101 protein-coding genes, 1 tRNA gene, 3 rRNA genes and 2 pseudogenes (2 of these 107 cut by a window edge) are annotated in these 115,343 nt (G+C 63.5%); 79 read left to right on the forward strand and 28 right to left on the reverse strand.

Translation table 11 applies throughout. The features are described 5' to 3' along the window. From ACTNFK_RS03775 to ACTNFK_RS03785, 3 genes are all read left to right on the forward strand, one after another. On the forward strand, positions 1–340 hold the 3' portion of the coding sequence (locus ACTNFK_RS03775) for an acyl-CoA dehydrogenase family protein (RefSeq protein WP_435937134.1). The gene continues 1,727 nt to the left of window position 1, outside the view; 340 of the gene's 2,067 nt are visible here — the last part of the coding sequence; its start codon lies beyond the left edge, outside the window; it ends in the stop codon at positions 338–340. Positions 341–401: 61 nt separating this feature from the next. Next, positions 402–1,202, forward strand: a complete 801-nt coding sequence (locus tag ACTNFK_RS03780) for an SDR family NAD(P)-dependent oxidoreductase (RefSeq protein WP_435937135.1) — start codon at positions 402–404, stop codon at positions 1,200–1,202. Positions 1,203–1,209: 7 nt separating this feature from the next. Beyond that, positions 1,210–2,505, forward strand: a complete 1,296-nt coding sequence (locus ACTNFK_RS03785; protein WP_435937136.1) for an amidohydrolase — start codon at positions 1,210–1,212, stop codon at positions 2,503–2,505. 134 nt (positions 2,506–2,639) lie between these two features. On the opposite strand, the gene ACTNFK_RS03790 is transcribed toward ACTNFK_RS03785, so the two are convergent. The 6 genes from ACTNFK_RS03790 to mtnA form a co-directional block, all read right to left on the reverse strand. Beyond that, positions 2,640–3,131 carry a cupin domain-containing protein gene (locus ACTNFK_RS03790; protein ID WP_435937137.1) on the reverse strand — a complete coding sequence of 164 codons (492 nt, stop codon included), beginning with the start codon at positions 3,129–3,131 and terminating at the stop codon, positions 2,640–2,642. Then, positions 3,128–4,042 carry an ABC transporter permease gene (locus ACTNFK_RS03795; protein WP_435937138.1) on the reverse strand — a complete coding sequence of 305 codons (915 nt, stop codon included), beginning with the start codon at positions 4,040–4,042 and terminating at the stop codon, positions 3,128–3,130. Before ACTNFK_RS03795 ends, ACTNFK_RS03790 begins: the two co-directional genes overlap by 4 nt. After that, positions 4,039–5,217 carry an ABC transporter permease gene (locus ACTNFK_RS03800; RefSeq protein WP_433647583.1) on the reverse strand — a complete coding sequence of 393 codons (1,179 nt, stop codon included), beginning with the start codon at positions 5,215–5,217 and terminating at the stop codon, positions 4,039–4,041. Before ACTNFK_RS03800 ends, ACTNFK_RS03795 begins: the two co-directional genes overlap by 4 nt. Then, complete coding sequence (locus ACTNFK_RS03805; protein ID WP_435937139.1) at positions 5,214–6,773, reverse strand: ABC transporter ATP-binding protein; 1,560 nt, start codon at positions 6,771–6,773, stop codon at positions 5,214–5,216. Before ACTNFK_RS03805 ends, ACTNFK_RS03800 begins: the two co-directional genes overlap by 4 nt. 130 nt (positions 6,774–6,903) lie before the next feature. Further along, the gene (locus ACTNFK_RS03810; protein WP_433647581.1) at positions 6,904–7,965 is read right to left on the reverse strand and encodes a BMP family ABC transporter substrate-binding protein; all 1,062 of its coding nucleotides are present in this window, start codon (positions 7,963–7,965) and stop codon (positions 6,904–6,906) included. 29 nt (positions 7,966–7,994) lie between these two features. Further along, positions 7,995–9,029 carry an S-methyl-5-thioribose-1-phosphate isomerase gene (mtnA, locus tag ACTNFK_RS03815; protein ID WP_435937140.1) on the reverse strand — a complete coding sequence of 345 codons (1,035 nt, stop codon included), beginning with the start codon at positions 9,027–9,029 and terminating at the stop codon, positions 7,995–7,997. Between the two features lie 407 nt (positions 9,030–9,436). Here mtnA and phoH2 point away from each other — a divergent pair, with 407 nt between their 5' ends. The 3 genes from phoH2 to ACTNFK_RS03830 are packed head-to-tail and all read left to right on the forward strand — an operon-like array spanning position 9,437 to position 12,961. Then, a complete protein-coding gene (gene phoH2 / locus ACTNFK_RS03820; protein ID WP_435937155.1) occupies positions 9,437–10,753 on the forward strand; it encodes an RNA 5'-3' helicase PhoH2 in 1,317 nt (438 codons plus the stop codon). A 42-nt stretch (positions 10,754–10,795) separates the two neighbouring features. Further along, on the forward strand, positions 10,796–11,680 hold the full coding sequence (gene ypfJ / locus ACTNFK_RS03825; protein ID WP_435937141.1) for a KPN_02809 family neutral zinc metallopeptidase: 885 nt from the start codon (positions 10,796–10,798) through the stop codon (positions 11,678–11,680). A 24-nt stretch (positions 11,681–11,704) separates the two neighbouring features. Beyond that, positions 11,705–12,961, forward strand: a complete 1,257-nt coding sequence (locus tag ACTNFK_RS03830; protein ID WP_435937142.1) for an acyl-CoA dehydrogenase family protein — start codon at positions 11,705–11,707, stop codon at positions 12,959–12,961. Positions 12,962–12,985: 24 nt separating this feature from the next. Here the strand turns inward: ACTNFK_RS03830 and ACTNFK_RS03835 are convergent, their stop codons facing one another. From ACTNFK_RS03835 to xseA, 6 genes are all read right to left on the reverse strand, one after another. After that, positions 12,986–13,783, reverse strand: a complete 798-nt coding sequence (locus tag ACTNFK_RS03835; RefSeq protein ID WP_435937143.1) for a trimeric intracellular cation channel family protein — start codon at positions 13,781–13,783, stop codon at positions 12,986–12,988. A gap of 254 nt (positions 13,784–14,037) precedes the next feature. Further along, on the reverse strand, positions 14,038–15,405 hold the full coding sequence (locus tag ACTNFK_RS03840) for a class II fumarate hydratase (RefSeq protein ID WP_445117207.1): 1,368 nt from the start codon (positions 15,403–15,405) through the stop codon (positions 14,038–14,040). 59 nt (positions 15,406–15,464) lie between these two features. Further along, positions 15,465–16,181, reverse strand: coding sequence for a carbonic anhydrase (locus tag ACTNFK_RS03845; protein ID WP_433647576.1), 717 nt, complete (start codon positions 16,179–16,181; stop codon positions 15,465–15,467). After that, the gene (locus tag ACTNFK_RS03850; protein ID WP_435937144.1) at positions 16,178–16,876 is read right to left on the reverse strand and encodes a DUF4245 family protein; all 699 of its coding nucleotides are present in this window, start codon (positions 16,874–16,876) and stop codon (positions 16,178–16,180) included. The genes ACTNFK_RS03845 and ACTNFK_RS03850 overlap by 4 nt, the downstream gene beginning before the upstream one ends. Positions 16,877–16,878: 2 nt before the next feature. Beyond that, complete coding sequence (locus ACTNFK_RS03855; RefSeq protein ID WP_433647574.1) at positions 16,879–17,124, reverse strand: exodeoxyribonuclease VII small subunit; 246 nt, start codon at positions 17,122–17,124, stop codon at positions 16,879–16,881. Between the two features lie 17 nt (positions 17,125–17,141). Then, positions 17,142–18,371: an exodeoxyribonuclease VII large subunit gene (gene xseA, locus ACTNFK_RS03860; RefSeq protein ID WP_435937145.1), complete on the reverse strand. Its 1,230-nt coding sequence runs from the start codon at positions 18,369–18,371 to the stop codon at positions 17,142–17,144. 121 nt (positions 18,372–18,492) lie between these two features. Here xseA and ACTNFK_RS03865 point away from each other — a divergent pair, with 121 nt between their 5' ends. Both ACTNFK_RS03865 and ACTNFK_RS03870 read left to right on the forward strand, forming a co-directional pair. Next, on the forward strand, positions 18,493–19,527 hold the full coding sequence (locus ACTNFK_RS03865) for a 4-hydroxy-3-methylbut-2-enyl diphosphate reductase (protein ID WP_435937157.1): 1,035 nt from the start codon (positions 18,493–18,495) through the stop codon (positions 19,525–19,527). A gap of 138 nt (positions 19,528–19,665) precedes the next feature. Beyond that, entirely contained in the window at positions 19,666–20,406 is a 741-nt protein-coding gene (locus ACTNFK_RS03870) for a GTP pyrophosphokinase (protein ID WP_435937158.1), read from the forward strand. 78 nt (positions 20,407–20,484) lie between these two features. Here the strand turns inward: ACTNFK_RS03870 and ACTNFK_RS03875 are convergent, their stop codons facing one another. Next, the gene (locus tag ACTNFK_RS03875) at positions 20,485–21,264 is read right to left on the reverse strand and encodes a DUF6264 family protein (protein ID WP_435937146.1); all 780 of its coding nucleotides are present in this window, start codon (positions 21,262–21,264) and stop codon (positions 20,485–20,487) included. Beyond that, entirely contained in the window at positions 21,261–22,292 is a 1,032-nt protein-coding gene (fbaA, locus tag ACTNFK_RS03880; protein ID WP_435937147.1) for a class II fructose-bisphosphate aldolase, read from the reverse strand. Before fbaA ends, ACTNFK_RS03875 begins: the two co-directional genes overlap by 4 nt. Before the next feature lie 157 nt (positions 22,293–22,449). On the opposite strand from fbaA, the gene glpX reads away from it, so the two are divergent. Further along, a complete protein-coding gene (glpX, locus tag ACTNFK_RS03885; protein WP_435937148.1) occupies positions 22,450–23,433 on the forward strand; it encodes a class II fructose-bisphosphatase in 984 nt (327 codons plus the stop codon). 88 nt (positions 23,434–23,521) lie between these two features. Here glpX and ACTNFK_RS03890 read toward each other — a convergent pair whose 3' ends face one another. Next, positions 23,522–24,109 carry a 3'-5' exonuclease gene (locus ACTNFK_RS03890; RefSeq protein WP_435937149.1) on the reverse strand — a complete coding sequence of 196 codons (588 nt, stop codon included), beginning with the start codon at positions 24,107–24,109 and terminating at the stop codon, positions 23,522–23,524. Between the two features lie 78 nt (positions 24,110–24,187). Here ACTNFK_RS03890 and ychF point away from each other — a divergent pair, with 78 nt between their 5' ends. From ychF to ACTNFK_RS03920, 6 genes are all read left to right on the forward strand, one after another. Beyond that, complete coding sequence (ychF, locus tag ACTNFK_RS03895) at positions 24,188–25,261, forward strand: redox-regulated ATPase YchF (RefSeq protein ID WP_435937150.1); 1,074 nt, start codon at positions 24,188–24,190, stop codon at positions 25,259–25,261. A gap of 129 nt (positions 25,262–25,390) precedes the next feature. Beyond that, on the forward strand, positions 25,391–26,542 hold the full coding sequence (locus ACTNFK_RS03900) for a calcium/sodium antiporter (protein ID WP_435937151.1): 1,152 nt from the start codon (positions 25,391–25,393) through the stop codon (positions 26,540–26,542). A 242-nt stretch (positions 26,543–26,784) separates the two neighbouring features. Next, a complete protein-coding gene (locus ACTNFK_RS03905) occupies positions 26,785–27,951 on the forward strand; it encodes a DUF998 domain-containing protein (RefSeq protein WP_433647565.1) in 1,167 nt (388 codons plus the stop codon). A gap of 20 nt (positions 27,952–27,971) precedes the next feature. Continuing rightward, positions 27,972–28,331 carry a zinc ribbon domain-containing protein YjdM gene (locus ACTNFK_RS03910; RefSeq protein ID WP_433647564.1) on the forward strand — a complete coding sequence of 120 codons (360 nt, stop codon included), beginning with the start codon at positions 27,972–27,974 and terminating at the stop codon, positions 28,329–28,331. Between the two features lie 125 nt (positions 28,332–28,456). Then, positions 28,457–30,169 (forward strand): ABC-F family ATP-binding cassette domain-containing protein, encoded by a 1,713-nt coding sequence (locus ACTNFK_RS03915; RefSeq protein WP_433647563.1) that lies wholly within the window; start codon positions 28,457–28,459, stop codon positions 30,167–30,169. A gap of 45 nt (positions 30,170–30,214) precedes the next feature. After that, on the forward strand, positions 30,215–31,384 hold the full coding sequence (locus ACTNFK_RS03920; RefSeq protein ID WP_433647562.1) for a hypothetical protein: 1,170 nt from the start codon (positions 30,215–30,217) through the stop codon (positions 31,382–31,384). Positions 31,385–31,390: 6 nt separating this feature from the next. Here the strand turns inward: ACTNFK_RS03920 and ACTNFK_RS03925 are convergent, their stop codons facing one another. Further along, the gene (locus ACTNFK_RS03925) at positions 31,391–32,176 is read right to left on the reverse strand and encodes a CPBP family intramembrane glutamic endopeptidase (RefSeq protein WP_433647615.1); all 786 of its coding nucleotides are present in this window, start codon (positions 32,174–32,176) and stop codon (positions 31,391–31,393) included. 127 nt (positions 32,177–32,303) lie between these two features. Here ACTNFK_RS03925 and ACTNFK_RS03930 point away from each other — a divergent pair, with 127 nt between their 5' ends. From ACTNFK_RS03930 to ACTNFK_RS03940, 3 genes are all read left to right on the forward strand, one after another. After that, positions 32,304–33,341, forward strand: coding sequence for a 6-phosphofructokinase (locus ACTNFK_RS03930; RefSeq protein WP_433647561.1), 1,038 nt, complete (start codon positions 32,304–32,306; stop codon positions 33,339–33,341). 111 nt (positions 33,342–33,452) lie between these two features. Next, positions 33,453–35,189 (forward strand): urocanate hydratase, encoded by a 1,737-nt coding sequence (gene hutU / locus ACTNFK_RS03935; protein ID WP_433647560.1) that lies wholly within the window; start codon positions 33,453–33,455, stop codon positions 35,187–35,189. A gap of 30 nt (positions 35,190–35,219) precedes the next feature. Then, a complete protein-coding gene (locus tag ACTNFK_RS03940; RefSeq protein ID WP_433647559.1) occupies positions 35,220–36,491 on the forward strand; it encodes an amidohydrolase family protein in 1,272 nt (423 codons plus the stop codon). 49 nt (positions 36,492–36,540) lie between these two features. Here the strand turns inward: ACTNFK_RS03940 and ACTNFK_RS03945 are convergent, their stop codons facing one another. After that, positions 36,541–37,362: an IclR family transcriptional regulator gene (locus ACTNFK_RS03945; RefSeq protein ID WP_433647558.1), complete on the reverse strand. Its 822-nt coding sequence runs from the start codon at positions 37,360–37,362 to the stop codon at positions 36,541–36,543. A gap of 132 nt (positions 37,363–37,494) precedes the next feature. On the opposite strand from ACTNFK_RS03945, the gene ACTNFK_RS03950 reads away from it, so the two are divergent. Continuing rightward, complete coding sequence (locus ACTNFK_RS03950) at positions 37,495–37,920, forward strand: hypothetical protein (RefSeq protein WP_435936267.1); 426 nt, start codon at positions 37,495–37,497, stop codon at positions 37,918–37,920. Next, complete coding sequence (locus ACTNFK_RS03955; RefSeq protein ID WP_435936268.1) at positions 37,917–38,924, forward strand: DDE-type integrase/transposase/recombinase; 1,008 nt, start codon at positions 37,917–37,919, stop codon at positions 38,922–38,924. Before ACTNFK_RS03950 ends, ACTNFK_RS03955 begins: the two co-directional genes overlap by 4 nt. An 84-nt stretch (positions 38,925–39,008) precedes the next feature. On the opposite strand, the gene hutH is transcribed toward ACTNFK_RS03955, so the two are convergent. Continuing rightward, entirely contained in the window at positions 39,009–40,583 is a 1,575-nt protein-coding gene (gene hutH / locus ACTNFK_RS03960) for a histidine ammonia-lyase (protein ID WP_433647557.1), read from the reverse strand. A gap of 226 nt (positions 40,584–40,809) precedes the next feature. Between hutH and ACTNFK_RS03965 the strand changes: the two genes are divergently transcribed. From ACTNFK_RS03965 to ACTNFK_RS04100, 28 genes and pseudogenes are all read left to right on the forward strand, one after another. Further along, positions 40,810–41,784 (forward strand): agmatinase family protein, encoded by a 975-nt coding sequence (locus ACTNFK_RS03965; RefSeq protein WP_433647556.1) that lies wholly within the window; start codon positions 40,810–40,812, stop codon positions 41,782–41,784. Between the two features lie 103 nt (positions 41,785–41,887). Further along, positions 41,888–43,798 (forward strand): translational GTPase TypA, encoded by a 1,911-nt coding sequence (gene typA / locus ACTNFK_RS03970; protein ID WP_435937726.1) that lies wholly within the window; start codon positions 41,888–41,890, stop codon positions 43,796–43,798. A gap of 71 nt (positions 43,799–43,869) precedes the next feature. Next, positions 43,870–44,796: an ornithine carbamoyltransferase gene (argF, locus tag ACTNFK_RS03975; RefSeq protein ID WP_435937725.1), complete on the forward strand. Its 927-nt coding sequence runs from the start codon at positions 43,870–43,872 to the stop codon at positions 44,794–44,796. Further along, positions 44,793–46,220 (forward strand): argininosuccinate lyase, encoded by a 1,428-nt coding sequence (gene argH, locus ACTNFK_RS03980; protein ID WP_435937724.1) that lies wholly within the window; start codon positions 44,793–44,795, stop codon positions 46,218–46,220. Before argF ends, argH begins: the two co-directional genes overlap by 4 nt. A gap of 30 nt (positions 46,221–46,250) precedes the next feature. Next, on the forward strand, positions 46,251–47,576 hold the full coding sequence (tyrS, locus tag ACTNFK_RS03985; protein ID WP_433647552.1) for a tyrosine--tRNA ligase: 1,326 nt from the start codon (positions 46,251–46,253) through the stop codon (positions 47,574–47,576). A gap of 558 nt (positions 47,577–48,134) precedes the next feature. Continuing rightward, a 16S ribosomal RNA gene (locus tag ACTNFK_RS03990) occupies positions 48,135–49,657 on the forward strand. Positions 49,658–50,072: 415 nt separating this feature from the next. Further along, positions 50,073–53,183: ribosomal RNA gene (locus ACTNFK_RS03995) — 23S ribosomal RNA — on the forward strand. A gap of 141 nt (positions 53,184–53,324) precedes the next feature. Continuing rightward, positions 53,325–53,441 (forward strand): 5S ribosomal RNA (rrf, locus tag ACTNFK_RS04000). The 16S, 23S and 5S rRNA genes sit together here, the layout of an rRNA operon. A gap of 136 nt (positions 53,442–53,577) precedes the next feature. After that, positions 53,578–54,570, forward strand: coding sequence for a hypothetical protein (locus ACTNFK_RS04005; protein ID WP_435936175.1), 993 nt, complete (start codon positions 53,578–53,580; stop codon positions 54,568–54,570). Between the two features lie 14 nt (positions 54,571–54,584). After that, positions 54,585–55,325, forward strand: a complete 741-nt coding sequence (locus tag ACTNFK_RS04010) for a tetratricopeptide repeat protein (RefSeq protein WP_433646036.1) — start codon at positions 54,585–54,587, stop codon at positions 55,323–55,325. After that, on the forward strand, positions 55,325–56,365 hold the full coding sequence (locus ACTNFK_RS04015; RefSeq protein ID WP_433646035.1) for an HAD-IIA family hydrolase: 1,041 nt from the start codon (positions 55,325–55,327) through the stop codon (positions 56,363–56,365). Before ACTNFK_RS04010 ends, ACTNFK_RS04015 begins: the two co-directional genes overlap by 1 nt. Positions 56,366–56,375: 10 nt before the next feature. Further along, positions 56,376–56,546, forward strand: a complete 171-nt coding sequence (locus tag ACTNFK_RS04020; protein WP_433646034.1) for a hypothetical protein — start codon at positions 56,376–56,378, stop codon at positions 56,544–56,546. An 11-nt stretch (positions 56,547–56,557) separates the two neighbouring features. After that, positions 56,558–57,445, forward strand: coding sequence for a TlyA family RNA methyltransferase (locus ACTNFK_RS04025; RefSeq protein ID WP_433646032.1), 888 nt, complete (start codon positions 56,558–56,560; stop codon positions 57,443–57,445). Further along, positions 57,442–58,398 carry an NAD kinase gene (locus tag ACTNFK_RS04030; protein WP_433646031.1) on the forward strand — a complete coding sequence of 319 codons (957 nt, stop codon included), beginning with the start codon at positions 57,442–57,444 and terminating at the stop codon, positions 58,396–58,398. Before ACTNFK_RS04025 ends, ACTNFK_RS04030 begins: the two co-directional genes overlap by 4 nt. After that, positions 58,395–60,083: a DNA repair protein RecN gene (gene recN / locus ACTNFK_RS04035; protein WP_433646030.1), complete on the forward strand. Its 1,689-nt coding sequence runs from the start codon at positions 58,395–58,397 to the stop codon at positions 60,081–60,083. Before ACTNFK_RS04030 ends, recN begins: the two co-directional genes overlap by 4 nt. A gap of 29 nt (positions 60,084–60,112) precedes the next feature. Beyond that, positions 60,113–61,381, forward strand: coding sequence for an AI-2E family transporter (locus ACTNFK_RS04040; RefSeq protein WP_433646029.1), 1,269 nt, complete (start codon positions 60,113–60,115; stop codon positions 61,379–61,381). A gap of 65 nt (positions 61,382–61,446) precedes the next feature. Next, the gene (gene pyrG, locus ACTNFK_RS04045) at positions 61,447–63,123 is read left to right on the forward strand and encodes a CTP synthase (RefSeq protein ID WP_433646028.1); all 1,677 of its coding nucleotides are present in this window, start codon (positions 61,447–61,449) and stop codon (positions 63,121–63,123) included. A gap of 11 nt (positions 63,124–63,134) precedes the next feature. Further along, a complete protein-coding gene (locus ACTNFK_RS04050) occupies positions 63,135–64,133 on the forward strand; it encodes a site-specific tyrosine recombinase XerD (protein ID WP_433646027.1) in 999 nt (332 codons plus the stop codon). A gap of 83 nt (positions 64,134–64,216) precedes the next feature. Further along, positions 64,217–65,071, forward strand: coding sequence for a ParA family protein (locus ACTNFK_RS04055; RefSeq protein WP_433646026.1), 855 nt, complete (start codon positions 64,217–64,219; stop codon positions 65,069–65,071). Between the two features lie 7 nt (positions 65,072–65,078). Next, positions 65,079–65,933 carry a segregation and condensation protein A gene (locus ACTNFK_RS04060; protein WP_433646025.1) on the forward strand — a complete coding sequence of 285 codons (855 nt, stop codon included), beginning with the start codon at positions 65,079–65,081 and terminating at the stop codon, positions 65,931–65,933. Continuing rightward, complete coding sequence (gene scpB, locus ACTNFK_RS04065; protein ID WP_433646024.1) at positions 65,926–66,501, forward strand: SMC-Scp complex subunit ScpB; 576 nt, start codon at positions 65,926–65,928, stop codon at positions 66,499–66,501. Before ACTNFK_RS04060 ends, scpB begins: the two co-directional genes overlap by 8 nt. 94 nt (positions 66,502–66,595) lie before the next feature. After that, positions 66,596–67,345: pseudogene (locus ACTNFK_RS04070) on the forward strand (pseudouridine synthase); the annotation flags it as partial. A 167-nt stretch (positions 67,346–67,512) separates the two neighbouring features. Further along, entirely contained in the window at positions 67,513–68,613 is a 1,101-nt protein-coding gene (locus tag ACTNFK_RS04075; protein ID WP_435936176.1) for a prephenate dehydrogenase, read from the forward strand. Continuing rightward, positions 68,610–69,347, forward strand: a complete 738-nt coding sequence (gene cmk / locus ACTNFK_RS04080; RefSeq protein WP_435936177.1) for a (d)CMP kinase — start codon at positions 68,610–68,612, stop codon at positions 69,345–69,347. Before ACTNFK_RS04075 ends, cmk begins: the two co-directional genes overlap by 4 nt. 122 nt (positions 69,348–69,469) lie before the next feature. Beyond that, on the forward strand, positions 69,470–70,885 hold the full coding sequence (der, locus tag ACTNFK_RS04085; protein WP_435936269.1) for a ribosome biogenesis GTPase Der: 1,416 nt from the start codon (positions 69,470–69,472) through the stop codon (positions 70,883–70,885). A 169-nt stretch (positions 70,886–71,054) separates the two neighbouring features. Then, positions 71,055–71,537: a hypothetical protein gene (locus tag ACTNFK_RS04090; protein ID WP_435936178.1), complete on the forward strand. Its 483-nt coding sequence runs from the start codon at positions 71,055–71,057 to the stop codon at positions 71,535–71,537. A 7-nt stretch (positions 71,538–71,544) separates the two neighbouring features. Then, a complete protein-coding gene (locus ACTNFK_RS04095) occupies positions 71,545–73,146 on the forward strand; it encodes a serine hydrolase (protein ID WP_435936179.1) in 1,602 nt (533 codons plus the stop codon). Between the two features lie 9 nt (positions 73,147–73,155). After that, positions 73,156–73,515, forward strand: coding sequence for a hypothetical protein (locus ACTNFK_RS04100; protein ID WP_435936180.1), 360 nt, complete (start codon positions 73,156–73,158; stop codon positions 73,513–73,515). Positions 73,516–73,524: 9 nt separating this feature from the next. Here the strand turns inward: ACTNFK_RS04100 and ACTNFK_RS04105 are convergent, their stop codons facing one another. Together ACTNFK_RS04105 and ACTNFK_RS04110 are read right to left on the reverse strand one after the other, a co-directional pair. After that, positions 73,525–75,066, reverse strand: coding sequence for an MFS transporter (locus tag ACTNFK_RS04105; RefSeq protein WP_435936181.1), 1,542 nt, complete (start codon positions 75,064–75,066; stop codon positions 73,525–73,527). Continuing rightward, positions 75,063–75,701: a TetR/AcrR family transcriptional regulator gene (locus ACTNFK_RS04110; RefSeq protein WP_433646015.1), complete on the reverse strand. Its 639-nt coding sequence runs from the start codon at positions 75,699–75,701 to the stop codon at positions 75,063–75,065. The genes ACTNFK_RS04105 and ACTNFK_RS04110 overlap by 4 nt, the downstream gene beginning before the upstream one ends. Positions 75,702–75,863: 162 nt before the next feature. On the opposite strand from ACTNFK_RS04110, the gene rraA reads away from it, so the two are divergent. After that, positions 75,864–76,337 (forward strand): ribonuclease E activity regulator RraA, encoded by a 474-nt coding sequence (gene rraA, locus ACTNFK_RS04115; RefSeq protein ID WP_433646014.1) that lies wholly within the window; start codon positions 75,864–75,866, stop codon positions 76,335–76,337. 116 nt (positions 76,338–76,453) lie between these two features. On the opposite strand, the gene ACTNFK_RS04120 is transcribed toward rraA, so the two are convergent. Next, the gene (locus ACTNFK_RS04120; protein ID WP_435936182.1) at positions 76,454–77,335 is read right to left on the reverse strand and encodes an NUDIX domain-containing protein; all 882 of its coding nucleotides are present in this window, start codon (positions 77,333–77,335) and stop codon (positions 76,454–76,456) included. Between the two features lie 185 nt (positions 77,336–77,520). Here ACTNFK_RS04120 and infA point away from each other — a divergent pair, with 185 nt between their 5' ends. The 13 genes from infA (at position 77,521) to ACTNFK_RS04185 (ending at position 87,608) form a co-directional block, all read left to right on the forward strand. Further along, positions 77,521–77,742, forward strand: a complete 222-nt coding sequence (infA, locus tag ACTNFK_RS04125; RefSeq protein ID WP_025133723.1) for a translation initiation factor IF-1 — start codon at positions 77,521–77,523, stop codon at positions 77,740–77,742. 69 nt (positions 77,743–77,811) lie between these two features. After that, positions 77,812–77,925: a 50S ribosomal protein L36 gene (gene rpmJ / locus ACTNFK_RS04130; protein WP_009199219.1), complete on the forward strand. Its 114-nt coding sequence runs from the start codon at positions 77,812–77,814 to the stop codon at positions 77,923–77,925. Positions 77,926–78,086: 161 nt separating this feature from the next. After that, on the forward strand, positions 78,087–78,455 hold the full coding sequence (rpsM, locus tag ACTNFK_RS04135) for a 30S ribosomal protein S13 (protein WP_433646012.1): 369 nt from the start codon (positions 78,087–78,089) through the stop codon (positions 78,453–78,455). A gap of 45 nt (positions 78,456–78,500) precedes the next feature. Then, on the forward strand, positions 78,501–78,899 hold the full coding sequence (gene rpsK, locus ACTNFK_RS04140; RefSeq protein ID WP_218114936.1) for a 30S ribosomal protein S11: 399 nt from the start codon (positions 78,501–78,503) through the stop codon (positions 78,897–78,899). Positions 78,900–79,029: 130 nt separating this feature from the next. Beyond that, the gene (locus ACTNFK_RS04145) at positions 79,030–80,016 is read left to right on the forward strand and encodes a DNA-directed RNA polymerase subunit alpha (RefSeq protein WP_433646011.1); all 987 of its coding nucleotides are present in this window, start codon (positions 79,030–79,032) and stop codon (positions 80,014–80,016) included. 46 nt (positions 80,017–80,062) lie between these two features. Beyond that, the gene (gene rplQ / locus ACTNFK_RS04150) at positions 80,063–80,629 is read left to right on the forward strand and encodes a 50S ribosomal protein L17 (RefSeq protein ID WP_435936184.1); all 567 of its coding nucleotides are present in this window, start codon (positions 80,063–80,065) and stop codon (positions 80,627–80,629) included. A gap of 102 nt (positions 80,630–80,731) precedes the next feature. Continuing rightward, the gene (truA, locus tag ACTNFK_RS04155; RefSeq protein WP_435936185.1) at positions 80,732–81,571 is read left to right on the forward strand and encodes a tRNA pseudouridine(38-40) synthase TruA; all 840 of its coding nucleotides are present in this window, start codon (positions 80,732–80,734) and stop codon (positions 81,569–81,571) included. Positions 81,572–81,707: 136 nt separating this feature from the next. After that, positions 81,708–82,154: a 50S ribosomal protein L13 gene (rplM, locus tag ACTNFK_RS04160; RefSeq protein ID WP_433646008.1), complete on the forward strand. Its 447-nt coding sequence runs from the start codon at positions 81,708–81,710 to the stop codon at positions 82,152–82,154. A 34-nt stretch (positions 82,155–82,188) separates the two neighbouring features. Further along, a complete protein-coding gene (rpsI, locus tag ACTNFK_RS04165; RefSeq protein ID WP_433646007.1) occupies positions 82,189–82,665 on the forward strand; it encodes a 30S ribosomal protein S9 in 477 nt (158 codons plus the stop codon). A gap of 14 nt (positions 82,666–82,679) precedes the next feature. Further along, positions 82,680–84,029, forward strand: a complete 1,350-nt coding sequence (gene glmM / locus ACTNFK_RS04170; RefSeq protein ID WP_435936186.1) for a phosphoglucosamine mutase — start codon at positions 82,680–82,682, stop codon at positions 84,027–84,029. Between the two features lie 7 nt (positions 84,030–84,036). Then, a complete protein-coding gene (locus ACTNFK_RS04175; RefSeq protein ID WP_435936187.1) occupies positions 84,037–84,582 on the forward strand; it encodes a hypothetical protein in 546 nt (181 codons plus the stop codon). 3 nt (positions 84,583–84,585) lie between these two features. Then, positions 84,586–86,733 (forward strand): ATP-binding cassette domain-containing protein, encoded by a 2,148-nt coding sequence (locus ACTNFK_RS04180; protein WP_435936188.1) that lies wholly within the window; start codon positions 84,586–84,588, stop codon positions 86,731–86,733. Beyond that, positions 86,730–87,608 carry an ECF transporter S component gene (locus ACTNFK_RS04185; protein WP_435936189.1) on the forward strand — a complete coding sequence of 293 codons (879 nt, stop codon included), beginning with the start codon at positions 86,730–86,732 and terminating at the stop codon, positions 87,606–87,608. The genes ACTNFK_RS04180 and ACTNFK_RS04185 overlap by 4 nt, the downstream gene beginning before the upstream one ends. An 86-nt stretch (positions 87,609–87,694) precedes the next feature. Here ACTNFK_RS04185 and metH read toward each other — a convergent pair whose 3' ends face one another. Together metH and coaA are read right to left on the reverse strand one after the other, a co-directional pair. After that, positions 87,695–91,258, reverse strand: coding sequence for a methionine synthase (metH, locus tag ACTNFK_RS04190; RefSeq protein ID WP_435936270.1), 3,564 nt, complete (start codon positions 91,256–91,258; stop codon positions 87,695–87,697). 45 nt (positions 91,259–91,303) lie between these two features. Beyond that, a complete protein-coding gene (coaA, locus tag ACTNFK_RS04195; RefSeq protein ID WP_435936190.1) occupies positions 91,304–92,272 on the reverse strand; it encodes a type I pantothenate kinase in 969 nt (322 codons plus the stop codon). 31 nt (positions 92,273–92,303) lie between these two features. Between coaA and glmS the strand changes: the two genes are divergently transcribed. The 6 genes and pseudogenes from glmS (at position 92,304) to tsaD (ending at position 98,761) form a co-directional block, all read left to right on the forward strand. Beyond that, entirely contained in the window at positions 92,304–94,154 is a 1,851-nt protein-coding gene (gene glmS, locus ACTNFK_RS04200) for a glutamine--fructose-6-phosphate transaminase (isomerizing) (RefSeq protein ID WP_435936191.1), read from the forward strand. Between the two features lie 6 nt (positions 94,155–94,160). Next, a pseudogene (locus ACTNFK_RS04205) lies at positions 94,161–94,511 on the forward strand (holo-ACP synthase); the annotation flags it as partial. Positions 94,512–94,660: 149 nt separating this feature from the next. Next, entirely contained in the window at positions 94,661–96,313 is a 1,653-nt protein-coding gene (gene alr, locus ACTNFK_RS04210; RefSeq protein ID WP_435936192.1) for an alanine racemase, read from the forward strand. After that, a complete protein-coding gene (gene tsaB / locus ACTNFK_RS04215; RefSeq protein ID WP_435936193.1) occupies positions 96,313–97,095 on the forward strand; it encodes a tRNA (adenosine(37)-N6)-threonylcarbamoyltransferase complex dimerization subunit type 1 TsaB in 783 nt (260 codons plus the stop codon). Before alr ends, tsaB begins: the two co-directional genes overlap by 1 nt. Continuing rightward, entirely contained in the window at positions 97,092–97,685 is a 594-nt protein-coding gene (rimI, locus tag ACTNFK_RS04220; protein WP_435936194.1) for a ribosomal protein S18-alanine N-acetyltransferase, read from the forward strand. Before tsaB ends, rimI begins: the two co-directional genes overlap by 4 nt. Further along, positions 97,682–98,761 (forward strand): tRNA (adenosine(37)-N6)-threonylcarbamoyltransferase complex transferase subunit TsaD, encoded by a 1,080-nt coding sequence (gene tsaD, locus ACTNFK_RS04225; protein WP_435936195.1) that lies wholly within the window; start codon positions 97,682–97,684, stop codon positions 98,759–98,761. Before rimI ends, tsaD begins: the two co-directional genes overlap by 4 nt. A 66-nt stretch (positions 98,762–98,827) precedes the next feature. Here the strand turns inward: tsaD and ACTNFK_RS04230 are convergent, their stop codons facing one another. Continuing rightward, positions 98,828–99,235 carry an arsenate reductase ArsC gene (locus ACTNFK_RS04230; RefSeq protein ID WP_435936196.1) on the reverse strand — a complete coding sequence of 136 codons (408 nt, stop codon included), beginning with the start codon at positions 99,233–99,235 and terminating at the stop codon, positions 98,828–98,830. A 12-nt stretch (positions 99,236–99,247) separates the two neighbouring features. Further along, the gene (locus tag ACTNFK_RS04235) at positions 99,248–100,243 is read right to left on the reverse strand and encodes a metalloregulator ArsR/SmtB family transcription factor (protein WP_435936197.1); all 996 of its coding nucleotides are present in this window, start codon (positions 100,241–100,243) and stop codon (positions 99,248–99,250) included. A gap of 182 nt (positions 100,244–100,425) precedes the next feature. On the opposite strand from ACTNFK_RS04235, the gene ACTNFK_RS04240 reads away from it, so the two are divergent. Further along, positions 100,426–101,145 carry an MIP/aquaporin family protein gene (locus ACTNFK_RS04240; protein ID WP_435936198.1) on the forward strand — a complete coding sequence of 240 codons (720 nt, stop codon included), beginning with the start codon at positions 100,426–100,428 and terminating at the stop codon, positions 101,143–101,145. Between the two features lie 193 nt (positions 101,146–101,338). On the opposite strand, the gene ACTNFK_RS04245 is transcribed toward ACTNFK_RS04240, so the two are convergent. Further along, positions 101,339–101,411: transfer RNA gene (locus ACTNFK_RS04245), tRNA-Arg, on the reverse strand. Between the two features lie 82 nt (positions 101,412–101,493). Here ACTNFK_RS04245 and argS point away from each other — a divergent pair. The 8 genes from argS to ACTNFK_RS04285 all read left to right on the forward strand — a co-directional run bounded on the left by argS (position 101,494) and on the right by ACTNFK_RS04285 (position 112,535). Next, a complete protein-coding gene (gene argS / locus ACTNFK_RS04250) occupies positions 101,494–103,155 on the forward strand; it encodes an arginine--tRNA ligase (protein WP_435936199.1) in 1,662 nt (553 codons plus the stop codon). 2 nt (positions 103,156–103,157) lie between these two features. Next, complete coding sequence (locus tag ACTNFK_RS04255; RefSeq protein WP_435936200.1) at positions 103,158–103,943, forward strand: LmeA family phospholipid-binding protein; 786 nt, start codon at positions 103,158–103,160, stop codon at positions 103,941–103,943. Positions 103,944–103,985: 42 nt separating this feature from the next. Then, entirely contained in the window at positions 103,986–105,383 is a 1,398-nt protein-coding gene (gene lysA, locus ACTNFK_RS04260) for a diaminopimelate decarboxylase (protein WP_433645991.1), read from the forward strand. Positions 105,384–105,443: 60 nt separating this feature from the next. Then, positions 105,444–106,784 carry a homoserine dehydrogenase gene (locus ACTNFK_RS04265; RefSeq protein WP_433645990.1) on the forward strand — a complete coding sequence of 447 codons (1,341 nt, stop codon included), beginning with the start codon at positions 105,444–105,446 and terminating at the stop codon, positions 106,782–106,784. Continuing rightward, positions 106,781–107,704 carry a homoserine kinase gene (thrB, locus tag ACTNFK_RS04270; protein ID WP_433645989.1) on the forward strand — a complete coding sequence of 308 codons (924 nt, stop codon included), beginning with the start codon at positions 106,781–106,783 and terminating at the stop codon, positions 107,702–107,704. The genes ACTNFK_RS04265 and thrB overlap by 4 nt, the downstream gene beginning before the upstream one ends. Positions 107,705–107,896: 192 nt before the next feature. Further along, positions 107,897–109,939, forward strand: coding sequence for a transcription termination factor Rho (rho, locus tag ACTNFK_RS04275; protein ID WP_435936201.1), 2,043 nt, complete (start codon positions 107,897–107,899; stop codon positions 109,937–109,939). A 42-nt stretch (positions 109,940–109,981) separates the two neighbouring features. After that, positions 109,982–111,055, forward strand: coding sequence for a peptide chain release factor 1 (prfA, locus tag ACTNFK_RS04280; RefSeq protein WP_435936202.1), 1,074 nt, complete (start codon positions 109,982–109,984; stop codon positions 111,053–111,055). 76 nt (positions 111,056–111,131) lie between these two features. Continuing rightward, positions 111,132–112,535, forward strand: a complete 1,404-nt coding sequence (locus tag ACTNFK_RS04285) for an MFS transporter (RefSeq protein WP_435936203.1) — start codon at positions 111,132–111,134, stop codon at positions 112,533–112,535. 25 nt (positions 112,536–112,560) lie between these two features. Here ACTNFK_RS04285 and epsC read toward each other — a convergent pair whose 3' ends face one another. After that, positions 112,561–113,130 carry a serine O-acetyltransferase EpsC gene (epsC, locus tag ACTNFK_RS04290; protein ID WP_435936204.1) on the reverse strand — a complete coding sequence of 190 codons (570 nt, stop codon included), beginning with the start codon at positions 113,128–113,130 and terminating at the stop codon, positions 112,561–112,563. 100 nt (positions 113,131–113,230) lie between these two features. Beyond that, entirely contained in the window at positions 113,231–114,166 is a 936-nt protein-coding gene (gene cysK, locus ACTNFK_RS04295) for a cysteine synthase A (protein ID WP_433645983.1), read from the reverse strand. Between the two features lie 127 nt (positions 114,167–114,293). Between cysK and ACTNFK_RS04300 the strand changes: the two genes are divergently transcribed. Next, positions 114,294–115,268: a N5-glutamine methyltransferase family protein gene (locus ACTNFK_RS04300; protein WP_435936205.1), complete on the forward strand. Its 975-nt coding sequence runs from the start codon at positions 114,294–114,296 to the stop codon at positions 115,266–115,268. A gap of 42 nt (positions 115,269–115,310) precedes the next feature. Continuing rightward, a protein-coding gene (locus ACTNFK_RS04305; RefSeq protein ID WP_435936206.1) for an L-threonylcarbamoyladenylate synthase crosses the window boundary here: on the forward strand, positions 115,311–115,343 show its 5' portion. It continues 633 nt past the right edge of the window; 33 of the gene's 666 nt are visible here — the first part of the coding sequence; it begins with the start codon at positions 115,311–115,313; its stop codon lies off the right edge, out of view.

Consider the following 115,343-nt stretch of genomic DNA (forward strand, 5'->3'; position numbering starts at 1 on the left):
CACCGTGATGACCTGGCTGCGCGATCTGTTTGGTCTCGGCCTCATCGAAACGAGCGCGGCCTGGTATCTCGTGCACGGCCGGCTTTCGGGAAGCCGCGTGGAGGCCATCACAGCGTATGTCGACCGACTCCTCGGGCGCATCCGAACCCACGCGAGTGACCTGGTCGATGCCTTCGGCCTGACTCCGGAGCTGTTGCGCGCTGAGATTGCCACGGGCATTGAGGCCGAACGGCAAGCGGAGGCCCAGGCCTACGTCGCCGCGCAGGTCGCGGCGGGCACCTGGCCCGTGCACGAGAAGCAGCTCTGGGCCAATAAGAAGGGCGCTGAACGCGCGCGGTGACACCAGCCTCGGCGCGCTACGATGGGCAAGACATTTTGTGGAGCGAAAACGGGGTGACAGCGTGGTGAAACGCGATACAAGCTTGCCCGATCTCAGCGGGCAACGAGTGCTCATCACGGGTGCCACTGGCGGCCTCGGGCAGGGCATCTCGCGCCGCTTTGCCGCGGCAGGGGCCCGCGTCGCGGTGCATTACCGATCGTCGAAAGCCGCCGCGCTCACCCTCGTCGAAGAGTTGCGGGAGGCCGGGGGCGAAGCCGAGGCCGTGCATGCCGACCTGAGCGTGCCGGGTTCGGCAGAAAAACTGGTCGCTCTTGCAGTGAAGAAGCTTGGTGGCCTTGATGGCCTCGTCAACAACGCGGGTATCCAGCCGTTGGCCACGCTGTCCGAGATGACGCGCGCCGAGTGGGACGCGGTGTTCGCAACGAACCTTGGGGCGGTATTTGAACTCAGCCAGGCCGCCGCTGCGGTCATGGGCGAGGGTGATGCCGCGCGAGATCCCTCAAGCAATCGGTGGATCACGCACGTCGCCTCCATCGAAGCCAGTCGGCCTGCCGCCGCACACGGACACTACGCTGCGGCGAAGGCCGGCCTCGTCATGCACGCGCGAGCAGCGGCTCTGGAGCTCGGCGAGTGGGGCATCCGGGTGAATACGGTCTCACCGGGCCTCATCGATCGGCCGGGGCTCGAGACAGAGTGGGCGGAGGGAGTGGAGAGTTGGCGGGCGCACGCGCCGCTCGGTCGCATGGGCACCCCGGAAGACATCGGTAACGCCTGCGTCTTGCTTGCATCGGCCGGGGCATCGTTTATTACCGGGCAAGATCTCCCGGTCGACGGCGGCATGCTCGTCACCCCGGGTTGGTGAGCGGGCAATGACCGTCATTTGGGCTGACGCGATGCTCACCCCGACAGGCCCCGTTGCCGAGGCCGAGCTGGTGTTCGACAGTGAGGGGCGCATCGAGTATGCGGGGCCCCAGCGCCCCGGATCCACCCCCACGCACGATCTTGCCGGACACGTGCTCATGCCGGGGCTCGTCAACGGTCACACTCACTCGGCAATGACGTTGCTGCGAGGCGCGTCAGACGACGACGGGTTCATGCCGTGGCTCGCGGCGGTGCAGGCGGCGGAGCAGCACCTCACCCGCGACGATGTGGCCGCGGGGCTGCAGCTCGCGATGCTCGAGATGATCGAGACCGGCACCACCTCTTTTGCAGACATGTACCACTGGGACGCGGGGCTTCTCGAACTCGTGCGCGCCGCTGGCATGCGAGTGCTTGCGGCCCCGGCTGTCTTCACCGACGAGGCGGTCGGGTTTCCGGGAGTCAGCCCGTGGACGGGCGGGGAGGTTCTCGATGCCACCGAGGCGCTCGCAGAACGCTTCGCGGCGGATCCGCACATCCGCCTGGCCTTCGGTCCGCACGCGCCCTACACAACGCCGCCGGAGCAGCTGCAAGCAATTGCTGGGCGCTCGCTTCGCACGGGAATCCCGATCCATATTCACGTGTCAGAATCTGCCGCCGAAGTCGCCGACATGATCGATCGATACGGTGCCACTCCCGCGATGCACCTGGAATCCCTCGGTCTGTTTGAGGCGGACGTGCTGGCTGCGCACTGCGTGCACCTGACTCCGGAGGAGATTGCGGTGTTTGCACGCACGGGTACCGCGGCGAGTCACAACCCCGTCTCGAACCTGAAGCTCGGGTGTGGGGTCGCCCCGCTGCCGGAGCTACTTGAGGCCGGGGTGCGGCTCACGCTCGGCACCGATTCCGTCGCGAGCAACAACTCGCTCGACCTGTTCGAGGAGATCAAGCTCGCGACGATCCTGCACCGCGGGGTGCGCGGCGACGCGGCTGCGGTGCGGGCGAGCGACGTGCTCGACATCGCCACACGGGGTGGGGCGGAGGCTATCGGTTTCCCCGAAACCGGGGCGCTTGAGGCGGGGCGCCTGGCTGACGTCATCGCGCTCGATGTCACGGGCGCCGGCGCGATTCCGCACCCCTCACTCGTGTCTCACCTGGCGTTTTCGGCCCGCGGCAGCGATGTGCGCCACGTCTTCATTGGCGGGCGACACGTGTATGCGAACGGCGATCACCTCACGCTTGACGCCGTCGACGTGCGTGCGCGGGCCGTGGCGGCCGCCGAGCGAATGCGGGCCGCCTCCCTGTAGGGCGCAAGTGGCTGCTTCCATGTCGGGAAGCAGCCACTTGCGCCCCACCAGATGGGGGTGGCTCCTGTCTGGGGTCTGGTGTGGGGGCGGTCCTGTGCGGATGGTGTGCGCCACGGAGCCGGCTACGGTTACGGTTACGCTCGGGTGAGCTCGGTAATCCGCTCGGCGCACTCCGGGTAGCCGGCCTGCAGGGTCGCCCGGATGCCCAGCTCGAACCCCTCCCAATCAAACGGAGGTGCCATGGTCGTGCCCACTAGACACCATTCCCCGACGGGGGAGGAACCCTGCATTACTCCGGCGGGTACCGCAAGCTGGGGCACCTGACCCGCGGCCGGGTCTGGGCCGAGTAATCGCTCCTCGAAACGGCCATCGGGATGCAACAGTAGCAAGTTGAGGGGTGAACCGGCGTACCAGTGGTAGACCTCGACCGAGGCGAGCGCGTGGAGTGCCGAGAAATCCGGCCTGGCGAGCAGATAGTAGATCGCGCTGGAGTGTGCGTCGAGATGACTCTGCGCAAAGAGACCGCCCTCGTGGTCGAGGGGTTCGAGGCCGAGCCGATCCACCCAAGCCTGAGCATCGGCCGGCAGCGTAGTCGCGTGAGCGGGTGCGTCTGAGTGCGCGCTCACGCGACCTGCGCCCGTCTGGCTTGCAGAAACCTCCGGCTCATGATGATGAGTACGAGCAGGGTGACGACGTAGGGCATCACGTCGGTGAGCTGCTGCGGCAACCCAAACGCCTGCAAGCGGAAGCCAATCGCGTCGGTGAACCCGAAGAGCAGGGCCGCCAGGAGTACTCCGACGGGGTGCGCCCGGGCGAGCATCACCGCGACGACCGCGATCCACCCGCGCCCAGCCGACATGCCTTCGTTGAACTGCACCACATTGCCGAGGGCAAGCTGCGCACCGCCCAGGCCAGCCAGGGCGCCCGAAGCGAGCACGGCCCACAGCTGGTAGCGCTGTGGGTTGACACCCAAGGTCGCCGCCGAGAGTGGCCGCTCGCCGACTCCGCGCAGGCGCAGCCCAAGTGGAGTGCGAAAGAGCACCACCCACGAGATCGGGACGAGGAGGAGGGCGAGATACCCCAGGGGGGTGAGATTGAAGAGGGGCCCGATCCACGGGATGTCGGCGAGGACCGGAATACGCCAAGTAGGGATACCGTCGATCCCGGGATCTTTAAAGACACCTTGCACGTCAAAAATTGCGACAAGCAGGAAGCTGGTGAGGCCGATCGCGAGGATGTTCATCGCGACGGCGAGAACAATCGGATCACCCTTGCGGAAGACGGTTCCGTAGCCGAGGATCAGAGAGAAGAGCATGCCGGCGAGCATGGCCACGACAACACCCGCGATCCAGTTCCCCGTAAAGAACGATGCGGCGACGCCAGCGAAGGCTCCGACCAGCAGGATGCCTTCGAGGCCGATGTTGAAGATGCCCACGCGCTCGCAGATCATGCCGCCGAGCGCGGCGAGCAAGATCGGAACGAGGGCGCGCAGCACCGAGGCGATGAGGTCTTGATCGAGCACGTCGAGGAGGTTCATCGCGCGACCTCCTTCGGTTCGGTCGATGTTCGTTTCTTCCTGAACTGCGGGAGGGCAACGCGGTAGGCAAGCAGGATGATGACGAGCGCCTGGATGATGGCTGAAATTTGCGGCGAGAGGCCGAGCTCACGACCCATGGCCTCACTGCCGACGATGATCGCCGCGAAAAAGAGCCCCGAGATGGCCACTCCCACCGGTCGGTTCAGTGCCAGGAGTGTCACGAGCAGCGCGGTCCACGCGTAGTTCGTCTGCACGAAGCTGCCTTCGACGAGCCGGGTGTTCGGGCTGCCGATGACGAGCAGCACGCCGATCAACCCGGCGATGCCCCCGGAGAGTGCCATGGTACGCAAAACGAGCGGTCCAGGCTTCACCCCGCCGTACCGTGTGAACTCGGGGTTCAGTCCGGCAAGACCCGATTCGAATCCGTACTTCGTGCGTCGGTTCATGAAAGCGGTACCGACAACGAGCACCACAACAATAAGCAGCGACCAATTCACCCCGGTGAGGATCGCGGTGATGGGGTGCATGGCGCCCAGCCCCTCGCGCAGCGACTCGGCAAGCCCGCTGTCTCGACCCACCATCATGCCGATCTGGCGGCTGGGATCGAGCTGCTCGCTCGCGATCAGATCTGAGGACGGCTCGTCGAGTCGGTAGCGAATGAGCCACGAGGAGAAGTAGCGGGCCGGATAGTTGAGAAGGAGCGTCGAGAGCAGAATCGGCACGCCCAGAGCGGTCTGCAGGAAACCCGCCACAAGCCCCCAGAGGGCGCCGACGGCGATCGCGGTCACGATGGCGAGCAGCGCGACGAGCGGGCCTGGTCCCGGGAGGTACACGGCGACGAGGCCGCCGGCGAGACCGCCGAGCACGGCTTGCCCCTCGGTGCCGAGGTTGAGCACTCCCGCGCGAAAGGCGATCGCGATCGCGATGCCGAGCCCCACGATGGGGAGTGCCCGTTGCAGCGTCGAGGCCCAGCCCATGCCTGACCCGAATGAGCCCTGCAGCATGGCAACGTAGCCGTCGAGTGGGTTCACCCCCGCGAGCAGCATGAACACGGCCCCGATGAGGAGAGCCGAGACGATGGAGACGGGAATTGGCCCCGAAAGCCACGTGCGCGATGCCCCGAGCGCCCGGGAGAGGCTGGTCGCTTGGTCAGCGGTTCGGGTCGATGCGCTCACAGGGTGGATCCCTTCTGGGAGGCAAACGCGGCCCCCGGTCGGTGGTGTGCCGGCGGCTCATGGCCAGCCATGTATAGGCCGAGCAACGCCTCCGTCGCCTCACTCTGGGGCACTTCGGCAACGATCCGCCCCTCGAACATGACGAGAATCCGCGACGAGAGCGAGAGGATTTCGCTGAGCTCGGCCGAAATCAGCAGCAGCGCCCCGCCGCCGTCACGATACTCGCACAGCTCGCGATGGATCGACTCGATGGCTCCGATATCGACGCCCCGGGTTGGCTGCTCGGCAATGAGTAGGGGCGAGTTGTAGTCGAGTTCTCGGGCCACGACAAGCTTTTGTAGGTTGCCGCCGGAGAGGGTGCCGACCGGAGTCGCAGGGCTTGCGATCTTTACTCCGAAGCGTTCGATGAGTCTCCGCGCATGATCGAGCATTGCTCCGCGTGAGAGCAGCCCGCTGCGCAGCAGCGGCGCGCTGCGGTGGTGGCCCAGGGCCAGGTTGTCGGATGCGTCGGCGCTGCCCGCACTGCCGACGCCGTGCCGGTCTTCGGGGATGTAGGCGATGCCGCCATCGCGGCGAGCAGCAATTGAGGAGTGGCTGAGATCCACCCCGCGAACGACAATGCGACCGCCACTGACTCGACGCATGCCAATGATCGCCTCGGCGAGCTCGACCTGACCGTTGCCCGCAACGCCCGCGATACCAACTACCTCGTTCGCGCGGACCGTGAGATTGGCCGATTCGACCGCGGGACGCCCGGCACCGGGCACGGACAGGTCGCTCACCTCGAGTATTACTTCGCCGGGGTCGTGCGCTGGTGGGGGAGTCGAGAGGTCGACATCGCGCCCGGTCATGTGGCGGGTGATTTCTGCGGGGGAACTCTCTGCAGTTACGAGTTGGGCGACGTGGCGACCGTCTCGCAGCACGGTCACGCGGTCGGAGATCGCCATGACCTCGTTCAACTTGTGGGTGATCAGAATGATCGTTCGCCCGTCATCGCGCAGAGTGCGCAGCACCTCGAAGAGTCGCTCGGTCTCTTGCGGTGTGAGCACGGCGGTGGGCTCGTCGAGGATGAGTACCCGTGCGTCGCGATAGATCGCCTTCACGATTTCGACGCGCTGCAGCACTCCGACGGGCACCGAGTCGACGCGCGCGGTGGGATCGATCGCTAGCCCGTAACGTTCGGCGATCTCGGTGACCGCGCGATTCGCCGCGGCCCGGTCGATCAGGCCGCCCCTCGTAGGCTCCCTACGAAACACGACATTCTCGGCGATGGTGAGCGATGGAAACAGCTTGAAAGATTGGAACACCATGCCGATGCCCGCGTCGATCGCGTCAAGTGGCGACTGGAATTTCATTCGCTCCCCGCGAATGAATATCTCACCCTCGTCTGGCTGGTGGACTCCGGCAAGCATCGACATCAGGATCGATTTGCCGGCTCCGTTCTCGCCCATGAGTGCGTGAATCTCACCGGTCTCCACCGTAAAGTCGACGCTGTCGTCGGCGAGCACGCCGGGAAATCGCTTGGTGATCCCGCGCATTTCGACTTCAGATGCCATGCTCGCTCCTTCGTGCGATGTGGGGGTGGATCGCCCGGCGCGTCAGGCGGTTCAACTGCTGTGGCTATTCTTCCCGAAACGCGGGTGCGCCGCACAGGAGAGTTCCTGCGCGGCGCACCCCAGTTCGTGACTAGGCGGTCGGGTCGACGACCGTGATGTCGCCCGCAACGATCGCGTCGCGTGCCTCGGTGACCTGCTCGAGCACCTCCGGGTGCTCCATGATCACGCACTCCGAGTTCGCTGCGTCCTCGGTGAGGCTGACGATCGTCATGCCCTCCTCGGCGAGGCCGAATGAGCTGGTGGCCTCTGACGGGGTCTTACCATCGAGGATTTCGCCCACGACGGTTTCGACGACCTTGTTGACCGACTTGATCGTGCCGTCCATGACGCTGCCCGGTGCCATCATGCACTGGTTCGCATCGACGCCGTACGCGAAGAAGCCCTTCTCGGCTGCCGCCTCGAAGATGCCGCCGTTCGAAGCTGCACCCACGGCGAAGACCTGGTCGGCCCCGGTGGCGGCAAACGCGATGGCCTGTTCCTTGGCGCGCGCGGTGTCGGCGAAGGGGTTGTCGCCACCGATCACCTGCGGGGCGACGGTCACCACCGATTCGTTGACGCTCTTGGCGCCCTCGTCAAAACCGACCGAGTACTTCTGCAGCAGGGGGATGTCGAGCGAGATGACCGAGCCGACCGTGCCGGATTCGGTCATGAGGCCCGCCTCGATGCCGAGCAGGTAAGAGGGCTCCTGCTCGCGGAAGGTGGCCTGGTACAGGTTGTCGGGCGCGCCCTCGACGAAGGTGTCGATCAGCACGAATGCCTGGTCCGGGTACTGCTCTGCGAACTCCAGCGCGAGGTCAGCGAACTGGAAGCCGAGCATCACGACGACCTCGGGAACCTCGGCGACGGCTGCCTCGAGGTTTGACCGACGGCTCGCGTCGTCCTTCGACTCGAAGGTCTCGGAGGTGCCACCGTTGGCTTCGGCAACTGCCTCGATGCCGATCTTGCCCGACTCGAGGAACGCGTTCTGGCCGATGGGATCGCTGGTGATGTACACGAAGTGCGGGCCATCGGTGGTCGCCTCGGTCGACTCGCTCGAGCCGGCTTCGCCGCCCGAGCATGCGGTGAGCAGCAGTGCTGCCGACATGGCGCCGGCGGCAACGGCCGCGCGGGTGCGGCGCTGGGTGAAGAACATAGGGGTTCCTTTCAATCTGACGGTTAGGGTCATGGAAGTAGTGGGCCGAACGGAGTCTCGGCGAGGGTCTCCCCGAGTTGCGGCCGAACCACGCGCCGCTCGGTGATGATGGCGGTGATGAGTTCGTGAGGCGTGACATCAAAGGCCGGATTTACCGCGGTGATGCCCTCGGGGGCTGTGCGCATGCCGCCGAATCCTGCGACCTCGTCGGTGCCGCGATCCTCAATCTGGATGTCGGCTCCGCTCGCGGTGCGCATGTCTACCGTCGACTCAGGTGCCACGACGAAGAACGGCACGCCGGCGTGTTTGGCTGCGAGCGCGAGTGAGAATGAACCGACCTTGTTTGCGGTGTCGCCGTTTGCCGCGATGCGGTCGGCCCCGATGAACACAGCGTCAGCGATGCCGCGCGAGAGGAGGAACGGGCCGGCGGAATCGATGAGGAGTCGAAATGGCGCGCCCATGCGCTGCAGTTCCCACGCGGTCAGTCGGGCACCCTGCAGCAGGGGGCGGGTCTCGAGCGGAAACGCCTCGGTGAGTGACCCCTGTTCGAAAAGGGTCTGGATCACGCCGAGCGCGGTGCCGCGCTCGACGGTCGCGAGGCTGCCCGTGTTGCAGATCGTCATGACGTTCACGCTCTGCTTCCCCGTGAGCTCCCGGGTGAGATCGGCACCGCGCAGCCCCATCGACACGCACGCTGCAATGTCTTCATCGCGTATCGTGAGCGCCTCAGCGAGCACCGCCTCAGCGCCCTCGGTCAGTCGGGTCAGCGCTCGATCCACCCCCCATGAGAGGTTGACCGCGGTGGGGCGAGCTTCGCGCAGAAGCGCCGCGTCGCGCTGTGCCGACGGGAGATCGAGAACGTCGCCCGTGGTGTGAGCGCGCGCGATCAGTGCGGTGCCCAGCGCTCCGGCGACACCGAGTGCCGGTGCGCCGCGTACCGCGAGTCGCTGGATGTCGGCGATGAGTTCTTGGAGCTCAGTGACTCGGTGCACTTCGAGGCGGTGCGGGAGAAGTGTCTGGTCGATCAGCTCGATAGCTCCGTCGGCCCAGTCGATGGTGCGCACGAAAAGTTCCTCAATTCATCGGGGTGTCGCGGATATCGTCGGTAGTGTGTCTCGCGGTCTGAAGAAACCGGCACAGATGCGTCATCCAGGCTATCGGAATTGAGGTTGCAGAAAGTCACGATCACGTGTCATCGAGCGTCATGAAACGCAAGTGAAACGGCACCGAAATCTCGGTGTCGCCGTTCGCCCAATGTGCCCCCACCGTTCACCAGATTGGAGTGTGTCGCGCCCCGCACTCGAGCTCGCCAGGCGTAGCGTGTGTGGCATCGGGCAAGGAGCCCGATCGAGGCGGCCACTTCCCCCTCGAGCGAAAGGTCGCCCCGCTGATCCGGCACCGCCGGGCAGAAGGAGTCACCGTGGCCGAAACGCATGACACCCGCACCGCACTCGTCGCACCCGCTGCTCCCATCAGCAGCCACGAGTCGCTCCCGCAGCAGGAACGCACCTACGTGCTCGATACCTCGGTGCTGCTCAGCGATCCCGCCGCGATCTTCCGTTTCGCCGAGCACTCGGTCGTGCTCCCGGTGGTGGTGATCACTGAACTCGAGAAGAAGCGGCACGATCCCGAGATTGGCTACTTCGCGAGGCGCGCGTTGCGGTTGCTCGATGGCCTGCGTGAAACGCACCTGCGGCTCGACTTTCCCGTGCCAGTAGGCGAGCGGGGCGGCACCCTGCGGGTCGAACTCAACCACACGAGCGTCGAAGCGCTGCCAAGTGGCATGCGGCTCGGCGACAACGACACCCGCATCCTCGCCGTCGCGCAGAATCTGTCGGCCGAGGGCCTTGAGGTGACGGTGGTCTCGAAGGATCTTCCGATGCGGGTGAAGGCTGCGGCGCTCGGGCTGGGGGCCGAGGAATACCGGGCCGAACAGGCCGGTGACGATTCCTACACCGGGATCGCCGACATCGACCTCAGCGAAGAGCAGATGAGTGAGCTGTGGGACGAGGAACGTCTCGACGAGGTGGCCGCGGCCCGAGAACTACCCATCGGCACCGGGCTTATCTTGAACTCGCCTCGGGGCTCGGCGCTCGGCCGCATCGACGGCAGGGCCTCCCTGCGCTTGGTGCGCGGCGACCGCGAGGTGTTCGGGGTGCACGGTCGCAGTGCCGAGCAGCGGCTCGCGATTGACCTGCTGCTTGATCCGCAGGTGGGCATCGTGTCGCTCGGAGGCCGCGCGGGAACCGGCAAATCGGCCCTCGCGCTCGCCGCGGGCCTGGAGGCTGTGCTTGAACGGCAGCAACACCGCAAGGTGATGGTGTTTCGGCCGCTCTATGCGGTCGGCGGCCAGGAGCTGGGGTATCTGCCTGGAGACCAGCAGGAAAAGATGAACCCGTGGGGCCAGGCGGTGTTCGACACGCTCGGTTCGATCGTGAGTCAGAACGTGCTCGACGAGGTGGAAGCGCGTGGCATCGTCGAGGTGCTGCCGCTCACGCACATCCGCGGGCGCTCGCTGCACGATGCGTTCGTGATCGTCGATGAGGCGCAGTCGCTCGAACGCAATGTGCTCTTGACCATGCTCAGCCGAATCGGTCAGCACTCCCGGGTGGTGCTCACGCACGACGTGGCGCAGCGTGACAACCTGCGGGTGGGGAGGCACGACGGCATCGCCGCCGTCATCGAGAAGCTCAAGGGGCATCCGCTGTTCGGGCACGTCACCCTCACGCGTTCCGAGCGCAGCGACATTGCGGCACTCGTGACCGAACTTCTCGAGGACGCCTCGTAGTCGGCCCTACGAATTGGCCGGCCGCCGACGTACGCTGGAGGCATGACCTTCAATCCCAATGCCGACGTCGGCGGCAACACGGCCCGTCGCCGCGGTCGCACCACCGCGATCGCTGGCGGCGGGGTCGTGGGCCTCGGCGCCATCGTCGTGCTGCTGTTTAGCGTGTTTACCGGTGTGGATCTCACCGGACTGTTGGGCGGAGCGACGGGCGCGGGTGACGCACTGCAATCGGGCTCCGGGTCATCCTCGCCGATTGCGGAGTGCGAGACGGGTGCCGACGCGAACGAGAACGATGACTGCCGCATGGCCGCCGGATCGATCGTGGTGAACGAATTTTGGGTCGAGCGGGTCGATGGGTATCAAGCACCCACCCTCACGATCGTCGAGGGGGCAACCTCCACTGGGTGCGGCACCGCGTCAAACGCGGTTGGCCCCTTTTATTGCCCGGCCGATCAGGGCGTCTACATCGATCCCGACTTCTTCGCCGTGATGCGCACGCAGCTGGGTGCGTCGGCGAACGAACTCGCGCAACTGTACATTCTGGCCCACGAATACGGCCACCACGTGCAGAACATCGTCGGCACGATGCAGGCCTATCCGAACAATGGCACGGGCCCCGACAGCAATGGGGTGCGCATGGAGTTGCAGGCCGACTGCTACGCGGGCGCTTGGGTCGGCGCGATGACCGAACAGACCGATCAGAACGGCGTGCCCTATCTGCTGCCGCCCACCGAGAATCAACTCGCCGACGCGCTCAACGCAACCGAATCGGTGGGCGACGATCACATTCAAGGACAGTCCGGGTTTGTGAACCCGGAAAGTTGGACGCACGGTTCGAGCGAGCAGCGTCAGAGCTGGTTCACCCGCGGGTATCAGAATGATGTCGGCGCGTGCGACACCTTCGGTCTCGACGGCAGCCAATTGTAGGTCGCGCGAGCGTAGGGTGGATGCGTGACCACCGAAGCCCTGTTCCGACTGCTCCCTGACGATCTCCTCGACCGTTGCCGTGACCGCGCTCCGCTCGCTGACGCAGACAACGTCTTCTTTGCCGCGGATCTCGCCGAGTTGCGGGCGGCGGGCTACCTTGCCGCCCCCGTGCCGGTGTCGCTGGGTGGATCGGGGTTCGATTTGGCGACTCTCGTGCGGGCCCAGCGGCGGCTCGCTGCGGCCGCCCCAGCGACGGCGCTCGGAGTGAATATGCACCTGGTGTGGGTGCAGGTTGCCAGGTTTCTGCACGAGCGCGGGGATCACCGTCTCGACTGGGTGTTGCGCGATGCGGTCGCGGGGGAGGTCTTCGCGTTCGGCATCTCAGAGGCTGGCAACGAGGCGGTGCTGATGGATTCGCAGTCCACGGCCCGTTCTTGCGGTGATGGCGATGGGTATCTCGTGAGCGGCACCAAAATCTTCACCACACTCTCACCCGTGTGGACGCGGCTCGGCGTGCACGCCCGGGTCGAGCGCGGGGTTGCGGGTGCGGGTGGACGTGTGGGAGGCTCCTCGGGTGACGCTGATCGCGAGACCGAGCCGCAGCTCGTATTTGGCTTCGTGCGGCGCGAGGGCGCCGAAGTGCGCGACCCGGATGAGGCATCGCGAGGGCTTGCCGAGGGGGTGATCTCACACCCCGGCACCTGGAACCCACTCGGCATGCGTGCGACACAGAGCTATACAACCGAACTTCACGGGGTGCGGATCGCGGAGGCCGACGTGGCGGCGCGCATGGCGCCCTTCGACGGCAGCGATCCGCTGATTCTTGCAATCTTCTCCGCCTTTTCGATTCTGACCGCCTCGGTGTACGCCGGCATCGGTGACCGGGCCTTAGAGCTCGCGACGAGCGCGGCAAATCGCGTCACGATTGGGGCAGATGGGCAAGAGTCGCTGCGCCTCGACGACCCTGACACTGCCGCACGGTTGACCGCGGCGGTGCTTGAGCACCGCGCATCCCTCGACACGCTCGAGGTGATGGCCCGCGACGTAGATGAATTGCGGGTGCGAGACGACTGGTTTCTGGCGCTCGCCGCCGCGCGCAACCGCGTCACCGATGAGGCGCGCGGGGCGGTCGAGGTGGCGATGCGCATCGTCGGCGCACGCGCGTTCGACGCCGACAGTGAACTGGCGCGACTGTACCGCGACGTGCTCGCCGGACTGTTTCACCCCTCGTCTTCGCGCGCTCTCGCCAAGACGGTGCGGGGGTTCCTGGGGGCACCATAACTCTCCGAGTGGGTGCCACCTCCATCACGGTGAGGTAACGCCGGGTGTTCCCTCGCCCGGATCCACGGGTCGCTCGGGGGCATCGTGATCCACTGAATGAGGTGCCTGGAAATCAGTCGGCAGCGTGATCACCCCGGTGTGCAGCGCCTCCTCGATGATCTCCTCGACCTGGCGCTGTTTGCGCAGCCGGATGCGACTGAGCGCGCGCTGCTCGGGGAGGCTCCAACCGAAGCGCACGGCAAGGAGGCGCAGGACCGTCGTCACGCCGACACACACGATGCCCGCGGCGATGACGGGGAGATCGAATGCCAGCATGCCGAGCAGCACGACGATGCCGCCCATCGACGCGAGCGCGTAGAGCGAACCGACGTGCATCAACGCGATCGGAATGTTGAGGATCATGTCACGCAACACGCCGCCCCCCACCGCCGAGACCGTGCCCACAAACATGGCCGGAATCACGGGAAGGCCCATCGACAGGGCCTTCGTGGTGCCGATCGCGCCGAACATGCCGATGCTCACGGCATCGAGCAGGCTGATCACCGGGTCGATCTTGCGAAACAGGCGCGGAACCGCCATGCCGACGAACGCGGCAAGCGTTGCCGTGAGCAGGTAGGAGTTATTTGAGAAGGCCGCCGGTGTTACCCCGAGCAGGATGTCGCGGAGGAACCCACCGCCGATCCCTGAGGCGATCCCGATGATCGCGACCCCCAGCAGATCAATGCGCTTGAAGCCGGCGGCGAACAGGGCACCCTGCAAGCTACCGACACCGACCGCAATCAGGTCTGCTGCAAGCGGGGTCACGAAGGTATCGTCGATCACTCTGACATTCTCTCGCAGCTACTCGTCCGGTTCGACCGCAAACACGGTGCCCTATTCACCTAAGGGTGTCCTATTCGCGCAAATAAGGCACCCTGAGCTGAAGAACGGTGGTTGAGGTTTGGTTGGGCGGTGGGTGGGGCTTGGGTGAGCACGGGGCGCGGGGGCGGGACGCAAGAAAAGCGGGCGGGGTCGCGATCCACAGTGGATCACGACCCCGCCCGACTCAGCGACTCAGTGTCTGTGCGCGCGTGCGACTACTTGGCGACGCCTGGGTGTGTCATGGACAGAAGATCGAGCGCCTGGTCGAGATCGGCCTCGGTCACCTCGCCGCGCTCGACATAGCCGAGGTCGACGACGGCCTCACGCACGGTGATGCCCTTCTTGACCGAGTGCTTCGCGATCTTCGCCGCAGCCTCGTACCCGATGAGGCGGTTGAGCGGGGTGACGGTCGAGGGGCTCATGCCCGCGAGAGCCGCGGCGCGCTCGAGGTTCGCCTCGAGTCCCGTGACGGTCTTGTCTGCGAGTACCCGCGACGCGTTCGCCAGCAGGCGGATCGACTCGAGCAGCGCGGTGCCCATGACCGGGATCTGTACGTTGAGCTCAAACGATCCCGATGCCCCAGCCCACGCGACGGTCGCGTCGTTGCCGATGACTCGCGCGCACACCATCAGCACGGCCTCGGGAACCACGGGGTTCACCTTGCCCGGCATGATGGAGGAACCCGGCTGGAGATCCGGAATGAGGAGCTCGCCGAGACCCGTGTTCGGGCCCGAGCCCATCCAGCGCAGGTCGTTATTGATCTTGGTGAGCGACACCGCGATCGTGCGCAGCGCCCCCGATGCCTCAACGAGACCGTCGCGGTTTGCCTGGGCCTCGAAGTGGTTGCGGGCTTCGGTGATCGGCAGACCGCTGGAGGCCGCGATCTCCGCTATGACCTTCTCGGGAAAACCGAGTGGGGTGTTGATACCCGTGCCTACGGCGGTGCCACCCTGGGGCACCTCGGCGACGCGGGGGAGCGCTGCGTCGATGCGTTCGATGCCGTAGCGGATCTGCGCGGCGAACCCGCCGAACTCCTGGCCAAGCGTGACCGGGGTGGCATCCATCAGGTGGGTGCGGCCGGACTTCACTGCGGTCTTCCACAGTTCAGCCTTCGCCTCGAATGCCTCAGCGAGGTGCGCGAGGGCGGGCTTCAGCTGTTCGATGAGGGCTCCGGTCACCGCGATGTGCACCGAGGTGGGGAAGACATCGTTCGACGACTGCGACGCGTTCACATGGTCGTTCGGGTGCACGGGAGCGCCGAGGTGCTTGGTCGCGAGCGTCGCGAGCACCTCGTTCATGTTCATGTTCGACGAGGTGCCCGAGCCGGTCTGGTAGGTGTCGACCGGAAACTCGCCGTGGTGTGCGCCACCAATGATCTCGTCAGCCGCGGCGACGATCGCCTGCGCAACCGGAGCCTCGAGAATGCCGAGCTCTGCGTTTGCGATGGCTGCGGCGCGCTTGATGCGAGCGAGCGCCACGATCTGAGCGGGTTCGAGCCCTGAGCCCGAGATTGGGAAGTTTTCAACGGCGCGCTGCGTCTGAGCAGCATAGAGCGCGTTCTTAGGCACGCGCACCTCGCCCATGGTGTCGTGCTCGATGCGGTACTCGGCAGCTTCGGCTGCGTTCTGCACAGTGCTCACAGTCATCCTTCGTGTCGGTGGGTGTTTGAAAATTGGGGTACTGAGTCGCTGTCGGCGAGGGCGATGTTGAGCGGGCCCACCGCACTGATGGGCACGGCCCGACCCTCGGTGAGTTGGTACTGACACCCGACCACACCGAGTCGCCCGGCATCGACGGCATCGCTGATGACCCGCGAATTGCGCAACAGGCTATTCACGGTATTCGCCAGGTGGATCCTGCCGATGTGGTTTGCATCCAGCTCGGCGGGATCGGCATAGGGGGTGTCGGTATGAGTTTGCAGCCACAGCTGCTGCACGGCCGGGCGGATCGGTGCCAGGGTGTTCTCGATCGAGGTGGTGACCTCTGCGGGGTTTCGCCCCGACTGATCGATGGCGGCGGCAACCGCGCCGCAGGAGTCGTGGGCCAACACCACGATGAGGGCACTTCCGAGTGCGGTGACTGCGTACTCCATGGAGGCGGTGATCGACTCTGCGACCACGTGGCCCATGTTGCGCGCGATGAACAGGTCGCCAAGCCCGCAGTCGAAGATGATCTCGGCGGCGAGGCGCGAATCCGAGCACCCGAAGAGGGCGACGTTGGGTGTCTGAGTGACGACGAGCTCGGTGCGGCGTTCCACGTCCTGATTCGGATGCTGCGATCGACCCTGCACGAAACGTTCGTTCCCAGCGATGAACGTGTTCCATGCGTCCTGCGGTGAGACCCTGGGGGTGACGGTCACTGATCCTCCTCGTGAGCGGTTGATGTGGCTGCGCGAGAGCGCGAGTCCGCGTCACCTACGGCAGCGGTCAGGGTGCGGAGGACGGCCGATGTGTCGGTACCAAACACCAGCGCCGTCGTCGAGCTGAGCGTCCCCTCAGCACCAAAGAGCACGTTGGTTTCGTCCGGGTTGCGCTCGGGGTAGTCGTACACGGACCAATCGACACCGCCGAGGGTTTCGCGGCCGGTGGGTTCAAGCCCCTCGAACTGTTGGTTGATCCACGTCGCGTCAACCTCGGCGCCCTCGGCCGTGAACGACTGCAGCACGGCCGCGTAGGCGCCGTTTTCCGTGGTGTAGCCGACGTACCAGTAGGTAATGTCGCCGCTGCCTGACTCGCGCAGCTCGGCCTGCTTTGCCTTCCAGGAACTCGGAACCTCGGGCACGATGAGCGACACACCGGTGCTCTCGGATGCCGCGGCCGCGGCCTCGGCGACGTTGACGGAGTAGTCGCCCCAGCCTCCGGTGCCGCGCGGCACTGCGAGGATGATCACGAGCACCAGCCCCAGACTTACGATCAGCGACAACACCAGATTGTTGACGGTCTTGCGTTGCCGATAGAGCTGGGAGTCTCGCGCTTTTCGGGCCGAGGTTTCAGACGCGGTCTCGGGTCGCCCGAGTTCGGCGACGATCACCGGTGGCTTCTGCTTGCCCGCCATGCTTATTGGTCGCCCTCGTTCGCGCCGGCAACGGAAGTCGCGCTCTGACGCGCCGCCTCCAGCCGCTTGCGGGCGCCGAGCAGCCACTCTTCGCAGCGTGCGGCGAGCTGTTCGCCCCGCTCCCAAAACTGCAGCGATTCCTCGAGGGTCACTCCGCCCTGTTCGAGACGACCGACCACCTGCACCAACTCATCACGCGCCTGCTCATAACTCAGGGTCGAAACATCGGTCGCTGTGGGCTCAGACATGCCCTCCAGCTTACCGGTCACGTCTCTGAAGATGCGGCGACCGCGTCAAGCCCGCCACCTGCGAGTGCGAGGTGGATCGCGGTGCCCGCCGGGGCGTCGGCCGGATCCCGCAGTACGGCACCCGAGGAGAGCTGCGCGATGGCGTATCCACGCTCAAGCGTTGCTCGCGGCGAGAGCGCGGTGAGACGTGCGTGTGCGTGCGAAAGTTCGTTGGCGCGATCCGCCACATGCCGCTCAGCGAGCTCGCTGCCCCGGGCAATCCAGCGCACGAGTTCTTCGGCGCGTTCCTCAACCATGCGCTCGGGTGTCGCGAGCACGGGCCGGGCCCGAAGCTGGGAGATGCGGTCGGTCTCGTGCGTGAGGAGTTGGCTGAGCCGAAAACTCATGCGTGCACGGGCATCTGAGATTCGCGCGTGCTCTTCCTCGACGTCGGGCACGACCCGCTTCGCTGCGTCGGTCGGGGTGGACGCGCGCAGGTCGGCGACATCGTCGAGGAGGGGCCGATCCGCCTCGTGCCCAATCGCGCTCACGATCGGCGTGGAAGCCGCCGCCGCCGCGCGCACGACCCCCTCCTCGCTGAAGGGGAGGAGGTGCTGAAAGTCGCCGCCGCCGCGCGCCACGATGATGACATCGACCTCCGGATCGGCATCGAGCGCTACGATTCCTGCGGTTACCTCTGCCGCGGCCCGGTCGCCCTGCACCGCCGCATAGTGCACCCGGAATTTGACGCCCGGCCAGCGCAGCGTGGCGTTGCGAATCACGTCTTTTTCCGCATCGCTGTCGCGCCCGGTCACGAGCCCGATCAGGGCGGGAAGGAAGGGAAGCGGGCGCTTCCTGGCGGCATCAAAGAGCCCCTCGCGCTGCAGCTGCTGACGCAGTCGCTCGAGACGCTGGAGGAGCTCGCCGAGCCCGACATGCGAGAGATCGAACACCTGCACCGTGAGCGATCCTCCCTTGACCCAGAAGTCTGGCTTCACCAGGGCGATGACCCGGTCGCCCTGCGCAAAATCGGCAGTCAGCTTCCGCGACACCGAACTCCACACGGTGAAACTGACGGTCGCGTCTTGCGAGAGGTCTTTCAGCTTGCCGTAGACGTGCCCCCCGCGCTCCTGCCACTGGGTGATTTCACCCTCGACCCACACGGTGCCGAGGCGGTCGATCCACTCTTTAATCTTCTGGCTCATCGCCGCGACCGGCCACGGTGCTTCACGAGTCGCGGGTGCGGTCTGCACGGTGACGGGGCTCATGCCTTCCACCATACTCGCGCCCCAGCGTCTGTCAGGGTGGCACACGTAGACTAGCGGCATGTCTGATATCGCTTCCGTGCAAGATCAGCGCACCATTGGCGCACCCGTGGTGAGCCTCGCGATGCCGCGCATTCGTCGGGCGGCAGGCCGCCTCAAAGACCTTCCCGTTGCAGGCGAGAAGCGCGTGCTGCTCGCCGCGCCGCGTGGGTATTGCGCGGGGGTGGATCGCGCGGTCGTTGCCGTCGAAAAGGCCCTGGAGCGGTTCGGCGCCCCCGTCTATGTGCGTAAGCAGATCGTGCACAACATGCACGTTGTGCAGACCCTCGAAAAGATGGGTGCGGTTTTCGTGGAGGAGGTCGACGAGGTTCCCGAGGGGGCGAATTTGGTGTTCTCCGCCCACGGAGTGTCTCCTGCGGTGGTGCAGGCCGCTGCAGACCGTGGGCTGCAGGCGATCGACGCAACCTGCCCGCTCGTCACGAAGGTGCACCGAGAAGCCGTGCGGTTCGCGAAGCAGGACATGGAGATTCTGCTGATTGGCCACACCGGGCACGAGGAGGTCGAAGGCACCGCCGGCGAGGCGCCCGAACACATCACGATCGTGAACTCGCCCGAAGACGTGGACAGCCTTGAGGTGCAAGACCCGGAAAAGCTGATCTGGCTGTCGCAGACCACCCTTTCGGTTGACGAAACGATGGAGACCGTGCGGCGATTGCGCGAGAAGTTTCCTCACCTGCAAGATCCCCCGAGTGATGACATTTGCTACGCGACCCAGAATCGTCAAGTCGCGATTAAGAAGATTGCGCCCCAGGCCGACCTGGTTATCGTGGTGGGCTCGGCGAACTCGTCGAACTCCGTGCGCCTCGTCGAGGTCGCACTTGAGTACGGAGCGAAGGCCGCCTACCGGGTCGACTACGCGAGTGAGGTGCGGCAAGAGTGGCTCGACGGAGTGAACACCGTCGGCGTCACGAGCGGCGCCTCGGTGCCGGAGGTGCTCGTGCAGGAGCTGCTCGACGATCTGGCAGATGCAGGCTACTCAGACGTACGTGCGACGGTTACGGCGGAAGAAGACCTGGTGTTTTCGTTGCCTAAGGAACTGCGTCAAGATGCCTCCGGCAAGCGCGACGCACGCGCTCTGGGTGGTCGCGTGCGCTCGTAGCGGCGACGCGAAGCTCATTCACACGCGCACTACATCACGAACAGGTAACGTCTAAGGGTGACTGAAACGACGACCGGCCCGACTGGCCACGCCGCGACTGGCGCGCAGCCGCACGCGGTGCGCCCGCTCACCGGGCCCATAGACCTGTCGCAAATCGACCTTGAGGCGCTCGAGGGGCGTCGCCAGGTGCGTGACAGCCTGTCGCGATTCCTCATGCCCTACAAATTCGCCATCGACGAGGTCATGACGAAGCTCAACATCCTGCAGGAGGAATTCACGCAGACGGGTGAGTACAACCCCATCGAACACGTTTCGAGCCGGCTGAAAGACCCCGACAAGATCATTGAGAAGATGCAGCGCCGCGGGGTGCCGCTCGAGACCGAGCGCGTGCGCGAGACGATCACCGACATTGCGGGGGTGCGCGTGGTCTGCGCCTTCGTGTCCGATGTGTACCGGGTGTTCGAACTCCTCACCGCTCACGATGACGTTTCGGTGTATCAGGTGAAGGATTACATCGCCAAGCCCAAGGAAAACGGCTACCGCAGCCTTCACCTGCTCCTTGAAGTTCCGGTATTCCTCTCCAGCGGGCCGGTGCAGACCATTGTGGAGGTTCAGATCCGCACTATTGCAATGGATTTTTGGGCGAGCCTCGAGCACAAGATCTACTACAAGTACGATCGCGAGGTTCCAGAGGAGCTCCTGCGCGGCCTGAGCGATGCAGCCGAGCAGGCAGATCAGCTCGACACGACAATGGAATGGCTCCACATCGCTATCAGGGGAGGTGGCCGCGACACACTCGTGCGTCGCAGTGCCGACGCGATGCTCAGTCATTCGCTCGCACAGACGGCGGGGCGTCACGCTTCCTCGGAGTCAGCGTAAGCACGCACCGCACTCCTCGGTCACCGCACGATCAGTGGGGCTCCAGGGACGTGGATCCGGCACGTGCCGAGTGTGCGGCTATTGCGGTGCCGACAGCGAGCCCAGGATCAATTCCATTGCGTCTGGCTCAGCGAGTCGCTGCAGAAGCTCAGGAACCTGGTAGATCCCAATCATGATGAACGTGAACGTGATGATACCCGCCAAGACTGCGGCGACAAGTGGTACCCAGAAGGTCAGCTTGCGTGCGCGCAGGCGCTGCACCGAATAGATGACAGTCAGTGCATACACCGCAAGGACAAGCAACGCTCCAACTGTGCCGAGCGTTGTGAGGGAAGCGGGTACTGAGAAGCCTCCGACTTCAAGTACCTGGCCCCAACGCTCGAACTCGTTCGACATCGAATACAGGGATGCGGCCGAGTTCAGTGCACCCAGCGCCCCGACGACGAGCAGCACGATGGTGACGATGCGGTCGCCGAGTCGCCTGCCGCCAGCGGAGCGAACCGCTCCGGGCTGCCCCGGCGTAGCACGATAGTGCTGCGAGTTGTTTGTCTCATCCGTAACCGTGGCAGGGCGCGATGCCTCGGCCACTTCCGAGCTCACCGATCCCCGGGCACCGAGGTTGTGGGGAACGCCGGGTAAGCGACCTGTGCCACCGCCCGGGGGAGTTGATGTGGGGGCGCCGCCATGGGTATTCCCCCTGGGGTGCTGCGATGCGGGAGACGACGATGAGGACGATGAGGGAGCTGCCTCGCCGGGCGGGGTCCACTCCCATCCCTCGGGCGCATACTCGCCGTACGCGGGGCGCGGGCGAGGGTCGGGCGCTTCTTGCTCAGTGGGAGTCTTGCCGTCTGTTGTCACTTGGCGCTCACTGACCTTCCTGCTGAACCGAGTTGCTCGGCGGCCTGTGCAATCCGTCGAGCCATGCCAGACTCACCCAGGCGGCCGTACGCCCGTGGGTCGTACTGCTTCTTGTTACCGACCTCGCCGTCGATCTTCAAGACGCCGTCGTAGTTCTTCAGGATGAAATCGGCGACTGGTCGCGTGAATGCGTACTGCGTGTCGGTGTCGATGTTCATCTTGATGACACCGTGCGAAACGGCCTCCGCGATCTCCTCAGGGGAGGAACCCGATCCGCCGTGAAACACCAGGTCGAGCGGCTTCTCACCCGTGCCATACTTCGCGGCGAGGCCGTGCTGAATCTCGGCCAAGAGCTCGGGTCGAAGCTTCACACCGCCCGGCTTGTACACGCCGTGCACGTTGCCAAACGTCAGCGCGGTGAGGTACCGGCCCTGCTCCCCGAGCCCGAGTGCTTCGACCGTGGCGATCGCGTCGTCGAGCGTCGTGTAGAGCTGCTCGTTGATCTCGTGCACGATGCCGTCTTCCTCGCCGCCGACCACGCCAATCTCGACCTCGAGGATCACGTCGATGGCAGCCATGCGGGGCAGGAGTTGCTTCGCAATGTCGAGGTTCTCGCTGAGTGGAACCGCCGATCCGTCCCACATGTGCGACTGAAAGTAGGGCAGTCCGCCCGAGGCAACCCGCTCCTCGCTCGCCGCGACGAGCGGCAGCACGAAGTTCTCAAGGTGCTCTTTCGGGCAGTGGTCGGTATGCAGGGCGACAGTAACGTCGTAGGCTTTCGCCACTTCTTCCGCGTACTTTGCGAAGGCGAGTGCGCCGCCGATGCGGTTCTTCACCGTGTGCCCCGCGAAGTAGTCGGCACCCCCGAAGCTGACCTGGATTATTCCGTCGCTGCCCGCCTCGGCGAACCCCTGCAGTGCCGCGTTCAGCGTCTGCGAACTCGACACATTGATTGCGGGGAAGGCGAAGCCACCCGTCTTTGCTGCGTCAAGCATTGCGGCGTACTGTTCAGGTGTTGCAACGGGCATCGGTGCTCCTTGAGTAGGGGTGCCTTATCGTTCCTCAGTCTAGGCGGTGCAACCCGGTTGTTGCTGGGCAGCAAACGGTAGGCTAGGTGGGGATCGCCTTGCGCCCCGCAATGAGGGCCCCGGCCCGCCGCCAACACAGACACGGAGACCTCAGAACATGAGCGAACAACATTCACTGGGTGAATGGCAGCCCGATCGCAACCTCGCCATGGAACTGGTGCGTGCCACTGAGGCCGCGGCCATCCGGGCAACCCCGTGGGTGGGGCTCGGTGATAAGCTCGCTGCCGACGGCGCCGCTGTCGATGCGATGCGGCGTTTCCTCTCGACCGTGTCGATGAATGGCACCGTCGTGATCGGCGAGGGCGAAAAAGATGATGCGCCGTGGCTGTACAACGGTGAGAAAGTCGGCAATGGCGAGGGCGCCGAGTGCGACGTCGCAGTGGATCCGATTGACGGAACTCGGCTGACCGCCGAGGGGCGCCCCGGCGCGCTATCCGTGATCGCTGTCGCTGATCGGGGCAGTATGTATGACCCGTCGGCGGTGTTCTATATGGACAAGCTGGTGTGCGGGCCCGAGGGCGTCGACATCGTCGATATCGAGCGGCCGATCGGAGAGAACATTCGGGCGCTCGCACGGGTGAAGGGTGTGAGCGTCTCTGACATTCGCGTCGCTGTGCTCGACCGACCGCGTCACGAGCAGCTCATCGCTGACATTCGTGAGGCCGGTGCAGGCACTCGCCTCATCATGGATGGTGATGTCGCCGCAGGTGTGAACGCGGCGCAGTGGGACTCGCGTATTGACCTGGCGGTCGGTATCGGTGGAACACCAGAGGGCATCATCACCGCCTGCGCAGTGAAGGCGCTCGGCGGAGTGATTCAGGGCAAGCTGTGGCCGAAAGATGATGAAGAGCGTGAGCGGGCGCTCGACGCGGGCCACGAGCTCGGTCGCGTGCTGCACGCCAACGACCTGGTGCGCAGCGACAACGCGTACTTCGTGGCCACGGGCATCACCTCGGCTGACTTCCTCGACGGGGTGCAACGGCGAGGGCCATTCCTGCGCTCTGAGAGCATTGTGATGCGAGCTCACTCGGGCACAATCCGCCGCGTCATCACCGATCAACGCCCGCACCGCTGGGAGTAACCGGAATCTGGCTCGGCCCGGCCGTTCGACGGATCCGGGCCGAGCTGCACATCTGTCTTGTGCGCGTGAAGTTAGTCGGATGTGCGCGTCAGCGCAGATCGAGTGGGATCGCCGTAAGACGGTGGATTTTGACTCCAGTGGCCTTTGCGAGTGCGGCTACGTTTGGTGCCTCGTGCCGCTGCGCGGCATCGCTGATGATCGCCGCGCACGCCTCCGCGTCGGCGAGCGCCTCGTGATGAGCGAACTCGTGATAGCCAGCTGCGGCAGCGGCCAGCGGAAGTCGGTGTGAGGGGATCTCGTAGGTTTTGCGAGAGATCTGCACGCTGCAGAGATAGCGCAGCTTTGGTGTCGGGGTGACCGTTGCGGCACACGCTCCGCGGATCACGCCCATGTCGAAGCCAGCGTTGTGGGCCACCGCGATGTCGTCACCGATGAACTCGCGAAGGTCTTGCAGTTGCTCGCCCCACCCCAGGGCATCCTCCACCATCTCGGGTGTGATGCCGTGGATCTTGATGTTAAAGCGGAGAAACTCGTCGTGCCCCGCAGGCGGGCGAATGAGCCAGCTCGCGCGATCCACCACGTTGCCATCGCGCACACGCACGAGGCCGACGGCGCACGCGGAGGCCGCATGGCTGTTGGCGGTTTCGAAGTCTATGGCGGTGAAGTCGACTGGCACCCAAAGATCTTGACATACGCCACTGACAGCCGAATGCGGTCAGTCTTGAGTTGAACAGCACGGGTAGACTTGACCCTCGTGGCTCTCACTATCGGAATCGTCGGCCTGCCCAACGTTGGCAAGTCCACCCTCTTCAATGCACTCACGCACAACGACGCGCTCGCGGCGAACTACCCGTTTGCAACGATCGAACCCAACGTGGGGGTGGTGAACCTGCCCGACCCGCGGCTGACGAAGCTCGCCGAGATCTTCGGCTCCGAGCGGATCCTCCCGGCGGCAGTGAGCTTTGTCGATATCGCCGGCATCGTGCGCGGGGCAAGCGAGGGCGAGGGACTTGGCAACCAGTTCCTCGCGAACATTCGTGAGGCCGACGCAATCGCTCAGGTGGTGCGCGGCTTCAGTGATCCCGACGTGATCCACGTGGAGGGTGCGGTGAATCCCTCTAGCGACATGGAGACGATCAACACTGAGTTGATTCTCGCTGACCTGCAGACCGTCGAGAAGGCGCTCGTGCGCTACGAGAAAGAACTCAAATCGAAGAAGATCGATGCTTCGGTAGTCTCCACCGCCCAGGCCGCGATGGCTGCGCTGAATGACGGCAAGCTCCTGTCGCATTCGGGCATTGATATTGAGCCCATTCGCGAGCTCGGCCTCCTCACCGCGAAGCCGTTCCTCTATGTGTTCAACGTCGATGAGGGAGTGCTGGCCGATCAGACGAGGCTCGCCGAGCTCGCGGCCCTTGTTGCCCCGGCGAAGGCGATCTTCCTCGACGCGAAGCTCGAGAGCGAACTCATGGAACTGAGTGACGAGGACGCGGCGGAGCTGTTGGCTTCGATCGGTCAAGAAGAAAGCGGGCTGGATCAGCTCGCCCGCATCGGCTTCGACACACTGGGCCTGCAGACCTACCTCACGGCCGGGCCGAAGGAATCGCGCGCGTGGACGATTCGCAAGGGCTCGAAGGCGCCCCAGGCGGCGGGCGTGATCCACACCGATTTCGAAAAGGGCTTCATCAAGGCCGAGGTCATCTCGTTTGACGACTTGGTGGCGACCGGCTCAGTCGCCGATGCGCGGGCGCAGGGCAAGGCGCGCATGGAAGGCAAGGATTACGTCATGCAAGACGGCGACGTGGTCGAGTTCCGCTTCAACGTGTAGCCATCCTCTGGAGTGCCCCGGGCAGTCGCTGAGCCCACGCGCCAGGGATTCAGCGTGCGTGTGGCGGTCTTCCGCTCCTCCTTTGAGCAGTGGGGCGATCTCGACCTGAGGATCCTCTAGAATTACCTCGTGCTGCTCGACACAGTGTTCGTGATCGCCGGAATTGTCATTCTGGTCGCCGGAGGCGAGGCGCTCGTCCGTGGCGCATCCACGCTCGCTACACGGGTGGGCATTTCTCCGCTCATCGTCGGCCTCGTCGTCGTCTCTGCGGCGACGTCAGCACCCGAACTCGCCGTGACCGTCGATGCCGTTCTGCGCGATGAACCCGATCTCGCGCTCGGCAATGTCGTGGGCAGTAATATCGCCAACATCCTGCTGATCCTCGGGATTTCGGCCCTCGTGCTGCCCCTGAGCATTAAGAAGCAGATCGTGCGGTTCGATGTGCCGGTCATGGTGGGCATGTCGATTCTGCTCATCGTGGTCAGCCTCGACGGCCAGATCGGGCTCCTCGACGGCCTTCTGCTCCTCACAGGCCTCGTCGTTCACACCGTCATGAGCATCGCGGTGGGGCGACGCGAGGGTGCGGCAAACGGAACTGCACGCGTTCAGGCATCCTCTGACGCAAGCGCGAGTGCTACGAGGGGGAATCCGACGCCCCTGTGGCTTGCTTCCGTGTTGCTCGTTGTTGGCCTGGGTCTTCTCGTTCTCGGGGCGCAGCTGCTCGTAAACGGAGCGGTGGGCATCGCAACGGAGCTCGGAGTAAGCAGCCTCATTGTCGGTCTCACTGTGGTCGCCGTCGGCACCTCGTTACCCGAGCTCGCCACGTCGATCATTGCCGTGCGTCGAGGTGAGCGAGACATGGCCGTCGGTAACATCGTTGGCAGCAACATCTTCAACATCGGAATGGTGCTCGGGGCACCGGCGATCATCTTCGGTCAGGGCATCCCCGTGCCGGCCGCCGCGATCGCTCTCGACCTGCCTCTCATGCTTGCCGCCTCGATCGCGCTGCTACCGATCGCTTTCACCGGGTTTATCGTTGCCCGTTGGGAGGGGGGCACGTTTGTGGCGCTCTACGTCGCGTACACCGCTTACCTCGTGCTCGCTGCCACCCAACACGATGCGCTCGAGGGCCTCACAGACGTGATGATCTGGTTCGTACTGCCGCTCGTGGGCGTGACCCTCGTTGTTGTGACCGCCTTCGAGGTGGGCGTGCATCGCGGCAAGCGACTCGCCGCAGCAGAACGTCGCGACAACCAGATGCCCGCACCACCGCTGGAGTGAGTGGCGTCACCGTTGCCTGCGACACGGTACCGCAGGTCGGTAACGAGATCTAGTTCCGTTTGAGTGTGCAGCCATCCATCTCGATTGCTCGAAGAAGTCACGCAGGCAGCGGGCCAGCGAGGGAGCAATGTAGCGTGCCGGTGGAGCTGAACGGGCCAGCCATCGCGGAGAGAACCCGCAGCAGTTGTGAGCCGTGCATCTATGCTGAGACCCACAACGTCTGACTGGAAGGCACACTCAGAATGACCGATCGACGCGCGCAGCTCGGGACCGCATCGATTCCCCTCTCCGAGAGAAGAGCGGCGGAGCCTCAACTTACCCTTCGTATAGAGTCGCAGGCGATCTATCTAGCGCTGCTAGCCGGCGGCATCGGCGCAATTGTGGGCATAATTCTCGGGATTGGATGGCCGCCGCTCCCGCTCTTTGGGGATCTGTCTTTCGGGACAGTAGTCGCGATCGTGGCCGGGTTGGTTTCTGCAGTCGCGGGATCCATAGGCTACTGGCGCGCGCGTCGGCTGGAAGGGCAAGAGTGGAGGGGGACGCTGCCCGCGGCGATCTTCACCGTGAATACCATCGCAGTGGTCCTGGTGCACGTTGTGCTTGCTGCGCTGACCGTGCTCGGAGTGTTTTTCATTCTGAGTCGTGGGTTCATTGGGCTCGAAGTTGACCCCTTCTGGTCCACGGCACTCATGGCAGTCAGCGTCGGGCTTAGCGCGCATATGACCTATCTGTCAGTTTCGCGTATGACCACGCGTCGGATGTCATCTTTGCTGATGTCGTTCGTTGTCATTGGCACACTCACCGCAATGGTCTCGTCTCCGGACCCCACATGGTGGAAGATTCACTTCAGCCAACTGGGCACGTTTTGGAGTGTGTCGGGCTTCATGTTTAACGGCACATTGATTGCCGCAGGTCTGCTCGTTACCGCGTTTGCCGTCTATTTGGCCAACGACATGCGTGCCCTCGTGGAACGCGGCATTCTCACCAACAGGAGAAGTACCACGATTGTCTCTGCGATGTTCATTGTTATGGGCATTATGTTGGCGGGAGTTGGTCTAGTTCCGGTGAATGTGAGCCTGATTATTCACAATCTCTGTGCGAGCGGGATGGCGGTCATGTATTTCGGCCTGCTGAGTGCCGGGCCATGGATCCTCCGTGGCATGCCTCGCGCTTATTTCGTTGCTTCAGTGGCTTTTCTCGTCAGTGTGGTGCTTTCGACTATTCTCTTCTCTATAGGGTTCTTCGGACTCACCGCATTCGAAATCGTCGTTTTCGCACTCATCTTCGGGTGGATATCGGTCTTCATTCGTTTCGTTGGTGTCGCCGGCCAAGATGATGCGCGTCGCGCGAATGGCTCGGACCACCGGGTTCCCCCACATACAAGAGGTTTTCACGATGTGCAGTCGTGATTCGAGGGAGACGAAACTCAATGTCTGACACACTGCCGCCGTGCCCAGAGTGTGGTGAATCCTATACCTATACGCAGAGTTCGTTGCTGGTGTGCCCCATGTGTGGGCATGAGTGGGCTCCCGCTGAAGAAGCGGAGGCCGTCGGGACTGAGGCGGCTGTCAGGGACTCGGTGGGCAACGTCCTCACCGACGGTGACACCGTCACCATCACGAAAGACCTCAAGATCAAGGGTGCAGGCGGCGGGGTCGTCAAGGTCGGAACCAAGGTGCGCGGCATTCGGTTGATCTCCGACGGCGTGGGAGATCACGACATTGATGCGAAGGTACCCGGGTTCGGTCAGATGCAATTGAAATCTAGTGTGGTGAAGAAGGTTCTCTAGTGTGCCGCCACCCCAGAGAGTCGCGTGCACATTCTGGCATTCGCACAGCGTTGAGTGGCGCCGGCTTCAGGTGAGCGTTCGGGGGACCGTTCACCCGCCTCTCCAGGACTGAATAAGCTGGGCTGATGACCGGAACGCTCGTAGCCCATGGCTTAGCTGGTGGCTACGCACACCGCACCCTGTTTGACGGTCTCAACCTCACGGTTGCTCCGGGCGATGTCATCGGAGTGGTGGGGGTAAACGGTGCGGGAAAGTCGACGCTCCTACGCATACTCGCCGGTGAGGTCGAACCGCAGGCGGGAACGGTGAGTCTGGCACCGAGCGACGCGTTTGTGGGGTTTCTCCCGCAGGAGCACGAGCGAGTCGCCGGGGAAACGATCGCGGGCTATATCGCTCGGAGAACGGGTTGCGCGCGTGCCACGAGCGAGATGGACGCGGCCGCCGAGGCGCTCGGAAATCTTGAGCCACAGCCGCCAGGCACCCCCGACCCAGGCGACGTGTATGCAGCCGCGCTTGATCGCTGGCTTGCGAGCGGAGCCGCAGATCTTGAAGAGCGGTTGCCCGCGATACTCGCAGAGCTGGGCCTGGTATTGAACAGGCCTGCTGCAGGCGTAGGTTCCGCGACACTGGACGGTGTGAGCGGACTCTCTCCGGAGTCGCTCATGACTTCGCTATCTGGCGGGCAGGCTGCGCGCGTCGGGCTCGCTGCTCTTCTTCTCTCACGATTTGATATCGTGCTGCTCGATGAGCCCACCAACGATCTCGACCTTGACGGTCTAGAACGACTCGAGAACTTCGTTCAGGGTTTGCGAGGCGGCGTCGTGCTCGTGAGCCACGATCGCGAGTTCCTTGCCCGGTGTGTGACCCGCGTGCTCGAACTCGATCTCGCGCAGCACAGCAATCGTGTGTTCGGTGGCGGCTACGATTCGTATCTCGAGGAGCGCGAGATCGCCCGACAGCATAAGCGGGATGACTACGAAGGTTTCGCTGCGAAGAAAGCCGATCTCGTGGCTCGTGCGCGCATGCAACGAGAGTGGTCGAGCCAGGGCGTGCGAAACGCCATGAAAAAGGCACCTGATAACGACAAGATCCGGCGAAAAGCGTCTACCGAGTCCAGCGAAAAGCAGGCGCAGAAAGTGCGTCAGATGGAGAGCCGGATCAGGCGCCTCGAGGAGGTCGAGGAACCGCGTAAGGAATGGCAGCTTGAGTTTACGATCGGCACAGCCCCGCGATCGAGCGCGGTGGTCGCGACGCTGAACGATGCCGTGATCCAACAGGGGGCGTTCACGCTCGGGCCGGTCTCGCTGCAGTTGAATGCCGGCGAGCGGATCGGGATCACCGGCCCGAACGGTGCGGGCAAGTCGACGCTCCTGCGGGTGCTTCTCGGGCGACAGATTCCCGATTCCGGCTCCGCATCGCTCGGCACCTCGGTGGCGATCGGCGAAGTGGATCAGGCCCGCTCCCTGTTCGCGGGATCTTTCCCACTCGTTGAGACATTCGAGTCGCTCGTGCCCGAGATGTCAGCCGCCGAGGTGCGAACGCTGCTCGCGAAATTTGGGTTGAAAGCCGACCACGTGACGCGCGCCGCGAGTGAGCTTTCGCCGGGGGAGCGCACGCGAACCGGTCTCGCGCTCTTGCAGGCCCGAGGCGTCAACGTTCTCGTTCTCGACGAGCCCACGAACCATCTGGACCTGCCGGCGATCGAGCAACTCGAACAGGCCCTAGAGACCTACAAGGGTGCACTGCTGCTGGTCACACACGACCGTCGAATGCTGCACACGGTGAGGCTCGATCGGCGTTGGCACGTAGAGAATGGTGCAGTTACCGAGCTCGTGTAGCTCGCCCGGCCGCGTCCACAGGCTGTTCCCCGGTAGTCTGAAAGGGTGAATGACGAGGAACTGCGCGCGTTCTTAGAGTCGGCGAGCAAAGGCGACCCCGAACCTCAGCAGCAGAGCAACCCAATTGAGCCAGCGACTTCGGGCGAACCCCCCGCGACCTCGAAGCCCGGTGAATCGGCTCGGCCTGCCGCACCGGTTGGTGGCCAGCAAGCCGGTCTCAGCTTCGACGAGTTGATCGGCTTGCGCCGTCGACAGGCGGCCGATGCTGACCCTGTGCCACTGGTGCTTCCTGAGCCGAAGCGGGCCTCGTCACCCGACTCGGGCGTGACACCGCTCTTGCTGCCGCCAGCCGGAACGCCGGCGCGCTCGGCACAGCCGGCGGCGATGAACGACCCTCAGCCACCAACGCAACCACTCTCACAGGCCGACATGCCGACCCCAAAGAGCGCAGACACACGACCCGCGGAGCCGATCGCCCCCGCGATCCCAGTATTCGCACAGACCCCAGTGCCTGCGGCGAGTCGGCCTGCGCCGGAGTTGCCCGTGGTACCGGCTTCGTCGGTCCCGCCCACAGCTCCGCTTCCGCAGGCAGACGAGTCCTCGATCTTTGGCCTGCTGGCTGCCACTGATGCAAGTACTCCCGCTAGCGACGAGTACGAGAAGATCGCTGTGACGGGGGGCACCGGGGGGAAAAAAATGTTGCCCTGGATCATCGTGGGTGCAGGAGTGGCCATCGCCCTGGTCGCATCCATCTTCATCGTGAACGCGCTGGGGGGCGGAACAGAGCCCACACCGACCGCGGCACCGACGGCGACCGAGACACCCACGACAGGCTCCACGCCGTCCGCCTCACCGTCGCCCTCGACAGATCCTGAGCCCTCGGAAACGGCAGATGATCAACCGCCTCAGGTTGAGGTCGGGCCAACGATGGTGCTTGACGTGCCCTTCTGGGGAATTACCGCCGACCTCAGCACGAGATTCGGACAAACGAGCTACGTTATCGACGCAGATAGTCGTTTGGTACTCAACTCGGCCCTCATCAGCTCGCTTCCGGAATCGTGTGCGGCGATGCGGTCAGAGTGGGGCATTTCGCGGGTAGGCGACGCATCGTTTGAGGTCTTGAAGCCCGCACAGCGTTGCGCCGAAGCCCCCGAACTGTATGACGAAATCTGGGGCCTCTCGGCCGCGATGGTCGAGAGCATCAGGCCGCTGTAGCGGCTCCTAAGTAGCCACTCCGAACAACTCGGGCCACCAAGCCAGGGCCAGTGGGTACCCGGCAAAGCTCACGATATCGAGCACCCAGTGCGCGACGACGAGCGGGAGCACGCGACCGGTGCGCCGGTAGATCCACCCGAACACGAGTCCCATAATCACGTTGCCCAGAAACCCTCCGAATCCCTGGTACAGGTGGTAGGTCCCGCGGAGCACGGCACTCACCACGATGATGGTGGTCGTGCCCAGCCCGAGTCGACGCAGCCGATCGAACAAGTAGGCGACCACGATGAATTCCTCACCCAGGGCCGCTCGCAGCGCGGCGAGCACCAGCACGGGCACGGTCCACCATGCGGTGTCGAGGGTCGTCGGAACCACGGTGACGTTGATACCGAGCGCCTTCGTGGCGAGGTAGAAACCGATACCCGGAATGCCGATCGCGGCGGCAAGCAGCACGCCTCCGCCGGTCTCCGTGATCCACCAGCTTTGTTTCAACCCGGTGGATCGACCGAACCCCAGACGCGACAGGTGTGGGCGCCGTTCACGCCACAGGAGGAAGATGACGAGCGCCACCGGGGCGAGGCCGAAGGTAAAGCCGAGCAGCTGGTAGACGAGGTCGAACCACGGGCGTTCTGACAGCGCGCGATTGATCGTCGCGGTCTGGGAAGCGAGGGAAGTCTCGCGGGTCACCCGTTCGACAATGGCAACCACCGCGTACACCGCCGACGCGCCGAACGAGAGCGCGAGCACGATGGCGATCTCCCACTTCAGGCGAGTGTTCGAGGGCTGGGGCATCGTTGGGCTTTCTGCGGTCACGCGATCAGCGTATCGGCGGCAGCGTGCCAGGAGGGAGATCGAGGCGATCCCGGGTGTTTTCCGCGCCGACCCCTCCGCGTAAACCGCGCCAACTAGGCTGACCCGTATGAGAATCGGTGTGCTTTGCAGTGGCGGCGACAGTCCGGGCATGAATGCTGCGATTCGCGGGGTCGTGCTGCGCGGTGTTGAGGTGCTCGGTCACGAGATGATCGGCTTCATGGATGGGTGGCGTGGCTTTCTCGAGGGAGACTGGATCAACCTTGACCGCAGTGCGGTTCGCGGGATCGCGCCTCACGGGGGTGTGATGCTCGGCACGAGTCGGGTGAGCCCGTTCACTTCTTGGGCTGGAGTACCCGGGGATTACGACATGATTCGTGGGCGCATGGCCGAGTACGGAATCGAAGGGTTCGTACTGATCGGCGGCGACGGCACACATCGGGTGTCGAAGATGTTGCATGACCAGGGCATTCACGTTGTCGGGCTCCCGAAGACCATCGACAACGACATCGTGGGTACCGACTACTCCTTTGGATTTGACACCGCGGTCTCGACCGCTACCGAGGCGATCGATCGTTTGCGCACCACGGGCGAATCACATCGTCGCTGCATGGTGCTTGAGGTGATGGGTCGCAACGCCGGGTGGATCGCCCTGCACGCTGGCATGGCGGGTGGGGCGCAGGTCACCCTCATCCCAGAGCATCCAGAGTCGCTCGAGCAGATTGCCGAGTGGGTGCTGAGCGTGCAGGAGCGCGGCCGGTCCTCGCTGGTGGTCGTCGCCGAAGGCTTCCGCCTTGATGGGATGGCGGAGGCGGTGACAAACCCGGGGGTCGACCGCTTCGGGCGGCCCCGCCTGGGCGGTATCGCCGAGGTGCTCGCGCCGCTGATTGAAGAGCGAACGAACATCGAGACCCGGGCGACCGTGCTGGGGTACGTGCAACGGGGCGGCTCTCCCACAGCGTTTGACCGGGTGCTCGCCACCCGCACGGGGTTCGCTGGCGCTGATGCAATCGATGCAGGGCAGTGGGGCATGCTTGCCGCGCTTCGGGGCGACGAGATCGTGCTGGTGCCGTTCTCAGAGGTGGTGGGACATTTCAAGGCCGTTCCCGCACGACGGTACCTCGAGGTGCGCAAGAACTTCGGGTAGCCGCGTCTGGAATCCCGGACAAGGGTGGCTCCGCGCGCGTTGCCTTGCGCGGGTCAGCGAGGTGAGATGGAACCAGCGATCTGCTCTCGAAATCTCTCGAAAGGCACTCCCATGGCACTTCCTGGCACCCGTCCCGTCCGTTCGCCACGCGGTACCGAGATCTCGGCCAAGAGCTGGCAGACCGAGGCTCCGCTGAGGATGCTCATGAATAACCTCGACCCCGAGGTGGCCGAACGGCCCGACGACCTGGTGGTCTACGGCGGAACCGGCCGAGCGGCGCGAAGCTGGGAGGCGTTCGAGGCCATCATCGACACGCTGCGCGACCTCGAGGATGACGAGACGCTCCTCGTGCAATCGGGAAAGCCGGTGGGGGTCTTTCGCACACACGTTTGGGCACCGCGCGTGCTTATTGCGAACTCGAACCTCGTGGGTGACTGGGCCAACTGGCCGGAGTTTCGCCGCCTCGAGGCCGAGGGGCTCACGATGTACGGGCAGATGACCGCGGGGTCGTGGATCTACATTGGCACTCAGGGCATCCTGCAGGGCACGTTCGAAACCTTCGCCGCGGTTGCGAGAAAGCTTGCCGCCCAAGGTCGCCTCCCCGCGCAGCCGGATGGCGCGGCGGAGGGCACCCTCGCGGGCACGATCACGCTCACTGGTGGCTGCGGCGGCATGGGGGGAGCGCAGCCGCTCGCGGTGACACTCAACGGCGGCGCATGCCTGATCGTCGATGTCGACGAGACACGTCTACGGCGGCGACACGGTAAGCGATATCTCGACGAAATGGCGACCGACCTCGACCAGGCACTCGCGACGGTGCAGCGCGCCCAGGCAGAGCGGCGCGGCTGGTCCGTTGGGCTTGTCGGCAACGCTGCCGAGGTCTTTCCCGAGGTGCTCCGCCGACACCTGGCGGGCGAGGTTACGATCGATGTGGTCACCGATCAGACGAGCGCGCACGATCCGCTGTCGTACCTTCCGGTGGGAGTTTCCGTTGCCGACTGGCATGCCCGGGCCGACGCAGACCCCGAGGCATTCACTCTCGCCGCCCGCCACTCCATGGCGACGCAGGTCGCCGCGATGGTCGGTTTCCAAGACGCGGGAGCCGAGGTCTTCGACTACGGTAACTCGATCCGCGATGAGGCGAGGCTCGGCGGGTACGACCGTGCGTTCGAATTCCCGGGTTTCGTGCCCGCCTACATTCGGCCTCTCTTCTGCGAGGGCATGGGTCCATTTCGTTGGGCGGCGCTCTCGGGCGATCCCGAAGACATCCGCGTGACCGACGAGGCGATTCTCGAGCTTTTTCCGGGCGATGCGCACCTGCACAGGTGGATCCGCGCGGCACAAGAGCGGGTCGAGTTCGAGGGGCTGCCTGCCCGCATCTGTTGGCTCGGGTACGGAGATCGCGCGAAGGCCGCGGTGCGGTTCAACGAGCTCGTTGCCGAGGGGAAGCTGAGCGCCCCCATCGTGATCGGGCGCGATCACCTCGACTCCGGTTCGGTTGCCTCCCCGTACCGCGAGACTGAGGCCATGGCTGATGGCTCGGATGCCATCGCCGATTGGCCGATACTGAATGCCCTGCTTGCGTCTTCGTCGGGGGCCACCTGGGTGTCGCTGCACCACGGTGGTGGAGTCGGAATTGGTCGCTCCGTGCACTCCGGGCAGGTGTCGGTCGCCGACGGCACGGCGCTCGCCGCCCAGAAGCTGCAGCGCCTCTTGACGAACGACCCGGGCATGGGCGTGATCCGGCACGTTGATGCTGGGTATGAGCGCGCGGCGGAGGTTGCGCGCGAACGAGGCGTGCGAGTGCCGATGGAACCCGTGATCCGCAATACCGACCGGGCCCTGTAGCCCGCCACCACTGTGCCGAGGGAGAGCCGCATGAGTCACACGCTGCTGATCGACAACATCGGCGAGCTCACGACCAACGACGAACGGCTCGGGTCCGGTTTCCGTTCCGGTTCCGGTTCCGGTGCTGGTGCGGGTGCCGAGGCGAGTGCCAACGGGCGGATTTCCGATGCCGCAGTGGTCATCGAGGGCGATGTTGTGGTCTGGGTTGGACTCGCGTCCGACGCGCCGGCCGCCGACACGCGTTTCGACGCGGCGGGGCGCGCGGTCTTGCCCGGTTGGGTTGATTCGCACACGCACATGGTCTTCGCCGGCGATCGCACCGCTGAGTTTGAGGCCCGCATGGCAGGGGAGACGTATGCCGCGGGAGGCATCAACCGCACAGTGGAGGCGACTCGACTGGCAAGCGACACAGAGCTTGAGGCGAATCTCACTCGACTGATCGCAGAGGCCCGAAGCGGTGGCACCACGATCATCGAGACGAAGACCGGCTACGGTCTCACCACCCAGGACGAGCTTCGGTCGGCCCGCATCGCAGCGAAACACGCTGACGCCGTCACGTTCCTCGGTGCACACGTGGTGCCGACGGGAGTGGATCCGCAGACCTATCTCGAGCTTGTAACCGGGCCGATGCTCGCAGCCGTGGCACCACACGTGAGCGCGGTCGATGTGTTCTGCGAGGCCGGCGCGTTCGACGAGACCGCCGCCAGACGAGTGCTCGAATCCGCGGCCGACGCCGGCCTCGCAACCCGCGTGCACGGGAACCAGTTGGGACACGGCCCGGGGGTGCGGCTCGCGGTCGAGTACGGATCGCTCAGCGTTGACCACGTGGGCTTTCTTTCTGGTGCCGACGTTGACGCGCTGGCACAGTCGTGGGGAGATGGGCGTCGCGGCACGGTTGCGACGGTGCTGCCGGCCTGCGACCTGTCAACGCGCATGCCACTCGCCCCGGCGCGGCAACTGATCGATGCGGGCGCGGTGGTGGCGATTGCCTCCAACTGCAACCCCGGCACCTCCTTCACCACCTCGATGGGGTTCTGTGTGGCCACCGCAGTGCTGCAGATGGGGCTGACCGTGGCAGAAGCGGTGCGTGCCGCGACACTGGGCGGGGCCAGGGCGCTCAGCATGCACGAGACGGGCTGGATCGATCCCCGGGGCGCCAAGCAGCCCGCGGTGGGGATGATCCGCCCAGGTGCCCGTGCTGATCTTCAGCTGCTGGAAGCCCCCTCGGTAACGCACCTCGCCTATCGCCCCGGTGTTCCGCTGACCTCGGCCGTGTGGAGGGCCGGCATCCGCGTCCGATAGGGGGCCGCGCAGCTTGTACAGGCTGTCCTGCAGATGCCTCGGGTGCCTTTTAGTGCGCGGCGCGGCCGTAGATACGCGTCGAGAGCGTCTCGGCCGCCACGCGCACGTGCGAGGCGAGCTCGGCGAGGCGATCCGCTGTCGCCTCGTCGTCGCGAAACGTCACCGCGACCGCGGCGACCGGCCACCCGCGGTGATCATTCACGGGCATTGCGACAGAAGAGAAGCCCGGCGTGACGGATCCGCGTTCAAGGGCGAATCCGCGTGTGGTCGTGGCATCGAGCACCGCACGCAGCCTCGAGTAGCGGTCGATGTCGATCTCGTGATCTCCGTCGATCGGCCTGGCGGCGTTGATCGCATCGCTGTTGTCATGCCGATGCACAAAAGCGTCACGGTCGGGGTAGAGCGCCCGCACCTGCGCGCGCGGGAGTGCCGCAAGGATCGCCCGGCCACTCGCCGTCAAGTGCATGGGCAGCCGCACGTTGACACCGGTGACCAGGGCTGGGGCGCCTTGGGCGCGTTCCTCGACGACGTAGAGCACGTCGCGGCCGTGGGGCACAGCCAGGTGGCCGCTGACGTGCACGCGATCAACCAGGGCGGTCAGCAGCGGACGACCGATCCGGGTAAGCGGTTCCTGCCGGGAGTACGCCGAGCTCAGCTCGAAAGCCGCGATCCCAAGCCCGTACCGGTGCTCCTCCGGCACGTGCATGACGAAGCCGTGCTCCTGCAGTGTGTCGAGCAGGTGGTACACGGTGGATCGGGGCAGCCCCAGCTGCGTCGCGATCATGCTCGCGGGCAGTGGTCCCCGCGCCCCGGCCAGGAGGGACAGGATTCGCAGCGTCTGATCCGCTGCGGGCACCTTTGGCTGACTCACAGCGGCAGCCTATCGCGAGGCCACCGAGGTCGGATATGTCAGTTGCGTCGGAGGGCTGGGCCCTCTTTGGCCCGACTGCCCTCTTTGCCAGGCTGTGTGTGAGTCACTCGGTTGACAGAAAGGTCACCCATCATGTCGATCACGCCGGGCTTCACTCTCACGGAAATCCGTGAGTATGTGCACGAGTACCAGAACCTTCCCCATGGCACGAAAACGAGATGGTTGAAAGAGCAAACCTTTTCCAAGCATCAGATCATGCGCTGGCAAGATGCCGTGTTCGGGGGCGATCTCGACCGCGGCATGATTCCGCGAGAGAGTAGCGGTATGACACCAGACGCGAAGGCCCGCCGGGAGATCTCCCACCAGCAGCGCAGCATCCCGAAAGAACAACACGACGCAGAACTCGCCGCGCTCAACGCCCGGATTCGTGAACTCGAGGGAACGAATGACGCGTTGGGAAAAGCTATCGGGCTCTTGCACAAGCTGAACGAGCAAGAGCCCGATACGTTGCCGGCGACCGGGCGAGAGAGTTCATCACCGCCGAGAACCTCCTCGTGACCGAGCTCACCCGCATCACGGGGTCACAGCGTAAGGCCCTGAGCCTTGCGGGGGTGTCCCGGGCGACGTGGCATTACCGGCAACAGCCCCGCCAAGTGGTGATGGCCCCGGTTCCGCAGGCCGAGCGGGCGTACCGGGCACGCATCAGTCCGACCGATCGGGAACGCATCGTGGGGTACATTCTTGCGGGGTGGGCGAAGAGCGTGTCCGTGGATCATGCGTACGCGTCGGCGTGGGATGCGGGAGTGATGCTCGCGTCGCGTCGCACGTGGTGGCGGATCGCTGCCGGCATCGAGGAGCAGATGCTGCGCCCGCAGGTCCCGACCCGGCGCGGGAAACGGGCCCCACGCGAGAAACCCGTCGTGACGGCGACCCGGCCCGGGCAAGCGTGGTCGTGGGACATCACTGACTTGTACTCGCCGTGGTGGGGGAAAACGTTCAAGGCATACAAGATCACCGATATTTTCTCGCGTGAGATCGTGGGGTGGCGGGTCGAGGAACGAGAGGCTGATCACCTCGCGGTCGAGATGTTTGAGACCGCGATCGCCCATTACGGAGCCCCGGAGGTGGTGCATGCGGACTCGGGGTCAGCGATGCGTTCACACGCGCTCCTGAACGCGCTCACCCACCACGGAGTCACGTTGTCGCATAACCGGCCGTACGTCTCGAACGATAACCCGTTCTCCGAGGCCGGGTTCCGCACGATGAAGTACCGGCCCGGCTATCCCAGAGTCTTCGCTGATCTTGCTGCCGCCCGCACGTATCTCGCCGAGTATGTGGCCTGGTACAACACCGAGCACAAGCACTCCGGGATCGCGTTGTTCTCACCCGCTCAGGTCGGTGACGGGTCATGGCGTGAGGTGTGGAAGACCCGCGACCTCGCGTTGCAACACTATTACGACACGCACCCGGAACGGTTCCGCGGGCGCCCGGTTACGCCGGCACCAGCGGACCTCGTGGGAATCAATCTCCCGAAACAAACCACACAACTAACGTCCGAGTGACTCCACACAGCTTGACACAGAGCGCTGGAGTGAGATATCCGACTGAGCTGAACCCTGTCCCTTGTGAGGCACCTCGATCGCTGCTCATTCCAGCGGCTCAGCGAGCGCAGCCTCCGCGGCTTCTAGCACGGCACCGGACACCACGAAGTGGTGCGCAGCATCGATGAGTGGAGACAGAAAGGTGTCGGTCGCAGGCGCGGGAATGCGTGTGCGAAACAACCGGTGGATCGCGGAGGTTGCGGGAGCGGGCGTGCCTGCGCCGTCCGCAGCTCGAAAATCGAGCGCGCGCGTCGAGGCGAGCAGCTCGATACCGAGCACGCGGCTGAGCCCGTCGAGAGAGCGCCTCAACTTTCGCCCGGCGTGCCAGCCCATCGAGACGTGGTCCTCCTGCATGGCCGACGAAGGAATTGAGTCCACCGAAGCCGGTGCAGCGAGGCGCTTCAGTTCGCTCACGATGCCAGCCGCCGTGTATTGCGCGATCATGAGGCCCGAGTCGAGGCCGGGGTTGGCTGCGAGAAACGGCGGCAGCCCGTGGCTGCGCGACACGTCGAGAAAACGGTCGGTGCGGCGCTCCGAGATGCTCGCGAGATCCGCCACCGCGATTGCCAAGAAGTCGAGCACGTACCCGACGGGGGCGCCGTGGAAGTTGCCGTTCGACTCGACCCGGCCATCGGGCAGCACAACCGGGTTGTCGATCGCGGATCGCAGTTCGATCTCGGCCACCATGGCGGCGTGCGCCGCCGTGTCTCGCACCGCGCCGTGCACCTGCGGGGCGCAGCGCAGCGAATAGGAGTCTTGCACGCGGGTGAACTCGCCCTCGTGCGGGCGCTGGATCAGGCCCGACTCGACGAGTACCCGGGCGATGTTCGCGGCGGCCACGGCCTGACCGTGGTGCGGACGCAGCGCCTGTAGCTCGGGCGCGAACACCGCGTCCGAACCCATGAGCGCCTCGACGCTCGCCGCTGCAGCGAGGTCGGCGATCTTCAGCAGCGAGCTCAGGTCGTGCAGCGCCAGGCACAACATACCCAGCATCCCGTCGGTGCCGTTGATGAGGGCGAGTCCTTCTTTTTCTCTGAGCACCACCGGGGTGATCCCGGCACGCTCAAGTGCCGCCGCCGCTGGCTCGGGGGCGGCGGAACGATCTGCACCCATGCGCACCATCCCCTCGCCGATAAGTGTGAGCGCGCAGTGCGCGAGGGGACTGAGGTCGCCCGAGCAGCCGAGTGAGCCATACTCGTGCACCACCGGAGTGATGCCTGCGTTGAGGATGGCCGCGTACGTTTCTGCGACAACGGGGCGCACGCCGGTCCGCCCGGTTACGAGGGTGTTCAGACGGAGAAGCATCAGTGCGCGCACCACCTCACGCTCCACCTCCGGGCCGGTGCCAGCGGCGTGCGAGCGGATCAGGCTGCGTTGGAGCTGTGCCCGGTTTTCCGATGGGATCTGCACCTTGGCAAGTGCCCCGAATCCCGTCGAGACGCCGTAGTGCGGGCGCGTGTCGCGTGCGAGTTCATCGATCATGCGGCGACTCTCGGCGATCCGCTCCAGCGCGCTGGGGTCGAGTGTCACCGGGGCATCCTCGCGCGCGACGGCGACGACATCGCCGATGGTGAGCGTGCCCTCACCGAGGGCAATCGTGTGGTCTGAGCGTGCGTCCATTCCATGATTCCAGCGCACCTGCGGCCCGGAGGGCACCCCGAATGAGTCTCATTTGTCTGGAATACCAGACGCTCGCCGTCGTGGGTCCTCGAGGTCGGGCCGGCAGCCGTGAAGAATGGGGTGGAGGTGCTGGAAAGCCGAAGCAGGCCGACATTTTCTGTCCCCTGCGCGAGCAGAGTCGGTCTTGCGGGGAGGGCACCGCTGGGAGACAATCAGGCGGGAGCCCATGAACATCAAGTCGTCAGACCTTTCGCATGATCCGCTGTGGCCGCGCACCGGAGGATGGCCCCCGCCGCGTCCGGGCGAGCAAGTCGACCTCGCGCTCGTCGGCATTCCCACGTCGCGCACCTCGCTCTCGCCGTCACAGGCGCACGAGACTCCCGCTGCGGTGCGGCGTGCGTTGCGCCGCTATTCAAGCCATCTGGTGGATCCGGCATCGCCCGGGGCTCGCGGTGCAGAGCGCGAACTCGTGCTCGACGAGGTGCTGCGTATCGTCGATGCCGGGGATCTCACGGGGCCCGACTCCGTTGCCGGCGAAAAGGATGCCACCGAAGCTGTGACGGTACTCGCCACGCATGCTCGGCTCGTGATTGCGCTCGGGGGCGATAACGCGCTGACCGTGCCCGCGGCCATTGGGGTGTCCGGGGGAGTTGCCGGGCTCCGCACCGCCGGACTCGTGACGCTCGACGCACACCACGATCTGCGCGAGGGGCGAAGTAATGGCTCGCCGGTGCGGCGCCTGATCGAGGCCGGGCTTGATCCGCATCGCATCGTGCAGGTCGGCATCGCGGATTTTGCCAACTCCCGGGCTTACCGTGAGCGCGCGAAGGATCTCGGAATCACGGTGGTGCATCGAGACGAACTGCACGATCGGCCGATCAGCGCAGTGGTTGCGGAGGCGCTCGAGATTGCGGGGGCGGGGGGCGGCGCGATCCACGTCGACCTTGATGTCGATGTCTGCGATCGCTCGGTCGCCCCGGGGTGCCCCGCCTCGTTGCCTGGTGGGCTGCAAGCGCACGAGTTGCGACGCTTCGCCCGCTTGTTCGCCGCGGACGATCGGGTGCGCGGCATCGACATCGCTGAGGTGGACGTTCAAGCGGACTCCGCAGACGGTCGAACTGTGCGACTCGCGGCTCTCTGCGTGCTCGAGGCGATCGCCGGACTCGCCTCGCGAACCCGGCTTGGTGACCCCACAGACTGATCCGTTAGAATAGTGTGTCGGCTTTCTTGCGCTCGGCCCATCGTGTCGCGCCTGGCATCCGCGCCGCCGGCATTTCGTATTTCGTTCGTTAGGAACTACCTCTATGGCTCTCGCCACTCGCGAAGACCTCCGCAACGTTGCCATCGTCGCTCACGTCGACCATGGCAAGACGACCCTCGTCGACGCCATGCTGCGTCAGACGAACTCCTTTGACGCACACTCCGAGATGGACGATCGGGTTATGGACTCGAATGATCTCGAGCGCGAAAAGGGCATCACGATTCTGGCTAAGAACACGGCCATCACCTACGTTGGTGCCCACGCGAAGAACGGGCCCATCATTATCAATGTCGTTGATACTCCGGGTCACGCCGACTTTGGTGGCGAGGTCGAACGCGCGCTCTCGATGGTCGACGGCGTGGTGTTGCTCGTCGATGCGTCCGAGGGGCCGCTGCCGCAGACTCGCTTCGTGCTGCGTAAGGCACTCGAAGCCAAGCTCCCCGTGATCCTCGCGGTCAACAAGACCGACCGCCCCGACGCGCGTATCGATGAGGTTGTGGTCGAGGCGCAGGATCTGCTTCTCGGGCTTGCCTCTGACCTCTCCGAAGATCATCCCGATATCGATGTGGATGCCGTACTCGATGTCCCGACGGTGTACCTCTCGGGCCGTGCCGGGGCTGCGAGCCACAACAGGCCAGGCAACGGTGAACTTCCCGACAACCCGGATCTCGAGCCGCTGTTTGAGACCATCCTCGAACGTGTGCCCGCACCGAGCTTCGACGATGAGCACCCGCTGCAGGCGCACGTCACGAACCTCGACTCCTCGCCGTTCCTTGGCCGTATCGCGCTGCTGCGCGTGCACAATGGCTGGATCCACAAGGGCGAGACCGTCGCGTGGGTGAAGCAGGATGGCACGGTGCAGAACGTGCGCATCACCGAGATGATGCTCACCAAGGCGCTGACGCGCTTCCCCGCTGAGAAGGCTGGCCCCGGCGACATCGTGGCCATCGCGGGCATCGAGAACATCACCATCGGTGAGACGATCTGTGACGCTGAAGATGTACGCCCGCTCCCGACCATTTCGGTTGACGAGCCCGCCATCTCGATGACGATTGGTGCCAACACCTCGCCGCTCGTCGGCAAGGTAAAGGGCCACAAGCTCACCGCCCGCATGATCAAGGATCGTCTCGATCGCGAACTCATCGGTAACGTTTCGTTGCGCGTGCTCGACGTGGGACGCCCGGACGCGTGGGAGGTGCAGGGTCGTGGCGAACTCGCGCTCGCGATCCTCGTCGAGAACATGCGTCGCGAGGGCTTCGAGCTCACCGTTGGCAAGCCCCAGGTGGTCACCAAAGAGGTCAACGGGAAGGTACACGAGCCCTACGAGCACCTCACCATCGACACCCCCGAGGAGCACCTCGGCGCGATCACGCAGCTGCTCGCCGCCCGTAAGGGCCGTATGGAGAACATGACGAACCACGGCACCGGCTGGGTGCGCATGGAATTCATCGTTCCCTCGCGTGGTCTCATCGGGTTCCGCTCCGAGTTCATGACCACGACCCGTGGTACCGGCATCGCCAACGCGATCTCGCACGGCTACGACGAGTGGGCTGGCCCGATCGTCACCCGCAACAATGGGTCGATCGTGGCTGACCGCTCGGGTGTCGTCACGCCCTTCTCGCTCATCAACCTGCAGGAGCGCATGTCATTCTTCGTGCAGCCCACGCAAGAGGTGTACGAGGGCATGGTCATCGGCGAGAACTCGCGCAACGAAGACATGGACGTTAACATTACGAAGGAAAAGAAGCTCACCAACATGCGTGCGGCAAGCTCCGACAGCTTCGAATCGATGACTCCGCCGCGTCAGCTCACCCTCGAGGAATGCCTAGAATTCGCTCGCGAAGACGAGTGCGTCGAGGTGACTCCCGAGGTGGTGCGAATCCGCAAGGTGGATCTTGACGCGAATACCCGCGCGCGCTCGGCCTCACGGTTGAAGCAGCAGCTCGCGAAGTAGTCGCGACAGCAATTCGCTAACGAGGACGGGGTGGGGCGGAAGCCCCACCCCGTCCTCGTTAGACTAGGCGGGTGACGAGACACTTTCTGCGTGATGACGATCTGACGCCTGCCGAGCAACGTGAGGTTCTCGACCTCGCGGCCCGTCTGAAGCTCGATCCATTCGCCGAGCGTCCGCTTGAGGGGCCAAGATCGGCCGCCGTCTTCTTTGACAAGACCTCAACCCGCACACGCTTCAGCTTCGCCGCGGGGATCGCAGAGCTGGGCGGCAACGCGATCATCGTGAATCCGGGCGAGGCCCAACTCGGTGCCAAGGAATCGATTTCCGACACCTCGCGGGTTCTGTCACGCATGGTGGATCTCATCGTCTGGCGCACATTCGCCCACGCAGGGCTTGAAGAGATGGCGGCAAGCGCGACCGTGCCGGTAATCAACTCCCTCTCCGACGATTTTCATCCCTGCCAGATACTCGCCGACCTCCAGACGATTCGAGAGCGCAGGAGGGAGCTTGCAGGTTTGACCGCGGCATACGTCGGCGACGCAGGGAACAACATGGGGCACTCCTACCTGCTGGGTTTCGCGACCGCCGGCATGCACATTCGTGTCGCTGGGCCAGAGGGCTTTCTGCCCCGCGCCGAGATTGTCGCCGATGCCGAGCGCATCGCAGCAGAGACCGGGGGCAGCGTCACGGTAACCACCGATCCGGTGGCTGCGGTAAGCGGTGCTGATGCGGTGATTACTGACACCTGGGTATCGATGGGTCAAGAGGCCGAGAAGGCGGGGCGCATTGAAATCTTCGGTAGGTATCGAGTGGATCCGACGCTCATGGCGCACGCGAAGTCCGACGCGATCTTTCTGCACTGTCTGCCGGCCTACCGCGAGTTCGAGGTAGCTGCGGAAGTCATTGATGGCCCGCAGAGCGTGGTGTGGGACGAAGCGGAAAACCGACTGCACGCGCAGAAAGCTTTGATGGCCTGGTTGTTGAAGGAGAGCAAATGAGCGAGACTGAAAACCGAGCGGCGGAGGCCGGAGCGCTGTGGGGCGGCCGGTTTGAAAGCGGTCCCTCGCCGGAATTGCAGCTCCTGAGCAAGTCCACTCAGTTCGACTGGGTGCTTGCACCGTACGACATTCGTGGTTCGAAAGCGCACGCTGCGGCGCTCGCGTCGGCCGGTTACCTTGACGACGCTGAGCTTGTGGCCATGCGTGAGGCGCTTGATGAACTCGCCGCGCGCGTTGCTGATGGCAGGTTCGTGCCTGCGCACGACGACGAAGATGTGCACTCCGCGCTTGAACGCGGGCTCATCGAGATCACCGGGGTGCAACTCGGTGGCAAGCTTCGCGCGGGACGTAGCCGGAACGACCAGATTGCTACCTTGGTCCGGCTCTACCTGCTCGACCATGCCGCGGTCATCCGTCGGCAGCTCCTTGACTTGGCCCAGGCCATCCTGTCTCAGGCGCTCGCTCATCCCGCAGCCATTCTGCCGGGTCGCACGCACCTGCAGCACGCGCAGCCAGTGCTGCTCGCCCATCAGCTCGCCGCGCACGCGTGGCCGATCGTGCGCGACCTCGAGCGTCTGCGCGACTGGGCGGTGCGTGCGCGTCGCTCGCCATATGGCGGTGGCGCGCTCGCGGGGAGTTCGCTGGGCCTCGATCCCCGGCTGATTGCGACCGAGCTCGAACTGGGTGATCCACTCGAAAACTCGATTGACGGCACAGCCGCGCGCGATGTGGTGGCCGAGTTCGCATTCATCTGTGCTCAGATCGGCATTGACCTCTCGCGACTGAGCGAGGAGATCATTCTCTGGAACACCAAGGAGTTCGGCTTCGTGCGTCTGCACGATGGCTACTCGACCGGTTCCTCGATCATGCCGCAGAAGAAGAATCCTGATATTGCCGAGTTGGCACGCGGGAAGTCGGGGCGCCTCATCGGCAATCTCACCGGGCTGCTCGTGACGCTCAAGGGCCTGCCGCTCGCCTACAACCGCGACCTGCAGGAAGACAAGGAGCCGGTATTTGACTCCGTGAATCAGCTCGAGGTGCTCCTGCCAGCGTTCACCGGCATGGTCGCAACGATGCGCTTCGATGTGGATCGGATGGCCGACCTTGCACCGCAGGGATTCTCGCTCGCGACCGACGTCGCTGAGTGGCTCGTCAAGCAGGGCGTGATCTTCCGCGATGCACACGAAATCTCCGGCGAATTGGTGAGGTATTGCGAGGATCGTGGCATCGAGTTGCATGAGCCAAGCGACGAGGAACTGGCGGCGGTATCACCGCACCTCACACCAGATGTGCGCGAGGTCCTCACGATCGAGGGATCCGTCAACTCCAGGGTAGGGGTGGGGGGAACCGCTCGTGTGCGCGTCGACGAGCAACTCGCGCTCCTCTCCGAGCGAATTGCCGAGTTCCGTGCAGTCGACGCGTAGCGAGCAGAACTGATTCCGAGGCGCGATACGATGACAGGCGTGTCAGCAACGAGTGAACGCACCGAGATCCTTGCTTCCCAGCGAAACGATGAGAGTTTCGCGACCCTGTGGGAGGAGCTCCAATGGCGCGGCCTGATCCACGTCTCGACAGACGAGCATGCGCTCGCCGAACTCCTCGCGGGCACACCCATCACGTACTACTGCGGGTTTGATCCGACGGCACCGAGCCTGCACCTCGGAAACCTGGTTCAGCTGCTGCTGTTGCGCCGTTTGCAACTCGCGGGGCATAGGCCGCTCGGGCTCGTGGGTGGATCTACCGGGCTCATCGGAGACCCCAGGCCCACAGCCGAGCGCACGCTGAATAGCCGTGACACCGTTGCCGAGTGGGTGACGCGGTTGCAGGGTCAAGTCAGTAGATTCCTCTCCGGGGAGGGCGAGAACGCGGTGCGACTCGTGAACAACCTCGATTGGACGGCGCCTCTTTCCGCGATCGATTTTCTGCGTGAAGTGGGGAAGCACTTCCGAGTGGGCACGATGCTCAAGAAGGACGCGGTGGCGGCGCGACTCAACAGCGAGGCCGGCATCAGTTACACCGAATTCAGCTACCAGGTGTTGCAGGGCTTTGACTTTCTGGAATTATTTCGGCAGTACGAGTGCGTGCTCCAGACCGGGGGCAGCGATCAGTGGGGCAACCTCACCAGCGGCACCGATCTGATTCGGAAGGTCGAAGGTGCCTCCGCTCACGCGATCGGAACGCCGCTGATCACGAATTCAGACGGCACGAAGTTCGGGAAGAGCGAGGGGAATGCGATCTGGCTCGACCCAGAAATGTGCTCACCGTACCGGTTCTACCAGTTCTGGCTTAACCAGGCCGACGCAGACGTGATCGACAGGCTGAGGGTCTTCACCTTCCTCACGCGCACCGAAATCGAGGAGCTTGAACGGCTGGTGTCGGATGAACCGTTCCGGCGTGCGGCGCAGAAACGATTGGCGCTCGAGGTCACCACTCTGGTGCACGGCACCGCGGCGACTCAAGCTGCAATCGATGCCTCCGAGGCGCTCTTCGGAAGAGGTGAACTCTCTTCGCTTGACGCGGGCACGCTGCAAGCAGCTATCGCGGAGCTCCCCAGCGCACGAGGTACGGGTGGATCAGGCATCGCTCAGTTGCTCATCGACTCTGGGCTGGTGACAAGCTCGAGCGAGGCCCGGCGGGCGATCTCCCAAGGCGGCGTCTACGTCAACAACGTTGCCGTGACGTCAGAGGACCAGGCTCTGCAGGCAAGTGATCTGCTGCATGGACGCTTCGCGATACTTCGCCGAGGAAAAAAAACTCTCGCTGGAATCGTGGACGACTAGTTCCGGACTCGGGTGGTGAACTCCGACCAGATTTCTCTGGATTGGCGGAATCATGCGGAGACACGCCCGGAATTACTGCAGGGTTTGCGGCTGAGGGGCCAACCCGCGTAATGTAATCCCTTGTCAGCGCGACGATGCGGGACGCGGAAGCGGCCCGGTCGACATAATGCGCTCACCACCTCTCTCACCACCTTGTGTGGTCTCGGGTCTTCGGGCGTGGGAAATCATTGTTGATCGTTACTGGTTCGCTGGTTCATCGATTTGCAGGGATGATTTGGGTGTGGTAAGTTAGGAAAGTTGCTCTTCGGAGGGCCTGCGGGTCGTTACGGGGGGTGTCTGGTCCTTGAGAACTCAATAGTGTGCACTTAATTGTCAAATGCCAAATTTTATATCCCGTCATCGGGGCCTGTATGGGTTTCGGTGGTGTGATTCTTTTGGATGAATAATTCGGATTGTCAGTACTGGCCTCTTTCGGGGGGTTGGTTGATGGTTTGTTTTTGTTTGTCAGGTCAAACTCGTTGCTTGCTGGCTTATTCCGCTGGTTTGTGACATCAGTATTTTACGGAGAGTTTGATCCTGGCTCAGGACGAACGCTGGCGGCGTGCTTAACACATGCAAGTCGAACGATGAAGCCCAGCTTGCTGGGTGGAAGAGTGGCGAACGGGTGAGTAACACGTGAGTAACCTGCCCATCACTCTGGGATAAGCGCTGGAAACGGCGTCTAATACTGGATATGAACAGCGGCCGCATGGTCAGTTGTTGGAAAGATTTATTGGTGATGGATGGACTCGCGGCCTATCAGCTAGTTGGTGAGGTAATGGCTCACCAAGGCGACGACGGGTAGCCGGCCTGAGAGGGTGACCGGCCACACTGGGACTGAGACACGGCCCAGACTCCTACGGGAGGCAGCAGTGGGGAATATTGCACAATGGGCGCAAGCCTGATGCAGCAACGCCGCGTGAGGGATGACGGCCTTCGGGTTGTAAACCTCTTTTAGTAGGGAAGAAGCGCAAGTGACGGTACCTGCAGAAAAAGCACCGGCTAACTACGTGCCAGCAGCCGCGGTAATACGTAGGGTGCAAGCGTTGTCCGGAATTATTGGGCGTAAAGAGCTCGTAGGCGGCTTGTCGCGTCTGCTGTGAAAACCCGAGGCTCAACCTCGGGCTTGCAGTGGGTACGGGCAGGCTAGAGTGCGGTAGGGGAGATTGGAATTCCTGGTGTAGCGGTGGAATGCGCAGATATCAGGAGGAACACCAATGGCGAAGGCAGATCTCTGGGCCGTAACTGACGCTGAGGAGCGAAAGCATGGGGAGCGAACAGGATTAGATACCCTGGTAGTCCATGCCGTAAACGTTGGGAACTAGATGTAGGGCCTGTTCCACGGGTTCTGTGTCGTAGCTAACGCATTAAGTTCCCCGCCTGGGGAGTACGGCCGCAAGGCTAAAACTCAAAGGAATTGACGGGGGCCCGCACAAGCGGCGGAGCATGCGGATTAATTCGATGCAACGCGAAGAACCTTACCAAGGCTTGACATATTCGAGAACGGGCCAGAAATGGTCAACTCTTTGGACACTCGTTTACAGGTGGTGCATGGTTGTCGTCAGCTCGTGTCGTGAGATGTTCGGTTAAGTCCGGCAACGAGCGCAACCCTCGTCCTATGTTGCCAGCACGTTATGGTGGGAACTCATGGGATACTGCCGTGGTCAACACGGAGGAAGGTGGGGATGACGTCAAATCATCATGCCCCTTATGTCTTGGGCTTCACGCATGCTACAATGGCCGGTACAAAGGGCTGCGATACCGCGAGGTGGAGCGAATCCCAAAAAGCCGGTCTCAGTTCGGATTGGGGTCTGCAACTCGACCCCATGAAGTCGGAGTCGCTAGTAATCGCAGATCAGCAACGCTGCGGTGAATACGTTCCCGGGCCTTGTACACACCGCCCGTCAAGTCATGAAAGTCGGTAACACCCGAAGCCGGTGGCCTAACCCTTGTGGAGGGAGCCGTCGAAGGTGGGACTGGTGATTAGGACTAAGTCGTAACAAGGTAGCCGTACCGGAAGGTGCGGCTGGATCACCTCCTTTCTAAGGAGCTCTCGGAACCTTTGGTTTCGTAGATTGCCCAGATCATCACCGAGTGTGTGGTGCTGGGTGCTCATGGGTGGAACATTTGATAACAGGGTGTCTGCTGGTGTGGTGGGGGTAGTACGCAAGTCTTCGGGTTTGTTGGAAGGTTCTGTCATGGTGGTGGGTGTCCGTTTTGTGCACATTATTGGGTCCTGGAGGCCTAGACCGGTCATGCTCTTTCGGGGGTGTGGGTGGGCTTGGTTTCTGACCCTTCGCTGTAAGACGTGTTGCTTATGGTGGGGGGATCGACCGTACGTTGAGAACTACACAGTGGACGCGAGCATCTTTGAAACACAATGTGTTTCATGAAAAAGGTCTGAGCGCGTGGGTGCCCTTTGGGGTGGTCGCGTGTTTATTCTCTTTACTTATGTGATTTCAAGTTTTAAAGAGCAAACGGTGGATGCCTTGGCATCTGGAGCCGAAGAAGGACGTAGTAATCTGCGATAAGCCTCGGGGAGTTGATAAACAAGCTGTGATCCGAGGATTTCCGAATGGGGAAACCCCGCCAGGGCGCGTGCGTGCCTGGTGACTCCCGCCTGAATATATAGGGCGGGTAGAGGGAACGTGGGGAAGTGAAACATCTCAGTACCCACAGGAAGAGAAAACAATAGTGATTCCGGGAGTAGTGGCGAGCGAAACTGGATCAGGCTAAACCGGTCATGTGTGATACCCGGCAGGGGTTGCATGGTCGGGGTTGTGGGACATGCCTGGAGATTCTGCCGAGTCTTCGACGTGAGCGTCAAGTTATAGAGGAACAGCTTGGAATGGCTGATCGGAGAGGGTGAGAATCCCGTACTCGAAATGGCTTGGCCGCGTGGTGTGTATCCCAAGTAGCACGGGGCCCGAGAAATCCCGTGTGAATCTGTCAGGACCACCTGATAAGCCTAAATACTTCCAGATGACCGATAGCGGACTAGTACCGTGAGGGAAAGGTGAAAAGTACCCCGGGAGGGGAGTGAAATAGTACCTGAAACCGTTTGCTTACAATCCGTTGGAGCAGCCTTGTTGCTGTGACAGCGTGCCTTTTGAAGAATGAGCCTGCGAGTTAGCGGCATGTGGCGAGGTTAACCCGTGTGGGGAAGCCGTAGCGAAAGCGAGTCTGAATAGGGCGATTCAGTCGCGTGTCCTAGACCCGAAGCGAAGTGATCTATCCATGGCCAGGTTGAAGCGACGGTAAGACGTCGTGGAGGACCGAACCCACTTAGGTTGAAAACTGAGGGGATGAGCTGTGGATAGGGGTGAAAGGCCAATCAAACTTCGTGATAGCTGGTTCTCTCCGAAATGCATTTAGGTGCAGCGTTGCGTGTTTCTTACCGGAGGTAGAGCTACTGGATGGCCGATGGGCCCTACAAGGTTACTGACGTCAGCTAAACTCCGAATGCCGGTAAGTGAGAGCGCAGCAGTGAGACTGTGGGGGATAAGCTTCATAGTCGAGAGGGAAACAACCCAGATCGCCAACTAAGGTCCCAAAGCGCGTGCTAAGTGGAAAAGGATGTGGAGTTGCTGTGACAACCAGGAGGTTGGCTTAGAAGCAGCCACCCTTGAAAGAGTGCGTAATAGCTCACTGGTCAAGTGATTCCGCGCCGACAATGTAACGGGGCTCAAGCACGCCACCGAAGTTGCGGCATTCAGCGTATAGACAAGCCTTCGTGGTTCAGTCCGTTGGATGGGTAGGAGAGCGTCGTGTGGGCAGTGAAGCGGCGGAGTGATCCAGCCGTGGAGCCCACACGAGTGAGAATGCAGGCATGAGTAGCGAAAGACGGGCGAGAAACCCGTCCTCCGGAAGACCAAGGGTTCCAGGGTCAAGCTAATCTGCCCTGGGTAAGTCGGGACCTAAGGCGAGGCCGACAGGCGTAGTCGATGGACAACGGGTTGATATTCCCGTACCGGCGAAAAACCGTCAAACGCTGATCCATGAGTGCTAAGTATGTGAAGTTGGGTTTGATCCTTCGGGTGATTTCCTTTCGGAGTGTACGAACCCGAATTGGTGAGGTGAGCGTATTAACAGGTGTGACGCAGGAAGGTAGCTGGTCCCGGGCGATGGTTGTCCCGGGCTAAGCATGTAGCCCGAACCGTAGGCAAATCCGCGGTTCATTGAGGGTGAGATGTGATGGGGACCCGTAAGGGGAAGTCAGTGATCCTATGCTGCCAAGAAAAGCATCGGCGCGAGGTTTTAGCCGCCCGTACCCCAAACCGACACAGGTGGTCAGGTAGAGAATACTAAGGAGATCGAGAGAATCATGGTGAAGGAACTCGGCAAAATGCCCCCGTAACTTCGGGAGAAGGGGGGCCATCCACTTATACGGATTTACTCCGGAAAGGGTGTGGTGGCCGCAGAGACCAGTGGGAAGCGACTGTTTACTAAAAACACAGGTCCGTGCGAACAAGCAATTGGATGTATACGGACTGACGCCTGCCCGGTGCTGGAAGGTTAAGAGGAGAGGTCAACCCTTCGGGGTGAAGCTTTGAATTTAAGCCCCAGTAAACGGCGGTGGTAACTATAACCATCCTAAGGTAGCGAAATTCCTTGTCGGGTAAGTTCCGACCTGCACGAATGGCGTAACGACTTCCCAGCTGTCTCCACCATGAACTCGGCGAAATTGCATTACGAGTAAAGATGCTCGTTACGCGCAGAAGGACGGAAAGACCCCGTGACCTTTACTACAGCTTGGTATTGGTGTTCGGTGTGGCTTGTGTAGGATAGGTGGGAGACTGTGAAGCAGGGACGCTAGTTCTTGTGGAGTCATTGTTGAAATACCACTCTGGTCATATTGGATATCTAACTACGGACCCTGATCGGGTTCTGGGACAGTGCCTGGTGGGTAGTTTAACTGGGGCGGTTGCCTCCTAAAGAGTAACGGAGGCGCCCAAAGGTTCCCTCAACCTGGTTGGCAATCAGGTGGCGAGTGTAAGTGCACAAGGGAGCTTGACTGTGAGACTGACAGGTCGAGCAGGGACGAAAGTCGGGACTAGTGATCCGGCAGTGGCTTGTGGAAGCGCTGTCGCTCAACGGATAAAAGGTACCTCGGGGATAACAGGCTGATCTTGCCCAAGAGTCCATATCGACGGCATGGTTTGGCACCTCGATGTCGGCTCGTCGCATCCTGGGGCTGGAGTAGGTCCCAAGGGTTGGGCTGTTCGCCCATTAAAGCGGTACGCGAGCTGGGTTTAGAACGTCGTGAGACAGTTCGGTCCCTATCCTCTGCGCGCGTTGGAAATTTGAGAGGATCTGACCCTAGTACGAGAGGACCGGGTTGGACGGACCTCTGGTGTGCCAGTTGTTCTGCCAAGGGCATGGCTGGTTGGCTACGTTCGGGATGGATAACCGCTGAAAGCATCTAAGCGGGAAGCCGGCCTCGAGATGAGATTTCCGTCACCCTTGTGGTGGTGAGGCTCCCAGGAGATTACTGGGTTGATAGGCCAGATGTGGAAGCACTGTAAGGTGTGGAGCTGACTGGTACTAATAAGCCGATGGCTTGATAATCATTTATGCATGAGTAAGTGTGAGTTTGGTCCTTCTAACGATGTTTCGCGTCCGCTTTGTGGTTCTTGACGTACGGCCACGACCTGTTACTTGAACTCTTGTTGGGGTTTGGGTGGGTGGGTTTTGGTATGTCAATAGTGTTACGGTGGTTATAGCGTCAGGGAAACGCCCGGTTACATTCCGAACCCGGAAGCTAAGGCTGACTGCGCCGATGGTACTGCACTCGGGAGGGTGTGGGAGAGTAGGACACCGCCGGACCTCTTCATAGAGAAGGGTCGTTCAGAGAGAAGTTCACCAAAGTTGGTGCTTCGATCTGGGCGGCCCTTTTCGCATTTAAACTTCAAATCTGAATAGTGATATTGGGCACCCGCCCACCCAGGAGGAAATAGTATGAGTGACCGTTTCGAGTCGAACCGCGAAGGCAGTGATCGCGGACGCAGCGGTCGCGATGACCGCAATCGTGGGGGGCAGGGAAACCGAGACCGCAGTTCACGCAATCAGGGTGACGATCGCGCGCGTCGTGATGGTGGGTACCAGGGTCGGAACGATGCTCCGCGTCGTGAAGGTTCCGGTTACCAGGGGCGTAATGACGGACCGCGTCGTGAGGGTGGGTACCGGGGTCGGAGCGATGCTCCGCGTCGTGAGGGTTCCGGGTATCAGGGTCGTAACGATGGGCCTAAGCGTGAGGGTGGCTACCAGGGGCGTAATGACGGACCGCGTCGTGAGGGTGGCTACCAGGGTCGTAATGATGCTCCGCGTCGTGAAGGTTCTGGGTATCAGGGTCGTAACGATGGGCCTAAGCGTGAGGGTGGCTACCAGGGGCGTAATGATTCCCCGCGTCGTGAGGGCGGCTACCAGGGCCGTAATGACGGACCGCGTCGTGAGGGCGGCTACCAGGGTCGGAAAGATGCTCCGCGTCGTGAAGGTTCTGGGTATCAGGGTCGTAACGATGGGCCTAAGCGTGAGGGTGGCTACCAAGGTCGGAACAATGCCCCGCGTCGTGAGGGCGGCTACCAGGGCCGTAATGACGGACCGCGTCGTGAGGGCGGCTACCAGGGTCGGAACGATGCTCCGCGTCGTGAAGGCTCCGGGTACCAGGGTCGTAACGATGGGCCCAAGCGTGAGGGTGGATACCAGGGTAGAGAAGGTCGGCCTGAGCGAACAGGGAAAGATCTCGGGCGCGGGGGTACCCGAGGCGGCGGTCGCAGCGACCGCGGCGGTGCCGATCGCGAGTTTACCGACGCAGAGCGTCTGGCTCACGAGCTTCGACCGGTGCGCACCGAGCACTTTGATCCCGAGATTCCCGACGATGTCCGTGCCAAGGACCTGCACCCTTCAGCTCGGAATGAGCTCAAGACTCTGCAGGAGGCTGTTCAGGAACGTGTAGCCAGGCATCTGGCGATGGTTGGCCAGCTCATTGACACTGACCCGGAGCTCGCTCACCAGCACGCGATTTCAGCAAGCCGGAGAGCTGGGCGGATCCCAGTTGCTCGCGAGACGCTCGCTATTACTGCATACCGAACCGGCGACTTTGCTCTTGCTCTGCGCGAGCTGCGAACCTACCGCCGACTCAGCGGCTCTCATGGGCATCTCGCGCTGATGGTCGATTGCGAACGCGGACTGGGCCGTCCCGAGAAGGCGATCGAGACCGGTCTCGACGCCGACGCACAAAATCTTGACACGGAACAGCGAGTGCTTCTTGCCATTGCGATGTCAGGTGCCAGGCTCGACCTCGGTCAGACACAGCAAGCGCTCTTCGAATTGGAGATCCCCGAGCTCGATCCCAAGCGTGCATTCAGCTGGAGTCCCGATCTCTTCACCGCATACGCGAATGTGCTTGAAGACCTCGGTCGTGACGCCGAGGCAGCCACATGGAGTGCTCGTGCGGCCCAGGCAGATGTGGCGCTTCAAGAGCACTACGGCGCCGACGGTTCAGAAGAGGTCTTTGAAGTCTGGGAGGAGCCAGGTGAGGCTGATTCAGACGAATTCGATGCCAACTACTTTGAGGCAGACGCAGATGCAGATGCAGACGCAGACGCAGAAGCGAAGGTCGAGAATACGGTGACCCACGTGGACGAGTCAGATGCCCAGCCGAACGACGTGGTGTCGAACGAAAGTGGGCCAGAGGGCGGCGAGCGCTAATGGCGTGGTTCGGGAAGCGAGGGACTGCTCTCGGCCCGGCCCCACTGTCGGGCCGGGAGCTTCTCCTCGTCGACCTCGATGGGGTTGTCTACCGTGGCGAGGGTGCGATCCCTGGCGCGATTGAACACCTCAATCGAGCTGGTCGGGATGCGCAACTTGGGTACGTCACCAATAACGCTTCCCGAACCGATCGCGATGTTGCCGCGCACCTGCGCGGCCTCGGGCTTGAGGCCAGCCCTGAACACATTGTGACCTCCCCGCAGGCTGCGGTGCAGTTACTCGCCCGAACGGTACCCGCTGGATCACTGGTGCTCGTTGTGGGTGGTGATGGCCTGGTCGACGAACTCGAGAAGGCCGGCTTTGGCATCACCAGGAGCGCCGCAGACGCCCCCGCCGCAGTGGTGCAGGGGTTCGCACCGCACGTCGGGTGGGAACACCTCGCTGAGGCTGCTTTTGCGCTTGCGGAGCAGCCTGGGGGTGAGGTGCTTCCGTGGATCGCGACGAATACCGATTGGACGATTCCGGTGGCGCGCGGTCTCGCGCCGGGAAACGGCACACTCGTGTCCGCGGTACACACTGCTGTGCAGCGGCTTCCGGTGTTTGCGGGCAAGCCAGAACCCGCGATTTTCGAGACCGCTTTCGGTCGATTCGGCACACGCAATGCGTTGATGATTGGCGACCGTCTCGACACCGATATCAAGGGGGCGGTGGCCGCCGGGATACCTGCGCTACACGTGTTGACAGGCGTGGATCGCCCGAAGCAGCTCGTTGCCGCCAGTGCTGACATGCGCCCCGATTTCATTGTGGCCACGCTTGCAGAGCTGCACGAGCAGTACCCTGCCACCGAGGTCAGCTCCGACGGTACCGCGCGGGTCGGTGCGGCGCGAGTTCGCATGACTGGCAATGTTGTTGAGATTGTGGATCGCGGCCCTTCGCCCATCGATCTGCTCCGTGCTGGCTGTGCGGCGATCTGGGCCTCCGGCCTCGCGATCTACGGACTCCAGGTTCCTGCAGAACTCTACGAAGACCACTGGCGGTAGTCTGAATCGCATGAGCGAGAGGCAAGCGAATACTGATGAGGGAAGTCTGCTGGGGCGCATCGAGGTCATCGAGGCACAGCCGCTCGAGCGGCGATCCACTGGGTACGACCAACTCGCTGAGGAGTTGCTCTCAGAACTGCAGCGAAGCGACCACGAACCTGGGTTGAGCGACTCAAGGTGAGCGATATTCCGATGGAATCGGGACGTGCCGCAAGGTGGTCCGGTGAGCGCTCGCGCTTGGACCTGGTGTTGCCTGAACTCGGACTCGCGCGTTCGCGAAGTCAAGCCGCAGAGTTGATTTCCGCGGGTGTGGTGCGGGTGGACGGCACGCAGGCCGCGAAGGCAGGGCTCCGAGTGGCCGCGGGATCCACTGTTGAAGTCACACGGCCAGACCTCTACGTGAGCCGTGCGGCACACAAACTTATAGCCGGGCTTGACGAGTTCGACGTGCAGGTGAGGGGCAAGCTGGCGCTTGACTTGGGGGCATCTACTGGTGGGTTTACTCAGGTGCTGCTTGAGCGGGGAGCCCGCGAGGTATTCGCGATTGATGTCGGCCACGGGCAGCTCGTTGCGGAGCTTCGCGCAGACACGAGAGTGCAGGTCGTGGAGGGATGCAACGCACGCGAACTCACCCCAGACACTCTTGCCGCGGTCACCGGGGGTACTGAGAAGCCGCAGGTGGTGGTGGCGGATCTCTCGTTCATCTCACTGACGCTGGTACTCCCGGCAATTGCAAGAGTTTCCGACCCTGGCGCCGACCTGGTGCTGCTCGTAAAGCCGCAATTCGAGGTCGGTCGACAGGGAGTGCGTGACGGCATTGTTGTCGATCCCCGTGCCGCGGCTTCCGCGGTGCTCGAGGTACTCCGGGCTGCGGCGGAGCTCGGGTTTGTCACTCGCGGACTCATTCCGTCGCCGATTACGGGCGGCAGCGGGAACCAGGAATATGTTGTGCATTTCGGGGCGGGTGAACCTGCCGATCCGACAGAATGGGAACAGCGGATACGTGAACTCACCATGGGCGCAGCCCGAGAAGAGGCCACGGAGAAACTCACGACCGGACTCAACGGGGGAGATCGATGACTGAGGGCAGTGCTGAGACCAGGCGGATCCTGGTTGTATCGCATACGGCGCGTCCCGAAGCCATCGCCGCAACGGTGAGTGTGGTGCATCGGCTTCGTGAAGCCGGGGTCATCGTGGTCATGCCAGCGAGTGACCGCGAGGACTTCGAGCCGCATCTCGACTCGGCGCTCACGGCCAAGCTCGGACGCGATGTCGCGCCGGACACTCTTGAGATCGCGCTGGTACTCGGGGGTGATGGAACGATTCTTCGCGCCGCTGAACTCCTGCGAGGAGTCTCTTGCCCCATCCTGGGGGTGAACCTCGGTCACGTCGGCTTTCTCGCTGAGACCGAGTCGCACAGCCTCGATTTCACGGTTGAACGAGTACTCGCCGGGGCATACACCGTGGAGGAGCGGTTCACCCTCGACGTTCGTGCGACAGCCGACGGGGAGCTACTCGCCGAGACCTGGGCCCTCAACGAAGCCAGCGTAGAGAAACGGCAACGCATGTTGGAGGTCGCGATCGGAGTGGACGGGCGTCCGCTGTCGTCGTTCGGCTGCGACGGTGTCGTGCTCGCGTCCCCCACGGGATCGACCGCGTACTCATTTTCGGCTGGCGGTCCCATTGTCTGGCCGAGTGTGCAAGCGATGCTTCTCGTTCCTATTGCGGCGCATGCACTCTTCAACCGCCCGCTCGTGGTCGGTCCTGATTCGGTGCTGACGGTCGAAATCTTGCCCGAAAACGTGGGACTGGGCGTGCTGTGGTGTGATGGACGACGTCGCACGGAGTTGCCCGCCGGAGCGGTGGTGCAGGTGAGCCGGTCAACGCTCCCTGTGCGGCTTGCGCGCATCGACAAAGCGGTATTCACAGAGCGTCTCGTGAACAAGTTTCACCTTCCCGTCGCCGGCTGGCGCGGGAGTCGTGCGTCTTCGACCCAGGAAGCATCCTCCCCGAACGAGAAGGCGGCACCGTGATCGAAGAGCTGCGCATTCGGGATCTGGGAGTCATCGCTGACGCCACGCTTGAGCTTGGCCCCGGGTTCACCGCAATCACTGGCGAGACCGGTGCGGGAAAGACGATGATCGTCACCGCACTGGGGCTCCTCATGGGTGAGCGCTCTGACGCGGGCGCGGTCCGCACCGGCGCTGACGCGGCACGCGTGGGCGGTCTCATTCGCACCGCTGATCCATTCGTTGCGAAGCTTGTGGAGGATATCGGCGGAGACATCGCAGACGGAGACCTTGCGCTCACTCGAACAGTAAGCTCCGAGGGCCGTAGTCGTGCGAGTGTGGGAGGGTCGGCGGCACCAGTCGGGGCGCTCACCAGGCTAGCTGAGCGGCTGTTTGCCGTACACGGGCAGAGTGAGCAACTGCGGCTTCGCAGCGCGGCGGCCCAGCGGGAGATGGTCGATCGCTTCGGCGGCGGGGAACTGCAGGCTCTGCTTGCTGAATTTCAGGCTGCGCACGCAAAGCGGCGCGAGCTCGCTGCCGAAGTCGCCGATCTCACGGCATCGCGAGATGAGCGTTCCCGGGAGGCGGCCCAGCTGCGCGAGGAACTCGAAGAGATCGCCTCTGTTGATCCTCAGCCAGGAGAAGAAGACGAGTTACGGCGACACATCGCCAGGCTGAGCAATCTTGAGGAATTGCGATCAGCCACCGCGGCTGCCAATCTCGCGCTCTCCGCAGATTCGAGTGACCCGTTCGGAGCAGACGCAAGTTCGCTCATCGATACCGCTCTGCGGCAGCTCGACCGAGTCTCTGCGAGCGACGCGCAGCTCTCCTCGCTCGCAGACACGCTTCGCAGCTTGAGCGCGCAGGTCAACGACGCGGCCAGAGAACTCGCGGTGTACGCCAGCGATCTCGATCAAGAGGGTCCGGGGGAGCTTGCTCGGGCGAACGAGCGACTCGCGCTACTTCACGGGCTCCTTCGCAAGTTCGGCACCGATGCGGCCGGGGTAATTGCGCACTCGCGAGCGGGAATAGAGCGTCTCACCGAGCTCGAGGGCGACGACGAACGCATCGACCAGCTCCAGGAGCGCGCGCGCGAGCTCGGCGCGAGGGAACAAGAGTTGGCGCAGGCGCTATCGGCCGCCCGGCATGCCGCGGGATCCACCCTCAGCGAATTGGTCAGCAAAGAACTGCGCGAACTCGCACTTCCTGATGCCCGGTTCATTGTCGAGATTATTCCCGCAGAGCCCAGCCGGACCGGCGCAGACGAGGTGCAACTCTTGTTGCAGCCACACCCAGGGGCTGCCCCGCGGCCGCTCGCTAAGGGTGCCTCAGGTGGCGAACTTTCTCGAGTCATGCTGGCTCTCGAGGTGGTTGTGGCGGCCGTGGATCCGGTGCCCACGTTCGTGTTTGACGAGGTGGATTCGGGGGTTGGAGGAGCCGCGGCTATCGAGATTGGCAGGCGCCTTGCGCGGCTTGCGCAAACCTCTCAGGTGATCGTCGTGACGCACCTCGCTCAGGTCGCGGCGTTCGCAAACAACCACTTACAGATTGCGAAGGATTCTTCGGGCGGGTTCACGGAGAGTTCGTGTCGCCGACTGAGCGGAAATGAGCGACTTGCCGAAATGGCGAGGTTGCTGTCGGGCCTCTCGGATTCCCAGAGCGCGCTTGAGCATGCCGCCGAACTGCTCGAACTGGGTACCTCCGTCTGAATGACTGAGGGCGGTGCTACGCTCCCAACATGAAGATGTTTTGGCGCCGCGAGCGCGGTGCAATCGGGCTCGGCGGCGAACTTCCTGTGACGGCTGAGGAGCGTGCCGATTATCTCGACACCCACCCAGATGTGGTGCACGCAGATCTCGAGCAGCTCGATGCAGAAACGCGTGCGCTGTATCGCGATGCGCGGGCTGCGGCCAAGGAAGACGCGGAGGGCGAGGCTGGGCGGCAGGTGAACGTGCGTGAGTTTGTCGTGCGCAGCCCATTCCAACTCGGTTTCGTGATCACCCTGGGTGCTCTCGTGGCAATTCTGTTCGGTCAGATGATCGGGCAACTCAGCGTGATCATCATGTATGTGGTTGGTGGTCTCTTTATTGCTCTGGCTCTCGACCCTGTCGTGCGCTGGCTCGAGAGGCGGAAGGTCAAGCGTCCCCTCGGTATCGGAATCGTATTTGGCGGGTTCCTCTTGGTCGTGGGCGGAATCCTCGCCGCGGTTATCCCGATGCTGGCGACTCAGATTGGGCAACTTGTCAGGACCGCTCCCAGCTACTTCGTTGACGTGCAGAATCAGGAGTGGTACCTCACCCTGCAAGACACCTTCGGGGCGTACGTCGATTTCGAGGGACTGCTCGGCATGGCACAGGACTTTGTTGGGAAACCTGAGAACTGGGCGCAGGTTGCGGGGGGAGTTTGGGAGGCCGGTATCGGAATCGCCAATGGATTGACCGCCATGATCGTGGTGCTCATTCTGAGCCTGTATTTTCTTGCGTCTTTGCATGCAACGAAGCGCGCCTTCTACAACATCGTTTCGCGAAGCAACCGCGCCAAGGTGATTGACATCACTGAACAGATCACCAAGTCCGTCGGCGGATATGTGAGTGGCATGGTTGTTCTGGCGCTCACAAACTCAATTCTCGGTTTCGTCATGATGTCAATTGTCGGAGTGCCCTTCGCAGGACTCGTCGCGGTGGGTGTCTTCTTGCTCGCCATGATTCCACTCATCGGTTCTGTGATGGCGACCATCTTGGTCTCGACTGTGGCGCTCTTCGAATCGCCCACCACCGCACTCATCGCCGCGATCTACTACCTCATCTACATGCAGATTGAGTCGTATGTGCTGACCCCGCGCATTATGAATCGCGTCGTCTCGGTGCCGGGTTCGCTGGTGGTCATCGGTGCACTGGCGGGCGGCACCCTGCTCGGTCTGTTGGGGGCTCTCATCTCGATTCCCGTCACCGCGATGGTGCTGATGATCATCAAACAAGTGTGGGTGCCGAGGCAAGAACTCAAGTAGACCACAGGTCTGGGTTCTGTGACTTGGCAACCGGCGGCGCATAAGGAGTGATAGGATTGAAGCCCGTGGGAGTAGAGCGGAATACAGCCGGAATAACGAAACATATCTTCGTGACCGGGGGTGTGGTCTCCTCTCTTGGCAAAGGGTTAACGGCGGCGAGTCTCGGCAATCTGCTGACAGCTCGAGGTTTGCACGTCGTCATGCAGAAGTTGGATCCGTATCTCAACGTCGATCCAGGCACGATGAACCCGTTCCAGCACGGAGAGGTTTTCGTGACCGACGATGGGGCAGAGACCGACCTTGACATTGGCCACTACGAGCGTTTCCTCGGAATCAATCTCTCGCAGGCGGCGAACGTCACGACCGGTCAGATTTACTCGACGGTGATCGCCAAGGAGCGTCGAGGGGAGTATCTCGGCGACACCGTTCAGGTGATTCCGCACATCACGAACGAGATCAAGCGACGCATGCGCCTGCAGTCGGAAGAGACTCCGCAGCCAGATGTCATTATTACCGAGATCGGTGGCACGGTCGGCGACATTGAGTCGCAGCCGTTTCTCGAATCAGCCCGTCAGGTGCGCCACGAACTCGGACGTAAGAACGTCATCTTCGTTCACGTCTCTCTGGTGCCCTATATGGGGGCCTCGGGCGAGCAGAAGACGAAGCCCACGCAGCACTCGGTGGCGGCGTTGCGCTCAATCGGCATCCAGCCAGACGCGCTCGTGCTTCGCAGCGATCGGCCCGTCACGCAAGACAATCTCCGAAAAATTGCTCTGATGTGTGATGTCGATGAAGCGGCGGTGGTGAATGCCATCGATGTGAAGAGCATTTACGACCTGCCAAAGCTCCTGAACGACCAGGGACTCGATCAGACGATTGTCGAGCATCTCGAACTCACCGATCGCGTCACCGAGGTCGACTGGTCTGGTTGGCAGCCGGTGCTTGACGCTGTTCATCACCCCAAGGGTGAGGTGACCATTGCCCTCGTGGGCAAGTACATCGATCTTCCAGATGCCTACTTGTCGGTCACCGAGGCACTCCGGGCAGGGGGCTTCGCGCACTCGACCAAGGTCAACATCAAGTGGGTGGCCTCCGATGACTGCGAAACGGTTGAAGGTGCCCGTGCCGCACTCGGCGATGTCGACGGCATCTGTGTTCCCGGTGGGTTCGGCATTCGAGGAATTGAAGGAAAGCTCGGGGCCCTTCGATTCGCGCGCGAAAACGCCATCCCGACTCTGGGTCTCTGCCTCGGGCTACAGTGCATGGTCATCGAGTACGCCAGAAACGTCGCTGGCCTCCCTGGAGCCTCCTCAACCGAATTTGATCCCGACACAGACGTGCCAGTTATCGCGACCATGGCCGAGCAAGTTGAGATCATCGACGGCGGTGATCTCGGCGGCACGATGCGCTTAGGCCTGTATCAGGCGCGGCTTGCAGAGGGATCGCTGGCGGCCGAGCTGTACGGGGCAAACAGTTCCGAAGAGCGCCACCGTCACCGCTACGAGGTGAACAACCGCTATCGCGACGAGATTTCTGCCACAGGTCTCGTATTCTCGGGCACGAGCCCCGACGGTCAACTCGTTGAATACGTTGAGCTGTCACGCGAGGCGCACCCTTTTTATATTGCTACGCAGGCACATCCTGAACTTCGTTCGCGGCCAGGCACCCCGCATCCGCTCTTTGCGGGTCTCGTTGATGCCGCGATCACGCGCCGAGAATCCACTCGGCTGTTTGACGCCTAGGGCGAAGCGGAATGCGGCCGGAAGCGGGATCCGCCCGCTACTTGCGCCACATCACCATTGAGCGCGGACTTTCTCAGAACACACAACAGGCCTACCGACGCGACCTTGCAGCCTACGGGGCCTGGCTTTCGGGGAGAGGCATCGAGAGCCTCGAACAGGTGACCCCTGACACGCTTGCCGACTACGTAGCCGAGCTCAACGGCGGCGAGCGACAGCGCGGGCTCGTGGGGGAGGACGTTTCGCCTGCCCACACACGTGCGCTCTCTGTGGGAACGATTACCCGACGCCTGTCGACCGTGCGAGGGATGCACCGCTTTTTGTTTGAAGAAGGGGATCTGCAGACTCACGCAGCTCGCGGGGTACGCACACCCAAGCCGGGCTTGCGGCTCCCGAAGGCGCTCTCGATTGAGCAGGTAGAGGCGTTGCTTTCTGCCACAGTGGGAGAGGGCGTAGTTGAACTCCGGGATCGTGCCCTGCTCGAACTCCTCTACGCAAGTGGGGCGCGCATCAGCGAAGTTACCAGCCTCGATGTGGATGATCTCTTGGCAGCGTCCGGTGAGGGGGATGCCTGGGCGAACCCAATGCAGGCACTCGAGGGTGGTGGGTTGCTCCGCGTATTGGGTAAGGGATCGAAGCAGCGAATCGTGCCCTACGGGAGCTACGCGGGCCGCGCGCTCTCGGCCTACCTCGTGCGTGCGAGGCCCATCATGATCGCCGCGGGGAAGGGCACACCTGCCCTCTTCGTCGGGCCGCGAGGGGGGCGACTCTCAAGGCAGAGCGCCTGGCTTGCGATTCGTGCGGCCGCTGACCGGGCACAGATCTCGGGCGACGTGTCACCACACACGCTCCGGCATTCGTTTGCCACCCACCTCTTGGCAGGCGGTGCCGACGTGCGCAGCGTGCAGGAACTGCTTGGTCATTCCTCGGTGACCACCACCCAGATCTACACTCACGTCACCGCAGAAACGCTTCGAGAGCACTATTTGTCTGCGCATCCGCGGGCGAGATAGGGGTGTTACGTGACACGAAGTTCTGACGAGGGCCCGGCGCGATAGGATTGCGTGTTAGGGCAGCGAACGAAAGGGGCACCCGGGTGGCACAGAGTGCGTCAAAGCTGGGACCGACAGGTCGGCCCGAGCGCTTCTTCCCGGTACCGAAAACGCTTGATCGCCACGGGCCAGCGCGCATCATCTCGATGTGCAACCAAAAGGGTGGCGTGGGGAAGACCACAACAACGATCAACCTCGGCGCAGCCCTCGCGCGATACGGTCGACGAGTTCTGGCGGTGGATTTCGACCCGCAGGGTGCCTTGTCCGCAGGTCTGGGCGTTGCCGCGCACGACGTGCCGACGATCTACGACCTGATGCTGGGTCACGAAAAGGATCCGTCGGTCGTGATTCAGCGCACCGAAACTCCGAACCTCGACGTGATTCCGGCGAACATCGATCTCTCTGCCGCGGAGGTTCACCTGGTCAGTGAGGTGGCGCGGGAGCAGATCCTCGCGAGCGTATTGCGCAAGGTCGCTCCTGACTATGATGTCATCCTGATCGATTGCCAGCCGTCGCTCGGCCTCCTCACCGTCAACGCACTTACGGCCAGTCACGGGGTTCTCATTCCGCTGGCCTGTGAGTATTTTGCCCTGCGCGGGGTGGCGCTGCTGATCGAAACGATTGAGAAGGTCAAAGACCGCCTCAACCCGCAGCTTGAGCTCGATGGCATCGTCGCAACCATGTACGACTCACGAACCCTGCACGCGCGCGAGGTCTTGGAACGGGTAGTCAACACCTTCGACGACAAAGTCTTCGACACGGTGATCGGGCGCACGGTCAAACTCCCCGATGCCTCTGTGGCTGCGAAGCCGATCCTCGACTACGCGCCCAGTAACCCGGCCTCTGAGGCGTATCTGCAGCTCGCTCGTGAGTTGGTTGCTCGCGGCACGATTGCCTGACTCTGTCATGACCGCGCTATCAACGGATCTCGAAGAGCCGGGCGCGCACGACGCGCACGACGGCTCAGGACTGCCCGAGGATGCCTTCCGGGTGTCGCTTGAGGTCTTCGACGGCCCATTCGATCTCTTGCTGAATCTCATCTCGAAGCATGAACTCGACATCACTGAGGTATCGCTCAGCCTGGTGACGGACGAGTTCATCGCATACCTCTCTGACATTGAGGGGAGCGATCTGTCGCAGCTTGATCGGGCCTCCGAGTTTCTCGTTGTCGCCGCGACGCTGCTTGATCTCAAGATCGCGAGCCTGCTGCCGCAGGGAGAAGTCGTCGATGCGGAGGACGTGGCGCTCCTCGAAGCCAGGGACCTGCTCTTCGCGCGGCTGCTCCAATACCGAGCTTTCAAACAGGCGAGCGATTGGTTCAAAGCGCGACTCGAGGCTGAGGAGGCGCGTCATCCTCGGCAAGTGCCACTTGAGGCTAAATTCCGTCGGCGCGGCCCCGAGCTCAGGTGGACCCTTTCAGTCGAAGATTTCGCGGCCCTCGCGCTTCTGGCATTCACCCCTCGTGAGATCCCGATGGTCGGTCTCGATCACCTGCATGCCCCGCTCGTGTCGATCCGCGAACAGGCGGCGATTGTGGTCTCATTGTTGCGCACGGGTGGCGCACACACCTTCCGCGAGCTCGCCTCGGGAGTGACCGAGCGCGGAGTCATCGTCGCGCGGTTCCTTGCGATCCTCGAGCTATATCGGCGCGATGCCGTGATGTTCGAGCAGGCTGAGCCGCTGGGTGAACTGCGTGTCGAGTGGGTTGGCGAGAGCTGGTCGGACGACGAGTTGGCAACGCTGGGTGGAGACTATGACTAAGAACGACGATCATACGCTTCACGAGCAGTTAGAGGCACTACTGCTTGTCACCGACGAACCGCTCAGTGTGGTCGCGCTTGCCACCGCGACCGATCGCCCGGTTCGTGAGGTTCGGGAGGCCATCGCTACCCTGGTGGCCGACTATGACGGGCGAGGGGAAGGCCCGCGGCGGGGCTTTGAACTCCGCGAGATCGCCGGTGGCTACCGCTACTTCGTGCGAGAGTCTCTCGACGCTGTCGTATCGAACTTTGTGGATCAGCACAGCCCGCAGAGGCTGTCACAGGCTGCGCTCGAAACTCTTGCCGTGATCGCCTACCGGCAACCGGTTTCTCGCGGTGCCATCGCCTCTATTCGTGCGGTCAATGTCGATTCTGTTGTGCGAACGCTTGTCAGCCGCGGGCTGATTACCGAAGCCGGGCATGACTCGGAAACCGGGGCAGTTCTGTACGGCACAGGCGACGCGCTGCTTGGTCACCTGGGAATCGCGAGCATCGACGAATTGCCGCCGATCGCTCCGTTCCTGGACGACCCGAACGAAGGGTTTGAGAGTGAACAATTCAGAGCGTGATTCTGGCCGCGAGTCGGTGGGATTCGGCGGATCCTTCTCGGTTGACGGGCAGTCGGTCGAGATTGATCTCGCCGAGTTTGGTTGGGATCGCCCGGTGTCTGGCGGATCCACTGATTTTGACGACGACGGACGTGTGCGGCTGCAGAAGGCGCTCGCACACGCTGGCGTTGCCTCGCGGCGAGCCTGCGAGGCGCTCATCACTGGAGGGCGGGTGACGGTCAACGATGAGGTTGTGCGCGAGCTCGGCACGCGCATCGATCCGGAGCTTGACGTCGTGAGTGTCGACGGCGTTCCCGTGCAACTTGACGTATCGAAACTGTACTTTGTGCTGAACAAACCGCGCGGTGTCGTCTCCACGATGTCTGACGAGCAGGGTCGGCCAGACCTCCGCGAATTCGTTGAGATCGTTGGTGAACGGCTCTACAATGTGGGGCGTCTCGACACAGATACCTCAGGTTTGCTTGTGCTGACGAATGACGGCGAGCTCGCACATCGGCTCGCTCATCCGAAGTTCGGCGTGCAGAAGACCTACATTGCGAAGGTGCGCGGACTCGTGACCCCGGCGACGATCCAGAAGCTGCGCGACGGCATCGAGCTCGATGATGGCCCAATCAAGGTCGACTCCGCAAAGCTGTTGCCCGGAGCGGGTCCGAAGCATTCGCTGGTGGAAGTCACACTTCATTCCGGGCGAAATCGGATTGTTCGTCGCATGCTCGCCGACGTCGGCCATCCGGTCGAAGAACTGGTGCGGCGGCAGTTTGGGCCACTGCACCTGGGCACACTACGCGTGGGCGACATGCGTGAGTTGTCGCACGCCGAGCGAGGAGCCTTGCTCAACGCCTCTGTGGGTGGCAGCGAATCAGTGACAGGTGGTCGCCCGGGCGACGGGAAGGGAGCCCGCGGTATGCGGGGAGTCGCCGCGAAGGGCAACCCGCACTCGCGCGCCTCGCGTGCGGGTGCCGGTAAGGGCCAGAAGGGCGGCACAGCTGGCCGCGGTGTGGAAGGGAAGCGATGAGTTTTGGAGGCGAAGGACTAGCCAGCCGGGTGAACGGGCAGGTGCACGTCATCGGTGCAGGCCTGCTTGGTGCCAGTATCGGCCTCGGGCTGCGTGACCGAGGGGTCACGGTGACGCTTGAGGATGCTTCGCCGACCACCGTCGCGCTGGCCACCGACTACGGTGCCGGGCGTGCTCGCCTCCCGAGCGACCCTGAGCCCGCGTTGGTTGTGGTCGCAACTCCGCCCGATGTCACCGCGGACGTGATCGAGCGCGCGCTTCGCACGTTTCCCACCTCAGTGGTCACTGACGTCGCGAGCGTCAAACTCGCTCCGTTCGTCGATTTGCAGCGACGGGGTGTGGATCTCACCCACTACGTGGGTTCCCACCCCATGGCGGGCAGGGAGCGTGGCGGCGCAATTATGGCTCGCGCCGATCTGTTCACCGCGAGGCCATGGGTGATCTGTCGGGATGAGGAGACGCCTCCCGAGGCGCTCGCAATTGTTGAGGCCGTGGCGCTCGAACTCGGGGCCACCCCCATCGAGATGACCCCACAGGAACATGATCTTGCGGTAGGTCTGGTGTCTCATCTCCCGCAAGCCGTCGCGAGCCTCCTTGCCGGTCGGCTCGTTTCTGCGAGTGAACAGGCGATCGGGCTCGCCGGTCAAGGGTTGCGAGATACCACTCGGATCGCCTCGGGTCAGCCAGAATTGTGGGTGCAGATTCTGGGAGCCAACCGGGGCCCAGTGGTTGAGGCACTTGACGCGTTTCGTGGCGATCTCGAAGCCTTCACCGAGGCTCTTCGCGCGCCGGATAAACCAGGAGCGAGACGCCAGCTCGCCGATCTCCTTGCAGCCGGAAATCTTGGGGTCGCGCGGATTCCCGGAAAGCACGGCTCAAGCGACCGATTCGTGACGCTGACGGTGCTGGTTGACGACCGGCCTGGTCAACTTGCCAGCCTTCTCACCGAGCTCGGAGACCTAGGCATTAACATGGAAGACTTGCGCCTCGAGCACTCGCCGGGCGCCCAAATCGGCTTCGCCGAGATCGCGGTTTTGCCCGACGTGGCCGAACAAGCCATCACTGACCTGACCGAGCGCGGCTGGAGGACGCTATGAACGCTATGAACGCTGCGAACACAGCACCACCAGCCCCGATCCTCGTGGCGATCGATGGGCCCGCAGGGAGCGGAAAGTCGAGCGTCTCGCGAGAAGCCGCCAAGCGACTCGACTTTGGGATTCTCGATACCGGCGCAGCCTATCGTGCGCTGGCCTGGGCCGCTCGTGAAGGCGGGCTTGACCTTGACGATGAGTCGGCGCTTGCAGAACTGTTAAACGGATGGAAGTTCTCCATCACGATGCGGGGGGAACCGCGAGTGGCGGTCAGGCTGCCGGGATCGAGGGACGACAGCGATGTGACTGCGGCGATCCGCGATCCGGATATCACGAGTCGAGTGAGTCAGGTCTCGCGGCACCCGAGGGTCAGGGAAACGCTGAATGAGTTGTTTCGGCACATCGTGGCGACATCTGGGCTGCCAGGGGTAGTGATCGAGGGGCGCGACATCACCACCGTCGTGGCTCCCCACGCGCCCGTGCGCCTACTCCTCACCGCGGCACCGGAGGTACGCGCGGCCCGTCGCGCGGGCGAGCTCGCGGGTGCATCGCTCGAGCAAGTATTGAAAGATCTGCGCGTGCGTGACGCGAAGGATGCCCTGGTGGTTGATTTCCACACTCCCGCGGCCGGCGTGACGCAGATCGATACGAGCAACTTGGATTTTGGGCAGTCGGTACAGGCTGTCATTGATGTGGTTACTTCGGCGCATGCCGTGGCCACGGGAGGAGCATCGCGATGAGCGAGCACAACGACAACGGAATTTCAGATGAGGAATTCGACCCTGAGGCGTCCCCAATGATCGGGGAAGACGCTGGGGTCGTCATCGACGATGGCGTGACCGACGAAGAGCGACTGAGGGCGATGAAGTCGAACCTCGATGCTTTCGAGCTTGAGGATGAGGATCTCCACCTCATCGGCGAAGACGGGGAGTTTCTCGGTTTCACCGAGTCGCAGCCTGAGGCGCTCCCGGTGGTGGCTATTGTCGGCAGGCCGAATGTCGGAAAATCCGCTCTCGTAAACCGGATCATCGGGCGACGAGAAGCGGTCGTTGAAGACGTTCCGGGCGTGACTCGCGACCGTGTCAGTTATCCGGCTGAATGGAACGGCACACGCTTCACGCTCGTCGACACCGGCGGCTGGGAGCCGGATGCAAAGGGCATCGATGCGTCCGTTGCCGCTCAGGCCGAGGTCGCAATCGAACTGTGCGATGCCGTGATGTTTGTCGTGGATTCCAGAGTTGGGCCGACTGCAACTGACGAGCGAGTCGTGCAGTTGCTTCGTCGCACAAACAAACCGGTGTTCCTGCTCGCCAACAAGGTTGACGACGCGGTACTGGAACCCCAGGCTGCGGCGCTGTGGTCGCTGGGCCTCGGCGAACCGTACCCGGTTTCTGCGCTGCACGGGCGTGGTGTCGCAGATCTGCTCGACGTAGTTCTGAAGGCATTGCCTAAAGAGTCAGCTGTGGCGAAACCAAAGCTCGACGGCCCCAGGCGTGTGGCCATTTTGGGCCGACCCAACGTTGGCAAATCGAGCCTCCTGAATAAGGCTGCAGGCGAAGAACGGGTGGTGGTCAATGACATCGCTGGCACTACCCGTGACCCGGTTGACGAACAGATCGAGCTTGCTGGCAGGGTCTGGACGTTTGTTGACACCGCTGGAATTCGTCGTCGCGTGCACATGCACCAGGGCGCTGATTTCTACGCGTCCCTGCGCACCGCCGCGGCGCTCGAGAAAGCAGAGGTCGCAGTCGTCATGCTCGACGTGACCGAGCCGATCAGTGTGCAAGACGTGCGCATCATCGATCTCGTGCTTGAGTCGGGGCGCGCTCTCGTGCTCGCATTCAACAAGTGGGATCTACTCGATGATGAGCGTCGTCGCGACCTGGAACGTGAAATCGAGACTGACCTGGCGCACATCGCGTGGGCTCCGAGGGTCAACATATCTGCGCGCACCGGCCGTCATCTTGAAAAACTCGTTCCTGCACTCGAGACCGCCCTCAACTCATGGGACACCCGCATTCCGACGGCGAAATTCAATGCCTTCATTGCCGAGTTGGTGCAGGAGCATCCACACCCACTGCGTGGTGGAAAGCAGCCACGGATCCTCTTCGGCACTCAGGTGCAGAATCGTCCGCCGACCTTCGTGCTCTTCACGAGCGGCTTCCTCGATCCGGGCTACCGCCGGTTCATCCAGCGTCGGCTTCGCGAGCGCTACGGATTTGAGGGCAGTCCAATCGTTCTCAACATGCGCATCCGGGAGAAGCGTCAGCGACGCTGATGCTTCACTGAGGAAGCCATTTCTGGCTTCCGAGAGGATGCGCGGCGCGGCTCTGTCGGTGTTCCCACGGGCTCATCGTTCACAAACCGTTATCGGCCCGGACTGTCCGAGGCCTGGACTGGCTGGCATGATGTGACTCAGACAGGTCCATGTTGAGACGGAGTTCACAATGCAGGCTGCGCGATTCACCACATTTCTTGCCTCTGCGACAGTTGGTTCACTCCTACTCCTGGGGCTCACGGGCTGCGCCAACCCCATAGATCAGTTGGTACAACAGGGCACTGAACAGGCGATTGAGCGCCTCGCTGAAGAGTCAACCGGTGGGCAGATCGATATCAATACCGGAGGCGGCGCGGCACTCCCGGAGGGATGGCCAGACATTCCCACTCCTGACGGTGAAATCCAGATGTCATTGAAGTCGGCAGACACCATGACGGCAACCTTCCTCACTGACCAGGCCGAGGTTGACCGTTTGCTCGAAGAATTTCGCTCAGCGGGGTACGAGGGTGAATCCACGATGGACATGGGGGACATGAAGGTGTATTCCTTCACCGGCCAAGAGTGGTTCGTTGGCTTTACCGTCATCGTCGACTCGGACGACAGCTCGAAGGTCTCGGTCTCGTACGTCGTTAGTCCGGCAGCCGGGCAGTAGATTCGTCGTGAAATTGCGTATCCGTCCGGCATTTGCCGCTACCATTCTCGTCGCACTCGTGCTGACCGGCTGCGGATCACCGGCCACGAAGCCCGCGGCTGTGACCGCCGGAGACACCCCCAGTTCTGACGCGGTCACTCTCCCGGGAGCGCTCGACGAACAGGTTCAGATTGCACTCGAGCAACTTCCAGAGATCGCGCAGCGGGGGCTGGACGCCACAGGTGTTCCGGGCATGTCAATTGCCGTCGTGTTTCAAGACGAGGTGGTCTTCGCTGACGGATTCGGCGTGCGCGAGGTTGGAACGAACGAGGGGATCACCCCCGACACCGTCTTCCAGATTGCTTCTCTGTCGAAACCGCTGTCGGCGACCGCTGTCTCGGCAGCAATCGCCGAGGGTGATGTCTCGTGGGAGACCCCAATTCGCACACTCTTGCCCGAATTCGAATACTCCGACCCCACGGTGACCGAGCTGGCCACCATTGGTGATGCGTTTTCGCATCGAACGGGACTCATCACGGGCGCGGGCGACGATCTCGAGGATCTGGGGTTTGACCGAGACACGATTTTGCAGCGCCTCCGTCTGCAGCCCCTCGACGACTTCAGATCCACCTATCACTATTCGAATTTTGGCCTCACCGTTGGTGCCGAAGCTGTCGCGGCCGCCCGCGACCAGGAGTGGGAGGATCTCGTCGCCGAGCTCGTATTCGACCCGATCGGCATGGAATCGACGAGTGCCCGCCACGACGACTTTCTCTCGCACCCCGATCGTGCCCTCTTGCATGCCGTGATTGATGGCGAGTATGTCGCTGAGTTCGATCGCGACCCCGACGCTGAAGCTCCCGCAGGCGGAGTCTCGTCGACCGCAAACGACCTCGCACAGTGGCTGCGAGTACTGCTCGGCGAAGGTGAACTTGAGGGCACTCAGATCGCGGATCGCGAGGCACTCATCGCTGCGATGAGCCCGCAGATCGTGTCGAGTCACCCGGCCACGGGCATTGAGCGCCCCGCGCACTACGGCCATGGTTTCAACGCGTCGCCACTGGTGAGTGGCCGGATGTCCATCTCTCACTCAGGGGCATTTGTGCTGGGTGCCGCAACGAATTTCCAGGTCGTTCCCGAACTCGACCTGGGCATCGTGGTGCTCACGAATGGAGCCCCGATCGGTCTGCCCGAGGCAGTCTCCGCCTCATTCCTCGACATCGTGCAATTCGGAGATGTGACCCGCGACTGGGTCGCCGATTTTGGGGCCTTCTTCGGACCAATGATGGGACCGGTTGGCGATTTGGTCGATGTGGATCGCCCAGCGAACCCTGAGGCGGCCCCGTCAGACGCGAGCCTGATCGGCGACTACGTGAGCCCCTATTTCGGGCCACTCACGGTTGAACGTGACGGCGAAATGTTGGTGACGCGGCTCGGTGTCGACGGGAGCGTCGCGCTCGAACTCGAGGAATGGGACGGCGCGACGTTTGCCTACTCGCCAATTTCGGAAAGTGCTCCGTGGGGTTCGCGAGCCACTGCGACCTTTGAAGTCGGTGGCGACGGGGCGGCATCGCGACTGCGGCTCTCTTCGTTTGACGACACGGGGCTGGGCACCTTCACCCGGATATAGTCTGAATCTATGACGTCAACTGCGCCGCTGACCCACGTTCCCGAAGCCCCTCCCTTTCGCGGGCTGGGGATCACGGCCCTCACCATGGGAATCATCGCGTTCGCCGTGCCGGTGATTGCGATCGGACTGGGGCTGCTCTCAGCGGCGAGCGGGGATCCCGGGTGGTCGATGGTGACAGCGCTTCTCGTGTTACCCGTAGCGGGGATTGCTGCGGTGCTCGTGGGGCTCGTTGCGGTCATCCTCTCGATCGTGTTGCTTATTCGCTCCCAAGCCAAGAATCTGCGGTGGATCCCGGCACTCGTGCTCGGGATTGTGGGTGCGGTCACCATTCCCGGATTTATTTTGGTGCTCAGCGGCACGAACTTCTAGCCGCTCCTCTCATGCGTGACGCACCGCTGACACGTCGGTGCCACGTGGAGTCAGTGCAAAGGTAGTTGCGGCAATTCCGAGCATGATACAACCGCCGACGAGCCCGGTCAGTTGCAGGGCATGGGTAAACGCGATACCCGCATCGGTGGAGAGAGATTCCAGCCCGAGTTCCTGGCTGATGGCGACGGCAGAACCGAGTGATTCAGCTGCACTTGCCGCTAGCGCGGGGTCGATGGGCGTCGCCGCGAGCACTCGTGCAAACTCGGCGCGATAGAGCAGCGCCGCGATACTTCCGAGGACCGCCACTCCCAGCACGCTGCCGAGTTCGTAGGAGGTCTCCTCCAGGGCCGCGGCGCTTCCGGCCTTCTCCTCGGGGGTCTCGTACATGATCATGGCAGAGCCGATTGCCAGCGCCCCCGATCCAGCACCAATAAGCACGAGGGCGACAAACACGGTGCTCTGAGACAGAGCGCCGGGCTGCAGGCCCACGGCGATGAGGCCGAGCCCCGCTGCGGCGACACCTCCGGAGAGGACGGCCCGGGCCCCGATCCACCGTGCGACAGGTGGGGCCGCAAGTGAGGCGACGGCACCGGCGATTGCGGCAGGAAAGAGGCGGATGCCAGCCTCGACCGGGCTGGCCCCGTCGACGAGTTGCATCCACTGCGCAAGGAGCAGGAGGGCCGCTCCCATCGCGAACATGGAACCCAGCGCCGCAATGATTCCTGCCGAAAACGTCCGGCTGCGAAACAGTCGCATGTCGAGCAGCGGATCTGCGCGACGCAAGCATCGCGCGCCGAACCAGGCGAGCAGCGCCACCCCGGCGAGCAGCGCGATCCACCCCTCGAGAGCCAGAAAGCTCGCAGCTTTGCCGAAGATCTTGATGGCCCAGACCAGCAGGATCATGCCTGAAAACGAGAGGATTCCCCCGATCCAGTCCCAACGCCCGGGCTCGGCAACCCGAGATTCCGGAAGGAGCCATAGGCCTGCGATGAACGCAATGAGCATGAGTGGGACGTTGACCAGGAACGCCGCATGCCAGCTGAAGTGCTCGAGGAGCAACCCGCCCACGAGCGGGCCCACCGCGGCCCCGAGTGAGGACACCGCAGCCCAAATACCGAGTGCCGAGGCCCGCTCGCGCGGGTCGGTGAAAACCACGCGGATGAGCGAGAGGGTCGTGGGCATGATCATGGCACCCCCCACCCCCAGGAGCGCACGCAGGGCGATGACAGTCTCAGCGGATGTCGCCCACAGAACGAGAGCGGAGGTGATGCCGAAGAGGACATAGCCGAGCATGAGCATCCGCTTGCGCCCCCAGCGGTCGGCAACGGCGGCCCAGGAAACCAGGAGTCCGGCCAGAACCAGGGAATAGATGTCGACGATCCACAACAGTTGGTCGGATGTGGGCCGGAGAGATGCTGCCATGTCTGGAATTGCGATGTTGAGGATCGTCATATCCATCATGAGTACGAGCAGACTGGCGGTGAGCACCGCGACAGCGGCCCAACGCCGCACACGAGAACCACGGACAATCTTAAGCGAGGGGAAAGTCATGATGGGGAAGCCTCCGTCGGGGCCTTCTCCTGTGTGTCAGCTGCCAGGGGGGCAGGCTCGGGCATGCGGGCGATGGTGCGAAACAGGCGTGCGAGCTGCTCAGCGCTCAGCGGAACGTCGTGCAACGCTGCGTGCATCGTGGCGCCGTCGAAGAAGATAGCTGCGAGCTCTGCGCGCTCCGGTCCGAGGTGGGCGGACAGGAGTTCGACCAAGCCGTCGTACCAGCGCAGTGCAATGGCACGCAATCGCGGATCTTGGGTGGCGCTCGTAACGAGGGCCATGTCGGCGTGAACCTGCCTGGGGTCGCTCAGAAAGCGATGCATGAGCTGAGCGAGTTGCTCTGGCGCCGAATCGAACTCGGCGAGGGCCGACTGTGCCTCGACGAGGCCCTCCTCGATTTCGTCGGCCAGGAGTCGAAGCGCAGCCTCCCTGAGCTCATCAATCGAGACAAAGTACTGCGTCGTGGAGCCCAGCGCGACCCCCGCCCGTGCCGCGACCATCCGGTGAGTGAGTCGTGAGGGCCCCACCTCCACGATCAGTTCAGCGGCAGCAGCAACGATCGCCTGGCGGCGCGCACGTGGATCTCGGCGATGCGGACGAAGCGGTGCGGGTTCTGGGGCGGTGAGCGCAGCCATCGGAAATGTCGCCTTCGAGCTCGGAACGGAGTGATGTACATTTGTACATGTACAGATGTACATCATAAGTGGGCGCTTCTGCAACTCGGCCGATCAGGCACTGTAACGTGGAGCTGGCGGCCCGAGGACTTGGACCGCGGTCCGAAGAAATGGGGTACCCGAGTGAGCGACACAATCAGCACGGCCGATCTGTATGACGAGCGGGGGGAGCAGTTGCAGTCCGTATCGCTACAGTTTCGAGATTTTGGAGGTGTGACTGGCTTTGCCGGCCCCATTCGCACGGTCAGCTGTCACCAAGACAACGCGCTCTTGAAGTCCGTGTTGGCGACCCCGGGCGAGGGGGCGGTGCTGGTCGTTGACGGTGGCGGATCGCTTGCCACCGCGCTGGTCGGGGATCTGATCGCCGCGCTTGCCGTCGATCACGGCTGGTCTGGTGTGATTGTCAATGGTGCCATTCGCGACAGCGCCGCCATCGGCACGCTCCCGCTTGGCGTGAAGGCTCTCGGCACGAACCCGGCAAAGTCGACGAAGACTGGCAGTGGGGCCAGCGATATTGTCGTCACTTTCGGGGGAGCGTCATTCCGCCCCGGCGCTTGGGTCTGGTGCGACGGAGACGGTATCTTGGTCGAACGCTGAGTCTGCTCGGCGCGCGCCGAGGATCACGAGGTCAGGACGGCGCCGTTCGAGTAAGGAAGAGCGAGATGGCCCGACTGTAAATTGCGCGCTGCGTGCGCGAGCAAATTTTGGGAAGGTCACGCCGGGAGGTGTCGCAGAAGCGTCTGTGGGCTCCGCAGGATAGCGCCCGCAGCGGACACCCGTTCCCGGAGTTCTTCGTCGGCGGTTACCACGGTGACACGGCGCCCTTCCGCGATAAGTCGGTGAGTCTCGGCGACGATGGTGTCGTCGCCGAGGAGTGGTGCGTCAACGAGGTTGACCCCGGGAACCGACGGCACGCCGCGTGCGCCACCTTCCGATACCAGCGTCCATAGCGGGAAGACACGATCGATTCCTGGGTAGTCGCTCTGCGCAAGGGCGAGCATGCCCGCTGGAATTCCCGTTCCTAGAACACTCGCCACGCGATCGCGCAGCCGCTCCTGTGCACCTCGTCGATCCTTCCACCAGCCGTTCGGCACTGAACCGATGACATTCGCCGAGTCAACGACGATGGCGGGGCGGGGCCCGACGAGAGATTGCAGAAACCTCCAGCTCTGTGCAAAACCTGGGTGCAGTGGGTACGCGCCGACCTGATTGAGCGCGACCCACCTGAGCTCGTGGCTCTCGGCATCGGTGATCTCCGGCTCAAACGGCCTGGTGACCTCTGCGATGACTGTCGTGTACCTCCACCCGCCGCGATCGAACACGTGCGTGAACATTGCGGCAGTTGACTGAATGGGTGCCCCGGCTTCTTCGAGCGACTCGCGTTTGGCGCCGTCGATAGCGCTTTCGCCCTCGTGTCTTGCGCCGCCTGGGATTCCCCAGGTGCCCCCGTGGTCACTCCAGTTCACGCGGTGCTGCAGCAAGATGCCCTTGCTGGGATCGTGCGCAAGCAGCCCCGCAGCGCCGAAGCGGCCCCAGTATCGCTGCCCGTCAGCCGCGGTGACCCAAGCATCCCCCGTGTTTCTCGTGTCACTCATGAACTCAGCGTATCGGGCACCATTGGAGATCCGGGTGAGTGATTGTGCGATGCTTCAGCTTGAAATTCAGCGGGAAGCGAGATAGGATTTTTCTTTGGTGCTTTGCGCCTGTTTTCGCGTTCCTGCGAGAAGGGGTCTGAGCATTCGCAAGATCAGCATTCACCCACTGAAGCGATAGTGAGGCTATGGCCAAGAAAGACGGCGTCATCGAGATCGAGGGCCAGGTAGTCGAGGCTCTTCCCAACGCGATGTTTCGCGTTGAGTTGACCAACGGACACAAGGTTCTCGCCCATATTTCGGGCAAAATGCGTCAGCACTACATCCGTATCCTCCCTGGAGACCGCGTGATCGTGGAGTTGACCCCCTACGATCTGACCCGTGGCCGTATCGTCTACCGCTACAAGTAGGTCGCTGAAAAGTAACGGCCCGCGGCATCCCACGGGTACGAGGACAGCGAACACACAGAAGGAAACATCATGAAGGTCAAGCCCAGCGTTAAGAAGATCTGCGACAAATGCAAGGTCATCCGCCGCCACGGTCGTGTCATGGTGATCTGCGAGAACCCGCGTCACAAGCAGCGCCAGGGCTAAGTCCCTCGTTCTGCCGGGTGCGGGGCCGTAGGCCCGATCCACAACTGAATATCTGAATCAGCGCATCGAAGAACCCACAGTCGCAGACTGAGGGGGACACCTCGGGCGGAGGCCCGGACCCCCGGTGCGCACCACACCTCCACACCACGCAAGGAGCCAGAATGGCACGTCTCGCAGGAGTAGACATCCCACGCGATAAGCGCGTTGAGATTGCACTCACCTACATCTATGGCGTTGGTCGCACCAGCGCACTCAAGACTCTCGCCGATACCGGCATCGACGGGAATATCCGCGTAAAGGATCTCACCGACGAGCAGCTCGTAGAGTTGCGCGATTACATTGAGGGCAACTTCAAGGTAGAGGGCGATCTGCGACGCGAGGTCGCCGCAGACATCCGTCGCAAGGTCGAGATTGGAAGCTACCAGGGTCTCCGCCACCGCAAGGGGCTGCCTGTGCACGGTCAGCGCACCAAGACGAACGCTCGTACCCGCAAGGGACCGAAGCGCACCGTCGCCGGTAAGAAGAAGTAACCGTAGGTTCCGCGACCACTACACAGAGCTTTCAGGAGAACATAAATGGCTGCACCAAAAAGCGCGGCGCGCAAGCCGCGTCGTAAGGACAAGAAGAACGTTGCTGTGGGCCAAGCCCACATCAAGTCGACGTTCAACAACACGATCGTTTCGATTACTGACACCACCGGTGCCGTAATCAGCTGGGCATCTTCGGGTGGCGTCGGCTTCAAGGGCTCGCGTAAGTCGACCCCCTTCGCCGCACAGCTCGCTGCGGAATCCGCCGCGCGCAAGGCGCAGGAGCACGGTATGAAGAAGGTTGACATCTTCGTCAAGGGTCCGGGATCGGGTCGTGAAACCGCGATCCGTTCGCTGCAGGCTGCTGGGCTTGAGGTCGGTTCCATCACCGATGTGACGCCACAGACGCACAACGGTTGCCGCCCGCCCAAGCGCCGCCGCGTGTGAGTTTTCGACCGCGCATCACCAAGGCCGACTCGGGCCCGGTGATGCGCAGTCGAAACTCCAGATGCCGTTTCACCCACCTCCCCACACCGCATGAGTCATATAGCGGACTCCAGCGAAAGGAACCACCACAGTGCTCATTGCACAGCGCCCCACTCTGACGGAAGAGTCAATCTCCGAGTACCGATCGCGCTTCGTGATCGAACCCCTTGAACCGGGTTTTGGCTACACGCTCGGCAACTCACTCCGTCGCACCCTCCTCTCATCGATCCCTGGCGCCGCTGTAACCAGCGTCCGCTTCGAGGGCGTCGCACACGAGTTCAGCACGATCGCCGGTGTCACCGAAGACGTCACCGAGATCATTCTGAACATCAAGGCGCTTGTCGTCTCGAGCGAGCATGACGAGCCGATTACTGCGTACCTGCGCAAGACCGGTGCAGGTGAGGTCACCGCGGCCGACATCTCAGCACCCGCTGGCGTCGAGGTCCACAACCCGGAACTCGTGATCGCCACTCTGGGGGACCAGGCTCAGTTCGAGCTTGAGCTCACCATTGAGCGCGGTCGCGGCTACGTCTCCGCAGCGCAGAACCGAAACGAAGATGCCGAGGTTGGCCGGATTCCGGTTGACTCGATCTACTCGCCCGTGTTGAAGGTTACCTACCGCGTGGAGGCCACGCGTGCCGGTGAGCGAACCGACTTCGACCGCCTGGTGGTCGACGTTGAATCGAAGCCCGCCATCACACCGCGCGACGCCATCGCTTCGGCCGGTTCCACACTGGTCGAACTGTTCGGCTTGGCGCGCGAACTCAACACCGCAGCAGAAGGCGTCGAGATTGGCCCGGCTCCGGCAGAGGTTGTTGTTGATGGAGAGCTCTCAATCCCCATTGAGGATCTCGACCTTTCGGTTCGCAGCTACAACTGCCTGAAGCGTGAAGGTATCAACACGGTCAGCGAGCTCGTTGCACTTTCCGAGGCCCAGCTCATGAACATTCGTAATTTCGGCCAGAAGAGCGTTTTCGAGGTGCGCGACAAGCTCACCGAGATGGGCCTTTCGCTGAAGGACGCCGTGCCCGGCTTTGACGGTGCACAGTTCTACAGCTACGAAGACGACGTCAACTAGTACTCGGTCGTTTTCGACCCACACTTTTCATTCAACGGAGTAAACAATGCCTAAGCCCAACAAGGGGCCCCGCCTCGGAGGCGGACCCGCCCACGAACGCCTGCTGCTCAACCAGATGGCTTCACAGCTGTTCGAGCACAAGCGCATCCAGACGACCGAAACGAAGGCGAAGCGGCTGCAGCCCGTCGCCGATCGCTTGGTGCAGTTTGCCAAGCGTGGTGACTTGCACGCTCGTCGTCGTGTCATGCGACAGATTCTCGATAAGTCGATCGTGCACGAGCTCTTCACTGAGATTGCGCCGCTGGTTGAGCACCGACAGGGTGGGTACACTCGCGTCATCAAGACCGGATTCCGCAAGGGTGACAACGCCCCGATGGCTGTGATCGAGCTGGTGCTCGAGCCCGTCAACCCGAAGCCGAAGAAGGCCAAGAAGGAAGAGTCGGCCGAGGCCGTCTCGCCCGTCGAGGTTGAAGAAGTTCTTGAGGCAGAAGAGGCGCAGGCGCCCGCTGCGACGGACGAGGCCGAGGTCTCGGAGGCTGAAGCTGGCGAAGAGACCGCTGCTGCTGAAGCTGCGTCAGACGCTGCCGAAGAAGCTGAAGCTGACAAGAAGTAATTCCAGTTGGCGAAAGCCGAACGCTCCGAGGGTGCTTGCGCCCCGGGGCGTTCGGTGTTTCTGGGCGCGGAAGATGACCACGGACGGAAGGGAGCGCCGGTAGTGCATCGCAATGGCAATAGCGTTCGCCTCAGACTAGACATTGGATACGACGGCACCGATTTTCACGGGTGGGCAGCGCAGCCTGGGCTGCGCACGGTTCAGGGGGAGCTGGAGTCGGCGCTGGCCGTTGTGCTTCGCCTGTCTGAACAGTTCGTCGCCCTCACTGTCGGTGGGCGCACTGACGCTGGGGTACACGCCCGCGGCCAGGTCGCTCATATCGATGTTCCGCACGAACTCGCAGATGGGCTTACCGAGCGGAGGCTCAACGGTGTGCTTCGGCGCGGTGCCCCAGACATAGCGGTCCATGCAGTGCGTGAGGTGCCGTCTGTGTTCGACGCGCGTTTCTCGGCACTCCGCCGTCGCTATGAGTACCGCGTGCGCGACCCGAGAGTCAGGCGTGATCCACTGACCGCTCGATTCACCGCAGACGTATCGCGACCGATCGATCCTGCGCTGTTGCAGGTTGCCTCGGATGAGTTGCTCGGGCTCAATGACTTCACCTCCTTCTGCAAGGCACGTGAAGGTGCCACTGCGATTCGCGAATTGATCCAGTTCGACTGGAGTCGTGCCGACGATGGTGTTTTCGTCGCTCGGCTTGAGGCTGATGCGTACTGTCACTCAATGGTGCGGTCTCTGGTCGGGGCCGTGGTCGCTACCGCGAGCGGGCGCATCGGCATCACGGAGCTCGTGGAGTTACGAGAGGCCCGGGCGCGCACGAGTCGGTTTACCGTTATGCCAGCCCACGGTCTCAGCCTGGAGGAGATCAGCTATCCGGCCGACGCCGATCTCGCAGCCAGAGCAGCGCTCACCCGCGCGAAGCGTGATCCACTGGAGAACTGAGCTGTGCTAGAGTTGATCTTTGGTGCGTCAGCATCCGAATTGTTGAGCCCTCCACGGTCGCTGAACTCGGGGAATCGAGACAGGGCATCGGAGCGGGATTCACGACACCTCCATTTCGATAGAAAGCAGCACGCTAGTGACTCGTACGTATTCGCCGAAGGCCGCTGAGCAGAAGCACGACTGGCTCATTATTGATGCCACCGACGTGGTTCTCGGCCGCCTCGCCTCCCAGGCAGCTGCGCTTCTGCGCGGCAAGCACAAGACCACCTTTGCTCCTCACATGGACATGGGTGATCACGTGATCATCATCAACGCGGCGAAGGTCGTGCTGACGGGCAACAAGGCAGCCCAGAAGAAGGCTTACCGTCACTCCGGTTACCCCGGTGGCTTGCGTTCGGTGACCTACAGCGACCTGCTCGAGAAGAATCCTGATCGCGCGGTCGAGAAGGCCATCCGCGGCATGCTTCCCAAGAACTCCCTCGGGCGTGACCAGTTCCGCAAGCTGAAGGTCTACTCGGGCCCCGAGCACCCGCACGCGGCGCAGCAGCCGACCCCCTTCACCATCGGCCAGGTCGCGCAGTAACGCGGCTCGAAAACTTTAGAAAAGAGAACTTCAAGTGACTGAAGAGACTGTGGCCGTCGAGAGCTACACCACCGAAACACCTGCAAACCAGGCTGCCGAGAAGGCACCCCGCCCCGCACTCACCGTTCCCGGTGCAGCCGTGGGTCGCCGTAAGCAGGCAATCGCTCGCGTTCGCCTCATTCCCGGTGCGGGCACCATGACCGTCAACGGGCGTGAACTGGCCGAGTACTTCCCGAACAAGCTGCACCAGCAGCTCATCACCGACCCATTCACCGTGCTTGATCTCGTCGGCTCGTACGACGTGATCGCTCGCATTGATGGCGGTGGCCCCTCCGGTCAGGCAGGTGCACTGCGCCTCGCCATCGCCCGCGCGCTCAACGAGATCGACGCAGAGCACAACCGTCCTACGCTGAAGAAGGCTGGGTTCCTCAGCCGCGATGCGCGCGTGATCGAGCGTAAGAAGGCCGGCCTCAAGAAGGCTCGTAAGGCTCCGCAGTACTCGAAGCGTTAGTCAACGCCCGAACTATGGTTCGCCTATTTGGCACGGACGGGGTCCGGGGCCTGGCTGGGGTCGATGTGACCGCCGAGCTGGCCCTGGGCCTCGCTCAGTCTGCGGCATTCGTGCTCGGTCGCGCCGCGCGTGCGGAAAGCCGCCGCGCGGTCGCCGTTGTTGCCCGCGACCCCCGAGTCTCGGGCGAGTTCATTTCTGCCGCGGTGGCGGCGGGGCTCGCTTCTGCTGGGGTCGATGTGCTCGAGGCTGGCGTCATTCCTACCCCCGCTGCGGCATACCTGGTCGCAGACTCCGGGGCTGACTTTGGGGTGATGGTTTCGGCTTCCCATAACCCGGCGGCAGACAACGGGATCAAGTTCTTTGCCGCGGGCGGGCGCAAGCTCGCCGACGAGGTGGAAGACGAGATCGAAGCCGAGTTGGGGCGCCCGCACGGAGGATTCACCGGCCGCGAGGTCGGTCGGATCCGCCGGTTTGCAGACGCCGAGGACCGCTACCTGGTGCATCTTCTGGGCACTCTCGATGGTCTCAGTCTGGCGGGCATACACGTGGTGCTCGACTGTGCCCACGGAGCAGCCGCAGGCATCTCACCCGATGTCTTCACTGACGCGGGTGCTCGCGTCACGGTGATCGGCAACGCCCCTGATGGTTTCAACATCAACGATGGGATTGGTTCCACCCACCTCGGCCCACTGATCGCCAAGGTTCGCGAAACCGGTGCCGACCTCGGGATCGCACACGACGGCGATGCAGATCGGTGCCTTGCTGTTGACGCCGATGGTGAAGTGATCGACGGCGACCGAATCATGGCGATTCTTGCCCTTTCCATGGCAAGCCGCGGCAAGCTCGTGCAGAATACGTTGGTCGCCACGGTAATGAGTAATCTTGGCCTCAGACTCGCGATGGCGAACAACGGCATTGACGTGGTCGAGACCGGGGTCGGTGATCGATACGTGCTCGAAAAACTGAACGCGCACGGCTACTCGCTGGGCGGTGAGCAGTCCGGACACGTCATCATGAGTGACTACGCCACCACCGGAGATGGGATCCTCACCGGTCTTCACCTTGCCGCGGAGATCGTGCGCACCGGAAAGACGATCGCCGAGCTGGCAGGCTGCATGACCGTGTACCCCCAGGTTCTTGTGAACGTACGCGGGGTGGATCGCAGCAAGGTTTCGGCAGATGGCGTGCTGCAGCGAGCGGTGACGCAAGCAGAGATAGCGTTGGAAGGTCGAGGTCGCGTTCTGCTGCGCCCCTCGGGCACCGAGCCCGTTGTGCGCGTCATGGTCGAAGCAGAGAGCGAGTCGCAGGCACAGGAGCTTGCCGACGACCTCGCCGAGATCGTTCGTACCCGGCTCGCAATCTAGGAGAACCATGACCACCTCATCTTCGCGGCGCCCCTCTCGGGTATTCGGGGCCGTTGCACTTCTCGGGGTATCTCTTGTGATGACGGGCTGTGGCGCGGGCTCTGCTGGGGTGACCGCTGATTCCGAGCCCACCTCAACGACCGGGCCCGCAACCGAGGAATGCGCAGGTGTCTCGGTAGTTGTCGAATTTGGCAGCCTCGACATCGACGGCATCACGGAATGCGTTGATACCGACGAGCCCATTACCGCGGTGCAGGCATTCGAGCTTGCAAGCGTCGAACTCACTGAGGGTCAGGCATTTCCCGGATCGATTTGTCGAGTCGGAGGCGCGCCCGCGGCTGACCTTCAGCTGAGCTATTCCGGGCAAAGCTATACCGAGGACTGCACGGCCATGGGTCCGGTGTGGGCCTACTGGGGCCTATTTGTGGATCTGGGCAATGGGTGGGATTACGCGCAGGAGGGCGCCGCAACCCAACTGGTCGAGCCGGGCCAAGGCATCGCATTCTCGTGGCAGTTCGGTGACACCACCGAGCCGCAACTTCCCGCAGCCTAGGTGATGCGCGCCTCCCCGGCTGTCGATACTGGCGCGGGGGCGCTGCCTCCACGCGGCGCCGAATTGGCCCGACCCGGGCTCATCTGGGCGCTGGCTACGTTCGTCGCAGTCGCAGGTGCGATCGCACCCGCGCCCTGGTGGCAGCTCGGCATTATCACTGTCGCCCTGCTCGCGTGCCTCGCCACCGGACGAATTCACGCCCCCGCGCTCAGGCTCGGCGTGTGGGGTGCGATTATCTTTGTCGCTCTGCGGGTTGCCTACCGAGTGCTGTTCGCTCCAGTTCTGCCGCCGCCCGAATCCGCGATCGTGCTGCTCAGCCTCCCGGTGATCCCACTCGGAGGGCCGTTTGCGGGTGTCTCGCTCTTCGGTGCGCTCACGCTCGACCAACTCCTCACCACATTGACCGATGCCACTCGATTCGCAGTGGTCTTTGTGGTCTTTGGCGCGGCCAATGCGCTGGCCGATGCGCGCACTCTCCTGGCACGCTCGCCGCAAGCGTTCGTGCCCATCGCTACCGCACTTGCGCTCGCCCTCGGCAGTGTGCCAGCTCTGCTGGTCGCAGGTCACCGAGTGGATCGCGCAGCTCGCATGCGGGGGGAGCGACGGGGGCCGAGACTGCTCATTCCTGTGCTTGAGCAGGCGGTCGAGCGTGCGACCACCCTGGGTGCCTCGATGGAGCTGCGCGGGTACGGGGCAAAGCTCCGTTCTCGAGTGCGAGCTGAGCACGATGTTGATCCGCTCGTGGCCGTCGAGGAGGTCAGTGTGCGGTATGGGGAACGTGAAGTTCTCGTTCGAGCTTCACTTGAGCTCCGTGCGGGGGAGCTCACCTTCATCACCGGGCCAACGGGGTGCGGAAAGTCGAGTCTTCTCGCGGTGCTTGCTGGGCTCACTCCCGGCTACACCGGCGGCGAGGTCACGGGGACCGTGCGTATTGCTGGTGTCACCGTGCTGGGCGAAGGAGTGGATCCGCGCCCCGCCCGGGTGGCGGGTGACCTCGCACACGTGCCGCAGCGTGTTGAACACTCGTTTCTCGCGGAGACCGTGCGTGCTGAGTTGGAGTTCGGCCCTCGAAGCCAAGGCCTCACTGGTGCCGCGCTTGCGGAGGCAGTCGACTCCTCCATGCGCCTATTCGGGCTTGAGCCTTTGTCTGGGCGAGAACCGGGTACGCTCAGCGCGGGTGAGGCGACACGACTCGCGCTTGCCGCTGCGGTGGCGGCCAGGCCGCGGGTGCTCGTGCTCGATGAGCCAATCGCCGACCTCGACCCGCACTCGGTCACCGTGGTGCGGAGCGCGCTGCATGCGCTGCTCGCGCAGGGGTGCGCGGTGCTGATTGCCGAGCACCGCCAGGCCGCCCTCGCTGATCTCCCGACCGCGATGCCGACACAGTGGCTTCGCCTTGACCATGGGCGGGTGGTCGCCGTGAAGCCTTGTCTCGGTTCTGCCGATTCGGCGCAGATGGCTGACCTCGTTGTGCCGACTGCGGGCCCGAGCGCTTCGGGTGCCGCGAGTACGGGTAACGCCCCACCTCGACGTGATCTGATCCTACTCGCGCGCGACCTGGTGGTCTCGCGCGGAGGGAACGAGTTGTTCCGACTTGACGACCTCGCCGTGCACCCGGGTGAAATCGTCGTATTGCGGGGCGCGAACGGGAGCGGGAAGACCAGTCTGCTCGAAGACATCGCACTTCCGCCGGGGGCACGCGGCGGAAGTCGGGCGGCCGGTGTCGCCCTGGTGCCGCACCGGGTCGATGACCTCCTGATTCGTGAGACCATCGAGGCCGAGTGTGACTTTGCTGATCGTCGAGCGGGTGCGCCGCGGGGCACCACATCGCGCCGATTCGCCGCGCTGATTGCCCGGCCCGCGGTGCCCCCCGCGCCTCACACCCACCCGCGCGACGCTTCGGCGGGCACCCGGCTCGCGTTGGCCATTGCAGTGCAACTCTCTGCTGCGCCGCGAGTGCTGCTGCTCGATGAGCCGACGCGCGGTCTTGATCTTGCCGCTCGGCGACGTCTGGCCGAACTCCTGACAGCGCACGCCTCCACGGGCGCCGCGGTGCTCCTCGCGACCCACGACGACGAATTCGCAGGCTTGCTGGCACGCGCTGGGGCCTCGGTTCGCGGGCTGCGCCTGGCTGACGGGAAGATCTCGTGAGCGGCCGCGTGCCCAAGGCCTCGTCAGCGGAGAAGTCGCTGCGGGGTCGACACACCTCTGGCAGCCGGGCACCGGGCGCTCGCACCTTCAGGCGCTCCCGACCGCTATCTCGGGTGTTTGCCGCAGCGCTCCTCGTGCTGGTCAGTCTCGGTGCGCTGGCCGCTTTCACCTGGCCGTTTCTAGCGGCGGCCGTTCCCGGAGACGCGCGTGGCGCGATCCCTGCTCTCGCACTTGCCATGATTGTCGTGCTTGCGGCGGCGGTGATCGTTGCGCTGTCTGATGGTGCCTCCGGCGCGATGTTCGTTGCCATGCTCGGAACCCTGACCGCGGTTGGGATGGTCATGCGTTTCCTCGGAACAGGGTTCGGTGGTTTCGAGACCGCTCTCATCCTGCTGATTCTGGCTGGCCGCGCGTTTGGGCCCCGCTTTGGGTTTCTCCTCGGAGCCACAGTAATGCTGGGCTCATCGCTACTGTGGGGTGGTGTCGGCCCGTGGCTGCCGTTTCAGGTGTTTGCCGCAGGATGGGTGGGGGCCGTCGCGGGCCTGATCCCCGGCGGGCGGCGGCTCGCCGGATCCCGCACCAGGTGGCCGGAACTGGCCTTGCTCGCGATCTACGGGGTACTCGCCTCATACGCCTTTGGGCTACTCATGAACGTTTGGTTCTGGCCCTTTGCGGTAGGCAGCGACACGAGTATTTCATATGTTTCGGATGCCGGGGCCGGGGCCAATCTGGTGCGGTTCCTGAGCTACTCGTTCATCACCTCCACGCTGACGTGGGACACGGTGCGCGCGATCACCACGGCCGTGGGCATTCTTCTGATCGGTCGACCGGTGCTGGCGGCACTGCGCCGCTCCGCACTCGCGCGTCGACAGTAACGCCGTCGCTCCCATTCTCCCGGTGCCTTGTTCGTCCCAGGGTGCCCTATTTGCGCAAATAAGGCACCCTGAGACGAAGATGGGGCTTAGACAGAGAAGTACTTCGCCTCGGGGTGGTGAAACACGAATGCGTCCGTCGACTGTTCGGGGTGCAACTGCAGCTCTTCAGACAGGGTGACGCCGATACGCTCCGGGCGCAGCAGTTCGACGACCTTGCGCCGATCCGCCATATCGGGGCACGCCGGGTAGCCCAGCGAGAACCGGGCACCCCGGTAGCGCAGTTTGAAGTACCCCTCGATGTCGGTGGGTTCTTCCGACCCGAAGCCGAGTTCGGTGCGCACCCGGCTGTGCCAGTATTCGGCGAGCGACTCGGTGAGTTGTACGGCGAGGCCGTGCAGCTCCATGTACTCGCGATACTTATCGCCCGCGAAGAGCTTCGCCGTGTGCTCGTCGACGCGCGCTCCGACCGTCACGAGCTGGGCGGAGAACACGTCGGTCTCGCCCGATTCCTTCGACCTGATAAAGTCCGCGAGACACAGGTGACGATCTCGCCGCTGCCTCGGGAACGTGAAGCGCAGCCGTTCGGCTCCGGGGGTCCCCCCTGATCCACCGTCGGGGGCCAGCACGCCACCCTGCTCACCGTGATGCAACACCACCACGTCGTTTCCTTCGCTGTAGGCCGGGAAATAACCGTAGACCACCGAGGCATCGAGCATGCCCTCGGTCTGCATGCGGTCAAGCCAGGATCGCAGCCTGGGCCGGCCCTCGCGGGCAACCAGCTCTTCGTAGCTCAGACCGCCCTCACCGCGGCCGGACTTCAGGCCCCACTGGCCCATAAACACGGCGCGCTCGTCGAGCAGGGCAGCGTAGTCCGCGAGTGGAACGCCCTTCACGATGCGGGTGCCCCAGATCGGTGGCACGGGCACCGGGTTGTCGGTGGCGACGTCGCTGCGGGTGGGGAGGTTCTCGGGCTCGGTCAGGGTGAGCTTTGACCCGGCGCGGTGGATCCGCTTCTTCAGGGGTGGGAGCCCAACCTCGCCGGCATCCTCGCCGCGGGCGACACGCACGAGCGGCGCCATGAGATCGAGCCCCTCGAAGGCATCCTTCGCGTATCGCACCTCGCCGTCGAAGAGCTCCGCGAGGTCGTCCTCGACGAATGCGCGGGTGAGTGCCGCACCGCCGAGGATCACGGGCCAACGCTTCGCAAGACCGCGAGAATTCAATTCCTGCAGGTTTTCCTTCATCACGACGGTGGACTTCACGAGCAGGCCACTCATGCCGATCACGTCGGCATCGTGCTCTTCTGCTGCCTTGATGATCTCGCTGATCGGCTGCTTGATACCCAGGTTAATGACCGTGTAGCCGTTGTTTGTCAGGATGATGTCGACGAGGTTTTTCCCGATGTCGTGCACGTCGCCCCGCACGGTTGCGATCACCATCGTGCCGTTGGACTGTGCCTTTTCGCCGGCCTCGAGCTTCTCCATGTGCGGCTCGAGCAGCGCAACCGACTTCTTCATCGTCTCAGCCGACTGCAGCACGAACGGCAGCTGCATTTCGCCCGCGCCGAAGCGCTCACCGACGGTCTTCATGCCCGCGAGCAGGGTGTCATTGATGATGCCGAGCGCGGTCTGTCCCTCAGCGAGTGCCAGCTCAAGGTCGCCCTCGAGACCCTTCTGGTCTCCGTCGATGATGCGACGTTCGAGGCGTTCGGTCACCGGAAGTGCGGCGAGCTCGGCTGCGCGCTGATCGCGCATGGAGGCGAGATCCACATCGGAAAAGAGGTCGAGCACGCGCGACAGCGGATCGTAGGTGAGGTTGCCCGCGTCGTCGTATCGACGACGGTCCCAGACGAGGTCGAGCGCGGCCTCGCGCTGCGCCTCGTCGATCTGCGCAAGCGGCACGATCTTCGCCGCGTGCACGATCGCCGAATCGAGCCCGGCCTGCACCGCCTCGTGCAGGAACACCGAGTTCAGCACCACGCGGGCGGCAGGGTTGAGCCCGAACGATACGTTCGAGACCCCGAGCGTCGTGTGCAGCCCCGGGTATTTTGCGGTGAGTTCGCGGATCGCCTCGATCGTCTCGATCGCGTCGCGTCTCGTCTCCTCCTGCCCCGTCGCAATCGGAAAGGTCAGCGCATCCACAATGATGTCTCCGACCCGCATGCCCCACTGGCCGACCAGAGTGTCAATGAGCCGCGACGCGATGCGCACCTTATCGGCACGGGTGCGCGCCTGCCCCTCCTCGTCAATGGTGAGCGCGATGACTGCGGCACCGTGTTCCTTGACGAGTGGCATGATGCGGGCGAAGCGACTCTTGGGCCCCTCCCCGTCTTCGAAGTTCACCGAGTTAATAACCGGGCGGCCACCGATCAGTTCGAGCCCGGCCTGCAAGACCGCGGGCTCGGTCGAATCCATGACGATCGGCAGCGTCGACGCGCTCGCCAGGCGCGACACCACGGCGCGAGCGTCGGCGACACCGTCGCGGCCGACGTAGTCAATACACACGTCGAGCAGGTGCGCTCCGTCGCGGATCTGCGCCTTCGCAATCTCGACGCACTCATCCCAGTCCTCGGCGAGCATGGCTTCACGGAACGCCTTCGAACCGTTCGCGTTGGTGCGCTCGCCGATCGCGAGGAACGACGCATCCTGTCTGAGCGACACCGGTTGGTAGAGGCTCGCCACCTCGTCCTCGTGCGTGACCTCGCGAGGAGTCGGGCGCTCGCCGCCGAGTCGTTCGACGACCGCGCGCATGTGCGCCGGAGTGGTGCCACAGCACCCGCCCACGAGGCCGAGCCCGAACTCGCGCACGAACTGCTCCTCGGCGACCGCCAACTCGTCGGGAGTGAGGGGGTAGACGGCACCGTTCGGGCCGAGCTGGGGGAGTCCCGCGTTGGGCATCGCCATCACCGGGATGCCCGCGTGCTTGGACAGATACCTCAGGTGCTCGCTCATCTCGGCGGGGCCGGTGGCGCAATTCAGACCGATCGCGTCGATGTCGAGCGCCTCGAGTGTCGCGAGGGCAGCGCCGATCTCGCTGCCCATCAGCATCGTGCCAGTGGTCTCAACCGTCACCTCGACGAAAATTGGTAGCCGCACACCGGTGCGCTCGATCGCGAGCTTGCACCCGTTAACCGCAGACTTGGTTTGCAGCAGATCCTGGCTGGTTTCAATGAGAAACGCGTCGGTGCCGCCGCGGATGAGTCCCTCCGCCTGCAGTGCGAACGTTTCCTTCAGGTGAGCGTAGGTCGTGTGCCCGAGGCTCGGGAGTTTCGTTCCCGGTCCCATCGATCCAAGCACCCAGCGCACACGGCCATCGGCCGATTCTGCGTGATCCACAGCCTCTCGGGCAATGCGTGCTCCTGCCTCGGCGAGTTCCTCGATGCGATCGTCGATGTCGTAGTCGCTCAGATTCGACCAGTTCGCGCCGAAGGTGTTCGTCTCCACCGCGTCGATGCCGGTGGCGAGGTAGGCATCGTGAATTCGGCGGATCATGTCTGGACGAGACACGTTAAGGATCTCGTTGCACCCCTCAAGCCCCTGAAAGTCCTCGAGGGTGGGGGCCTCGTCTTGCAGCTGTGTGCCCATCGCGCCGTCGGCAATCACGACCCGGCTGTTGATCGCTTCGATCAAGGCGGTGGATCGTGCGGGCATCTGCGGGGAGGAGTCAGTCACCTTGCAAGTCTAGGCTGGTGCCGCTCAGAGCTTACGAAGTAAGACCTTCTGCACTCGGTGGTCGGGTTCCTTGCGAAGTACGAGTGAGGCCCGGGCCCGTGTCGGGCGAATGTTTTCGATGAGGTTCGGTTCATTGATGTTCTTCCAGAACTCAAGCCCCACCGCCCGGGCCTCATCTTCCTCGAGCCCCGCGTACTGCCGAAAGCGAGAGTGCGGATTTCGAAAGGCATCTTCTTTGAGTCGCAGAAAGCGTTCGACGAACCAGTGCTCGATGTCGGAGGTGCGCGCATCGACATAGATCGAGAAGTCGAAGAGGTCAGAGACAGCGAGCGGGTGCTGCATCGAGGCTGGTTGCAGCACGTTGAGACCCTCGACGATGAGGATGTCTGGGGAGAGCACCGTCGTGAACTCGCCGGGAACGATGTCGTAGATCAGGTGGCTGTAGTGCGGGGCCCTGGTTTCAGGAAACCCTGCCTTCACCTGCGAGACGAATCGCAGCAGCGCTCGTCGATCATAGGACTCGGGAAAGCCTTTGCGGTGCGAGATCCCGCGGCGCTCAAGTTCGGCGTTGGGGTAGAGAAACCCGTCGGTCGTCACCAGCTGAACGTTCGGGGTCTCGGGCCAACGTGCGAGGAGGTCGCGAAGGATGCGTGCGACGGTCGATTTTCCGACCGCGACCGAACCCGCAATGCCCAGCACGAACGGGGTCGGCTGGTCGTTTCCCCGCCCCAGAAACCGGCGCGTACGTTTGTGGCCCTTGCGCGCGGCGATGGCGTACTGGTTGATGAGTCGGCTCAGTGGTCGATACACCTCGCTCACCTCGGCCATGTCAAGCGGCTCGCCGAGCCCCCGAAATGCGGAGACTTCGGCCTCGGTGAGTGGCATCGGAGTCTCACCTGCAAGCCTCGCCCATTCGTCGCGTCCGATCTCTATAAAGGGAGAGATCCCGTCGACCCGTGTCAGGGCGTGAGTGTCGTTGTTGTACTCAGTCATCGCTCCTCATCGTGCCACTAAACTGGGGCGCATGTGTGGAATCGTGGGATATGTCGGCCTGGGCGACACCGTTGAGGTGCTCGTCAACGGACTGAGGCGTCTTGAATATCGGGGCTATGACTCGGCGGGCATCGCCGTGCTTGATGCCGACGACGAGCTGTTGGTGCGCAAGCGTTCGGGCAAGCTTGCGCGACTGGTCGAACTCCTTGATGAGAATCCGGTGCAGGCGGCGGCCACGGGTATCGGGCACACCCGTTGGGCTACACACGGGGGGCCGACCGATGTGAACGCGCACCCGCACCTGGGTGACGGCGGCAATCTGGCGCTGATCCACAATGGAATCGTTGAGAACTTTGCTGAGCTTCGCGCCGAGGTCGAGGCGGACGGCATCGAACTGCTCAGCGAGACAGACACCGAGGTTGTTGCGGCGCTGCTGGGTCGCGAGATTTCTCGAATTGGTGACCTTGAGCTGGCGTTCCGTAACGTGGTCGCCCGTTTGCACGGCACCTTTACACTGCTCGCCATGCACCGAGACACCCCTGAGACCGTGATCGCGGCGCGGCACAACTCTCCGCTGGTGGTCGGGCTCGGCGACGGAGAGAATTTCCTGGGGTCTGATGTTGCCGCGTTTGTGAGCTACACCAATCGTGCGGTGGCGATCGACGAAGACAACATCGCGATCATCACGCCGCAGGAGGTGCGGATCACCGACTTCGCCGGGAACGCCGTCGAGTTCTCGGAGTACGAGGTTGCCTGGGATGCGGGAGCTGCCGACAAGGGTGGCTGGTCCTCGTTCATGGCGAAGGAAATCACCGAGCAGCCGGATGCCGTTGCGAATACGATTCGCGGTCGCGTGGTGGACGGTCACGTCGAGATCCCTGAACTCACTGAGCTGGGCAGCGACATCCTCACGGGCATTGATCGCATCGTGATTATTGCGTGCGGTACTGCCTCATACGCGGGTCAGATCGGTGCCTACGCGATCGAGCAATGGGCGCGGGTGCCCGTCGAGGTGCAGCTCAGCCATGAGTTCCGATACCGTGACCCGGTGCTAACCTCGCGCACCCTGGTCATCTCGGTCAGTCAATCCGGTGAAACGATGGACACGCTGATGGCGGTGAAGTACGCGAAGGAACGCGGCACGGTCAACGTTTCGGTCTGCAACACGCAGAGCGCTACGATCCCGCGTGAGAGCGACGCGGTCGTGTACACCCACGCGGGCCCCGAGGTCGCCGTCGCTTCGACGAAGGCGTTCACGGCCCAGATCACGGCGCTGTACCTCATCGGGTTGCACCTGGGGCGCGTGCGCGGAGTGCTGTCCGAGGCCGATGAGGCCGCCGCGGTGTCACAGCTTGAGCAGTTGCCCGAGCGGATCCGCGAGGCGGTCGACACGCACGAGCAGATCGCTCAACTTGCACACTGGATGGCAGACACCCGCTCGGTGCTCTTCCTTGGCCGACACGTGGGGTACCCCACGGCACTCGAAGGCGCGCTCAAGCTCAAGGAGATCGCCTACATTCACGCGGAGGGATTTGCTGCGGGGGAGTTGAAGCACGGACCCATCGCGTTGATTGATCACGGCCAGCCCGTATTCGTGCTCGTGCCGAGCCCGCGCGTGTCACCCATCATGCACTCGAAGGTCGTCTCGAACATTCAAGAGATTCGGGCGCGCGGTGCCCGGGTGATTGCGATCGTGGAGAAGGGGGACACTGCTGTGCTGCCCTACGCCGACGACGTGATTCGCCTGCCGCTCACCGACGCGCTATTCGAGCCGTTGGTGCAGGTGGTGCCGCTGCAGTGGTTCGCGCTTGAACTCTCGACAGCCAAGGGGCTCGATGTCGACCAGCCGCGCAACCTCGCGAAGTCGGTCACGGTCGAATAGCCTCCGATGATCCACGGCATCGGCGTCGACACCGTTCAGATCGATCGATTTGAGCGGCAGCTTGCGCGCACGCCGGCGCTTGTGGATCGCCTCTTCGTTGGTGAGGAACGAGGCCTGGGGGTGCGCTCGCTCGCGGCGAGGTTCGCGGCGAAGGAGGCCCTCATCAAGGCTCTGGGTGGATCTGCCGGCCTGAGCTGGCAGGACATGGAGGTGCGGCGAGGGGCAGAGCGCGCGCCGTATTTCCTGCGCACCGCGGCCCTCGAACGTGCGCTGCATGTGCGTGGGGCGCAACGCATTCACCTGTCACTGACACACGATGCCGGGGTCGCCACGGCCTTCGTGGTGGTCGAGTCGGATCTCGAAAGTGGTGGGTCGACACGGGCCGTCTCGGACGGAGCGGGTACTCTCGAAACACCGAAATCGACATCGAGCCTGGTGTCGACATCAGATACTCCAGAGAACCTGACAATCACCGATCGCGAGGGGGCTGCGTGAGAACCGGCTCAATGCGCACCGCAGAGATCTCCTTGCCGGCGATTCGGCATAACGTTCGCCGGATTCGCGAGTTCACAGGCGGTCAGGTGATCGCGGTGATCAAGGCCAACGGCTATGGCCACGGATCCGAAATCGCCGCGCGCGCCGCAATCGAGGGCGGCGCGGCGCTTCTTGGGGTCACGGATCTCGAGGAGGCGCTCTCGCTGCGCGACCTCGGAATCGATGCGCCGATCCTGTGCTGGTTACATGGGGTGCGTGCGAACTACGATGCCGCGCTCGAGGGCGACATCGAGATCGGCGTGAGCCACATCTCGCAACTCGAGGCGCTTGCCGCAGCAGCGGAGCGCTCCGGTCGCGTCGCCACCCTGCAGTTCAAGGTCGATACCGGCCTGAGCCGAAACGGCGCATCTGCAGATGAGTGGGAGGCGCTATTCGCGCGGGCTGCCGCGTTGGAATCTGAGGGGCTCGTTCGGGTGAGAGGAATCTTCAGTCACCTCGCGAACGCCGGGGAAGAAAGCGACCGCTCCCAGGCCGCGCGATTCGATCTGGCCATCGAGATGCTGCGCCAGGCGGGGTGCGAACCCGAGCTGATACACCTTGCGGCCTCTGCTGCGACCTTCTCATCTCCGCATCTCCACTACAACACGGTGCGCGTGGGGGTCACGGTCTTCGGGTTGAGCCCATTTGCCGATCGGACATCGGCAGATTTGGGGTTGATCCCGGCGATGACGCTGAAATCTGAAATCGTGGGATTGCGGCCGGTGACCGCGGGGACTGGAGTATCGTACGGGTACAACCACGTGGTGCAGGGCGACACGACGCTCGCACTCGTGCCCGTCGGGTACGCGGACGGTATGCCTCGCGCGCTCAACGGGGCAGGTGCCACTGTCGCGATCGCGGGGCAGCACTGCCCGATCGTGGGCCGAATCGGAATGGACCAGTGCATCATCGATCTCGGAAGCCTCGCCCGGAAGGTGAGCGTGGGAGAATCCGTTGTGTTTTTCGGTGACCCGAGCACCGGCGTTCCTCCGGTGGAGATTTGGGCCGAGCTGATGCGCACCATTAATTACGAGATCATCGTCGGGATAGGCTCCCGCGTGGTGCGCGTCGCCCTGGACGACGTACCCGGCACTGCGGACGAGGACATCTTGGTGCCCAGCGGCCGGGCGGCACTGGTACCCGGCCCAACCTCGCGCCGATTCGAGATCGCCGACCCAGACGACATGCACGCGCTCGGGATGCGGCTGGGTGGGCAACTCGCAGCGGGCGATCTCGTGATCTTGACCGGACCGCTCGGGGCCGGGAAGACGACGTTGAGCCGCGGCATTGGCGAGGGCCTCGGAGTGCGCGGCCCGGTGACCAGCCCCACCTTTGTGCTCGCTCGCACACACCCGTCGCTTATCGGTGGCCCCCCGCTGGTGCACGTCGACGCATATCGGCTCAGCGATGCCGCCGAACTCGATGACCTCGACCTCGATTTTGAGCGATCAGTCGTGGTCGCCGAATGGGGGGCCGGAATGCTCGAGGATCGCGACTCCTGGGTTGAGGTGCTCATCGAGCGCCCTACCGGGGCAGGTGCCGGTGAATGGGACGAATCGGGGATAGAGCCACGCGTCGTCACGGTGACCGGCTACGGCGACCGGTGGAAAGCAGGGGTGTGCTGATGTGCGGGTATGTACCAGGTGTCAATGATCCGGAACCGCTCGATGGCAACACTGACCTCGCCGCACGCACCACGGAATCCGGCAGCCGTGGGTCGAGTTCGATGCCCGCGGAACTTAGTGCGACATCGCCCGCGGAGCGAGTAATCGACGCGCCTGAGGTCGGCGATCGAGTGCTTCTGGCGATTGACACCTCGCTGGGCACCTCGGTCGCAGTGAGTCACGCGGGTCGAATCGCCGAGGTCGTGAGCGACGATGCCCGCGGCCATGCTGAGGTGATTGGTACCCTGATTGCTCGTTCGTTGGAACTTGCTGGGGTGCGTGGATCCGAAGTAACAGGGGTCGTGGCTGGTATGGGCCCCGGGCCGTTTACCGGTCTGCGCGTTGGGATTGCGGCGGCGCAGGCGTTCGCGGTTGGTCGCGGGGTGCAGCTCTTGCCGTTGCTCGGCCACGAGGCGATTGCGCTCTCGGTGCTGCAGCTTGGTGCGACGGCCTCGGTGCGCGTGGTGCAGGACGCGCGTCGCCGGGAGCTGTTCGTCACGGACTATGGTGTGCTCGACTGGGTTGGGGTGCCGGTGCGCAGGGGAGACCCATATCTGGTCACCCGTGTCGCGCATGAACCGGTCGCGGGCGAGATCTGGCCCGAGCGGATCCCCGCGGCCAGGCTCGTGCAGCTCGCCGCGCGGCGGCTGGCAAGTGGTGGGGGCTTCGAAGCGGATCGCGCCGTCTACCTCCGCGCGCCCGACGTCAAGCCCTCGGCCGGACCAAAGAGGGTGTCGGCGTGAGCGCGGGCAGCGCGGCATTGGGCTCGGGGCGCCGCGACAATCCATCCGCATCGGCTCCGCCGATGCTCCCGCCAGACCCAGCCAGTCCCGTCGGCCCCGACCCCAATCCCACGCTGCCCAGGTCGGGCTCTGAGAGCTACGTATTGCGCCCAGCCACGATCGCGGATCTCGACGAGATCTGGGCGATCGAGGTGGCCGTCTTTGGTGACGATGCCTGGAGCCGTGACCTCATGCGCGAGGAGCTGGCCGCAGATCACCGCGTGTACCTTGCGCTGGTTGACGATTCGGGTCTGGTTGTCGGGTATGGCGGGCTGCTGGCGGTCGGAGCAGACGCTGACATTCAGACGATCGCAGTGGTGCCGGGCGCACGCGGCAGCGGCAATGGGCGACGCGTCATGGAGGCCCTACTGCAAGCGGCGGGTGAGCGCGGAGTGCGTGAGGTGTTTCTCGAGGTGCGTGCTGACAACCCCATCGCGCGCGGTCTCTATCAATCACTCGACTTTGAAGAAATCGGTGTCCGCCCCCGCTACTACCAACCAGGCAATGTTGATGCGATTGTGATGCGACGCACGGAACGGGGGCGCGCGTGAGCGTGGCAGAGCCATTGGTGCTCGGTATCGAAACAAGCTGTGACGAGACCGGGGTGGGGATCGTGCGCGGGCGAACGCTCTTGGCTAACACCATCGCTTCCTCGATGGATGAGCACGCGCGCTTCGGTGGGGTCGTGCCGGAAGTGGCGGCTCGTGCCCACCTCGAGGCGCTACGGCCCACGATCGAACAGGCCGTGGCCGAAGCGGGGATCCGCTTGGAAGATATTGATGCCGTCGCGGTAACCGCCGGGCCAGGTCTCGCCGGTGCGCTGATGGTGGGCGTGTCTGCGGCGCAGGCCCTGGCGATCGCGCTTGGGAAGCCGATCTACGCAGTGAACCACCTGGTCGGACACGTGGGAGCAGACCTCTTGCAGGGTGCGGGGCTGCGGCAGGTCGCGGGGGCCGTGGGCGAACTTGAGCTGCCGACCGTGGCGTTGCTCGTCTCGGGTGGGCACACCTCACTGCTCGTCGTGCGCGACCTTGTGAGCGACGTGGAGCTTCTGGGTGAGACCATCGACGATGCCGCGGGCGAGGCGTTTGACAAGGTCGCGAGGCTCCTCGGGCTGCCCTACCCGGGCGGGCCTCACATCGATCGGGTCGCGACCGACGGCGATCCCTGCGCCATCAGGTTTCCTCGCGGGCTGACCTTGCCGAAGGACCTGGTGAAGCACCGCTACGATTTCTCGTTCTCGGGGCTCAAGACCTCGGTTGCGCGCTGGGTGGAGAAGGAGCAGGACGCGGGACGGGATGTCCCTGTCGCTGATGTCGCCGCGAGTTTTCGCGAGGCGGTCGCCGACGTGCTCACCGCAAAGGCCATCGCCGCGTGTCGCGATCTCGGCGTGCCCCGATTGCTGCTGGGCGGGGGAGTCGCCGCGAACGCTCGCGTGCGCACGCTCGCGGCCGAGCGCGCGGCTGCGGCCGGTATCGAGCTGCGTGTGCCGCCGCTTTCGCTGTGCACCGACAACGGCGCGATGATCGCCTCCCTCGGGGCGCAACTCATTGCGGCGGGTCACGAGCCGTCAGGCCTCGGTTTCGGCGCCGACTCGACGCTGCCAGTTACCCAGGTGCAGGTATAGCAAATCGGGGCTGGGATGACCCGGCACCGCTTTGCTCGAACAATCGGTGAGTGTGCCCCGACGTTCTTACGCGCCTAGGATCTCGGACACGAGCTGGGTGATGCGCGCACGAATGTCGTCGCGGATCGGTCGTACGGATTCGATGCCCTGCCCTGCTGGATCTTCGAGCGCCCAGTCTTCGTAGCGCTTCCCTGGGAAGACCGGACAAACATCTCCGCAGCCCATGGTGATGACGACATCCGATTCCTGCACGGCTTCGGTGGTCAGTACCTTGGGGGCTTCCGAGGTGATGTCGATGCCCTCCTCACGCATGGCTTCGACCGCGACCGGGTTGATCTGTTCGGCAGGAAGGGATCCTGCGGAGAGCACCTGGATTCGGTCTCCTGCCAGGTGTCGCAGGTAGCCGGCGGCCATCTGAGAACGGCCCGCGTTGTGCACGCAGACGAAAAGAACGGTGGGGGTGGATGTGCTCATTGCGTTGCTTTCCTAATCGTGAGTGGTGAGGGTTGAAATAAGCGCCTGTGCGCGGGCCGCGATATCGTCGCGGATCGCCGCGACGCCCTCGGGAGAGGCGAGTGCCGGGTCGCCCACAGCCCAGTCTTCGTAGCGGACGCCCGGAATGATGGGACAGACATCACCGCAACCCATCGTGACCACGACATCGGCGGCACGCACAGCATCGTCGGTGAGTGGCTTGGGAAATCGCTCATCGGCTCGATCGCCCTCGATCTCCACCAGGAGGTCGTGCACGTGAGGATGGACGTGAGCGGCCGGCGCCGACCCTGCGGAGCGGGCGACCACTTTTCCGCCCGAGAGCTTGTTTACGAGGGCCGCGGCAAGCTGCGAACGGCCTGCATTCTGTACGCAGACGAACAATACTTGCGGACCGGAATGCTCACGGTCTCGATGCAGATCGGCGATCCGCTGCTTGGCGAATCGTTCGGTGAGGGGAATGAGGTGGGTGGCGACCCGTGCAGTGCGGGCAAGCGAGGCATAGGACTCACGAACGAGCCACAACACCTCGCTGCGTGGGAGGTCGGGGTGGGTCGCCGCGAGTTGCTCTGCGAGATGAGTGACTCGCTCGTCAAGATTGGGCAGGGGTGCCTGGGGGCGGGGGAAAGCGTCGTCAGCCACCGCGGCCGGAGCAAAAGAGTCGAGTAGCGCGGTGACGGCCGCGCGGCGGTCTGCCGGGATGCGATACCACACCCAGGTGCCGCGGCGGTCGGATTCAAGTAACCCGACATCCTTGAGCACCTTGAGGTGGTGCGAAACGGTGGGCTGCGCGACACTACTGAGTTCTGCGAGATCGCACACGCAGGATTCCCCACGCGGATCTGCGGCAATTGCAGACAACATCCGTAGCCGCAGCGGATCAGCCAGTCCTTTGAGGGTGGCCGCAAGTGATTGGGCCGCCTCCGTGCCCATGGCGTGCGACTCGGTCGGCGAGCAGGCGAGGTTGGTCTCGGTCGGTGTGGTGCTCATGAGGTGCCCCCTACGGATGCCTGGGTGTGAATGCCAACGCCGCGACGAAGTTATATCGAGATTCGTCTATATCGACACTTATCGATTATAGTCACATGCGTCGCCACACGTCGAAACATCGATGATGCCCACCGTCAAGGTGGGTCGGCGGGACAGCCACGACCCAGTGAATGAGTATCGACATGAGTGAGCACAACATGACATCTATATCTGTCCCGTCGCTCTGGCGGCGGCTGCTGGCAGAATTCCTCGGCACCGGACTGCTGGTGACTGTAGTGGTCGGCTCCGGAATCGCGGCCAGCAAGTTGTCGCCGGGTGACATCGGGCTGCAGCTCCTTGAGAACAGCTTTGCCACCGCGCTCGGCCTGGCCGTGCTGATACTCATCCTGGCATCGGTCTCGGGGGCCCACTTCAACCCGGTGGTCACACTCGCCGACTGGTTTGTTGGTCGTCGCGCTCGGGGCGGGTTTGCGGGTCGGGATCTTGCCCCGTACGTGCTGGCACAGGTCATCGGAGGCATCGGGGGAGCGGTGCTCGCGAACCTCATGTTTGATCTGCCGACCAGCCTTTCCGCTACCGATCGGGTCACCCCGGGAACTCTGCTCGCCGAGGTTGTGGCCACCGCGGGCCTCGTGCTTTTGATCTTTACCCTTGCCCGGTCAGGGCGTGGACCACTCGTCATCGGCCCGGCCGTCGGTGCGTATATTGGCTCGGCCTACTGGTTCACATCCTCCACATCGTTCGCAAACCCCGCGGTGACGATTGGCCGAATGTTTTCCGACACGTTTGCGGGGATTGCGCCAGTCTCTGTGCTGCCATTCATCGTTGCGCAGCTTGTGGGTGGAGTGGTGGGGGTGTTGTTGGTACTGGCGCTGTTTCCGCAGCGCAGCCCGAGCCGCTGACGGCAGATGCCCGTGGGCCCCACCCCGCGCTTCGCTCCGTGGGCAATCGCAGTGGCGATTGGGTGCACTTCGCGCACGAAGCCTTGCTTCGTGCAAATGCTCAGTGCCCCACCGGGCGCTTCGCTCCGTTGGCTGCCGTCGTGGACGGCACGGGACCCTGAATGCGCAGAGCGATGCTCTGCGCATAATTCAGTGCCCCCGGAGGGATTCGAACCCCCGACCTACGGTACCGGAAACCGGCGCTCTATCCCCTGAGCTACGGAGGCGACCTGACAATCCTAGCGCAATTGGAGACCCCGTTTCACGCTCGGAGCTTCCGTCGCGATGCCGCACGTAGAATGGTCACTCGTGACCCCCCAAGAACTTGCCAGCGCTCTCGCCCGTATCCTCAACGAACTCCTCGCAGAACGCGGTGTCGAGATCGTTGTGACCGAATCGGACGCTGAACCAGAGCGACCCAAGAACCGCGAGCACGGTGACTGGGCTTCGAACCTCGCGATGAAGTTCGCGAAGCGGATCGGCACGAACCCGCGTGAACTTGCCGTCGAGATCGTACAGCGGATCTCCGAAATCAACGGCATCGCGAAGGCCGAGATTGCCGGGCCTGGCTTCATCAACATCACCCTCGATGCGGCCAGCGCGGGCGAGACTGCGCGTCGAATCCTCGAGCAGGGTGAAGGCTACGGGCGGGGCACCGTTCTTGCCGGCCAGAAGATCAACCTCGAGTTCGTCTCAGCGAACCCCACCGGCCCGCTGCACATGGGCCACACTCGCTGGGCTGCGCTTGGCGATTCGCTGTCTCGTGTCCTGCGAGCAGCCGGGGCCGAGGTCACCAACGAGTACTACATCAACGATGCCGGTTCGCAAATGAACAAGTTCGGTCGATCGGTTCTGGCGGCGGCGCTCGGTGAGCCCGCTCCTGAGGATGCCTACCCGGGTGAATACATTCAGTCACTGGGCGCGCATGTGCGCGGCGAGATCCCGAATCTCGCGGATCTGCCGCGAGACGAGGCACTCGAACTGGCGCAGGAGACCGCGTATCAGCGACAGCTCGCTGATATCAAGGACTCGCTCGAGCGCTTCAACGTGCACTTTGACGTCTTCTTTTCCGAGCGCACCCTGCACACACCCGGCGCGAACGGGGAGCAGAGCCCCATCGAGGCCGCGGTCGACCGGCTGCGCGAGCAGGGGCACGTGTTTGAGGCAGACGACGCGATTTGGGTGCGCACCACCGACTTCGGAGACGACAAGGATCGCGTGTTCACCCGCGGCAACGGCATCTACACCTACTTCGCCGCGGATGCCGCCTACTACCTCACCAAGAAGGATCGCGGTTTCGGCGAGAAGATCTACCTGCTCGGGGCTGACCACCACGGTTACATTGGCCGCCTCACTGCGCTCGCGGGAGCTGCGGGCGACAACATCGAGACCGATATTACGGTCCTCATCGGTCAGCTGGTCAACCTCAACGGCGCGAAGCTCTCAAAGCGGGCGAACAACATCATCGAGCTTGACGACCTGCTCGAGTGGCTCGGCAGCGACGCGCTGCGCTACTGGCTCGCGCGCTACCCCGCCGACTCTCCGCTCTCGCTCGAAGGTGAAAAGCTGCGCAGCCGCACGAATGACAATCCGGTGTTTTACGTGCAGTACGCGCACGCGCGCACCTGCGCGGTGGATCGCAACGCCGTTCTCGCGGGTGTGGATCGGAGCACCTTTGAGCCTGCGCTGCTCACCCATGACACCGAGTCGGATCTGCTCGGCAAACTCCAGGAGTACCCGCGCATCGTCGCTGGTGCCGCCGAGCTGCGTGAGCCGCATCGGGTGGCGCGCTACCTCGAGGAGCTGGCGGCCGCCTATCACCGCTGGTATGACAACTGCCGGGTGATTCCGCTCGGCGAGGAGCCGGTGAGCGACCTGCATCGCACGCGCCTGTGGCTGAACGACGCGGCCGGTCAAGTGATCCGCAACGGTCTCGATTTGCTGGGTGTCAGCGCGCCGGAACGGCTCTAGCAATGACCGCGGCTGCGACTGCGGAAGCGACACCACGGAGGCCGCGCTGGGCACTGCGGGTGCTGGGTATCGTGCTGGTATTCGCGGCGCTCGCGGGCGCGGCCGAGCTGGCGCTCAGGCTCATTGTGCCCGGCATCGTCGCGAGTGCGGTGAGAGACAGCTTCGGCATGACCGTCGACCACCCAGTCGACGTGACAGTCGAAGGGTCGGCGTTGCTGAGCGCACTCGCGGGCAACGTTGGCGACGTGTCGATCCGGGTGCCGCAGGTGACAGTACTCGAAGGCATCACCGTGACGGTGGCGGCATCGGCCCAGGCTCTGCCGTACGACGCGACTGGTCGCCCAATGGAAGCGGCCGACGCGTCGGTCACGATTCCCGCAGATCAGTTGGGCTCCGTGATCGCGCTCGTGACCTCGGGTGTCGCGAATACGGGCGGAGTCACTGGCGGTGAGCTCCGGCTTGGACGAGACATTTCCATGTTTGGCGTGAGGATACCCATCGAGGCGAGTCTCGCTGTTGCGGTGAGCGATGGCGATCTCCTGGTTGAGCCCACCGCGGTGAGTGCGGCGGGGGCGGATCTCACTGCCGAGCAGATTCGCCAAATCGCGGGTACCTCCCTCGACGGGATACTGAAGCCGCATTCGGTGTGTGTGCGCGACCAACTCCCCGCGGGAGTCACCCTCACTGAGATTCGCTTCTCGTCGACGGGCGCAGTGACCGTGGCCGCGAGCCTCGCTCCTGACATCATCGCGAACCCCGCGCAACTCGAGCTCGGCACCTGCGCGTAGCCGGTCCACGGGGGAGTATGCCGAGGGCGGTAAGCTTGTGGGGTGAGTGCTGCCGTCGACCCGAACGCGATCGATCCACGTGTCTACCCGCCAACTTCGCGTCGAGGGCGCGATTGCGGGAGACTGAAACTTGGGAATCTCACGGCGACTGATCTCGTGGAAGAATATGGATCACCGCTCTACGTCATCGACGAGAACGCGGCCCGGCTCCGGGCCCGTGAAGTGCGCGCCGCGTTGCAGAGAGAATTTGCCCGCGTCGGCACCGAGGCGACTGTTTACTACGCGGGTAAGGCGTTTCTCTGCGTCGAGGTCGCCAGGTGGATGACGGAGGAGGGCCTCAACATCGATGTTGCGAGCGGCGGGGAACTCGCGGTGGTGCTCGCCGCCGACATAGATCCGGCGCGCATCGGTTTCCACGGGAACAACAAGTCGGTCGCCGAAATTGAGCGCGCGGTAGGCGCTGGCGTGGGCACGATCGTGCTCGATAGCGAGCAGGAGATCGAACGGGTAGCGCGGGCCGCGGCAGCCGCGGGGATTCGCCAGCGCGTTCGTCTGCGCGTCAACAGCGGCGTGCACGCCGGGACGCATGACTACCTGGCTACCGCGCACGAAGACCAGAAGTTCGGCCTGCCGCTCCCTCGAGCGACCGAGCTCGTGCGGGCCATCGTCAGCCACGAGAGCCTCGATTTCATGGGCCTGCACTGCCATATCGGATCACAGATTTTCGCGACCGACGGGTTTCGCGAGTCTGCAAGGCGCCTCATCGGTGTATACGCGGACCTGGCGGGTATCACCGGCACCCCGATTGCAGAGCTCAACCTCGGCGGAGGGTTCGGCATCGCCTACACCTCAGCACAGGCGAGCGAAGCTCCAGATGTTGCCACAATCGCGCGGGAACTCGCCGACATCGTGGCAGATACCTGCCGCGCCGCGGGCATCGCGATTCCGAAGCTCGCCTTTGAACCAGGTCGGTCGATCATTGGGCAAGCGGGCATCACCCTCTACACGGTGGGCACGACGAAGCCGGTGCAGCTCGCGGGCAGCGACGCTGAGCGAGAGAGCCTGGATCTGGGTTCTGCCGAGCGGCTGTACGTCAGCGTCGACGGGGGGATGAGCGACAACCCTCGTCCGGCTCTGTACGGTGCCGACTATCAGGTGCGCCTTGCGAACCGGCGCAGCGATGCCGAGCCCGCGCTCGTGCGCGTAGTGGGCAAGCACTGCGAGTCGGGCGACATCGTCGTGAACCGTGATCTGCTTCCCGGTGACGTTGCCCCGGGCGATATCCTTGCGGTGGCAGCGACCGGGGCCTACTGTTGGTCGATGTCGAGCAACTACAATTACGTGCCGCGGCCCGCGGTGGTTGCCGTGAGAGACGGTACATCGCGAGTGATCGTGCGTGGCGAAACCGAGGCCGACCTGCTCGCGCGGAGTGTGTTCTAGGGCGCTCGCACGGAGCGCCGCGCGGCGATTCGCGATCCACCACTTTCCTCGACATCACACATGCCACAACAAATCGAACGGAGTAACGAAGTGAACGGTTACCGCGATCTTCGCGTTGCGCTCCTGGGCTGCGGCTCAGTGGGCGCTCAAGTTGCGAGGCTTATCCTCGACCATGGCGACGAGTTGGCGGCCCGCATTGGGGCCAATCTGCAGCTCACCGGTATCGCCGTGCGCGACATTGACGCGCGACGCGACGTGGAGTTGCCCCGTGAGCTGTTCACGACCGATGCCGAGCAACTGGTGCTCGGTGCTGATGTGGTCGTGGAGCTGATGGGCGGCATCGAGCCCGCTCGCTCGTTGATCTTGCGCGCGATTGAGGGCGGAGCCGACGTGGTTACCGCAAACAAGGCGTTGATTGCCGCGCACGGCCCCGAACTGAGCGAGGCGGCCGAGCAGGTCGGTGCCCAGCTGTCTTACGAGGCTGCGGTTGCTGGCGCGATCCCGATCATTCGTCCGCTGCGTGAGAGCCTCGCGGGTGACCACGTTACTCGGGTGTTGGGTATCGTGAACGGGTCGACGAACTACATTCTCGATCGGATGGATCGCTTTGGCGACAGCGCCGAGGACGCGATGCGCGTGGCTGCCGAGCTCGGCTATCTCGAGGCGGATCCCACGCTTGATGTCGAGGGCTATGACGCGGCGCAGAAGGCGACCATTCTCGCACGCATCGCCTTTCACACTGAGGTGCCTGTCGACTCCGTGTACCGCGAGGGCATCACGCGGGTAACCCTGGCACAGGTCGAAGCGGCTAAACACGCCGGCTATGTGATCAAGCTTCTTGCCATCGCTGAGCGACTCACTGCGGCGGATGGTACCGAGGGTGTCTCCGCGCGGGTCTACCCGGCGCTGATCAGCCGCGATCACCCGCTTGCAGCGGTGCACGGCGGGAAGAACGCGGTCTTCGTCGAGGCAGAGGCGGCCGGGGAACTCATGTTCTATGGCGCCGGCGCCGGCGGTGTCGAGACGGCCTCCGCGGTACTCGGCGACCTAGTCTCGGCCGCGCGCCGGCACGTGGTGGGTGGGCCTGGTATCCCGGGATCCGCGCACGCCGACCTGCCCATTCTGCCGATTGGCGAGGTGACCACGAGCTACCAGATCATGCTCGAGGTGCGTGACGAAGCTGGGGTTCTCGCGACCATCGCCGGGATTCTCGCACAGCACGGTGTTTCCGCGTCGAGCGTCGAACAGTCAGTACCCGAGGGCTCGCGCGGCACCGCGTCGCTCGTTATCGGTACACACCGGGCGCGCGAGGCCGACCTCGCGGCGACCGTCGAGGAGTTGCGCGACAGCGAGGCGGTCACGGCTGTCACGAGTGTGCTGCGCCTTGAGGGCAACTCATGACGCGACTGCGGGTGCACGTACCGGCCACGAGCGCCAACCTCGGTCCAGGCTTTGACACGCTGGGAATTGCGCTGTCACACGGAGACGAGCTCACCGTAGCGACCCGTGATACCCCGGGCGTCTCTGTAGCGGTAAACGGAGTGGGTGCGGGGGAGGTTCCCACCGACGAGACGAATCTCGTGGCCCGCTCGGTACGGCACGTCTTTGACCGCTTGGGCCGCACCATGCCCGGTATCGATATCGTGGCGCACAATCGCATTCCACACGGCCGCGGTATGGGGTCGTCGGGGTCGGCGATCGTGGCAGGTGTGATGATCGCCGCCGGCCTCCTCGCGCACGATGCCACAGACCCGGTGCGCCTCGGCGACGACCAACTCTTGCGATTTGCGACTGAGCTCGAAGGTCACCCAGATAATGTCGCGCCTGCGCTCTTTGGTGGGCTTACCATTGCCTGGACCAATGCCGAGGGTCCGAGGTTCAAGCGGCTCATGGTGCACCGGGGTGTCTCGCCGCTGGTGCTCGTGCCCGATTTCACCATGTCAACCGAGCTTGCCCGCAGCCTGCAGCCGGCACAGGTCCCGCATGAAGACGCGGTGTTCAACGTGTCTCGTTCTGCGCTGCTCGTCGCGGCCCTCACGCAGAGCCCAGAGCTGCTGTTCGAGGCAACCGAAGATCGGCTGCATCAGAACTATCGCGGGGAAGCCATGCCGCTCACTCGCGACCTCATCGGTGCACTTCGTGCGGCGGGGCACGCTGCAGTCGTTTCCGGTGCGGGGCCCTCGATCCTCGTGCTCGCGAGCGGGCCTGCCGAGCGACTCGCGGCAGCGAAGGTGGCAGAGGCTCACGGCGGCAGCTGGCGCGCGTTGTTCCTGGCTGTTGATATCAAGGGTGCTACAGTAGAAGAGATTCCCGCCGCGTAGCCGTGGTTCTCCCGCGTGTGTGAAAGAGTGGATCTCCACCCCGAATGTTATGGGTTGTGGTGAACCCTCCCGGTGGTGGATCGTTTCCTCGCCCGCTTCGTCGGGCGATCCTGACGCACACTCGTGCATCGCCGCGAACATCAGAGCATTGTATCTGAGAGTTCCCGTGGCACCTCTCCCGAAAGGATGACCGTGGAGCACATCTCCAACGAGACCAACGCACCCGCAGCTGGTGCAACCCTGGCTACTTCTGCGCAGGCAGCAGACCAGCCTACGAACGCCGAGGCAGCCCCAGCGCGCCGTCGATCGCGCCGGGCGACCGCAGCTACCGGCGAGGCGGTTGCCCCTCCCGCGGCACAGGCCAACGAGGCATCTGAACCCGCTTCCGAGAACCGTGCCGCTGAAAAGCCTGCCGCCCAGAAGCGTGGCGCTGAGAAGACGGCCGCAGAGAAGCCACGTGCGGCACGTGCGTCGAGCGCCGAGGCCGTTGAGACCCCCGTAGCCGAAGAGGCGGCAGCGCCGAAGAAGCGTGCGACGCGCAGTCGCAAGAAGCCGGTCGAGGCCGAGCCCCAGGCTCAGCCCCAGTCCAACGAACCCGTGGACGATGGGCAGGCTGCGACTGCTTCCCCAGATGCAGCATCTGCTGATGCCGAGGCTCCCGTCGCGCCCAAGCGTCGTGCGACGCGCAGTCGCAAGAAGCCCGTTGAGGCTGATGCACCCGTTGCCGATGCGCCGGCAAGCGATGCGCCACAAAGCACAGAAGCCGCTCAGTCTGAGCCCGTGCCAGCGGCAGTGACGCAGCCGGAGTCAGATCCCGAAGCGGAGGCTGGCCAAGGCCGGTCGAGTAATCAGCGAGGCCAGGGGAATCAGAAGACCCAGTCAAACCAGCGTAGTCGCTCACGCAACGGTCAGTCGCGCCGACCCGCCGAGTCCAGTGAGACCGAAGATGGCGAGCAGCAGTCAGAGGGCGCCGAGAGGGGCGGAAGTGACACACCGTCCGCCCGCAACGGGGAGGCTCCTGCGCGGTCGAGTCGCACCCGTCAGCGCGAGCGCAAGCGCCGCGGCCAGCCTGACGATCTTGAGCCAGAAATCACCGAAGACGACGTGCTGCTGCCCGTCGCCGGCATTCTCGACGTGCTCGACAACTACGCTTTCGTGCGCACGAGCGGGTACCTCCCGGGAACGAACGACGTGTATGTTTCACTCGGTCAAGTCAAGAAGTACGGCCTTCGCAAGGGCGACGCAGTTGTCGGCGCGATCCGCCAGCCTCGCGACACCGATGGTGGAGGTCGTCAGAAGTACAACGCGATCGTCAAGGTAGATACGGTCAACTCGCGCCCCGTCGAAGACGAGCAGAATCGAGTCGATTTCCAGGATCTGACACCGATCAATCCCGATCAACGGCTTCGACTCGAAACCGGCAAGGCTGAGTTCACTCAGCGCATGATTGATCTCTTCACGCCGATCGGGCTGGGGCAGCGCGGTCTCATCACGGGAGGCAGCGGGTCGGGCAAGACCCAGGCACTCCGGCACATTGCCGCCGGTGTGGCGCACAACCATCCCGAGGCGCACCTCATGCTGGTGCTGCTTGATGCCCGACCCGAAGAGGTTACCGAGCTGCAGCGCAGCATCAACGGCGAGGTCATCGCGGCAACTTTCGATCGCGCTGCAGAAGACCAATCGACCGTTGCCGAGCTCGCGGTCGAACGCGCAAAGCGACTCGTTGAGTTGGGACACGACGTGGTCGTCCTGCTAGATTCGGTGACCGGCTTGGGACGGGCGCACCATCTCACGAGTCCTGCTGCGGCCCGCCTCGCAGGCGGCACCCTCGACCCGCTGGTTCTTGCGCCGGTGAAGCGTCTGTTGGGAGCTGCACGCAACCTGGAAAACGGTGGATCGCTGACCATCATCGCCACGGCGAATGCACATTCAACCTCGCGCACCGACGAGCTCATCCTTGAGGAGCTTGCTGGTGTCTGGAACATGGAGCTTCGTCTCGTGGACGAGCTGGCCGCGCGACGCACGTTTCCCGCGATCGACCTCGTCAGCTCGGCAACGCGTCGGGAAGAGCTCTTGACGAGTGAGGCCGAGGCCGATGTGCTGGGCCAGGTGCGTCGCTCCGTGGTCGAGTTGGGTCAGCAGAACGGCCTTGAGATGGTCCTGAACAAGCTGCAGGAGACGTCGACGAATGTTGAGTATCTTGCGCTGGTACAGCGCACCTCAGTGCGCGTCTGACGGCACGGCTGAACGCGACGAGTTTCAAGCAGCGGAGGAAAGATGTTCGAACAGGTGGAGTCACTCCTCAGCGAGTTGACGCAACTGCAGGATGAGTTGGCCGACCCGGCCCTGCACGCTGACCCTGCTCGCGCGAAGAAGGTGAATAGGCGATATGCGGAGCTCAGCAAGATTAAGGCCGCCCACGAATCGTGGCTGCACACTGCTGACGATCTTGCTGCTGCGCGTGACCTCGCGAAGGAGGACGAAGCCTTTGCCGAAGAGGTTCCCGCCCTCGAAGAGGCACTCGCAGAGGCTCAGGAGAAGGTGCGGCGGCTCCTCATCCCGCGCGACCCTGACGATGCGCGCGATGTGATCCTCGAGATCAAGGGCGGCGAAGGCGGCGCTGAGTCGGCGCTCTTCGGGGCCGACCTGCTGCGCATGTACATGTACTACGCCGAAAGCAAGGGCTGGAAGACAGAGATCCTCGAGAAGGATGAGAGTGATCTGGGCGGTTACAAAAACGTGCAGGTCGCTATCAAGTCAAACGCCACTGACCCTTCACAAGGAGTTTGGGCGCATCTCAAGTACGAGGGTGGCGTGCACCGTGTGCAGCGCGTGCCCGTCACCGAATCACAGGGTCGTATCCACACCTCTACCACCGGCGTGCTCGTGTACCCCGAGGTAGATGCGCCCGACGAGATCGAAATCAATCAAAACGATCTCAAGATTGATGTGTACCGCTCGAGCGGGCCGGGCGGGCAATCCGTCAACACGACCGACTCCGCCGTGCGCATCACTCACTTGCCGACCGGCATCGTGGTGGCCATGCAGAACGAGAAATCGCAGCTGCAGAATCGCGAAGCCGGAATGCGGGTGTTGCGCGCGCGCATCCTTGCGAAGCGGCAGGAAGAGGTGGACGCGGAGGCAAGCGCCCATCGTTCGAGCCAGATCCGCACAATGGACCGATCCGAGCGAATTCGCACGTATAACTTCCCAGAGAACCGTATTGCGGATCACCGCACCGGGTACAAGGCCTACAACCTTGATCATGTGATGAGTGGGGCGTTGGAGCCAGTCATTGATTCGTGCATTCGCGCCGACGAAGAAGCTCGGCTCGCAGATCTGAGTTCCTAGCAGGGCGAACCACAGGGCTCTCCGGGCACGTTTCGCGACGCTCAGACCGCCCCCGCGCGGACGATACCATGGCACTATGCGCCGCTCTCATACATTCCTGCCGTGGCTGGTGTGGGGAGTCGCTGCACTGGCGTACGCCGTTGCGGTCATTAATCGATCGTCGCTGTCTGCGCTCGGCCCCGCGGCCCAGGAACACTTCGGCGTAGATGCCACCACGCTTGCGACGTTCGGTACCCTCCAACTGGTGGTCTATGCCGGGCTGCAGATCCCGGTCGGTCTGTTCCTAGACCGCTTCGGACCGACCGCGATGATCCTCACGGGCGGTGTGTTGATGCTCGCGGGGCAACTTCTCATGGCGACAGTCGTTGACGTGTCGTTCGCGATCCTTGCTCGCGTGCTAGTAGGGGCCGGAGACGCATGCACGTTTATAAGCGTCATGCGCATGTTGCCTGCCTGGTTTGCGTTGCGCCAACTCCCGATCGTTGGTCAGGCGACCGGACTCATTGGTCAGACAGGCCAGCTGGTCTCGGTCATTCCCCTCGCGCTCATCGTTGGAGGGCTCGGGTGGATGCCCGGATTCCTCGGCGTCGCGGCCATCGGGTTTCTCGTCGTGCTGCTTGGCGTGTTTGTGCTTCGCGACTACCCGCATGCGGGTACCGTCTTTGAGCGGGTCACCGGGAGACTGGGGCGTACGAGCAGGGAAGCCAGATCACTTGGCGGCACCGAAAACACCTCAGAACTCGCCGCGCTGGCGCCCCCGGCAACCGCGATGATGGCAGTGGTGGATCCGGGGAAAATGCGACGTGTTCCTGGGCTCGGGTTCATCGACAAGAGTCGTCGGCTGCTGAGTATTCCCGGAGTCAGACTGGCCTACTGGGTGCACTTCACTGCGCCGTTTGCGGCGAACGCTTTCGTGCTGCTCTGGGGTACCCCGTTTCTCACCGGAGGTGTGGGCCTGACCGCGGCAACTGCCTCTGGCCTGCTGAGCTTGATGATTGTATCGTCAATGCTGGGCGGGGTGGTCCTGGGACCGCTCAGCTCGCGGTTTGTTGAACGGCGGGTCCGCATGGTCATGTCTATAGCGGTGACGATTGCGCTTGCCTGGGTGGTCACCTTGCTCTGGCCCGGCACCCCGCCCGTGTGGCTGCTGGCCAGTCTCATGTTCATCATCGCCGTCGGCGGGCCAGCCTCTATGATCGCGTTCGAAGTTTCACGTTCTCATACACCGCGCAGCTTCGCTGGTTTTGCGACCGGGCTTGTGAATACTGCCGGTTTCACCTCGTCGCTGCTCGTGATTTTCCTCATCGGTTTCACCTTGGATGTTCAAGGAGCCGGCTCACCCTCCTCGTACTCGCTTGATGCGTTCCGGTGGGCGTTTGCCGTGCAGATCCCCTTTTGGGCCGTGGGCATCATGATGATGCTCATCGAACAGCGACGAACAGCAAGATGGATGCAGCAGCACGGGCGACGCCTGCGCTAGTGGGTGGAAACCCCGGGGGGAGAGCTTAGATCACGTAGAAATCGGCCGTGTCGGGAAGCTCGGCACGCGGTGCGCCGCGGCGGGGACGCGACACCGCCGGGATGCCGGTCAGTGTGCTCCAAGGAGGTGCCGAGCTCACCACGACAGCATTCGCTCCAACCGCGCAATCGTCTCCGAGAGTGATATTGCCGAGGAGCTTGGCCCCGGCCCCAATGACCACGCGATTCCCAATAGTGGGGTGCCGCTTTCCTCCGTGGTGTCCCGTGCCACCAAGCGTCACGCCGTGATAGATGAGCACATCGTCGCCGATCACCGCGGTTTCGCCAATCACCACGCCCATGCCGTGGTCGATGAAGAGTCGCCGACCAATACGTGCGCCCGGGTGGATCTCGATCCCCGTGAAGAAGCGGGTGAGCTGAGAGATCGCTCGCGGGCCGAAGCGGAGCCCACGCTGCCACAGTGCGTGTGACAGGCCGTGCCACCAGACGGCGTGAAGGCCCGAATACACGAAAAACACTTCAGCGGCGCTCCGTGCCGCCGGATCATGGCGCTTCGCTGACTGAATGTCTTCGCGCATTCGGGAAAAGAGACTCACCGTTCAATTGCTTTCGTCGTGTGTGGCCGGGGAAATGCGGCTGCGGGTACGCATCGTTAAACGATGCACACCCGCAGCTGCGGCATGGGAACCGGGCGGGTCAGTCGTTCAAGTCTTCAAACAGAACGGTTGAGAAGTAGCGCTCTCCGAAGTCAGGCACAATGACCACAATCTTCTTGCCAGCGTTTTCGGGGCGTTTCGCGACCTCAATCGCTGCCCAGACGGCCGCGCCCCCGGAGATGCCCGTGAGGATACCCTCGTCGGTGCCGAGCGCGCGCGCCTTCGCGATTGAATCGGGGAGTGAGACATCGATCACCTCGTCGTACACCTCCCGATCGAGGATGTCGGGAACGAAGTTCGCGCCGAGCCCGTAGATCTTGTGTGGCCCAGCGGTGCCTTCTGACAGGAGCGGAGAGTCGAGAGGTTCCACCGCGACAACCTTGACGTTCGGGTTCTGCTCCTTCAAGAAGCCGCCCGCACCGGTGATCGTGCCGCCAGTGCCGATGCCAGCGACAAAGATGTCAACCTGTCCGTCGGTGTCGTTCCAAATCTCCGGGCCAGTCGTCTTGCGGTGAATGGCCGGGTTTGCCGCGTTGCCGAACTGATTTGCGAGGATTGCTCCGGGAGTGCTGGCGACGATCTCCTTCGCCTTATCGACCGCGCCGCGCATGCCGAGGGGACCCTCGGTGAGCACAAGCTCCGCGCCATAAGCCCGCAGCATCTTGCGACGCTCAATGCTCATGGTTTCGGGCATCGTGAGCACGACCCGGTATCCGCGCGCCGCGCCGACTAGGGCGAGGGCGATGCCCGTGTTTCCGCTCGTGCCCTCGACAATTGTGCCGCCCGGCTTGAGTGCGCCCGACTGCTCAGCGGCATCGATGATTGCGACACCGATACGATCCTTCACGCTGCCAGCGGGGTTATAGAACTCCAGCTTGGCGAAGACCTCCGCCTCGGCGCCGTCAGTGACGCGATTCAACCGCACAAGCGGTGTGTTTCCGAGGGCCTCGGTGATGTTGTTCAAAGTGCGTGCCATGGGTATCTTCCTCGTGAATCCTCGTGGTCGTGCAAGTCCACATGAAACTATACCCCTTCGTTATTTGACCTCTTTCCAGGGCTTATGAATGTGAAGTGCTGTTACGCCGATGTGTCACAGTGGAGGAATGATGACGGTAGGGGATGTGCTGCGTGATATTCGAGACACGCTCGAGGTCGCTGGGATCGAGCATGCCGGAGGAGACGCGGAACTCATCGTGGCCCACGTGCTGGGTGAATCACGTGGCCGCGTGCAGGCGCTCTCGCTGCTCGGGATTGAGGTCGCTCCGGCGGATCGTGAGGCGATCCTCGATCTCGCCTCAGAGCGGGCCCGGCGAATCCCATTGCAGCACCTCACCGGCAGGGCCCCGTTTCGCGTGCTTGAGTTGCACGTCGGCCCTGGGGTCTTTGTGCCAAGGCCCGAGACTGAGGTCGTGGCCCAGTTTGCGATCGATGCCCTGCAGGCCGTGCCCGATCCACACCCAATCGCGGTGGATCTGTGCACCGGCAGCGGCGCGATTGCTCTCGCTCTCGCAACCGAGGTGCCGACCGCAACCGTCTGGGCCGTGGAGAAGAGTCGCGAGGCACACGCCTGGGCGACTCGCAACGTGGAACTCTTTGGCGATGGGCGAGTCGAGCTTGTGTTGGGCGATGTCGCCGATCTCGATCCGCTCGGGGATGCCCGAATCCAGGTTGGCAACGAAACGCGTGCCGAGAGGGCGCGATTCCACCAAGACCAGGGCGTGCGTGGTGGAGTTGCGACTCCTCGGACCCTCGAACACGTGCAAGCGCTCGCGGGTCTCGTGCACGTGCTGATCTCGAATCCGCCGTACGTGCCCGACTCGATGGTGCCCCGCGATCCAGAGGTGCGCGATCACGACCCGGCGCTCGCCCTCTACGGAGGGGCAGACGGCCTCGACCTCGTACGCGTGATCAGCCGGGTGGGCAGAGAGCTGGTGGTGGAAGGCGGCACCCTGGTGCTCGAACACGCGGAAAGTCAGGGAGCGGCGATCCGCTCGCTGCTCGCAGCCGATGGCTGGCGACAGGCCGCGACGCACCAAGATCTCACGCGTCGCGACCGGGCGACCACAGCGATCCGCTGAGGCCCAGCCCGGAAAGCCTTGGGGAGAGTAAGATTCTCGGTTATGGCTTTGGTCTTTGATTGTTCCGACAGTGCC

Source organism: Leucobacter fengyongliangi (assembly GCF_052386045.1).

Excerpts from the sequence above, each read along its gene's own strand:
- ACTNFK_RS03785 (WP_435937136.1), top strand. The coding sequence starts at position 1,210 with ATGACCGTCATTTGGGCTGACGCGATGCTCACCCCGACAGGCCCCGTT.
- ACTNFK_RS03795 (WP_435937138.1), bottom strand. The coding sequence starts at position 4,042 with ATGAACCTCCTCGACGTGCTCGATCAAGACCTCATCGCCTCGGTGCTG.
- ACTNFK_RS03805 (WP_435937139.1), bottom strand. The coding sequence starts at position 6,773 with ATGGCATCTGAAGTCGAAATGCGCGGGATCACCAAGCGATTTCCCGGC.
- ACTNFK_RS03810 (WP_433647581.1), bottom strand. The coding sequence starts at position 7,965 with ATGTTCTTCACCCAGCGCCGCACCCGCGCGGCCGTTGCCGCCGGCGCC.
- ypfJ (WP_435937141.1), top strand. The coding sequence starts at position 10,796 with ATGACCTTCAATCCCAATGCCGACGTCGGCGGCAACACGGCCCGTCGC.
- ACTNFK_RS03840 (WP_445117207.1), bottom strand. The coding sequence starts at position 15,405 with ATGGGCGAGGTGCGCGTGCCTAAGAACGCGCTCTATGCTGCTCAGACG.
- ACTNFK_RS03850 (WP_435937144.1), bottom strand. The coding sequence starts at position 16,876 with ATGGCGGGCAAGCAGAAGCCACCGGTGATCGTCGCCGAACTCGGGCGA.
- ACTNFK_RS03855 (WP_433647574.1), bottom strand. The coding sequence starts at position 17,124 with ATGTCTGAGCCCACAGCGACCGATGTTTCGACCCTGAGTTATGAGCAG.
- xseA (WP_435937145.1), bottom strand. The coding sequence starts at position 18,371 with ATGAGCCCCGTCACCGTGCAGACCGCACCCGCGACTCGTGAAGCACCG.
- ACTNFK_RS03865 (WP_435937157.1), top strand. The coding sequence starts at position 18,493 with ATGCCGCGCATTCGTCGGGCGGCAGGCCGCCTCAAAGACCTTCCCGTT.
- fbaA (WP_435937147.1), bottom strand. The coding sequence starts at position 22,292 with ATGCCCGTTGCAACACCTGAACAGTACGCCGCAATGCTTGACGCAGCA.
- glpX (WP_435937148.1), top strand. The coding sequence starts at position 22,450 with ATGAGCGAACAACATTCACTGGGTGAATGGCAGCCCGATCGCAACCTC.
- ACTNFK_RS03905 (WP_433647565.1), top strand. The coding sequence starts at position 26,785 with ATGACCGATCGACGCGCGCAGCTCGGGACCGCATCGATTCCCCTCTCC.
- ACTNFK_RS03910 (WP_433647564.1), top strand. The coding sequence starts at position 27,972 with ATGTCTGACACACTGCCGCCGTGCCCAGAGTGTGGTGAATCCTATACC.
- ACTNFK_RS03915 (WP_433647563.1), top strand. The coding sequence starts at position 28,457 with ATGACCGGAACGCTCGTAGCCCATGGCTTAGCTGGTGGCTACGCACAC.
- ACTNFK_RS03925 (WP_433647615.1), bottom strand. The coding sequence starts at position 32,176 with ATGCCCCAGCCCTCGAACACTCGCCTGAAGTGGGAGATCGCCATCGTG.
- ACTNFK_RS03930 (WP_433647561.1), top strand. The coding sequence starts at position 32,304 with ATGAGAATCGGTGTGCTTTGCAGTGGCGGCGACAGTCCGGGCATGAAT.
- hutU (WP_433647560.1), top strand. The coding sequence starts at position 33,453 with ATGGCACTTCCTGGCACCCGTCCCGTCCGTTCGCCACGCGGTACCGAG.
- ACTNFK_RS03940 (WP_433647559.1), top strand. The coding sequence starts at position 35,220 with ATGAGTCACACGCTGCTGATCGACAACATCGGCGAGCTCACGACCAAC.
- ACTNFK_RS03950 (WP_435936267.1), top strand. The coding sequence starts at position 37,495 with ATGTCGATCACGCCGGGCTTCACTCTCACGGAAATCCGTGAGTATGTG.
- hutH (WP_433647557.1), bottom strand. The coding sequence starts at position 40,583 with ATGGACGCACGCTCAGACCACACGATTGCCCTCGGTGAGGGCACGCTC.
- ACTNFK_RS03965 (WP_433647556.1), top strand. The coding sequence starts at position 40,810 with ATGAACATCAAGTCGTCAGACCTTTCGCATGATCCGCTGTGGCCGCGC.
- typA (WP_435937726.1), top strand. The coding sequence starts at position 41,888 with ATGGCTCTCGCCACTCGCGAAGACCTCCGCAACGTTGCCATCGTCGCT.
- argH (WP_435937724.1), top strand. The coding sequence starts at position 44,793 with ATGAGCGAGACTGAAAACCGAGCGGCGGAGGCCGGAGCGCTGTGGGGC.
- tyrS (WP_433647552.1), top strand. The coding sequence starts at position 46,251 with ATGACAGGCGTGTCAGCAACGAGTGAACGCACCGAGATCCTTGCTTCC.
- ACTNFK_RS04010 (WP_433646036.1), top strand. The coding sequence starts at position 54,585 with ATGGTTGGCCAGCTCATTGACACTGACCCGGAGCTCGCTCACCAGCAC.
- ACTNFK_RS04015 (WP_433646035.1), top strand. The coding sequence starts at position 55,325 with ATGGCGTGGTTCGGGAAGCGAGGGACTGCTCTCGGCCCGGCCCCACTG.
- ACTNFK_RS04020 (WP_433646034.1), top strand. The coding sequence starts at position 56,376 with ATGAGCGAGAGGCAAGCGAATACTGATGAGGGAAGTCTGCTGGGGCGC.
- ACTNFK_RS04025 (WP_433646032.1), top strand. The coding sequence starts at position 56,558 with ATGGAATCGGGACGTGCCGCAAGGTGGTCCGGTGAGCGCTCGCGCTTG.
- ACTNFK_RS04030 (WP_433646031.1), top strand. The coding sequence starts at position 57,442 with ATGACTGAGGGCAGTGCTGAGACCAGGCGGATCCTGGTTGTATCGCAT.
- ACTNFK_RS04040 (WP_433646029.1), top strand. The coding sequence starts at position 60,113 with ATGAAGATGTTTTGGCGCCGCGAGCGCGGTGCAATCGGGCTCGGCGGC.
- ACTNFK_RS04050 (WP_433646027.1), top strand. The coding sequence starts at position 63,135 with ATGCGGCCGGAAGCGGGATCCGCCCGCTACTTGCGCCACATCACCATT.
- ACTNFK_RS04060 (WP_433646025.1), top strand. The coding sequence starts at position 65,079 with ATGACCGCGCTATCAACGGATCTCGAAGAGCCGGGCGCGCACGACGCG.
- scpB (WP_433646024.1), top strand. The coding sequence starts at position 65,926 with ATGACTAAGAACGACGATCATACGCTTCACGAGCAGTTAGAGGCACTA.
- ACTNFK_RS04075 (WP_435936176.1), top strand. The coding sequence starts at position 67,513 with ATGAGTTTTGGAGGCGAAGGACTAGCCAGCCGGGTGAACGGGCAGGTG.
- cmk (WP_435936177.1), top strand. The coding sequence starts at position 68,610 with ATGAACGCTATGAACGCTGCGAACACAGCACCACCAGCCCCGATCCTC.
- der (WP_435936269.1), top strand. The coding sequence starts at position 69,470 with ATGAAGTCGAACCTCGATGCTTTCGAGCTTGAGGATGAGGATCTCCAC.
- ACTNFK_RS04090 (WP_435936178.1), top strand. The coding sequence starts at position 71,055 with ATGCAGGCTGCGCGATTCACCACATTTCTTGCCTCTGCGACAGTTGGT.
- ACTNFK_RS04100 (WP_435936180.1), top strand. The coding sequence starts at position 73,156 with ATGACGTCAACTGCGCCGCTGACCCACGTTCCCGAAGCCCCTCCCTTT.
- ACTNFK_RS04105 (WP_435936181.1), bottom strand. The coding sequence starts at position 75,066 with ATGACTTTCCCCTCGCTTAAGATTGTCCGTGGTTCTCGTGTGCGGCGT.
- ACTNFK_RS04110 (WP_433646015.1), bottom strand. The coding sequence starts at position 75,701 with ATGGCTGCGCTCACCGCCCCAGAACCCGCACCGCTTCGTCCGCATCGC.
- ACTNFK_RS04120 (WP_435936182.1), bottom strand. The coding sequence starts at position 77,335 with ATGAGTGACACGAGAAACACGGGGGATGCTTGGGTCACCGCGGCTGAC.
- infA (WP_025133723.1), top strand. The coding sequence starts at position 77,521 with ATGGCCAAGAAAGACGGCGTCATCGAGATCGAGGGCCAGGTAGTCGAG.
- rpmJ (WP_009199219.1), top strand. The coding sequence starts at position 77,812 with ATGAAGGTCAAGCCCAGCGTTAAGAAGATCTGCGACAAATGCAAGGTC.
- rpsM (WP_433646012.1), top strand. The coding sequence starts at position 78,087 with ATGGCACGTCTCGCAGGAGTAGACATCCCACGCGATAAGCGCGTTGAG.
- rpsK (WP_218114936.1), top strand. The coding sequence starts at position 78,501 with ATGGCTGCACCAAAAAGCGCGGCGCGCAAGCCGCGTCGTAAGGACAAG.
- rplQ (WP_435936184.1), top strand. The coding sequence starts at position 80,063 with ATGCCTAAGCCCAACAAGGGGCCCCGCCTCGGAGGCGGACCCGCCCAC.
- glmM (WP_435936186.1), top strand. The coding sequence starts at position 82,680 with ATGGTTCGCCTATTTGGCACGGACGGGGTCCGGGGCCTGGCTGGGGTC.
- ACTNFK_RS04175 (WP_435936187.1), top strand. The coding sequence starts at position 84,037 with ATGACCACCTCATCTTCGCGGCGCCCCTCTCGGGTATTCGGGGCCGTT.
- ACTNFK_RS04180 (WP_435936188.1), top strand. The coding sequence starts at position 84,586 with ATGCGCGCCTCCCCGGCTGTCGATACTGGCGCGGGGGCGCTGCCTCCA.
- metH (WP_435936270.1), bottom strand. The coding sequence starts at position 91,258 with ATGCCCGCACGATCCACCGCCTTGATCGAAGCGATCAACAGCCGGGTC.
- coaA (WP_435936190.1), bottom strand. The coding sequence starts at position 92,272 with ATGACTGAGTACAACAACGACACTCACGCCCTGACACGGGTCGACGGG.
- glmS (WP_435936191.1), top strand. The coding sequence starts at position 92,304 with ATGTGTGGAATCGTGGGATATGTCGGCCTGGGCGACACCGTTGAGGTG.
- alr (WP_435936192.1), top strand. The coding sequence starts at position 94,661 with ATGCGCACCGCAGAGATCTCCTTGCCGGCGATTCGGCATAACGTTCGC.
- tsaB (WP_435936193.1), top strand. The coding sequence starts at position 96,313 with ATGTGCGGGTATGTACCAGGTGTCAATGATCCGGAACCGCTCGATGGC.
- ACTNFK_RS04230 (WP_435936196.1), bottom strand. The coding sequence starts at position 99,235 with ATGAGCACATCCACCCCCACCGTTCTTTTCGTCTGCGTGCACAACGCG.
- ACTNFK_RS04235 (WP_435936197.1), bottom strand. The coding sequence starts at position 100,243 with ATGAGCACCACACCGACCGAGACCAACCTCGCCTGCTCGCCGACCGAG.
- ACTNFK_RS04240 (WP_435936198.1), top strand. The coding sequence starts at position 100,426 with ATGAGTGAGCACAACATGACATCTATATCTGTCCCGTCGCTCTGGCGG.
- ACTNFK_RS04255 (WP_435936200.1), top strand. The coding sequence starts at position 103,158 with ATGACCGCGGCTGCGACTGCGGAAGCGACACCACGGAGGCCGCGCTGG.
- ACTNFK_RS04265 (WP_433645990.1), top strand. The coding sequence starts at position 105,444 with ATGCCACAACAAATCGAACGGAGTAACGAAGTGAACGGTTACCGCGAT.
- thrB (WP_433645989.1), top strand. The coding sequence starts at position 106,781 with ATGACGCGACTGCGGGTGCACGTACCGGCCACGAGCGCCAACCTCGGT.
- prfA (WP_435936202.1), top strand. The coding sequence starts at position 109,982 with ATGTTCGAACAGGTGGAGTCACTCCTCAGCGAGTTGACGCAACTGCAG.
- ACTNFK_RS04285 (WP_435936203.1), top strand. The coding sequence starts at position 111,132 with ATGCGCCGCTCTCATACATTCCTGCCGTGGCTGGTGTGGGGAGTCGCT.
- cysK (WP_433645983.1), bottom strand. The coding sequence starts at position 114,166 with ATGGCACGCACTTTGAACAACATCACCGAGGCCCTCGGAAACACACCG.
- ACTNFK_RS04300 (WP_435936205.1), top strand. The coding sequence starts at position 114,294 with ATGATGACGGTAGGGGATGTGCTGCGTGATATTCGAGACACGCTCGAG.